Here is an 84,638-nt window from a genome sequence, read left to right as displayed (position 1 = left end):
TCCTACTCGGGGGCCCAACCAATCAGAAATTAGGAGCATCAATGAGCATCAATGAGCATCATTGCGATAGTCGTCTTGATGACAGCGAGTGCCTTATTTACCGCTGCAGCCCTCGTTCAAATTCTGGGCCACACCAATAAGAGAATCCCGTACGTCGGACCGATGGAACCCCAAGCAAGCCTGTGGCTTTTTCTTGGCGGACTACTGGCGGTGGCTGCAGGCTCTTTCTTGTACTCGCAAAGCCAGGAAGGAGACTCGACGCTGGAGTTCGCTGCCTTCCTCGTTACGGCGGTGGTCCCTCTGGTGATCATCAGGCTGGTTCACAACCGGAAGGTCGCTCAAAAGCAGGCAAGTGTTTAGAAGACGCGCTCGTCCGTGGAACGACACCGACACGACACCCCGGGGAAACATGCTTCACGAAGAAAACAAGCACGGGAAAGTGCCGCTGTTCCAGCGCGTTTTCATCTTCTTCCTCGTCTACCCCGAACTGCTAGTCATCCTCGTGCTCATCGTCCTTGCTCTCGGCGGCCTTGTGATCTCCGGTTAGGATCGCCGCCGATCTCGAACCCTCTGAGGCGAGACGGAAGCCGAACCCTGACCGGGACGGAAATTGCCCTGACCGGGACGGAAATTGGCGGCCAGTGATCAACGCTCCGCCGGATTCTCCTGAGACGGTGACTCCATCAGTTTCTTCCGCAGCGCACTGTCCGTACTACGGTTCAAAAAGTTGATGACCGGAACTGGCGATTCCAGCTGCTGATGCGGGCCCTGGAAACGGCTATTCTCCGTGTCTGCTCAGCCGAGGGGGAAGTGCTGGTCGAACGGGAAGTTAGCCTCAGCTGGATACGCACAGGGCGGCAGCGAGCGATGTGATTGCCCGGCAACAGCAAATCCTGTCACCCTGCAGTCTAGAAAGGACCAAACTTACCTCGTCTTGCACCACCGGAAATCGAAGCCGCGGTAGGGTGTCTTGCGTGGAGCACTTCTGCACGACGCGCACGCGTCACTGAGGAACAACCGCCCGCTGGCAATCTGGTCGCAGGCGGCTGAATAGCGCCCTGTTTCCTCAATCAAAGGCCCACATAATGCTTATACGCCCCTTCGCCGCCCACGACGGGCAGCCAATCCTCGACCTGACCCTTGCCACCTTCGAGCCCTTTTATGAAGGATCGTTCCGCCCCCTGATGGGCGAACTGATCTTCGCCGTTCAACACGGTGACTGGCGGGAGGATTACGCGGAGAAGGTTCCCTTCCTCCACCAGCCTCAAGCCGGTAAGTACGTGGATGTCGCAGAGGTCGACGGCGGCCTCGCGGGATATGTTAGCTGGCAGGTAGATCTTGCCCGTGAGCACGGGACGATCACGATCCTGGCGGTGGCCCCCGCCCATCGGCGGGACCACGTTGGCCGGCAACTGTGTGAGTATGCAATGGCCAGGATGAAGGACCTCGGGGCCAGAATCGTCGAGATCGGTACAGGTGGTGATGCGTTTCACGCCCCAGCCCGGGCGCTTTACGAGAACCTTGGTTGTACACAGATACCTGTCGCTGTCTATTTCAAGGAGCTATAGAGAAGAGCGGGGGGACAGAGCTGGGACCTGGCCGGCGATTCCGGGCACTGCGTCCTCAGGTACACCGTTTTGTTCTGGAGTCTGCTTGTCCTTTCCGCGGCCTGCGACGTGATCTACAGTTTCGTGGATTAAGGAAAAGGCCGGATAAGTCATGGCTTGAAACGGCGGTTCAGCCCCCGCTTGTGGAACGCTGAACGGACACTTTCGGGAGCGGCGAGTCCCGCTGTTCACCAGCCCGGGCATTGATGGAGCTAATGTGTGTGCGCCGCGGGAGGAAGGCTTCCTTCGCTAAAACCTGATGGTGATGCTGAGTGGCTGCTGTATCCCTTGGCTACTAGCCACCTGCCATGTCTTCTTTGGCTTTGCCGTCCCGCTCCTTCAATATCGACGTGGCCTCCGCTGGCCCCCAGTAAGTGACCTCATGAGCGTCGTTCTCAATGAAGCCGACTACACCGAGGCCTGGACCAAGGTTCGCGACCGATATTTTGTCCAGGGATTCGGAACCACCTACGTTTGAAGACGTCCCGGTGGCCACTTCCCCGGCTCCGGGAGTTGCCATCGTCCGGCCATCTTCAAACAGGATGCGGACGTCCTTTAGATCGCAATCCACAAGCTGATCATTCTGGAGATCCCGCACCGGAATCTCTTCAGGGACAAGACAGGACGGCCCGCTTTCCGTGCCGGTCGCCCCGGCCGAAGGCGTCGAGGACGATAGCGGCGGCTGTTGAGGCCCTTGGGGTCCGTCGTTAGCTGTAGTGCCACAGGAGACCGCACCGAAGCTGAGTAGGCACAAGGCTATAAACAAACGGATCGCTCCGGGACGGGCAATGGGTGCGGTTTTTATTGCCGGGGCCCAACCACCTGGTGTCGCACATGTAGTTGCTTTCCCAGCAAGAATGATTTTGAGTCTAGTGCGCATGTCTACGGACCCCCGACGTCCTCCACTGTTGGTCGAGGGTAGCGACGCGATTGCGCGAGGACAATACAGCCACTGGTGGCGGTTAGCCCTATTTGGGGAACGTTGAGCGGACACATTTGAGGGAGCGACTGTCCGCACTGCTCATCAGCTCGGCCAGCACGCTGCCGGCCGGTAGTTGGCGGCGTCTTCCATGGTCGAACCTATTCGGCGATCAGGCCGCCTCCGGGTAGCGTGTTTGCGATGTTGCCTGGTTTGTGGGCGCCGATGAGAGGCCAAACAACGTCTTCGCCGTTGAATTGCATGATCAGACTCTGTGGATTTGTCGGCATGTAGAGCCTCTGTCCGTCGGGGAGTCCGGCGGCCCGGCGGCTGGCATACGTTTCGTCGATGTCGGCCCTCGGCTGTTCGGTCGGGGCTGGGACGAGATAGGCGACGACGAGGGCGCCTGAGGGGAACGCTCGGTCATAATAAGACGGGTCTGGGTGGCCTGGGTTGCGTAACTCCACATAGATGTGGCCGTCGTTCCCGTCGGCCAGGTCACCTCTGGCCGTGGTGATGTCGGTCAAAACCAGGACTACCGATTTTGACCCGACTACCTGCTCGTTTCCAGCTAAGGCCAGCGACCGGCCTTCCCTGAAACCTGCAACTGTGCCTGAGATCACTAGTTCACTGTGCTCGGCAAGCTGATTCGGCGATCGAAAGGGGTCGTAGTCGTAGGAGAGGCCGTTGAAAGCGCCCAGCGTGTCATCGATTGTGTAGGGTCCGCCTGGGTGGCTTGCCTGCGCGGTTGTTGTTGCAGGGCGGGCGCCAATGTCGCCCTTGGGCAGGCTGATCACGGTCCCAACCGTGAATCCCATGGCCAGCACGGCGGTCACTGCTGCCGCGGCGATTCTTGAGCGGCGCTGGCTTCGGCGGTGTTCCTGGATGCCGGCAACAGTTGCCGCGTGCATCCTCTCGATGTCGGCTTGGGCAGGCCAGGTTGGTATCTCGGTGTTGATTTCGGTGCCTCTGTTCCTTGAGACGGGAGGTGACGGCGGAGACCGGCTTTCAGCCGTGACAACCGGTTACGTACTGCCCCGTGAGTGATTCCCAACTCCTTGGCAGCATCCTCGTAGCTGACCTCTTTGATGAGGCAGAGCCGGTAAATCGACCGGTCTATGTCGGACATCCGTGCCACATAGAGATCTATGATGTGAAGCATTTCGGACTCGATGGCTAATTCTTCGGGGGAAGGACCGTCCGAGAGCCGTTCGAGCGCCGGGTCCATGCCGCGGCGGTCGAGTAGATGATCCTTCCTGAGCATGGAGCGACACTCGATCCGGCAGACTCCCAACAGCCAAGGCAGCAACGAACAGCCTTCGATCCTGATCCGGCCGGCCTTCTTCCACAGAGTCAGGAACGTCGCCTGTGCAGCGTCTTCGGCTGATTCGGAGGATCGCAGCACGCTACGCGCCGTCCAGGCGACCGGCCGGACGTACCGGCTATACAACACGTCAAATGCGACCTGATCCCGTTGCCCCACGCGTTCAAGCAACGCCAGGTCATCAAGTCCTTGCAGCTCCTCGGTCGAACCAGCCATCGTCCCCCCTCCCGTATGAGCTTTCACCTATATACGTCCCCACAGCACAAAACGTCTCAAACAAAGTGAGCACAGGGGGCAGGAACCTCTCGTAGCTTGCAGGATAGATGAACTGACGAAGGATCCATGGAGATCAGCGGATCATGGAATGAATCGTCCCGACCGTATCCCGAACAGAAGACATCCCAAAACGTCGCATCAGATCCGTTTGCGGGAACCCTCCGCGGGACAAAATGGTTTAGCTTGCTGGGGAAACGCTGAAGCCTTCTTTCTCCTTCTTCACTCCCCAAACAACCGCAGATCCGTCAGCCTTTCGCACCGCAATCGATCGCTGCACTTCGAGGACGTTTACGTCGCGCGGATACTCAAATCCAGTTCTAGCAGTGAAGGCTTCTGCGAATCTGTCGTTGATGACAGCGATAAGATCCTTCTCTTTCCGTGACCCATAGATAGAGGACCCGACGGAGATGGCGAGGAACAAGCCTCCGATCACCATCGCTGGCCAGTTCGGCCTTTCTCCTGGCACAAAGAGGGCGTAGCCGACAACGAACCAAGACCCAAAAAGAAGCAGCCTAGGAAGTCTCTGAACAAACCTGTAGTTCCTGACCTCACGCACCGAGACAGTAAAGGCTTCGCTACTACCGTCCGCCATTGGTCCTCCCCAAATTGAGTGCGACACAAGGTGCCTGCCAGCATTCTGTGCACGATCCCGCGGACCCAATGGGCAAGTTGCTGTTCAACGTCCTGGCGATGGTCGCTGAATTTGAAGGCGATCTCATCCGGGCACGGACCCGTGAAGGGATGAAAATCGCCAAGGCAAAGGGCCGACTACGCGGGAAGCAGCCCGAACTCTCACCCAAGCAGGAAGCACACCTGGTTCACCTACATGCCGCGGGCGAACATACCATGTACGAGCTCGCCGAGCTGTTCTCCGTCGGGCGATCCACCGTCTACCGGGCCCTCGAACGGGCGCGCCGGAAAACGGAAACCACGGCCGGGTCCTGACGCACGGCCAGCAACAACCTCGGCTCACTGGAGTTGTTGTTTGGGGCTATCTGTCGGAGTCATATCCGGTGGCATCGCTGCCACAGCTCACCCAATGCGTGCAGCCCTCGGGCCGCGTCGGGTCAGGCGGTTTCGCGCCGTGGGGGAGCGGAGGCCGGGCCGGCCTGGCTGTGGTCCACCGGGCATTCGGCTGCCGGGGCGGCGACCGGCTGCTCAACGGTGATGCCGTAGAGCGCCTCAAGGGCCGCGATGTACTCGTCCTGCTGGCCGTTGGAGGCAAGCTCACGGGCACGGACAGTCGGGACGTGGAGCAACTGCTTGACCATCCTGCGCAGCGCGAACTCGACTTCCTCGGCGGCGGCCGTGCAGCCGTGGCGTGCCCGGACCTTCTCCATCTCGGCGTCGAGGACGTTCATGGTGTGGCGGCGCAGGGCAACAATGGCCGAGTCAACGGACCGGGCCTCGCGCTCCTGCTCGAAAGCAGCGGCTGCGCCGGAGACGATGCCGCTGGCCTGCGCCAGCGATTCCGCCTGCTCCTGCGGAGCGGCGAGCCGCACGGATTCGAGCGTAAGCAGCTCCACGCCGTCGAGCTCTCCAACAGCGGGATCGAAATCATGGGTGAGCGCCAGATCGATGGCGATCAGCGTTTGCGGCGATCCGGCCCGGACCCGCGCGAGCTCGGCGGCTTCCACGCGGGCATCGGAGCCGCTGCACCCGATCATGACATCCGCTGCGGCCACGGCAGCAGGAAGCGAATCGGCGTCGAGGGCCGTGCCGCCGCGCGTTGCCACAAAGCCTTCGGCTCGTCCGGAGGAGGAAAAGACGGAGATGTCAGTGCAGCCGCGTTCGCGGAGCAGCGACATGGTGGCGCCGGCGTAGGCGCCGGTACCGAAGACAACTGCCTTCTTGGTTGACCAGTCGGCGTTCTCGGAAAGGTCCGTGGCGAGATCCAGGGCCACCGAAACGATGGACAGTCCGCGCGAGCCGAGGGCCGTCTGCGCCCCGACATCCTTTGCGGTCTTGGATGCCGCCTGGAAAAGACGGACGAGGCCGGAGCTGGCAGTGCCTTCGTGCTGGGCGGTGATGAGGGCACGGCGCACCTGCCCGGCGATTTCGCGTTCGCCCACCACAGCGGAATCAAGGCCGGAGCTCACGGCGAAAAGGTGCTGGCTGACGTCGCCGCCCGTGCGCGTACTAAAAGACCGGGAGACGAGCTGCTCGTTGAGCCCGGTGCGTTCGCTGATCTGGGCGACGAGGGCGGCCCGTGCCGCTTCGACGTCGTCCGGATGGGACGCCTCGCCGTAGATTTCGAAGCGGTTGCAGGTGGCAAGCACCACCGCACCCGTCACTGCCGGCGACCCGGACAGGGCGGATGTAGCCAGCTCGGAAGCGCCGGTGCTCAGTTGAGCAACGGTCTCGAGGTCGATGTCGGCGTGTGTAGCCACCAATGAGAAAAGAACCACAGCATCACAATCATAGCTTTTTCGTTGAGGTGTAGAACAACCATGCCCCGTGGGGAAGAGCACGGAGGCTTGTGATTCCCGCCACGGAGGGCCCGGGGCACTCAGCGTGACAGGCTGTCGTTATCTTTTGGCGGCGATCTTAGGGACAATCGGAGTCATGACTTCAAGCGCTGCGACCTCCGACGGCACGGTATCCAACGTCCCGTTCTCCGACTCCGCCCTGGATGCGGGACACCCGCTGATGGACGGCCGCACGGCAGATTCGCCGCTGATCACGGCCTACCGCGGCGGCAAGCCGTCCCGCCGTCCCGTCTGGTTCATGCGCCAGGCCGGCCGCTCCCTGCCGGAGTACCTGAAGGTGCGCGAAGGCGTGGCCATGCTGGACTCCTGCCTGCGCCCGGAACTGGCCTCCGAGATCACCCTGCAGCCCGTGCGCCGCCACGATGTTGATGCTGCCATCTTCTTCTCGGACATCGTGATCCCGTTGAAACTGGCCGGCGTGGGCGTGGACATCGTTCCCGGCATCGGTCCGGTCCTGGACAAGCCCGTCCGCACAGCCGAAGACGTCGCGGCACTCCCGCGGCTGACCTGGGAGGCGCTGGAGCCCATCCGCGAAGCCGTCCGGCTCACCGTGGCACAGCTGGGCAAGACGCCGCTGATCGGTTTCGCCGGCGCGCCGTTCACGCTGGCTGCCTACATGGTTGAGGGCAAGCCCTCCCGCGACCACCTCGGCCCGCGCACCATGATGCACGCCGACCCCGAAACCTGGACCGCGCTGGCCAATTGGGCTGCGGATGCCTCGGGCATGTTCCTTCGCGCCCAGCTGGAGGCCGGTGCCTCAGCCGGGCAGCTGTTCGATTCCTGGGCGGGCTCGCTGGGGCTGGCCGACTACCAGCGCTTTGTTGCCCCCGCCTCCGCCCGCGCGCTTGACCACGTCCGTCACCTGGGCGCGCCGCTGGTCCACTTCGGCACCGGAACCTCGGAGCTGCTCGTGGCCATGCGCGACGTCGGCGTCGACGTGGTGGGCGTTGACTACCGCCTTCCGCTGGACGAAGCCAACCGCCGGCTGGGCGGCACTGTTCCCCTCCAGGGCAACATCGACCCCGCGCTGCTGTCCGCCCCGTGGGCCGTTCTCGAAGCCCACGTCCGCGACGTCATCAAGGCAGGATCCGCCGCGCCCGGCCACGTCCTGAACCTGGGCCACGGTGTGCCGCCGGAAACCGACCCGGACGTCCTGACCCGCGTCGTCGAGCTAATTCACTCGATTTCCCCGGAGTAACACGGTGAGCGCAGCCACGCCCGAACCGTCCGTTCAAGCGGCCGTGGTGGTGGGCGCCGGCATCTCCGGCCTGCTCGCCGCGCTGGAGCTTGCCAAGGCAGGCCGCGACGTCACCGTCCTGGAGGCCGCCGACGCCTGGGGCGGCTGCGTGGGCAGCCATGTGGTGGGCGGCCTGACCCTGGACAGCGGTGCGGAGTCCTTCGCAACCCGATCCAGTGCCGTTGCGGACCTCGCAGCGGAGCTCGGCCTCGCCGGCAACATCGTGGCGCCCCAGCCCGGCGGCGCCTGGGTCCAGCTCCCCGAAGGCGCCCGCGAACTCCCCAAAACCGGCGTGCTCGGCATCCCGGCCAACCCCTGGGACCCCGAAGTCCGCCGGACGCTCGGGCTCGCGGGATCCCTCCGTGCCTCCCTGGACAGGTTCCTACCCGCCTCCGCGGGGACCAGGGTTGCCGTGACCAACGTGTCCGCACTTGTCCGGCTCAGGATGGGCCGCCGTGTCCTGGAACGCCTCGTGGAGCCGGTGGTGGGCGGCGTTCATTCCGCCGACCCCGCGCTGCTCGACGTCGACATGGTGGCGCCCGGGCTCCGCGCCGGAATCCGCACCCACGGTTCCCTTGCCGCCGCGGTCGCCGCCCAGCGCCGGAGCAGGCCCGCCCGGCAGGACCAGCAGGGCCACGCCGCCGGCGGCAGCCTCCCCGCAACCCAGCCCGCAAAGGCAGGCTCCGCCGTCGCCGGCCTCCAAGGCGGCATGCATACGCTGATTACCGCCCTGGTGGCAGAACTGGGGCGCCGCGGGGTGAAGCTACTCAGCGGCACCCGGGCCGACGCTGTGAACAGGACAGCGGACGGCTGGCGGGTTTCGGCGGCTTATAAAACGTTCGACTCCGGCCTGCTGGTGGTGGCTCTGGACGGCCCGTCCGCCGTCGGACTGCTGGAGGGGGCAGTGCCGGATCTGGCCCCGCTCCGGCCCGGCGCCGGTCCCGATGTAAAGCTTGTGACACTTGTTGTTGACCTTCCCGACCTGGACCGCCGGCCGCGCGGAACCGGAATCCTCGTGGCACCTCAGACACCCGGCGTCCAGGCCAAGGCACTAACCCATGCCACCGCGAAATGGGACTGGCTCGCGGCAGCAGCGGGTCCAGGCACCCACGTCGTGCGGCTGTCATACGGCCGCGGAGAAGAGGCGGGGGAGGGTGGACGCGAGGCGCCCGCGGCATTAGGCAGTGCCGGCTCGCGCAACGCCGACAGTGAGCTCCTTGAATCGGCCTTACGGGACGCGTCAGCCCTGCTGACAGTGCCTGTCACGTCCCATGACGTGCTCGACTGGGACGTCGTCAGCTGGGGCGGGGTCCTTCCGTTCGCGGCAGTGGGCCACCGCCAGCGCGTAGCCCAGGTCCGCCGGATCTGCGCCGCGCAAGGAGGCCTGGTCCTGGTGGGCGGATGGCTGGCGGGGAACGGCCTTGCTGCCGTTGTGGCCGACACCAGGAAGCAGTTGGCGGACGTTCTGCACTAGCCCGCGAGTACCGCGTGCACTGCTTCTTTGCAAGTTTCTAATGACACGTTTTTGTGGCTAGGGTCGATGACTATGGTCATTCAGAAGTCCGAAGAAACTCGTACGCTGACTGGTTTCCATGGGGGTCTTCGGCGCGGCACGGCAGCAGCGGCGCTCGGAGCGGTACTAGTCCTTTCCGCAGGTGTTCCTGCAGCCAGCGCTGCCTCCCTCGTCCCGGCTCCGGACACAACGGACGGCGTTGACGCCACCACTACCGCATCGCTGCAAGCGGACGTTCCGCTGCTTGAGGCCTGGGCCTCCGTAGTCCTGGGACACAAGCCGGAACCTTCCGGCCCGCCCGCCTCCGGCAGCAACAGGCCCACCCCGCCCGGCCACCGCACCCAGCCCACTCCGTCACCGTCTCCCACCACTGAGCCGGCGTGGACCACGCCGTCGCCCGACCCCACGTCGCCCGCACCCTCGCCCTCGACGCCGCCCTCCCAAGACACCGGGTCGCGGTCGGCTCCGCCCGCACCGTCGCCCGGCGGCGGCGCTGCTGCTCCCTCCACCGGCCCCGCCCAGGCACCCGGCACCCACACGCCCGCCGCTCCCGCACCCGCCACCGCACCGGTTCCGGCCGGCACTCCGGCGGCGCCGCCGTCGGTCCTCCCCGGCACCGCCGTGCCGGCCGCTCCCGGAACCGGCGCGGCCGCCCCCGTCCAGGGCACCGGCACGCCGGCTGCGGGTGACACGGCACGGGTGCCGTCGACCGGCATCCGGGCCGCTGGCCCCGCCATGGCCGCTCCGGCTTCCGCGTGGAAGACCACGAACGTCTTCGGCCCCGCCAACATGGCCATCCTGACCTCGGCCGGCGTCCTGCCGTTGTCCGGTCCCGGCTACGGAGTATCGAGCGCGCCGGTCATGCGTTCCGCAGTGAGCGTCTCGCCGATGGGCGAGGTGTCGCCGCAGGTTTGGTGGGGCGGCGGACTCATCGGCCTGGCCTGCGCCGCTGGCTTTGCCTATGTCCGGATGCGAAGGATCTAAGGAAGATGTGAAATGGAGCACTTCTACACGCTGTAGAAGTGCTCCATTTCGACTTAGCTGCACCGAAGGGGCAAACTGGTAACTATGAGCCACACTTCTGCCGAATCTGTCACTAAAACCGAAGAATCAGCCGAGCAGTTCTTCACCCTCTGGACCGTGTTCAAGCGCAACGCCGACGTCCTGCGCACCGCCGATGCTGCTGCTGAATTCGACGCGCTGACGGCCCGCCTGGCAGATGCAGGGGTGGTGCACCGCGGAAGCTACGACGTCTCCGCCATGCGCGCGGACGCCGACATCATGGTGTGGCTCCACGGCCCCAAGCCCGAAGCCCTTCAGCAAGCCGTCCGCGACATCCGCCGCAGCCAGCTCTTCGCCGGCACGGAGATCGTATGGTCAGCGATGGGCGTGCACCGCGAAGCCGAATTCGCGAAGAACCACACCCCGGCGTTCTCCCGCGGCGTGGAACCGGCCCAATGGCTGTGCGTTTACCCGTTCGTCCGCTCCTACGAGTGGTACCTGCTGCCCGACGCCGAGCGCGGTGCCATGCTGCGCGACCACGGAATGCTGGGCCGCGAGTTCCCGCAGGTCATCTCCAACACGGTGTCTTCATTCGCCCTGGGCGACTGGGAATGGATCCTCGGCCTGGAAGCCCCCGAACTGGTGGACCTCGTTGACCTGATGCGCCACCTCCGCGCCACCGAGGCCCGTCACCACGTCCGCGAAGAAATCCCGTTCTACACGGGCCGGCGTGTCTCCGCCGTTGAAGTCGCCGAGGTGCTGGCGTGAGCCCGCTGGACGCACCGGAAACCCGCGCTTCCGTGACCGCCGTCAACCCCGTCACCGAGCGCGGCCGGATGGCGCCGAAGGAGTACGACGCCGTTCTCCTCGCCTCGTTCGGCGGCCCCGAAGGCCAGGATGACGTCATTCCGTTCCTCCGCAATGTGACCCGCGGCCGCGGCATCCCGGACGAACGGCTCGAAGAGGTCTCGCACCACTACCGTGCCAACGGCGGCATTAGCCCCATCAACCAGCAGAACCGAGACCTCAAGGCAGGGATCGAGACGGAGCTTGCCGCCCGCGGCATCAACCTGCCCGTGTTCTGGGGCAACCGGAACTGGGACCCATACATCCCGCAGACCCTGCAGGACGTGTACGACGCCGGCCACCGCAGGGTCCTGATGGTCACCACGAGCGCCTACTCCTGCTACTCCAGCTGCCGCCAGTACCGCGAAGACATCGGCATGGCCCTGACCGAGACCGGCCTGGACGGAAAGCTGGAAGTGGACAAGGTCCGCCAGTACTTCGACCACCCCGGCTTCGTGGAGCCCTTCGTGGAAGGCACCGCCGCCGGCCTGGCCGACGTCCGCGCCCAGCTGGCCGCAGCCGGAACGCCGGACGCGCCGGTCCACATCCTGTTCGCCACCCACTCGATCCCCACCCGCGACGCCGAAGCCGCAGGACGGTCCGAGGAGGAGCCGCGCGAGTTCGCCGAAGGCTCGGCCTACGCCGCCCAGCACCTGGCATCCGGCGGTGAGGTCATCCGCCGGGTCGAGGAAGAATCCGGGTTGACCGCTCCGTGGTCGCTGGTCTACCAGTCCCGCTCCGGTGCTCCGCATGTCCCGTGGCTCGAGCCGGACATCAACGACGCCATCGAGGAACTCGCCGGCCAGGGTGTCAAGGGAATCGTGATTGTGCCCCTGGGCTTCGTCAGCGACCACATGGAGGTTGTCTGGGACCTGGACACCGAGGCCCTGGAGACCTGCCGGAACCTTGGCCTGGCCGCCACCCGTGTTCCCACCCCGGGCACGCACCGCAAGTTCGTTGGCGGGATTGTGGACCTGATCTGTGAGCGCACCGCCGCGAACAACATCGCCGACCGGCCGCATGTGACCGATCTTGGCCCCTGGTACGACGTGTGCCGCCCGGGCTGCTGCACCAACTTCCGGGGCGAGAAGCCCACCATCGCAGGAGCCGACACCACCGTCGGCACCGGCCACGACGCCTACCCATCCAGCCCGGCCGCCGGCCAGGCTGTACAGGCGGGACAGGATTCCCTGTGACAGTCCGCATCGGAACCCGTGCCAGCAAACTGGCACTCACCCAGACCCAGCAGACAGCAGACCAGCTGTCCGCCATCGGCGGTTTCCCCGTCGAACTGGTCCACATCAGGACCGAAGGCGACGTGCTGAAGGGTTCGCTCTCGCAGATGGGCGGCACGGGAGTGTTCGTCGCTGCGCTGCGCGATGCCCTCCTGCGCGACCAGTGCGACGTCGCCGTGCATTCGCTGAAGGACCTCCCCACCGGAGCCGCCCTCGGGCTTTCCCTTGCCGCCACACCCAAGCGGGTGGATGTCCGGGATGTGCTCTGTGCGCGCGACGGCTTCAAGCTTGCCGACCTCCCGAAGGGGGCCCGGGTGGGGACAGGGTCCCCGCGCCGCGCAGCCCAGCTCCGGGCAGCACGGCCCGACCTGGACATCGTCGACATCCGCGGCAACGTGGACACCCGCCTGGGCCGGGTCCCCGGCCTGCCGGGAAACGCCACCGACGCGGTGGTGGACGGAAAGACCTGCGACCTCGACGCCGTCGTCCTGGCAGCCGCCGGACTGGAGCGGATCGGCCGGCTGGACGCCATCAGCGAATACCTCGAAACCGACGTGATGCTTCCGGCTGCCGGCCAGGGCTCACTTGCCATCGAGTGCCGCACCGCCGATGCACCCCCGCGGCCCGGATCCACGGAAGGCTCCCAGGAACCGCTGGCGCAGGCGCTGGCAGCCCTGGACGACACGGACACCAGGCTTGCAGTCACGGCCGAGCGGGCACTTCTGGCCCGGCTCGAGGCCGGCTGCGCCGCCCCGGTGGGCGCCTACGCGTTCCGCAAGGGAAGCATGCTCTACCTGGAGGCCGTGGTCTGCGCCGTTGACGGAAAGGCATCGGTCCGCGACAAACGGGCCACGGACGGACTCACCGAGGTTGGCGCCACACTTCTGGGCATCGAACTGGCCGAGGTGCTGCTCGCGGCGGGCGCAGCCGACATCGCGGACCTTGCCGCGTCCTGACCCCGCGGAGCCGGACAGATGATGGGACGGCGCAGCGCCCCCCGCGCTGAGGGCAACCCCTCGCCGCGGGTGCTTGAGGGTGCCCGCGTCCTCATCACGCGCAGCCCCGACCGGGCCGCGCCGCTCCTCACCGCACTGCGGGAAACCGGCGCCGAACCGCTGCTGCTTCCACTGATCGACTTCGAACGGGCCCGCGACCAGCACTCCCTGGAAGTCGCCTTCGACGCCCTCGGCGCCGGCGCCTACACATGGCTGGTGATCAGCAGCGTCACCACCATCCATGCCCTGGAAGAACTGGCCCGGGAACGCGGCGTCCCGCTCAGCCGGTGGCTGCCGGGCTCCGTCCAGGTGGCCACCATCGGTCCTGCCACCCGGCGCGAACTGGAGGCCCGGGGAATCTTCGTTGACCTGGCTCCCGCGCGGCTCCAGTCCGGCGTCGGGCTCCTCGACATCTGGCCGCCCGGCCACAGCAGCGTGTTCCTCCCGCAGGCAGACATCGCGGACGCCCGTCTGGCCGAAGGACTCGAATCAATGGGCGCCATTGTCCAGGCCGTCACCGCCTATCACACGGTGGACTACCCGGCGGATCCGGCCCGTGTTCTGACGCCGGACGGCACGTCCGAAACGCCGGACGTTGCCCGGCAGGAAATCCTCACCCCGCCCCAGGCGAAAGCCGAGATCGACGCCGGCCGGCTCCACGCCGTCGTCGCCGCTTCACCCAGCGCCGCCCGCCGCATTCACGCCGGGCTGTCGCCGCTGGGTGACTGCCGGTTCGTGGCGATCGGCCGTTCGACCGCGGACGCTGCCGAGTCGCTGGGACTGCCCGTGGCTGCCGTCGCCGAGGAACCAACCACTTCCGGCCTGGTGTCCGCCGTCATCCAGGCGCTCGCACCAGGACATTCCACCCCGCCGCCCGCCTCCGAGACCCACGTGAAGGACAGAACATGAGCTTCCCGACCCACCGCCCCCGCCGGCTCCGCACCACCCCGGCCATGCGCCGGCTGACCGCCGAACACCGGCTGGCGGCGCCGGAGCTGATCCTGCCCGCGTTCATCCGCGAGGGACTCACCGAGCCCAACCCCATCGCCTCCATGCCCGGCGTCGTCCAGCACACCACCGATTCCCTCAAAAAGGCTGCTGCGGAGGCTGTGGAGCTCGGCGTCGGCGGGATCATGCTGTTCGGTATCCCGGCCGAGCGCGACGCCCGGGGCACCGCCTCCCTGGATCCCGACGGTGTGCTCAACAAGGCCATCCGGGACGTCCGCGCCGAAGTGGGCGACGACCTGGTGGTCATGAGCGACGTGTGCCTGGACGAATTCACCGATCACGGCCACTGCGGCGTCCTCGACGACGACGGCTACGTCGACAACGACGCGACGCTGGAAATTTATGCCGCGATGGCCGTGGCGCAGGCGGACGCCGGGGCGCACATGCTTGGCCCGTCCGGCATGATGGACGGCCAGATCGGCGTGATCCGCCAGGCGCTGGAAAAGGCCGGTCACACGAACACGGCGGTGGTGGCCTACGCCGCCAAGTACGCCTCCGCGTTCTACGGGCCGTTCCGGGAAGCCGTGGATTCGCAGCTCAAGGGGGACCGCCGCACCTACCAGATGGACGCCGCCAACCGCCGGGAAGCCGTCCTCGAGGTGGAGCTGGACCTGGCCGAAGGCGCCGACCTGGTGATGGTCAAGCCCGCCATGAGCTACCTGGACATCCTCGCCGACGTGGCCGCGATGAGCACCGTACCGGTCGCCGCGTACCAGATCTCGGGGGAGTACTCCATGATCGAGGCGGCCGCCGCCAACGGCTGGATCGACCGCCGTGCCGCCATCACCGAATCCGTCCTCGGCATCAAGCGGGCCGGCGCCAACATGGTCCTGACCTACTGGGCATCCGAGCTCGCCGGCTGGCTGCAGGAGTCATGATGGAGGACAGCCCCACCGCTCCGGTCGGGCCCGGGAAGGTCCTGCTCGGGCTGAACACTTTCGGCGACGTCGGGGTGTACCCGGACGGGCACCCGGTGCCGCATGCGCAGGTGCTGCGCCAGCTGCTGGAACAGGCGGAACTGGCGGACGACGTCGGGCTCCACGCCTTTGCGGTGGGGGAGCACCACCGCCGGGACTACGCCGTCTCCGCGCCCGAGGTGTTCCTGGCCGCCGCCGCGGCGCGGACCAAACACATCCGGCTGGGGTCCGCCGTCACCGTGCTGAGCTCCGATGACCCCATCCGCGTCTTCCAGCGCTTCTCCACGGTGGATGCCATCTCGAACGGACGCGCCGAGGTGATGCTGGGCCGCGGATCCTTCATCGAGTCCTTCCCGCTGTTCGGCCTGGACCTGGGCGACTACGAGATCCTGTTCGAGGAAAAGCTGGAGCTCTTCGACAAGGTCCGCGCCCAGAAGCCCGTCCACTGGGAAGGACGGACCAGGCCTGCCATCAACGGGCTGAGCGTCTTTCCGCCGCTGGAGCACCACCTGCTGCCGGCCTGGATCGGCGTGGGCGGGACCCCTGAGTCCGTGCTCCGCTGCGCACAGTACGGCTATCCCATCATCTTCGCCATCATCGGCGGGGAACCGCGCTCCTTCGCACCCCTGGCCAACCTCTACCGCGAGGCCATGGCAAAGTACGGGCACCCGATGCAGCAGGTTGCGACGCATTCACCCGGGCACGTTGCCGAGACGGACGAGGAAGCCCGCGAAGAGTTCTTCCCGCACTGGCTGGGCCTGCGCAACAGGCTGGGCGCCGAGCGGGGCTGGGGCCCGGGGAGCCGGCGGGAATTCGACGCCATGTGCACCCCCGAAGGCGCCCTCTACGTGGGATCGCCGGAAACGGTCGCGGAGAAAATCGTCCTGCTCAAGCGGAACCTGGGAGCGGACCGCTTCGACCTCAAGTACAGCAACGGCTCCCTGCCCCACACCGCAATGATGCGGTCCATTGAACTGTTCGGCTCCGTCGTGGCACCCCGGGTGACGGAGCTGCTGTCCGGGCATGTACCCGCAAACTGAAAGGAATAGGAACCATGACTTCCAGCTCCCCTCGCAACGAGGAACTCTTCGACCGTGCACGCCAGCTCATGCCCGGCGGCGTCAACTCACCCGTCCGCGCGTTCGGCTCCGTGGGCGGAACCCCGCGGTTCATGGTGTCTGCCAAGGGCCCGTACCTGACCGACGCCGACGGCGCCGAGTACGTGGACCTGGTGTGCTCCTGGGGCCCTGCGCTGCTGGGCCACGCCCACCCCGCCGTCCTCGACGCCGTCCACGCCGCCGTGGACCGCGGACTGTCCTTCGGTGCCTCGACGCCGGACGAAGCCAACCTGGCCGCGATCGTGAAGGAACGGGTTCCCGCCGCCGAACGCGTCCGGATGGTGTCCACCGGCACCGAAGCCACCATGACCGCCATCCGGCTGGCCCGCGGCTTCACCGGCCGCGACCTGGTCATCAAGTTTGCCGGCTGCTACCACGGCCACCTCGACGGGCTCCTGGCCGCGGCCGGATCCGGCGTGGCCACCCTGGCACTGCCCGGCTCGGCCGGCGTCACAGCCGCCACCGCCGCCGAAACCCTGGTGCTGCCCTACAACGACCTCGCCGCCGTGGAGGCCGCGTTCGCCAAGCACGGCAGCAACATTGCCGCCGTCATCACCGAAGCCGCACCCGCCAACATGGGCGTGGTGACGCCCGGCGAGGGCTTCAACGCCGGCCTGTCGCGGATCACCCGCGAGCACGGCGCCCTGCTCATCGTCGACGAAGTCCTCACCGGCTTCCGTACCGGCTACGCAGGCTACTGGGGCCTCACCGGGGGAGCCGCGGACGCCGCCGAACCGTGGAGCCCGGACCTGCTGACCTTCGGCAAGGTGATTGGCGGCGGAATGCCGACGGCGGCCCTCGGCGGCCGCGCCGACATCATGGACTACCTGGCGCCGCTCGGCCCCGTGTACCAGGCAGGCACCCTGTCCGGTAACCCCGTGGCAATGGCCGCCGGCGTCGCCACTCTGACCCACGCCACCCCCGAGGTGTACTCGTTCATCGACGCACGCTCGCTCGAACTGTCTTCCGCGCTATCTTCGGCACTGGATGCCGCCGGCGTGGACCACTCGATCCAGCGGGCCGGCAACCTCTTCTCGGTGGCCTTCGGAACCTCGGCGCAGGGCGTCCGCAATTACGACGACGCCCAAGGGCAGGAAGTGTTCCGCTACGCGCCGTTCTTCCACTCGATGCTGGACTCCGGAATCTACCTGCCGCCGTCGGTCTTCGAAGCGTGGTTCCTTTCCGCGGCACACGACGACGCCGCCATGAACCGGATCTTCGAGGCGCTTCCCGCCGCTGCACGCGCCGCAGCCTCGGCAGCGGTGCCGGCGGGCCTGTAACAGGTTAGCAACAGAAATCCCCGCCTCCCGGACGAATCCCCGCTCAATGCGAAGGGGAAAGGTCCGGGAGACGGGGATTTTAGTTAATGCTGAGTAGCAGCGGGCTTAGAACGCCACCGTCACGTCACCGTTGGGCCATTCCTTTTCGATGAACGCCTTGACCTCCGGGGAGTGCAGGAGCTCGTCGAGCTTCTTGATCCGGACGTCGTCCTTGGAGTCCTCGCGCCAGGCCAGGAAGTTCGCGTAAGGGTTGTTCTCCACGGACTCGACCGCGAGGGCGTCCTTGGTGCTCAGGCCGGCCTTGAGGATGAAGTTGCCGTTGATCAGCGCCAGGTCCACCGACGGGTCCTTGAGGTCGTTGATCAGCAGTTCAGGCTGGTTCTCCGAGAACTTCAGCTTCTTGGGGTTCTGCTCGTCAGTGAGGGTCAGCACGGAGGAATCGTCCTCGATGTTCTTCACGAGACCAGCGACTTCGAGGACCCTGAGTGCCCGGACCTGGTTGGACGGGTCATTCGTGATGGCCACCTTGGCGCCGTCCTGGATGTCCTTGATGTCCTTGTCCTTCTCCGAGAACGCGGCGTACGGCTCGATGTGGACGCCTTCGCCGTGCCCGAACTTGTAGCCCTTGGTCTTGACCTGGTCCTCATACCACGGGAGGTGCTGGTAGTAGTTGGCGTCCAGGGAACCGTCGCTCAGCGCCGTGTTCGGCGTCTGGTAGTCCTCGATTTCCTTGATGTCCAGCTTCAGGCCGGCCTTGGGCGCGAGGTCCTGGTTGAGGAACTCGAGGATTTTAGCCTGCGGGACCGGGCTGGCGCCCACGGTGAGGGTGACAGGCTTGGCCGGGTCCAGTGTCTGGGTCTCGGCGCTCGGGGCGGAGGAACCGCCGCCGCAGCCGGTCAGTGCCAGGGCAGCGGCAATGCCGGTGGCGAGGAGGGTGAGTGATTTACGCATCGGATGCGTTCCTTTCGAAGTGCATGGAGGCCGACGGCGGGCTCGCGCCCGGCGCCGTCTCCGGCATAGATGCAGCCGGCGGCTACCTGCTGCGGTGAAGATTGCCGTGGCCGTTGGACGACGGCCCACGGTAGGAGGGTGGCTTAGCGGTGGTCCAGGCTGCGGGCGATCCATTCGCCCACCAGCTGGATGACCTGTACGAGAACGATGATCAGGACGATGGTGACGATCATGACCGTGACGTCGAAGCGCTGGAAGCCGTAGTTGTATGCCAGCTTCCCGAGTCCTCCGCCGCCCACGAGGCCGGCCATGGCCGAGTATCCGACCAGCGTGACCACGGTTGTGGTGGTGGCCGCAACCAGCGCGGGCAGCGATTCGCGCAGCATCACCTTGTTGATGACCTGCATCTTGGTGGAACCCATGACCTGGGCTGCGTCGATCTTGCCGTGGTGGACGTCACGAAGGCAGGTTTCCACCAGGCGGGCGAAGAACGGGATGGTGCCGATGGACAGCGAGACTGAAGCCGCGATCGGGCCGAGGCTGGTCCCGGTCAGCAGGCGGGCCAGCGGAATGAGCGCCACCATCAGGATGGCGAACGGGATGGACCGGGTGATGTTCACGATGACGTCGCTCATGATCCGGTTGGTGACCGGCATCGGGCGCAGGCCGCCCGGGGCCGTGACGTGCAGGAAGACGCCCAGGGGCAGTCCCACCAGCACCGTGAAGAACGCCGAAATGCCTACCATCTGCAGGGTTTCGACGATTGCTTCGGGGAGGGCCTTGGCGAGGACGGGGTTGCTGAAGATGTCGTTCACAGGTTCCTTCCCGTCACGTCGTTCAATTCGGGGGCAGCGCTCACTTCAGGAGCGGCGCTGTCTGTTGCTTTGGTCGCGGCCAGCTTCGCGCCGATTCCGCGCTGGTGGAGGTAGGCAAGGACGGCGTCGTGGTCGGCATTTTCGGCGAGCTGGACCCGCAGGTGTCCGAACTGCTGGCCGCCGAGCGTCTCCACGCTGCCGGCCAGGACATTGAGGTCGATGTCGAAATGCCGGGCGACGCTGGTGAGTACAGGTTCCTTGGCGTTGTCACCGGCGAACAGGATTTCAAGGACCGGGCCGCCCTGCAGCGCACCCTTCAGGGGCTCGGACGCCGGCAGCGGCAGGAGTGCCTTGGCCAGCTTGCTCTCAAGGTCTCCGGCCACGTCCTGCAGCGCTCCGTGCTCGATGATGCGGCCCTTGGACAGCAGGGACACCGAGTCGCAGACGCGCTTCACGACATTCATTTCGTGCGTGATGATGAGCACGGTGAGCTGCAGCCGCCTGGTGAGGTCCTGGATCAGGTCGAGGATTTCGTCCGTGGTCGCGGGGTCCAGGGCAGAGGTGGGTTCGTCACACAGCAGGACGTCGGGGTCAGCGGCCAGTGCGCGGGCGATGCCGACGCGCTGGCGCTGGCCACCGGACAGCTGGGACGGGTACGCGTTTTCGAACCCTTCGAGGCCTACCAGGGACAACAGCTCGGCGACCTTGGTCCGGATCTTGTCCTTGGGCGTCCTGACGAGTTCCAAGGGATGTGCCACGTTGCCGGCGGCGGTGCGGGAGTCCATGAGGTTGGCATGCTGGAAAACCATGCCGATGCGGCGGCGTGCCGCACGGATTTCAGAGTCCCTGACTGAACTGAGCTCGGTGCCGTCAATGCTGACTGATCCGGCCGTCGGGCGATCCAGCAGTGTCAGGCAACGTACCAGGGTTGATTTTCCGGCGCCGGAATGGCCAATGATTCCGTGAATGGAACCTTTGGGAACGGAAAGGGTGACGCCGTCGAGGGCCACCACTTCCTTTTTCCCTTGGCGGTAGACCTTTCGCAGGTCAGTAACTGTGATCATTTATCCTCAGGAGGTTGGCCTCGGGCAGGGCATAGCACAAGCACGCTTTTGAACTTAATTATGTCAGCGAAGCCGCGGGGGAGTCACTTCCGCACGATGTTCCCTCCGGGCCCTTTCTAGCAGCAGGATCTTCGGTATATAAAGGAAGGCTCCGCTGTTGGTGCGGTCACGTGCAGGCAGGGCAAATTGTGCCGGGAAGGCCCGGGATCCTGTGCATCCCGGGCTTCATGTGATCCTCATCCCATGTTGTGGGCTTTTCCCTTGCGGCCGTGCTTGGGCCGGACGTCCTAGAAGTCGCCCCTGCTGGCGTCCTCGGGCGGGAGGACAGGCCAGTCGCCTTCGATCACGGTGGCGGGCTTGGTCTTGCGGAGGTAGCTCTGGAAGTCCGCTGCCTGCGTTGCCGCCCAGCCGACCTGCAGCTGGTGGAGCTGCCTGGCAGGCATCCGGAGCTTGGGAAACTTGCCGGCCATGGCATCCAGCACGCGGAGCGTCGCGAGGGCGTCCGCTGCGGACGTGTGGGCGTTGTCCAGGTTGACGGCGTACTCCTCGCACAGCGCCGTCAGCGTCCTCTTGCCCTTGCGGTACCGGTCCACCTGCTTGTTCATGACGTACGGATCCAGGACGGGGAAGCGGTTTAGCTGCGGAATGCCGTAGCGCGCCGATTCGGCAGCCAGCACTGTGAAGTCGTAACTGGCGTTGAACGCGATCACCGGGACGCCGTCGTCGAACAGACCCTGCAGCACCGCGGCCAGTTCCCGGGTCACGTCAGCAGCCGGACGGCCCTCCTGCCTGGCCCTTTCGGTGGTTACACCATGGACTTCGCTGGCTTCCGCCGGAATCTCGACGCCGGGATCCGCGAGCCACTCATGCTCCGTGATGACGCTGCCATGGGCATCCACCACCGTGACCGACGCCGTGACGATCCGGGCGGCGCGCGAGTTGCGGCCGGTGGTTTCCAAATCGAATGCGGCACGAGGCCGTGTGTCCCAGGTGGTGTCCGAAGTGCTCATGCTCCAAAACTACCGGCTGGCAACGACAGTTTTGCGCCACTCCGCAGGCGTGCCGCATGTCCGGCGGCGGCGGGAGCCCGGGCGGAAGTCCGAGGCACCGCGGCTGCGCGGACAGCTACGCTGGATTCATGCGCACGGAGTATGTCGAGGCAGTGCTGTCCCTCGTTGAGCTCGTTCCTCCGGGTGCAGTGGTGGCCTACGGGGATGTCGCCGAGCTCCTCGGCTCCGGCGGCGCCAGGCAGGTCGGCTCCGTCATGAGCCATCACGGCAGCGCCGTTCCCTGGTGGCGGGTGCTGAGGGCAAGCGGTGAGGCGCCCCCGGGGCTCGAAGCGGAAGCACTGCCGTTCTACATCCGCGAAGGGACACCGCTCCTGGGCCGCTACGCGGACTTTCTGCGCACCGGGGAGGGGCGTTGGCGTGTGGACATCATGGCGGCGCGGTGGGCCCCTGAAGATGGTGACTTTGACCTCATTGACTCAATTGCCGAGGGCCTGGAGCGGCGGCTCCATAAATTGTCGGCGCCGGATGATGAAATGACTGAGTGACTCTTACCAGCGAATCTCCCGACCTTCATGCAGGGCAGCACCTTCATGCAGGGCAGCGGGCGGATGTGCAGCCAGGCAAATTGGCAGTGGGCAGGCCGGCTGGAACGGTCGCCGGCCTGCGGCTCATTCCTCCACGCCAGGTCCACAGCGTGGTTCCCGTCCTCTCACCGGACCAGCAGGCGGCCGTGGACGTTCCGCACGGCTCCGGCCCGGTCCTCGTCCCGGGCGCTCCCGGAACCGGGAAGTCCACAGTGCTCATTGAAGCAGCGGTCCGCCGGGCCGAGCGCGACGGCGTGGATCCGGAAAGAATGCTGGTGCTCGCCCCGAGCCGCCTCGCGGCCGACTCGTTGAGGGACCGCTTCACGGCCCGGCTCAACCGCAGTTTAAGCACGACGCCGGCGCGCACCTGGGCCTCGTACGCCTTCGACCTGATCCGGCGGGCCAAAGCAGCAGGGGTCCTCCCGCTCCCGCGTCCGCCGCGGCTGCTCTCCGGGCCGGAGCAGGACCTCATCATCAAGGAACTCCTGGAAGGCCACGCCCTGCCGGGCCTCGAGCTGCCCTGGCCCGAAGACCTGGACGCTGCTTTGGAGACCCGAGGTTTCCGCCAGGAAGTACGCCAGCTCTTTGACCGCATCATCGAATCCGGCCGGACGCCCGCTGACCTGGTGGTGCTGGCGCAGCAGTGCAACCGCCCGGACTGGGTCGCCGCTGCCGCGCTCTACGCCGAATACCGCGACGTACTGGATTTGCGGATGCCGGAGGCTTTCGACCCCGCGGGAATCATCACGGCCGCCCGCCAGATCTTCCAGGATGCCCCGGAATTCCTGGCCGCCGAACGGGAACGCCTGCAGCTGATCCTGGTGGACGACATCCAGGAAGCCAACCCGGCCGTGTTCGAGCTGCTGGCCGACATTGCTGCAGGCAAGGACGCCTACGTGACCTCCTCGCCCGACACCGTCGTCCAGGGGTTCCGGGGAGCCAGGCCGGATCTCACCGCCGAACTGCAGCATCTCCTGGCTCCTGCCGGCGACGCCGACCGTCCGGGCAACCCTGCCCGTGCGGACACGGTCCTCGGGCGGCCGCTCTGGATCACCCACCGCCACAGTCCGGCCGTCGCCCAAGCATGGCTTTCGGTGGCCGGGCGGATCTCCCAGCGGGCCGGCGGCCAGTCGGCCCGCCGGCTGGAGATTGCCGAAGCAGCCGCCGAGGATCCCAGGCAGGGGCATGCCCGCGCGGACGCCGGCGTCGAAGGCCATATCCTCCCGTCTCCGGTGCAGGAGCTCCGCTACGTGACGCAGCGCATCCTGGATGCGCATCTGAACCACGGACGCGAGCTTGGCGACATCGCGGTGATTGTGCGGAACGGCGGGCAGCTGAACCAGTTGCAGCGCCACCTGACCGGACACGGCATTCCCGTGCGGGTCACCGTGGCCGAATCCGCGGTCCGGGACGAAGTCGCCGTCCGGCCGCTGCTGGATGCCTACGCCGTGGCACTGGATTCATCGGTGCTGACACCGGAATCGGCAGTCGCGCTTTTGACCTCCCGCATCGGCGGAGCGACGTCCATCGAGTTGCGCAGGCTGCGCCAGTCACTCCGCCGCGAGGAGATCCTCGGCGGCGGCGGCCGTACCAGCGATGCCCTGCTGGTCGAGTCCCTGCTCGAGCCGGGTGCACTGGCGACCACGGGCATCGAAGGCCGCTCCGCCCGCCGTGTCGCACGCATGATACAGGCCGGGCGGGAGGCTGCGCAGGCACCGGGAGGAAACGCGGAAACGGTGCTGTGGGCGCTCTGGAACTCCACGGGACTTGCCGCCCGGTGGACGGAAGCGGCATTGGCCGGGGGCGCTGCGGGAGCCAGGGCTGACCGGGACCTGGACGCCATGATGGCCCTGTTCCACACCGCCGAACGTTATGTGGACCAGCTGCCGGGCTCGGGCCCGGAGCAGTTCCTTGACTATCTGCTCAGCCAGGAACTGCCGATGGACACTTTGGCTGCCCGGGCCCAGCTGGAGGAAGCCGTGGAAATCATGACTCCCGCGAGTGCTGCCGGACGGGAATGGCCGGTGGTCATTGTTTCCGGACTCCAGGAAGGCGTGTGGCCCAATACCAGGCTCCGCGGCGAGCTCCTGGGCAGCACCCTTTTCGCTGACGCCGTCGAGCATGGGGTGGAGCATGCCCTGCAGCTGGGACCCATCAGCAGGCTGCGGGAAATCCGCTACGACGAACTCCGCAGCTTCTCCACGGCTGTCTCCCGCGCCCGCGAAGTCCTGATCTGCACCGCCGTCTCATCCGAAGATGAACAGCCGTCCTCCTTCCTCGACTACGTCGCGCCGCTGCGGCCCGGGCAGGACCGGCGGACGTTCACCCCAGTGGGACGGCCCATGACCCTCCGGGCGCTCGTGGCCGAACTTCGGCAATACGCCCAACTGGACGGGAAATCGGCGCCTGAATCCGCCGAGGCTGTCAGGGTCCTTGCCGGGCTCGCCGCGGCCGAACCGTCAGTACCCGGCGCCCATCCCGAGTCCTGGTGGGGGCTGGCCCCGCTGTCTTCCGGGGAACGGATTGTTCCGCCCGGAGGAACGGTGTTTGTCTCACCATCCAAAGTGGAATCGGTGCAAAAGTCACCCCTGGACTGGTTCGTGCAGGCCGCCGGCGGCGAAGCAGCCACTGATTTCGCCAGAAGCCTGGGGACGCTGGTGCACGCAATCGCGCAGGACCTGCCGGATGCCTCGGGAGCCGAATACGTGGCCGAACTGGTCCGGCGGTGGCCGACACTCGGCATGAAGGACAACTGGGAAGGCAAGCTCGATTTCCAGCGTGCCGAGGCCATGGTCCGGAAGCTCGCCCAGTACATCCTGGTCATGCGCAGTGAAGGCAGGAGCCTGGTGGGAGTCGAACGGGACTTCGAGGTGAAACTGCCGGACATCATGGACGCGCCGGGAGCCGGAACCGCAGCGCCCGAAGCTGACACGCCGGAAGCCGGCGTCCCTGCCGTGCGCGCGGCGGTACTCCGCGGACAGGTGGACCGGCTGGAGATCGACTCCGAGGGACGGCTGGTGGTGGTGGACCTCAAAACGGGCAAGCGCCAGCCATCCAAGGCCGATCTATCCCGTCACCCTCAGCTCGGGGCGTACCAGGCCGCCGTACTGGCAGGCGGCTTTAGCGAACCGGGTACTGTGGGCGGACGTGTTCCGCCGGCGGGGGATGTTCAGCCGGGAGGGGCCGTGCTGGCCCAACTTGGCACGAGCAACAAGAGTCCCGGCATCCAGGTCCAGGAGCCGCTGGACGGTTCGGGTGGCAACTGGGCCCTCGACATGGTGAATGAAGCAGCACGGCTCATGTCCGGCAGCCATTTCGAAGCACGCCACGACCCGGCGAAATCCGGTCACGGCGGCCATAACTGCCGGTTGCCGGATGTTTGTCCTCTTTGTCCGCGAGGAAAGCAGGTTACAGAATGACGACGGTCCCCGACGTCCCGGCACCGCGGTTTTCGCCGGAGGAGCTGACCGCCATGCTGGGCGAACGGAACAGCCCCACCGCAGAGCAGTCGGCCATTATTTCCTCGCCGCTCACGCCGCGGCTGGTGATTGCCGGTGCCGGGTCCGGCAAAACAGCCACTATGGCGGACCGGGTGGTGTGGCTCGTCGCCAACGGCTGGGTCCGGCCGGAGGAAGTCCTGGGTGTGACGTTCACGCGCAAGGCGGCCGGTGAACTTGCCAGCCGGATCCGGGCCAAGCTGACGGCTCTGCAGCGGATTGCGGCGGAGGACAAGGAACACCGGATTTTTCCTGCCGGCCTGCTCAGCGAGGACGCCTTGGAACCCAAGGTTTCCACCTACCATTCCTATGCCAGCGGCATCGTGTCCGATTACGGACTCCGGCTCGGCGTCGAACGCGACGTGGTGCTCCTGGGCGGAGCGCAGGCCTGGCAGCTGGCGAGCGAAGTGGTTGAGGCCTTCGACGGCGAATACGAGCACTTCCGCGCCGCCAAGTCCACCCTGGTGAAAGCCGTCATCCAGCTGGCAGGCGAATGCGCCGAACACCTGCGCGATCCCGCCGAGGTGCGGGAATGGCTGCTGGAGCGCGTCGCCGAATTCACCGCCCTGCCGTACATGGCCGGTGCCAAAAAGAGTTCCACCCAGACCGCCGCCGAACTGGCCGCCATGCTGCGCACCAGGGCCAGCGTGGCCGAAATGGTGGGCAGATACGCAGAAGCGAAACGGGCCCGCGGCGCGCTGGATTTCGGTGACCTCGTGGCGCTCGCCGCACGCGTCGCCAGCGAGATCCCGCTGGCGGCCGAAGTTGAACGCCAGCGGTTCAAGGTGGTGCTGCTCGACGAGTTCCAGGACACCTCGCACGCGCAGCTCGTGCTGTTTTCCCGGCTCTTCGGCGGCGGCCATGCCGTCACCGCGGTGGGCGATCCGAACCAGTCGATCTATGGCTTCCGGGGTGCTTCTGCCGGCCAGCTTTTCCATTTTGTCCGTGAATTCCCGGTCAGGGTCGAGGGACAGGGGCCGGATGCTGGTCCGCCAGATGCCGGTCCGCCCGACACGGGGAATCGTGCCGGAGCCACCGGGCACCAGGGCCCGGCCACCTCATTCGCGGTGGCACCCACCTCCTACCTGACAACCGCCTGGCGGAACGGGCGCAACATCCTTTCCGCAGCCAACGTCATTTCCGCGCCGCTCAGCGCCGCAGCAATGCAGAACGGCCCCGCGGGGGAACGGGACTCGGGGGAGTCCGTCGAGGTGCCGCCGCTGCAGCCCAGTCCGGCGGCCGCCCAAGGGAGGGTGGTCATGGGACGCTTTGCCACGGACGAGGATGAGGCCAAGGCCATCGCCACGGACGTTTTGAGGTACCGGGTCACGGACTTTGAGGACACTGCAGGAGCCGACCGGGTGCCTCCGGCCATGGCTGTCCTGTGCCGACGGCGCGCGCAGATGGAATGCATCCGGCGCGAGTTTGAAGTGCGCGGGATCCCCTACGAAATCGTGGGCCTCGGCGGTCTCCTGGACACCCCGGAGATCGTGGACCTGGTGGCCACGCTGCGGGTGCTCGCAGATCCGGGCCGTTCGGACTCCCTGATGCGCCTGCTGGCTGGAGCCCGGTGCCGGATAGGTCCCGCCGACCTCATGGCCTTCCGGGACTGGTCCGCTTTCCTGGCGCGCCGCCGGGGGCGCCCGGAGCTTGGCACAGATGACGAGGACGATCCGGGCGCCGATGTCATCGAGAGTGACATCACCGACTCGCCGAGCCTGGTGGAAGCGTTGGACTGGCTGCCGAGGGAAGGCTGGACATCGTCGCATGGCCGGACGCTGAGCGCGGAGGCCCTGAACCGGCTGCACGTGCTCTCCGCCGAACTCCGGCAGCTCCGGGGCTTCATGGGTGATGACCTCACCACGCTGCTGGGCGAAGTGGAACGGGCCATGCTCCTGGACATCGAGGTGGCTGCCCGGCCAGGCATCAGCATCCACCAGGCCCGGAAAAACCTGGACGCCTTCCATGACGCCGCAGCCGGCTTTCTGCACACCTCGCACCGCGTCGACGTCCTGGCTTTCCTGGCCTGGCTTGAAGCCGCGGCCACGGAGGAGGGCGGGCTGGACGTTGCCGCCCCGGACGTTAACCACGAAGCAGTCCAGCTGCTGACCGTACACGCGTCCAAGGGCCTGGAGTGGGACGTGGTGTTCGTACCCGGGCTGAACGCCGGTGCGTTTCCCAGCAGCAGGGATTCGCGCTGGAGCAGCGGAAGCGCGGCCCTGCCCTGGCCGCTGCGCGGAGACCATGCCGATCTGCCCCAGTGGGACCTGGACCAGCCGGACCAAAAAGGCTGGCTTGACGCCGAGAAAGACTTCAAAGCCGACGTCCAGGCCCACGGCGAGGCCGAGGAACGCAGGCTGGCTTACGTGGCATACACCAGGGCGAAGTTCGTGCTGTGGGTTTCGAGTGCTGCCTGGGTGGGTTCCCGCGCCGGAATGGCGGAGATGTCGCCGTTCCTGTCGGAGCTGGCGCCCCTCGCCGGAGTCAGCGCCGGGGCCGCGGAAGGCCCGGCCGAAGAGGCTCTGGCGCGTGCCGCAGTCGTGCATGACGCCTCGGTTGAGGAGTCATCCCTGCCGGCCGAAAGTCCTCTGACCCAGGACCTCGAGGTGGCGCTGTGGCCGTACGACCCGCTCGAAGGACCTGCCGATCCGCGCACCGGAGCCAGGCTCAGGCTCGTCCCGGGGCGCCGGGCCGCCATGGAACTGGCTGCCGGGCGCGTGCGCGGGCTCATGGCCGCGGGTCCAGAGCAATTCATGGGGGAACAGGCACGGCAGCTTCGGGGCGTTGCCGCCGACTGGGAACGGGAGGCGGCCCTGTTGCTGGAACGCCGGTTACGCAGGGCCACCGTGCAGGATGTCCACCTCCCCGGCCATATTTCCGCTTCAACCTTTGTGGAGCTGAGCGACGATCACGGCTCAGTGCTGGCCCGGCTGCGGCGGCCGGTTCCCCGGGAACCGGGCATGTCGGCCCGGAAAGGCACGGCGTTCCATGCCTGGGTCGAAGAATACTTCGGCACGGCAGGCATGCTGGACCTGGACGAGGCCTCCGGTTCGGACAACCACATTGACGAGGCCTACGGGCTGGACTCCATGGTGGAAACATTCCGGAGTTCGGAGTGGGCGCACCGCGAGCCGGCATTTGTCGAAGTTCCGGTGGAGACGCGCATCGGCGACGTTGTGGTGCGTGGCCGGATCGATGCGGTCTTCCGGGACGCCGACGGCGGGTGGGACCTGGTGGACTGGAAGACCGGCCGCCGCCCCGCTGGCGGGCAGCTGAAGGTGAAGGCCGTCCAGCTGGCCGTCTACCGTCTCGCCTGGGCCAGGCTCAAAGGCGTCCCGCTCCACAGCGTCCGCGCAGCGTTCTACTACGTGGGGGAAAACCAGGTTGTCCGCCCCCACGACCTGGGCACGGCGGAGGAACTGGAGGGCATCGTCACTGCCGCCCTCGGCGGAACGACGTCGATAGTCAAAGCAGCGGCACCGGCTACTGCGGTTTTGCGTCCACAATCCTGATGGCGGCGGTGGAGGTGTCGTCCGCTGCCCGCAGGGCCGGGGGAGGGGTGCGCTCGCCTTCTCCGACGGCCTGGGCGCCGCTGTCCTGCCCTGTCGCAGCAGGCGCACCGGCCTCGTCGGACTTCGCGGCAGGTGCCGAAGCGCCGGGACCGTCAGGGAGGTTGAGCGGTGTTGCCGGGGCAGGATCGGCCGGGATGGGCGATACGTGCACGGCAGGAACGGCGGAGGCGTCAGCTGTGGCCGGTGCCACGGGCACGGCAGGAACGGCGGCGGGATCGGCCGGTTGAGCCGCCGGCGAATCGGCCGGGATTGGAGATACCTGGACGGCAGGAACAGCGCTGGCACCGGCCGGTTGGTGCGCCGGTCCGGCTCCCGGGACGTGTTCGACGTGCACGGCCGGGACGGCCTGCGGCAGCGGTTCCACGCTGATGGGCTGCCCGCCGTACTCGGTGATGTCCTCGGCCAGGGAAGCCAGCATCTCTTCGGCTTCACCGATCATGGTCTGGTCTGCGGCGGCCATGCCCTTGACCAGATACTGGGCCAGCGCAAACTCGGCGGAGAGCGCCGCGCGGCGCAGCAGGTGGGCGTCGGGGGCGTCCCTTCGGCTCGCCGTGTAATGGCGAAGCACCGCGTCTACGAAAGCCTGTTCGTTGGAGGCCACCAGCCAGGCCATGTCGTCGGCGGGATCGCCGATGCGGAGGTCCGTCCAGCCGGTCACCGCCGTCACACGTTCGCCGTCCACCAGGAGGTTGTCCTCGTGCAGGTCGCCGTGGACCACGCAGGGATTGAACCGCCAGAGCGACACGTCCTCCATGGCATGTTCCCAGCGCCGCAACAGCACCGGAGGAATTTTTCCGGTGGTGGCGGCCTGGTCGAGTTCGTTGAGCCTGCGCTGCCGGAATTCGTTGGGCGTATAGCTGGGGAGGTCGGCGTTGCTGACGAGGGTCCTGGGAAGGTCGTGAATCGCTGCCAGCGCCGCGCCCACCTCCCGGGCCAGCGCGTCAGGGCCGGCCGTCAGCTCTTCGACGCTGCGGGTGGTGCCCGCCAGATGCGAGTAGACGAAAGTGCTGAGTGCACCCTGCCGGACGGTCCCCGCCACGGTCGGCATCAGGAAGGGCAGTTCGGCCCTGATTCCCGGGGCGAAGGCACGAAGGACCATGAACTCAGTTTCAAGGCGGGCGCTCGCCTCGGCATGGCGGGGCGAACGCACGCGCCACTGCTTGCCCTCGGAGTCCAGGAGGAGTGCCGAGTCGAAGTCTGCCGGATCGTCGGGCGCGGAGCTCACGGCGGTCGGCGTCAGTCCGGGGACTGCCGCAGTTGCTACAGCTGCCAGTTCGATCGGTTTTCTTCTCACGCATCCACGGTAGATTGACTGGCGCCCAAGATGGCGATGTACTGCGGCGAGTCTCCAGATCAGGACGAATTCCCTTGCGAAAGCGGCCGCGGGACGGCCCCCGGGAGCCCCCGGGGAGGCACGGGCAAATGTCAATTGTCTGTCGGAGTCAGTACGGTGGGTACATGAGTCTTGCCGAGTCCCGGGCGTCTAATCTTCACGACGGCACTGCACCGTTGCAGCGCTTGCCGGCGAACCACCTGATCGACACCGTCCTTCCGGTCCGACCCGCCCTTATCGACCGCGGGTCCGGTGCCCGGATGAAGCCGGACATGGTTGACGCCGTGGTTGATTCGGGACGGGCACTCGCGATGGTGCTGTCGCACCGCCAGGCCCTGGTTCACGGCGACAGCCTGCTGCTGACCGAGGCCGGGGGGCTCAAGGAGAGCCTGGGCGAGGCCGGGTTGGCGCCGGAAATGATTGTCTATCTCGGTTCAGCTTTGGAAAACTCGGATCTTGCCGCGGGAACGGAGATCGTCCTCTTCGTTCTGGCAGAGCCGTTTGAGGTCCGGGCGGAGCACTTTGTGCGCGCCATAGCCGGGATCCCTGCGGACGCCGTGTGGACGGGGTTCCGGGAAGTAGCGGCCCGCCTGAACGCGACCGATGCCGCCCTCTTCATCGAAGCCAGCGCCGTTGCCAACTGGCATGCCACGCATCCGCATTGCCCGCGGTGCGGAACGGCCACGCTGGTTGAGGCCGGTGGGTGGGTCCGCCGCTGTCCGGCGGACAACTCCGAGCATTATCCCCGGACTGATCCGGCCATCATCGTGACGGTGGTCGGCCCCGATGACCGGGTGCTGCTGGGCGGCGGCGGACCGCTCGATGCGAAGAACTACTCCACCCTGGCCGGCTTCGTCGAGCCCGGCGAATCCCTCGAGCAGGCCGTCGTCCGTGAAATCCAGGAGGAAGTGGGCGTCCGGGTCACCGCCGCCCAGTACCTGGGTTCCCAGTCCTGGCCGTTTCCCGCCTCCCTGATGCTGGGCTTCACCGCCAGGACACCGGACACCGAGGCAACGCCCGACGGCGTCGAGGTCACCCGGGCGAGATGGTTCAGCCGCGACGATCTCCAGGCCGCCGTGCTGAGCGGGGAGATCGTCATCTCCAGCCGGTTGTCCATCGCCCGGTCCCTGATTGAGCACTGGTACGGCGGCGTCATCCAGGACCGTCCCGCAGACGAATGACGTCCCGCAGACAGCGGACCTCCACCTAAAACCCTCGATCGACTGAGCAGCAAGTGACAACTGACAATTTTGAACTCACGGCCCCCGGCGACAGCGCGCCTCCCCCTCCCGCTCCGCTGGACAGCCGGTCCCTGGAAGAACGCATCCTGGGCGGGCTGGACGATGAGCAGCGGGAGGTCGCCAGCACGCTGAACGGACCGTTGTGCGTGCTCGCGGGCGCCGGCACAGGCAAGACACGCGCCATCACCCACCGGATTGCCTACGGCGTCCACTCGGGCGTGTACAGCCCGCAGCGGCTGCTGGCCGTGACCTTCACCGCGCGCGCCGCGGCAGAGATGCGGAGCCGGCTCCGGGACCTCGGCGTCGGCAACGTCCAGGCGCGGACCTTCCACGCGGCCGCGCTCAGGCAGCTCCAGTTCTTCTGGCCGCAGGCCATCGGCGGTGCGCTGCCCAATCTCCTGGACCACAAGGCGCAGATGATCGCGGAAGCTGCACGGCGGCTCCGGCTCAGCACCGACCGCGCGTCGATCAGGGACCTGGCGTCGGAAATTGAGTGGGCGAAGGTATCGATGCTGACGCCAGCCAATTACCTCGAGAACGCGCAGGGCCGCGGTAACCCGGGCGGCTTTGACCTCACGGCCGTGGCCCGGGTTTTCCAGTCCTACGAGGACGTGAAGACTGACCGCAACGTCATCGATTTCGAGGACGTGTTGCTGATCACCGTCGGGATCCTGCAGGAGGACCCGAAGGTAGCCGCAACCGTCCGCGAACAGTACCGGCACTTCGTCGTGGACGAATACCAGGACGTTTCGCCGCTCCAGCAGCGGCTCCTGGAACTCTGGTTGGGGGGACGCGACGAGCTGTGTGTCGTGGGCGATGCCAGCCAGACCATTTACTCGTTCACCGGTGCATCACCCAAGCACCTGCTGGGTTTCAAGGCCGCGTACCCCGGTGCCAACGTCGTCAAGCTGATCCGGGACTACCGCTCCACGCCGCAGGTGGTCAAGCTGGCAAACGACCTGCTCGCGGGCAGGCGCAGCGGAGGTCCGGTAGCGGACGCCGCATGGGCCGCGCCGCTCAAACTGGTCGCGCAGCGGCAGCCCGGGCCGCCGCCGCAGTTCACCGAATGCGCGGACGATGAAGCCGAAGCCGCCACCGTGGCGGTCAAGATCCGTGAACTGCTCGACGCCGGCACGCCGGCCAGCGAGATCGCCGTCCTGTTCCGCACCAACGGACAGTCCGAGGCCTACGAACAGGCGTTGGCCTCGGCCGGGATCGGCTACCAGCTGCGCGGGGGAGAGCGGTTCTTCGCCCGCAAGGAAGTCCGGGACGCCATCCTCCAGCTCAGGGCAGCCACCCGGGCTGTGTCCGAGGCGTCGGAGCCCCAGCCGCTGGGCCAGCTGGTCCGCGACATCGTGGCGTCCCTCGGGTACACCGAATCGGCCCCGCATAACGGCGGGGCGCTGCGGGAGCGCTGGGAGTCGCTGGCCGCACTGGTGGCACTGGCCGATGAGCTGGTCCTCAACCGCGGGCCGCAGTTCAGCCTCTCGGACTTCGTCAACGAACTGCAGGAACGGTCCCTGGCCCAGCACGCCCCCACCGTGCAAGGCGTCACGCTGGCGTCACTGCACGCAGCCAAGGGGCTTGAATGGGATGCAGTCTTCCTCGTGGGGCTCTGCGAGGGACTGATGCCGATCTCTTTCGCCGACTTCCCGGAAGATGTGGATGAGGAACGCCGGCTGCTCTATGTGGGCATCACCCGTGCGCGCGAACACCTCTCGCTGTCCTGGTCCCTGGCCCGGACCCCCGGCGGGAGGGCCAACCGGAAGCCCTCGCGCTTCCTTGACGGCCTGCGGCCGGACTCCGTGGCCAGTTCGACGGCGCGCGGCAAGGGTCCGGCGCCGCGGCGGAAGGCCGCGGCCCCGGCAATGTGCCGGGTCTGCGGCAGCATGCTCTCCACCGGTGCTGAACGCAAGGTGGGGCGGTGCAGCCAGTGCCCGCCGAGCTACGAGGAGCAGACCTTCGAGGCGCTCCGCCAGTGGCGGAAGGACGTGGCCCTGGCCGCCGAGGTCCCGGCGTTCGTCGTGTTCACCGACGCGACGCTGACCGCAATCGCGGAGGCACGGCCCGCTTCCCTCGAAGAATTGGCCCAGCTGGCCGGAATCGGCCCGTCCAAGCTGGAAAAGTACGGCGAAGCGGTGCTTGAAGTGCTGGCCGAAAGCGGCAGCGCCTGATGGCCGCAGGTCCCAAGCGGGAAGCGATTCCGCTGACAACCCACGACGGCGCCCCGGTGGTGGTGCGGCGCTCCGCACGCCGCCGCCGGACTGTGGCCGCGTTCTGGGAGAACGGCACGGCAGTAGTCGCCATCCCCGCGCACTTCAGCAAGGCGCAGGAAAGCGAGTGGGTCCACCGAATGCTGGAGAAACTCCGCCTGCAGGGCGCCCGGCGATCGCGCAGCGAAGGACGGCGCCGTCCGGCCACGGACGCCGCACTCGAGGCACACGCGGCTGAGCTGTCGAACAAGTACTTGGGCGGGCGGGCCGTTCCATCATCCGTGCGCTGGGTCAGCAACCAGAATTCCCGCTGGGGCTCGGCAACGCCGGCTGATGGAACCATCAGGCTCTCGGACAAGCTGAGGCCCATGCCGCAGTGGGTGGTCGACTATGTTCTGCTGCACGAGCTCGCCCACCTGCTGGTTGCAGGACATAACGCCGCGTTTTGGCGCCTCCTGGACGCGTACCCCGAAACGCAACGGGCCAAGGCGTTCCTCGAGGGCGTAGCTTTCGCCACCTCGCGGGGCATGCCGCCGGACGCCGACGGAGAAAGCACGAGCACCGACGAAACCGGAGTTCCGTCAGTGCTCGGCTGAAGTGCGTCAGTGCCCGGCCGGGGCGTCAGGCTTTCGGAGTCCCGCCGTCGTCCTCGGTGCCCTGACCGTCGTCGGTGCCCTTGTCTTCCTCGGTGGCAGAACCCTCCCCGGTGGCCGGACCGTCGTCGTCCTTGCCTGAACCATCTGCGCCTGAACCTTCTGCGCCTGAACCTTCTGCATCGGCGGCCGGTTCATCGAACCCGCCGTTCAACAGCTTCTGCAGGGCGTCATCCACTTCGGTATCGCTCGCTTCAGCGAGTTTGCGCCGTGCACTGAAGCCCTGGGGATCGTCCAGGTCCTCGCCGGTGGGCAGGAGGTCGGGATGGTGCCAGACGGCGTCACGGCCTTCGGTGCCGCGTTCCTCCTTGAGGGAGGCCCACAACGTCGCAGCTTCGCGGAGGCGGCGGGGGCGAAGTTCGAGCCCCACGAGGGACGAAAATGCGTGTTCGGCCGGGCCGCCCGTTGCCCGGCGCCGCCGTACCGTCTCGCGCAGCGCCGACGCTGAGGGCAGGAACTTCTCCGTCGCTGCCGCCGTCAGTTCATCAACCCAGCCTTCCACCAGGGCCAGCGCCGTTTCGAGTTTCTCCAGTGCCTGTTCCTGGGCGGGGGTCCGCTGGGGCATGAAAACGCCCTGGGAGAGCGCCTCCTGAATTCCCTCGGGGTTGCTGGGATCGATCTCCCTGGCGAGTTCCTCGATCTTGGAGGTGTCGATGTGGATGCCCCGGGCATACGCCTCGATGGCACCCAGGAGGTGGCCGCGGAGCCAGGGGACCTGGACGAAAAGCCGGGCATGGGCTGCCTCCCGCACGGCCAGGAAAAGCCGGATGTCGTTCTCGGGCAGGCTCAGGCCTTCGCCGAACTTGGCCACGTTGGCCGGGAGCAGGGCCATTTCGAGGTCGGCCAGCGGCACGCCGATGTCAGTCGAGCTCACAACTTCCGCGGAAAGGGCTCCAATTGCCTGGCCAAGCTGCATCCCGAAAATGGCTCCGCCCATGTTCTGCAGCATGGACGAGGCGCCGCCCATCATGGACTTCATCTCCTCAGGCATCTGCTCGGTCATCGCGGTGGACAGCGCGTTTGCAATGCTGTTGGCCACCGGTTCGGTAAGCCGCTTCCAGGTGCCCAGTGTTTCTTCGACCCACTCCGCACGGGACCAGGCCCGGCCGATCAGGCCGGTTGCCGGGAGCTCCGTGACCTGGTCAAGCCACAGCTCGGCCAGCCGCAGCGCCTCATCGATCTCACGCGACTGCTGCGCCGTGACGGAGGGGTCGGAGCCGCTTGCCGCCACGCGCCGCGCGTTCTCATGGGCAAGCTGCCAGTTGACGGGTCCCTCGGAGGGCGCGCTCATCATGGCCTGCACTTGCGAGAACATCTGCGCCAGAAGATTCGGGTCGTTGGGAAGCCCCGCGGCCTTGGCCAGTTCAGCGGGGTCTATGCCACCCATGCCCTTGCCACCCATGAGGTTTTGAAGCATTTCCGCAAGCGGATCCTTAGGGGTGTCGTCGTCGCCATTGGACGGATTGAGTGGGTTGGAGGTCATGATCCCGCCGATCGTCGGTGTGACTGTTGATCACCTTCACGGTACCCCGGGGCGTCGGCGGCTGTCTGCCGAATCCAGCCCCGTTCGCTGTAGGCAAAGAGCGCCCCCGGCCCCCGCAACGCGTACTGTTAGTAATCGGAATATTTGCGGGCTGCCGTCATTGCGACCCGGTTCAGCCACACTGCCGCGTCCGCGGGCGCAGGTACGGAGAGGTCCTTCATTGACAATCACCCAGGGTGACCAGGTTCCGGGCGATCCCGCGGATCCGGGAAGCGGCGACAGGACCGTCCGTGGCCGGCGCTCACGCCGGTCCACATCCCGTGCCAAAGCACGCGACAACCGCTACCCGGCCATGGTGGCCTCCGGGTTGCTGGCACTCGCGTTTGGCATCACCGCCGCCAGCCTGCCCGTGCCCTATGTCGTGGAATCACCCGGGCCCACGTTCAATACCCTTGCCAATGACAACGGTCACCCGGTGATCAGCGTGACGGGCCGCGAAACTTTTCCGGCCAAGGGGAACCTCGATCTCACCACCGTCTACGTCGATGGCGGACCCAACGGTCCCGTCAGCGTCTTCGAAGCCTTTAGCGCATGGCTGGACAAATCCAAGGCGGTCTATCCGGAAGAGCTCATCTTCCCCAGCGGCATCACGAAAGAGGTGTCCCAGCAGGAGAGTGCCGTGGCGATGGCGACCTCCCAGGAGAACGCCACCGCTTCGGCCCTGAAAGAACTCGGCATCCCCTTTGAGCAGAAGCTGCTGGTGGCGGATCTTGCGGACCAGTCGGCTTCTGCCGGCAAACTCCAGGCCGGTGACGTGTTTTCCACCGTCAACGGCAAGCCTGTGACGTCGCTCGGCGTTGTCCAGGAGGAACTGGCCGCCGGAAAGGGAAACCCCGCCACCGTCGTCGTTGCCCGCGACGGCGCTGCCGTCACGGAAACCATCACCCCCACCGAGAACGCCGCCGGCAAGTTCATCCTGGGCGTGCTGCTTCAGTACGAATTCAAGTTCCCTTTCGACGTCAAAATCTCACTCGACAAGGTGGGCGGGCCCAGCGCCGGCATGATGTTCGCCCTGGGGATCATCGACACCGTCACGCCGGGGGACCTGACCGGCGGAAAACACGTCGCCGGAACCGGCACCATCACGCCCGACGGCATCGTCGGATCCATCGGGGGGATCGGGCAGAAGATGTACGGCGCCAGGGCGGACGGCGCGGCGGTTTTCCTCGCCCCCGCGGCCAATTGCGCAGAAGTGGTGGGTCACATTCCGGAGGGCCTGCAGGTGGTCAAAGTCGAGAACCTGGCCGAGGCACGCGAGGCCGTCAGCGTGGTCGGTTCCGGCGGCGACATCTCCGGACTTCCCACCTGCACCAGCAACTAGACTAATTGCAGGAACTAAGCATCACTGCCACTCGTGGCACCTATTGGCTGGCGTTGCGCCCCGCATCCGGGGTGATGCGCCGGTCCGAGCATCACAACATCACGCGCACTCTGATTTTTGACAAGACCAGCTACAGACAACCAGCTATGAGGTACCGAGTTTGTCCCGTCCTGCCAGCTCCACTCCGCCCGGAAGACCCCAGCCAAGGCGAGGTGCCTTGACGCCGACGTTGATCGTCGTAGCACTGGTTGTGGTCGGATTCATCTTCTTCGCCAACGTATGGACCGATGTTCTCTGGTACCAGCAGCTCGGGTTCTTCGAAGTCTTCCTCACGGAGAACCTTGCCCGGATTGTCATCTTCCTGATCGGCTTCGCGCTGATGTTCCTGGCGATGTTCTATGCCATCCGCATTGCGTACCATGCGCGTCCTGTCTACGCCCCGGACTCCGAGATCAGGGACAACCTGAACCGCTACCAGGCCCAGCTGGAACCCGTCCGCAGGGTTGTCATGGTCGGACTCCCGGTGCTGTTCGGCCTCTTCGCAGGAAGTGCCGCCGCCAGTCAATGGCAGAAAGTGCTGCTGTTCTTTAACCAGGAGCAGTTCGGCCAGAACGATCCGCAGTTCCACCTGGACATCAGCTTCTACCTGATGACCCTGCCTTTCCTCGGTTTCATCACGGGCTTCCTCATCAGCGTCACTGTGGTTGCAGGCATTGCGGGCATTCTCACGCACTACCTGTACGGCAGCATCCGGATCATGGAACGCGGCATGTTCACCAGCCGTGCCGCCCAGATCCACCTCGCCGTCACCGGCGCAGTCTTCCTGCTGCTGCTCGGCGTGAACTTCTGGCTGGACCGCTATTCCGCGGTGCAGAACAGCAACGGACGCTGGTCCGGCGCACTCTACACGGACGTCAACGCCGTCATCCCCACCAAGTCGATCCTGGCTGTTGCCGCCGCGCTGGTGGCCATCCTGTTCATCATTGCGGCCGTGATCGGCAAATGGCGCCTGCCCGTGATCGGCACGGCAATGCTGGTCATTACCTCCATCCTGGCCGGCGGCGTCTACCCGTGGGTCATCCAGCAGTTCCAGGTGCGCCCGTCCGAACAGACCCTGGAAAAGCCGTTCATCGAGCGGAACATCAGCATGACCCGCTCCGCCTACGGCCTGGATAAGGTACAGGAAGATCGGTATAACGCCACCACGAATGCGACCACCGGCGCCCTGGCCCCGGACGCCCAGACCACCGCCAACATCCGGCTCCTGGACCCGAACCTGATTTCGGACGCGTTCTCCCAGTTGGAGCAGTACCGGCCTTACTACCAGTTCCCGAGCGCCCTGAACGTGGACCGGTACGAAGTTGACGGCAAGGTCCAGGACACCGTGATCGCCGTCCGCGAGCTGAACCCGGACGGCCTCAGCGCCAACCAGCAGTCCTGGCTGAACCGGCACGTGGTCTACACGCACGGTTACGGCGTAGTGGCGGCCAAGGGCAACAAGTTCACAGCAGACGGAAAGCCTGAGTTCCTGCAGGCCGGCATTCCGTCCACCGGCGTCCTTGGCAACGATTCCAGCTACCAGCCCAGGATCTACTTCGGCGAAAACTCGCCCGAATACTCCATCGTCGGAGCCCCGGACGGTTCCCAGCACCGCGAACAGGACCGCCCCGCCGGCAAGGAAGGCGACGGCGAGACCCAGTACACCTTCACCGGCAACGGCGGGCCGAACGTCGGCAGCTTCTTCAACAAGGTCCTCTACGCCATCAAGTTCCAGTCCTCGGACCTCCTGCTGTCCGACGGCGTGAACGCGGAATCGCAGATCCTCTACGACCGCAATCCGCGGGACCGCGTTGAAAAGGTTGCGCCCTACCTCACCGTCGACGGCAACGCCTACCCGGCAGTGGTGGACGGCCGGGTGAAGTGGATCGTGGACGGCTACACCACGAGCCAGTACTACCCGTACTCGCAGCAGGAGCAACTTTCCGCCGCGACGGCAGATTCACAGACTACGGCCGGGCGCACCGTGGCCCTGCCCAACAGCTCGGTGAACTACATCCGTAACTCCGTGAAGGCGACGGTTGACGCGTACGACGGCTCGGTAACCCTGTACGCCTGGGACGACCAGGACCCGGTACTGAAGGCCTGGCAGAACATCTTCCCGACATCGTTGAAGCCCTACTCGGAGATGTCCGGCGCGCTCATGAGCCACGTCCGCTACCCCGAGGACCTGTTCAAGGTCCAGCGCGAACTGCTGGGCCGCTACCACGTCACCCAGCCGGACAACTTCTACACGAACAATGACGCCTGGTCCGTGCCGAACGATCCCACGGTCAAGGAAGAGGTCAAGCAGCCGCCGTTCTACATGTCCCTGCAGATGCCTGACCAGGACAAGCCCGCGTTCCAGCTGACGTCCTCGTTCATTCCGCAGGTGGTCAACGGCACAGCCCGGAACGTGCTTTACGGATTCCTCGCCGCGGACTCAGACGCCGGTAACCAGAAGGGCGTCAAGGCCGAAAGCTACGGGCAGCTCAGGTTACTGCAGATTCCGCCGGAGGCCCAGGTTCCCGGCCCGGGCCAGGCCCAGAACAAGTTCAACTCGGACCCCACAGTGTCCCAGGCCCTGAACCTGCTCCGGCAGGGCGCGTCCGCTGTCCTGAACGGCAACCTGCTGACCCTCCCGGTGGGCGGCGGTCTGTTGTACGTCCAGCCCGTCTACCTGCGGTCCACGGGCGAAACGTCGTACCCCACGCTCCAGCGCGTGCTGGTGGCGTTCGGCGACAAGATCGGCTTCGCGCCGACGCTTGATGATGCGCTGAACCAGCTCTTCGGCGGCAATTCGGGAGCCACGGCCGGTGACTCAGCCAACAACGGCCAGACGCCTCCGACGACTGGTGGCGGCACAGCGCCGCCGGCCACCGGCGGCACGGACGCCAAGGCGGAGCTGAAGGCGGCCCTGGACGAGGCCAACGCGGCCATCCGGGCAGGCCAGGAGGCCCTGGCCAAGGGTGACTTCGCGGCCTACGGCGAGCAGCAGAAGAAGCTGTCCGCCGCTCTGCAGAAGGCGATCGACGCCGAAGCCAAGCTCGGCGTTGAAGGTGCTTCTCCCACGCCGGCCCCCACAGCCAACCCGTCGGCCGCCGCGACGCCGTCGCCCTCGCCAAGCAGCTAACCCGCGGCTAAACCGGACAGCTAAAAGCAGGTGAAAGAAGGCCGGTTCCCCTTCCGCGAGGACAGGGGAGCCGGCTTTTGCCGTACCCCCGAAAAGCAGCGACTTCGGGAGTATGTGGCTTGCCGGGAGGCCATCCCGGCAGGCCGAGACACAGATCACGTCCCCTCAATTTGGTCTGAAGTTCACCGGCGGGTAATGTTGTTCTTGCGACGCGGGGTGGAGCAGTTCGGTAGCTCGCTGGGCTCATAACCCAGAGGTCACAGGTTCAAATCCTGTCCCCGCAACTGAAGGAAAAGTCCGGAATTCCCGCAAGGGAATTCCGGACTTTTTGCTTTGCTGCCGTCCGAGCCGGATTTCCCTCCGGACGGAACACTGGTTCGGGGAGTCCGCCGGCAGTCCACCGGCGGTCCGAACGGGGAGTGGTCGGGACGGTCGGAAAAGTAGGGTAGTGTTTATCAAGCGACGCGGGGTGGAGCAGTTCGGTAGCTCGCTGGGCTCATAACCCAGAGGTCACAGGTTCAAATCCTGTCCCCGCAACTATATGAAGGCCCTGGCCGGGAAGTATCCCGGCCAGGGCCTTTCTCGTTGCCGGCATCGGACATTGCCCGGGCCTCCCCAACTACTAGCATTTCCTAGTATTCTCATTTCCGGAGGCAACACCGCTGAGCCACGAGGCTGTTCAACGATGTACCGCAATGGCAGGCGGTTGTTTCCAGGGAACGGATCTTATGTTGCGGGGCATGACCCTAGCCGCGCACGGGTTCGCTCTTCCGCCGTTCATGATTCAAGCTATTAAGGCGCGCTTAACCCAGTCGGCGCTCCTGCCGGTGCAGCCCGGCAGGGATGGATCCGCCCACGTTACTAGTCGATCATTCTCGAGAGGAATGCTGTTCGATGTCACTACCAACCAAGAAGAAGTCCGGAACTGCAAAGAGCAAGTGGGCCAAACTGTACTGGGCGGTGCCCGCTGCGCTCGTTGCCCTGCTTCTCGTGGTGCTGCTCGCCAGGTGGGTCACAGGGCTTGCCGGCGTGCAGGACTTCCTGGCGGCATACCCGGGCCATTCACGGCTGCCTGAGGGTACTCCCGTGGGCTTCCCGGCCTGGTTGGGCTGGCAACACTTCCTCAACGGCTTCTTCTTGCTGCTGATCATCCGTACCGGGTGGCAGGTTCGCACGCAGACCCGCCCGGCTGCCTACTGGACCCGGAACAACAAGGGCCTGATCCGCACCAGGACCGCACCCACGAAGATCAGCCTTGCCATCTGGTTCCACCTCGTCCTCGACACACTGTGGATCCTCAACGGCGTTGTGTTTGCCATCCTCCTTTTCGCCACAGGCCAGTGGGCGCGGATCGTGCCCACCAGCTGGGATGTCTTCCCCAACGCGCTCTCGGCTGCGCTGCAGTACGCCTCACTGAACTGGCCCACCGAGAACGGCTGGGTGAACTACAACGCCCTGCAGCTGCTGACGTACTTCATCACCGTCTTCATCGCCGCGCCCCTGGCCTTCATCACGGGGCTGCGGATGTCCTCGGCCTGGCCCAAGAATGCCAAGGGGTTGAACAAGGCCTACCCGATCGAGGCCGCCCGCGCCGTGCACTTTCCGGTGATGATCTACTTTGTGGCCTTCATCGTGGTGCACGTCTTCCTGGTGCTCGCTACCGGCGTGCTCCGGAACCTGAACCACATGTACGCCGCCAATGACGACGTCAGCTGGCTCGGCTTCGGCATCTTCGCAGCGTCCATCGTCGTGATGGTCGCGGCGTGGTTCCTGGCCCGCCCGCTTTTCCTGAGCCCCATTGCCTCCCTGATGGGCAAGGTCAGCAGCCGCTGACCAGGAAGCTGCCGGGACTACAGCGCGGGGAGCCGTCAGCTGTCCTTGAGCCTCTGGTAGGTCCCAAGTGCCCGCTCGCGCGACTCCGCCAGCCCCACTACAGGCTCCGGATAGCCGTCGGCTTCTTCCGGGGCTTTCCAAGGTTCATGGATCTTTTTGTCATCCATTCCGGCGAGCTCCGGTAGGAATTCCCGCAGGTAGCGGCCCGCGGAGTCGAACTTCTTGCTCTGCGTCACGGGGTTGAAGATCCGGAAAAAGGGGGAGGCATCCGCTCCGGATCCGGCCACCCATTGCCAGTTGGCCGGATTGCTGGCGGCGTCGGCAGCCACCAGGGTGTCCCAGAACCAGGCCTCGCCCAGCCTCCAGTCAGCCAGCAGGTCCTTCACCAGGAACGATGCAGCCGCCATGCGGACACGGTTGTGCATCCATCCAGCCTGTCTGGCACAGCTGACGCATTCCGGCGTCCACCAGCGGATACCCTGTGCGGCCCTGCTGCCACGCTTTCAGCTCAACATCCGACGGCGTTTGCCACTCGAAGCGGTCGAATTCGGGACGGTAGTTCCGGGTGGCCAGCGCCGGGTTTTCGTACAGAAGCTGCCAGCAGAACTCGCGCCAGCCCAGTTCCGAGCGGAATATCCCGACGTCGGCGGGTGCCTGGCGCGGGAAGCGCTCACGGAGCGCGTGCCAGACGCGGAACGGGCTGATTTCGCCGAAGCGAAGGTGGGGCGAAAGGCGGCTGGTGCCTTCGACTCCCGGCCGGTCCCGGCCGGTTCCATAGTCCCCGACAGGGCCGTCCAGGAAGTCCTCGAGGCGGTCGTGCGCGCCCTCTTCGCCGGGCGTCCAGGCTTCCGCGAGCCCGCCGCTCCAGTCCGGCCCGTGGGGGAGCAGTCCCCAGCTGTCCTGGTCATCGCTTGGCGGCAGGACGCCGACCGTGTTGGCCGTTGGCTCGGGAAGGCTCTGCGGGGCCTCGAGGGGCATGCGAGGCTCGCCGCCCTCGAGGCAGGCACGCCAGAAGGGCGTAAACACCTTGTACGGTCCGCGCGCTCCGGTCCGGACCGTCCACGGCTCGAAAAGGAGGCTGGCCTGAAAACTGGCGGCATCAAGGCCCTTGTCCGCGGCCCAGGCCTTGACGCTGGCGTCGATGCTGCGTTCGGGGCCGCCGTACCTGCGGTTCCACCTGAGATGGGTGGCTTCAGTGGCCTCTGCGACGTCCTGGACTATGCCGGCTGCGGCACCCCGGCGCAGGACGAGCCGCGAACCCGCGGCTTCCAGACTGGCGGCGAGGGCCGCCAGGGAATGATGCAGCCACCATTTGCTGCCCCGCCCAGCGGCCTGACACAGTCGGACTCCTCGTCCAGCACGTACAGGACGGTGAGGGCATGGCCCAGTTCAGCTGCGTCTGCCAGCGCCGGGTTGTCGTCGAGTCGAAGGTCATCGCGGAGCCAGACGAGGGTGGAAGGCATAATCCCACGGTACAGGCCGGCAGAAAGGCCGGGGCCCCTTACGGGACCCCGGCCTTCTGATGTCCGGATTCCAGTCCGGAGCAGCTGCTTAGAGTTTGTCGAAGTCAGCTTCTTCAACAGTGGAGCTGGCAGGCGAGGAGTTGGCCGACGATCCGATGGCGGGCTTGGCACCACCTGACTTCAGCGCTGCGAGCCGCGCCTCGATTTCGGTCTGTTCGCCGAGGTCCTCGAGCTGGTTGAACTGTGCGTCCAGGCTGGAGGCAGCGAGTTCCTGCTGGCCGCGGACCTTGGCCTCTTCGCGGCGGATCTTCTCTTCAAAGCGGCCCACCTCGCTGGTGGGGTCCATGAAGTCAATGCTCTTGAGCGCATCGTGCACCTGGGACTGCGCAGCGGCGGTCTTGGACCGGGCGACGAGCTCATTGCGCTTGCTGGTCAGTTCATTGAGCTTGCTCTTCATCTGGTCCAGGCCGGACTTCAGCTTGTCCACCACTTCGGTCTGGGAGGCGATGCTGGGCTCGGCAGCCTTGGCTTCGTTCTCGGCCGCCATCTGGCGCTGGATGGCCACCTTGGCCAGGTTGTCGAACTTCTGGGCATCGACGGTGTCGCCGCTGCCGCGGTACTCATCAGCCTTGCGGGACGCCGCAAGGGCCTTGTTGCCCCAGTCCTGGGCATTCTTGATGTCCTCGCGGTAATCATCCTGGAGCATCCGCAGGTTGCCGATGGTCTGCGCTACGGCAGATTCAGCCTCGGCAATGTTGTTGGTGTAATCCCGGACCATCTGGTCCAGCATCTTCTGCGGATCTTCGGCCTGGTCCAGCAAGGAATTGATATTCGCCTTTGCCAGCTGCGCCATACGGCCGAAAATGGACTGCTTAACCATGATGTTGCCTTTCATCCTGCTCAGTAATCGCCACTGAATTCAGTGAACAGTTGATGTACCGCTTCTACCCCGCGGCCGGAAGGTTCCGGTCGCCTAGTCTTTAGCCAGCTAGAAGTCGCCGCCGCCGCCAGAGTCGCCGCCCCAGCCTCCGCCTACGTCCCCTCCGCCAAAGTCGCCGCCGCCGCCCCAGCCACCGCCACCGCCGTCGCCACCGCCCCAGCCTCCGCCGCCGTGGCCGCCGTTGAGGATGGAGTTGATGAGGATGCCGCCGAGGATTGCGCCGCCGAGGCCGCCGCCGCCACCGCCGCCGAACATGCCGCCGCGGCCGTAGCCCTGGTTTGCGTAGCCGAAGCTGTCCACATCCCCTTGGGCGAGCTGTGCGGCCTGGGCTGCCAGGGCGTGGGCCTGCTGGGCGTACGTCAGGGCCGTAACGGGGTCATTGCGTGAGATGGACAAGGCATAGTCCAGGTTTCGCTGTGCTTCGGCCAGACGGGTCCGGGCCTCGGTTCCCACTCCGCCGCGGCGCGCGGTGATGTAGTCCGACGTGGCGCTGATCTGTGCCTGGGCCGACATGATGGTCTGCTGCAGCGACGCCTGCGCTCGGCGGGCCTGTTCCTGCTGGTCGCGGATGCCCGTCAGGGACCGGTCCAGCGCCTGGTGGGCTGTTTCCACCCGTTCCAAGGTTGCGATCGGGTCGATCTTCCCGCCTTCGATCTCTGCCTTGACCCGTGCCAGGGCTGCTTCAACACCGGCCACGGGTCCGGCAAGCTCGGGATGCGCGCCGGACTGGATGATCGCCTTTGCCTGCGCCAGGTCCTGGGACGTGTCCACCACTGCGGCCTCGAGGCTGTTGCGTGCCTCATCCAGGTTTCCGGAGACCTTCGTGATGGCGTCGAGCAGCACCTTGGTCTGGTGCAGGCTTTCTTCGGCAGCGCGGACGGCCACGGCAGCCAGGCTGCCTTCACCCGAAGCCAGCTTCTCCTGTGCGGTGGACGTGGCGTTCTGCACGAAGGCGAGCCGCTCCTTGGCCTGGCCGATGTTGTCGGAGACCTGAACGAGGGCGCTCTCCGCATACCTGGCGCGAAGTCCTGTGAGGGTCTGTTCCGCTGTTGCGATCCGGGCGTCCGCTTCCTTGGCGCCGGCATTCACTGCGGCAAGGGCTTGCGGTGCATTCTTCTCGAGTTCGCGCAGTGAATCGAAGTCGGCCTTTTGTTCCTGGAGCGACGCCAGGGCAGCCTCGGAGCGGCGGATGATCTCGCCGAGCCAGCTCCGCTGCTGTTCTTCCGTGTCCGGGATGTGGTCGTCAAGCTGCTGCTGCAGTTTGAACGACTCGGACATGTGGCCCTTGGCCTCCTGCAGCGCCTTGGTGAAGTTCCCGACGGCGGCGTCCCCGTACTGTGCCTGCGCGAAGCCGAGTTCCTGCTCGCTAGAGTTGATTGCGTTATCGGCTTCAATAAGCAGTGAGCCGCTCTTCTTGCGCAGCTCCTCCACGCTCAGTGAAGCAAGCGGATCCAGCTCGGCGCCTTGCGGTCCGTAGCTGGCGCTCGAGGCTGCCGCCTTCTTGCGCCGGTTCCGAAGATAGAGATACGTTCCCACGCCGCCTGCCGCTACAACTCCGGTGCCCACCAGGAGGCCTACGCCGGCGCCGTTGTCGGAGGGGAGCTTGCCACTGCCGCCACCCGTCGCGTCGCCGACGGCCTCCGCGGCGTTTATTGCCGCTTGGGCGTAGTTCCCGTTCGCCAGCTCCGGGCCGATGGCACTGCTCTTGATGTTTTCGAGTTGGGCCGCGGTGATCTTGCTCCCGCCTTTATTCAGGATGTATTGCTTGGTGTCGGTAGCAACCGCAAAGATCAAAGCGTTCGGGCCAAGGCCGGCTTTTTCAGCCACCTCGTCCGTCCAGGCTTCCCGATTGGTCGGGTTTTCGAACTTCTTGACGGTGACCACGTGCAGCACGGTGGCGTGATCTGCGCCGAGCTTTTTGATGGCTGCCTCGACGTCGGACTTCTTGCCGCCCAGCACGCCGGCGGAGTCAACGATCTTGGACGCGGGGTCGAGTGTCACCGGATCTTCCGCCCAGGCTGCAGTGGCGGGGGCCGCCAGCAGTCCGACAAGGCCGATCATGGCGAGGAGACGTTTGAACTTAGACCGCATGTGCAACCCTTCAGCACTTCTGCGACTGATTCGGGCCGAGCCAGTCGTCACAGAATGCAGCAGCGCCCCCACGCATGTGTAAAGCCGCAGGTCGCTGTGGCAATTCCATTTGATTCTATGGTGCACCTATTTGCCCGTCCACAAGGGGGAATATGCCACCAGCGAAAAGCGCTTCACCCGTGGATCGGGCGTAGAAAAACGGAGGCCCGACGCCGTTCAGGAACCTCCCAGCCAACGTCCGCTTTAGCTCCAGTGAGAGGGTCCATAGTTAAAGGCAGACAAGGATGAAAGGAAATCCAATGACTGAGAACCCAGGACAGGGTGGATCGCCTGAGAACAGGGGCCCGGAAAAGCCTCGGGAAGGCTGGCCGGCGCAGCCTCCTCACGCGGACACGCAGCCGCTGGAGGCAGGGCCCCCGACGCAGCCACTGTCCGCGCCGCAGCCCGCCGGGGACTCAGCTCATCCAGACGACGCTCCCCGGCCTGTCTATCCGCAGCACCAGCCTTTCTACGGCCAGCAGGCCGGTCCCGCCGGCCAGAACGGGCCCCAGCACGGTGGCCAGTACGGCGCCCACCAGGGTAGCGGCTCCTACTCCGGGCAGCAACACCCGGGCGGGCGGCCACACCAGGGCAGCATGTATGCCTCGGATCCCGCGAGCACGCCGAAGCGGAAACCGGCCTTCGGCGTCGGAACCCTGGTGGCCAGCATCCTCGCCGCCGGCCTTGTGGGCGGGGGAGTGGTGGCAGCGGGCGACGCGTTCCTGAATGACGGCTCCACGTCATCCGTCAGCAGCGCCGGCAGCCAGCCCGGCACCGTTATCGTCAACAACAAAGACGACGTCAACGTCATCACGGCAGCATCGCTGAAGGCGTCGCCCAGCGTTGTGACCATCAAGGCGACCAGCGGCAGCGACGGCGGCACCGGTTCGGGAATCATCCTGGACGACGAGGGCCATATCCTGACGAACACCCACGTTGTGACCCTCGACGGCAAGACGGCCAACGCCACCATTGAAGTCCGGACCAGCAACGGCAGGGTGCTCACCGCGAAAATCGTTGGCACCGACCCCCTGAGTGACCTGGCCGTCATCAAGGTGGACGACGCTTCCGGGCTGACGCCGGCAACCCTGGGCGACTCCAGCAAGCTCAACGTAGGGGACACCGCCATCGCCATCGGTTCGCCGCTGGGTCTGACCGGCACGGTCACCGACGGCATCGTGTCCACCCTGAACCGGACCATCAGCGTGGCGTCTTCCGCGGCGCCCAAGGAAGGTGCGGATGATTCCCAGAGCGACGGCGAAGGCGGCTTCCAGTTCGCACCGCCGGACGGCGGCCAGAGCCAGAGCCCGTCGAACCAGGGATCCATCTCCATCAACGTGATCCAGACCGACGCCGCCATCAACCCCGGCAACTCCGGCGGTGCCCTGGTGAACAGCAAGGGTGAGATCATCGGCGTCAACGTGGCCATTGCCTCAGCCGGCGGTGAATCCACCTCAAGCGGCAACATCGGGGTGGGCTTCAGCGTTCCCATCAACCACGCCAAGCGTGTGGCCCAGGAGATCATCGACACCGGAAAGGCCACGCACGGGCAGTTCGGCGTCAGCGTCAAGCCCAAGTCATCCACGGCGTCGAGCTCATCCTTCTCGGTCGGCGCTGAAGTGGCCACGGTGGAATCAGGCTCCGCCGCCGCCAAGGCCGGACTCAAGGTGGGCGACGTGGTGACGAAGTTCAACGATCTTGCCATCAGCGATCCCAACCAATTGACCGCGGCGGTCCGGGAACAGCCGGCGGGTGCCTCCGTGAAGGTCACGATCCTGCGCGGCGGCCAGGAACAGCAACTGGACGTGACGCTCGGCGCGGCAGCGGAACAGTAAATGCACGGCATCCGTTCGGTCAAAGCGGCAAGCGAGTACTGACCCGACAGCGGAGGGGGCCACCGGCATGGTGGCTCCCTCCGCTGCATTTTGCCTTGGGGCCGGCCTTACCTGACACAGGCGTTAACGGGAGGGCATGGGCGCCCCGCTATATGGTTAGCTTGGATCTACCCGCACCCCGGGGGAGATCCGCGGCCATAACCTCACCCGGCTGGCTATCCACACGCATGGAAGGCTGCTGAACAGAAAGTGGAAGAGACATTGAAGATCATCGTTCTGGTCAAGCATGTACCAGACGCGCAATTGGACCGTCACCTCAGCGGCGAGGACTACACCACCGACCGCGCCGATAGCATCCTGTCCGAGCTGGACGAATATGCCCTGGAGGCTGCGCTGCAGCTGACTGAGGCCCGCGGCGGAGCCAAAGCCGGCAACCAGGTCATCGCACTAAGCATGGGTCCCGCCGGCGCCGTCAATGCCATCAAGAAGTCACTGCAGATCGGCGCCACCGAGGGCGTCCACCTCCGTGACGACGCCCTGGCCGGCTCGGATGCGGCAGCGACGTCGCTCGCTCTGGCAGCAGCCGTCCGTTATCTCAGTGCGGACAGCCCGGTGGACCTGGTTCTGACCGGCATGGCATCCACCGACGGCGAGACCTCCCTGGTGCCCGCGCAGCTGGCAGAACGACTGGACCTCCCGCAGGTGACGTTCGCGTCCGAACTCGAGGTCGACGGCGGCCGTGTCATCGCCCGCCGCGATAGCGACACCCACTACGACACTGTCGAGGCGCCGCTGCCCGCCGTCGTGTCCGTGACCGACCAGATCAACGAGCCGCGTTTCCCGAACTTCAAGGGAATCATCGCGGCCAAGCGCAAAACCATCACCACCCTTACGCTCGCCGAGATCGGCGTGGACCCGTCGCAGGTGGGCAAGGCCGGCTCCTGGACCGCTGTCCAGACCGCCGCCGAGCGCCCGCCGCGCACCGCCGGCACCATCATCACCGACGAAGGCGACGCCGGCATCAAGCTGGTGGAGTTCCTGGCCGATCAGAAGCTGCTCTAAGAGGATTCCCGACATGGCAAAAGTACTTGTATTCATTGACAACCCCGGCCAGGCCCTCAAGAAGAGCAGCCTTGAGCTGCTGACGATCGCCCGCTCGCTTGGCGAAACGGCTGTCGCCGTTAACGGACCGCTGAACGACGACGCCGCCGCGGCCCTCGGCGCGAACGGTGCCACCGCCATTTTCCGGCCGTCGTCGGACGACCTGGACGCGTACCTGGTCGGCCCGAAGGCCGCCTTCCTTGCCGCGGCGGTCGCCTCCTCGGGCGCCACCACTGTTCTCCTGGAGAACTCGTTCGACGGCAAGGAAATCGCGGCACGGCTGGGAATCAAGCTCAGGGCCGGTGTCATCACGGACGTCGTTGCAGTGGACCCGGACGGCACTGCCCACAAGTCCGTGCTGGCGGGGTCCTACACCACCACGGCGAAAGCCACCACGGCGGTAGCCGTGCTTACGGTCAAGCCGAACAGCGTCACGCCGGAAACGGCTGCGGGCACAGCGAGCCCGGAGGTGATCACCGTTGACGTTCCCGAGTCCGCCTCGGCCGTTGCCGCACGGATCACCGGCCGCAAGGACAAGCCGGCCAGCGGCCGCCCGGACCTGTCCGAGGCCCGGATCATTGTTGCCGGCGGGCGCGGGGTGGACGGCGACTTCGGCCCCGTGGAGGAACTTGCCGACGCCCTCGGTGCCGCCGTGGGTGCATCCCGGGCCGCCACCGACGCCGGCTGGATCGGCCACGACGCGCAGGTGGGCCAGACGGGCAAGACCGTGTCACCCCAGCTGTACATTTCCGCAGGCATCTCCGGCGCCATCCAGCAGAAAGCCGGCATGCAGACCGCCAAGGTCATCGTCGCCGTCAACAAAGATGCCGAGTCGCCGGTCTTCGAGATCGCGGACTTCGGGATTATCGGCGATCTCTTCGAGGTGCTCCCGCAGGCGACCCAAGAGATCAAGAAGCGCAAGGGCTGATGATTTGAGCATCAACGCTGCGGCGCAAAGCCCGTTCAACCCGGATAACCACCGGGTTGAGCGGGTCCTTTGTTTTACCGCCCACCCCGACGACATCGACTTCGGAGCCGCCGGAACCATTGCGGCCTGGACTAAGGCCGGGGTCGAGGTCAGCTACTGCATCATGACCGACGGCGACGCCGGCGGCTTCGATCCCGCCCAGCGGGCCGAGATCGTGGCCATGAGGGCCGAGGAGCAGCGCAGGGCCGCGGCGCTGGTGGGAGTCAAGGGCATCCACTACCTGCACGAACGTGACGGCTATCTGGGGCCGACGCACGAGGTGATGCGGGGAGTGGTGAAGCTGATCCGGGAGATCCGGCCCGACGTCGTGCTTTCCATGCACCCGGAACGCAACTGGAACCGCATCCAGAAGAGCCACCCGGACCACCTTGCCGTGGGCGAAGCCGTGACCAGGGCCGTATATCCGGCCTTGGAAAACCCCTTCGCTTATCCCGAGCTGGCCGAGGCGGGACTGGCGGCCTACAAACTGCCGTGGCTCTGGTTGTTTGCCGGGCCTGAGGAGCGCGAGAACCACTTTGTGGATGTCACGGACCACGTCGAGAACAAGCTGGAGGCCATCCACGTCCACACCAGCCAGCACCCGGACGTCGACGCCATGGACCGGACAGTCCGCAGCCTCATGCTGGCCAGCGCCGCACGGGCCGGGCTGCCGCCGGGATGCAGTGCCGAGGCGTTCCACGTCGTCGCCGTCAACGGCTCAGGGACCATTGCCGGTTTCTAACGCCGCAGGGTTGCCGGTGCCAGCCGGAAGGCGGGCACCGGCAGGCCGGTTCGAACTGCCAGCGGCTGCTTAGGCGCCCAGAGTGGCCGCCGCCACGGTGGGCATGGTGGGCGACGTGGAACCGCCCACCGGTTCCACGGTGATGCCCAGCGCAGCCGCCGAACTAATACCCTTCACGACAGCCGGTTTCGACAGTGCTTCGGCGTCCATAAGGCCCTGCGATACCGGAGCGGAGCCGTCCTTGGGAATCAGCCACATCTGGTACACCTTGCCGGCAGGCGGAGCAGGAACGTTGTTCATCTTGACCACCACAGCGTCCTTGGACGGCGAGATGGAAACGGTGGCCGTACCTCCGCCGCTCACGTCCACGGTTGCCTGCCGGACGTCCTGCGCCTGGAGCACCTGGTTCAGTGGATCGTTCTGGTTCGCCACGTAGGCGCCCACCCCCACGCCGCCCAGTGCGATGACCGCGGCAGCTGCCACGCCCACCAGCCAGTTGCGGAGCCCGGGTGCCCGGCGTCGTTCTTCACGGCGAAGGCGCGCGGCACTGAGTTCATCGGTGACGGGCGTCCGGCCCGCAGGCTCATCGGCCGGGGGCTCACTGTCCGCGGGCGCGGAAACCGTTTCTGTTTCCGACTGGGACGAATGCTGTGCCGGAAGCTGCGCCACGATGCGGTCGAACAGCCCCGCGGGAGGTTCCTCCTCCGCCCTAAAGGTCACGGCCAATGTCTCGCGTGCCTGCCGAACGCGGTCGTGGAACGCGTTCCGCTCCGCCGCCGGCGCCGCCGAAATGTACTCTTCGATGGCAGCCCGCTCGGCGGGGCTGACGGCGTCCAGGGCATACAGCTCCGCCAACTCCACGGCACGGCCGGAGGCCAGGTCGCTGGCGATGTCGTGGGCAAACATCCCGAAGGAACGGCCGCCGTTGGGTTGGTTCATATCGGTCATCTCAGCTCACCCCCAGACAGGTCTTCAATCGGATCAGTCCGTCGCGGATGCGGGACTTGATGGTGGGAACGGCGGCGTTCAGCTTCTCCGCTACCTCGCGGTACGTCAGCCCGCCGTAGTACGCCAGCCGGACGGACTGCTGCTGCGTTTCGGTAAGGGTGTCCAGGCATTTGACGACGGCCTCGGCCTCCAGCCTGCTGCCGACCTCAGCCGAGACGGAGTCATGGTCGATGTCCTGGCTGCTCGCCCCGTACCTGGCTTCCCTGTCGGTGGACGACTGGGACGACCGGACCTTGTCCACTGCACGCCGATGCGAAATCGTCATCAGCCATGCGAGCGGACTGCCGGCCTCGGCGTTGAACTTTGCCGCATTCTGCCAGACCTGGAGGAAGACTTCCTGCGTGGTGTCCTCGCTGAGCTCCGGGTCGATCAGGACGCGGCGGGCCATGCCGAAGACGCGCCGGGACGTCAGTTCGTAGAACTCCGCGAACGCCCCCTGGTCCCCGTTGGCGATTTGTGCCAGCAGGTCTCCCAGCCGGCGGTTCACGTCGGCCGAAGTGCCCGGGGAAGCAGTGGCTTCCGGGTTTGGGGCGTTGGGAGTTTCCATCACTCCCAAGCATAAGTCGATTTCGGCAACCCCGTTGGCAGCATGCCCGCCCGGAACCTCGCCGTGTGCTGCACTACCGTGGGCTGTACCGCTGATCGCACTGCCGTTGATCGCACTATCGCGGGCCGGGGACCTGCGGACCTGCACTGTGGTCACCTGCCGCTCCTCGTGATCCTGTTCTGCCCGGGCTGGCCTTCACAGGTAATTCGGAGTGCACGGGCCCGGGGATGGCCCGGACTTCCAACAACTGCCGGCCGCCAGCCACGGGATAGTGCGGGCGCTGCCGGGTCCGCGTGGTTCGGTCCCTAGACTTTGGCGCCCGCGAAGCCGTTCTGGCGCCAGGCTTCAAAGACCGCGATGGACGCCGCGTTGGCGAGGTTCAGGGACCGCAGCGAAGGCAGCATCGGGAGCCGCACACGCGACGTGACATGCGGGTCATGCTTGAGTTCTTCTGGGAGCCCCACTGATTCCGGGCCGAAAAGGAGGACGTCGCCGGGGAGGTAACTGATGTCGGTGTAGGAGGTTTCGCCGTCGGACGTGAAGGCGTAGACCCGCTCCGGCTGCAAAGCCTCCCATGCGGCGCCGATGCTTTTGTGTACTGTCACGACGGCGAGATCGTGGTAGTCCAATCCGGCACGGCGGAGCTTGGCGTCGGAAAAATCAAAGCCCAGCGGCTCCACCAGGTGCAGTTCGGCGCCTGTTATGGCAGCCAGGCGGATAGCGTTGCCCGTATTGCCGGGAATTTCAGGGGTGTGGAAGAGGATGCGGAACACCGTCCCATCCTAGCCATGGAAGCCCGTCCGGTGCGTTCCGCCGGCATCAGTGCATTCCGCGGAGAAGCCGTGCCAGGGCGGGGACGTTAACAGTGTTCGGCGCGGGACCGGAGCTGAGGAACTCCCTGAGGCCGCGGACCAGCCCGGCTCCGTTGACTACCTGGACGGTTTCATGGCCGCGGGTGGAACGCCGGTGGTGGTCAATCACCGGTTCATGAAGGTTGCCTTCCGGGCTGTGGATGACGGTCCATCCGGTGACGTTGAGCTCCGGGAAGATGTCCTGCATACGGCGGACGATATGTGCCACCTGCGGAGGCGCGATGGCACGTCCTCCATGCGTCAGCGTGCTTCCGTTCCAGGCGTAAGCACCCTTGGGCAACAGCATGGACCCGATCAGCGCCAGCCGGTAGCCGGACAAAAGCGCGTGGTCAATGTGGCTGTTGTCGGCCGGTGACTGCAGGCCGTTGATCAGCCGGGCCGCAGGAATCGCCGGGAGGATCTGCCTGCTGATCAGCTGTACTGTCCGCATTTCGCGCTGGATCCTGGCTTCCGCTCCGAAAATGCCCCGTTTCCGCGGCATGCCATGGACCTGCCGGGCGGCTAGCTCCTCCGGAATCAGCGGGACGCCGGCCGACTCCGGTTCACCGAACGGCGGGACGTAGACCGGAGCGTCACCTGCGGTGTTGCGCGGGGTGTTGGGGCGGTGGACCGTGGCCGACGCCCGGCTCCCGGCGGCAGGCGCGTCGAAGTGGGCCCCTTCCGCCGCCGCAGTTCCCGTGGCTCCATGGGCGTACGAGCGGTCGTAGGCAGCCCGCCGCTTCGGATCGATCAGGGTTTCATAAGCCAGCGTCACCTGCCGGAACACTGCTGCATCCCCGCCGTGGTCGGGATGCGCCCGGCGGGCGGCCTTGCGGTAGGCCACCTTGATCTCTTTGTCGGTCGCCGTCACGGGAAGGCGAAGGACCTGGTAATGGGAGCTGCTGCCCTGGGTCAAGCACTGATCCTTTTCTTGATGGTTCCAGTCCACTCAGGCAGTCCGGTCCGCCCAGTTTAACCGTCTGAAGGATCAACGTCCGTGCCTGCGGCCTTGGTTCCCGGCCGGCCGTTGGCTTCGTGTTCCCACCCGTTGGCCTCGTGTTCCCACCCGGGCAGGCTCGTGTTCCCTCGGGGCAGGCAGGAAGGACGGCGGGAGCGTCTAGACTCGTGCGGAGGACCGGCCGGGGCAGTGCCGGCAGCAGAGAGCATAAGTGGGGGCAGTGTGGAATCGATGGGCCGGGGACCCGCCGCAGGCCGGAGGCAAGGACTCGCGAGCAGGCGGACACCGCGCTGGCGGATCACCGGGCCGGTCATCTCGGCCGCAGTGCTTGCCGCCGCATCCGGATGCAGCGTGGGCGTTCCGGACCCGGCGGCCCCCCGTGATGTCCAGACCACGCCGGCACTTGCAACGCCCACCATTACCCCGGGCCACGATGCCGAGGCGGTGGCGGCGAAGGACCTACCCTTTACCGCCGGCGATTCGCTGGCCCCGGGGATCGCCGTCGGGCTCTCAGACGGACTCCGCGAGGCGCCGGGCTGGAAGCCCGTCAAGGAGAACGTGGCGGGGGAGAACCGTTACCTCAAAACCGACGGATGCGTGGTGTCGGCCCGTGTCCGGGTAAACCAGGGTTCCCTGGCGGTGTCCGGAGACGACAGGGCCTCCACGGTGGAACTGTTCAAATACGTGGATTCCAGGATCCTGCCTGGCTCCCTGAAAACCGACACGCTGCGGTGGGGCGGGGAACCGGACAAGCCAGGGCCCAAGGCGGAAGTGCTGGTGTTCGAGGGCGTGGGCGGACCCGGCGGCAACTCGACGGCCGTGTTGGCCAGGCTCTTTGGCAAAGCGGGTTCGTCCATTTACATTTCGGTATCGTGCCCGGATCCGGCCGCGCTCGCTACCGCCCGGACGGACGTGGCGGAACGGCTTATCGTCGTTCCGCCAACAAACTGAACTCTTGTTGTTGAAGCCTGGCCCGCTACGGCCGGCGTGAGTTGCGTTGAGACAGCCGGTTGAGGGCCAGGGCACCCACAAGCAGGCCGAAATCGCGGAGAGCGATGTCCAAGAAGCTGCCCAGGACCAGCAGGTTGATAATGATGCCCAGCAGCCAAACGGCCACCAGCATCGATCCGAAGCGTGGCCGCACTGCCACCGCGATTCCGGCGGCAACTTCGACCACGCCTACGATGTACATGATCGTCTGCGCCGGGAGCGGAACAACAGCCGTTGCCACGGGGGCCAGATACATGGTCCAGTCCGTGAGCAGATTGGTGAACTTGTCGAGGCCGAAGACAATCGGGGCGACCGTGAACACCGTACGCAGCAGCAGGAAGGCCTGCCTGCCGGGGTCGGACGCGAGCGTTTGGCCGGGCGAACTCATCACCGAGGGGGATTTCATGATGACTCCTTCTAAAGGTAGGTATTATAATTTTAGAAAGCAATCGACAATAAGCAATGAATCTTGCTTTTAGAGTTAGGGTGTTCCATGCGCAGACTTCCGTGGTCCCGCCGGGTAGAGGCCGTGGCATCCCTTGGCGACGAGAACCGCCGAAAGCTTTTCGAGTACGTGGCCTCTTCGCCCGGGCCGGTGGGCCGTGACGACGTGGCCGGCGCGCTGGGGATCCCGCGCAGCACGGCCTCATTCCACCTGGACCGGATGGTCCGGGACGGTGTGCTCGCGGTCGAGTTCCGTAAGCTCGGCGGCAAGGACGGGCCCGGCTCGGGGCGTCCGGCGAAAATGTACCGGCCGGCCCAGCCGGAAGTGGGTGCCTCCGTGCCGGACCGCAACTACGATCTTGCCGCTGAACTCATGGCCACCGCCATTGAACAGGCCGCCATGGCCGGCGAGCCCGTCCGGGATACGCTCCTGGCCACGTCCTACACCAAGGGCCGGGCAATGGCGGAAGGCTCCGCAAGCCTCGAGGAGTTCCTCTCGGCTGAAGGCTACATGCCGGATCCTGACGGGGCTGGCGGCTACGCCCTTCAGAACTGCCCGTTCCACCGGCTCGCGGGCAGTCACACGGAAGTGGTCTGCGCCATGAACGGCGCTTTCCTTGGCGGCGCGGCTGCCGGCTGCGGCCTCGAGGAAGGCCGCATCGTCGGGAACAGCACTCCGGGCCAGTGCTGCGCCAGGGTTACGCCGCCCTGATTTCCGCGGACTTTTTGGGTCGGCCGGCCAGCAGGACGCCTGCTATGACAAGCAGGCCCCCGATCACCTGGGGGAGGCTGAGGGGAATGCCCATGAGCACGGTGATGGCCGCGGTGAAGACCACGATCAGGTTCAGGTAGTTGCCGGCCGTGCCCGGTGCCGTCGTCTTGAGCGCGAGGTTCCAGAAAAGGTACGCGGCCAAGGACGGGAAGAGCGCGATATAGGCAATGGACCATCGTTCGGCCGCTGTCGAGGGGAACTCCGTTCCGGCAGCGAGGGCGGCGGGAGCGATCAGGAGGGTGGCCATCACCACCTGCGCCGCCGTGGCCGCAATGGCGGGAAGCCCCAGCCTGCGGGAAATGATGGTGTAGAAGCCCCACGCCGCAATGGCCGCGAGCATCAGCAGGTCGCCGAAATTGAAGCGGATGCTGAATACCTGCAGCAGTTCGCCGCGGGTCAGCACCAGGAGCACTCCGGCCAGGCCCAGCGCTATGCCCAGCCAGCCGACGGTTCCGGGTTTTTCGCCGAGGATGAAAATGGCCAGCACAACGATGAGTGCCGGATTGGCGGCAGTGATCAACGAAGCATTTAGCGCCGACGTGTGCTGGAGCGCGGTGTAGAGAAGCAGCGTGTACGCGCCCATGCCCAGCACGCTCAGGAGCAGCAGCACCCGCCATCGGCCCAAAACCGCACGCCAGTCGGGACGTTCGACGAAATGTGCCAGTGCCACGAGCGGGAGGGCTGCCAGCGCCCACCTCCAGAACGTGAGATCCAGAGGTGTCATGGTGCCCACGGCGGCCTGCCCCACGGCAAGGTTGCCGGACCAGAACAGAGTGGCCAGCACCAGGTAAATCGAGGCTTTCACGGCTCGAATCTACACCGGCACCGGAGCAGCCGGACCCGCCGCGGCTAGAATTGGCTTGTGTCCGTCTACCTCGATCATGCTGCCACCACGCCCCTAGCCGCCGAGGCCCTGGCCGCACTCACGCGCGAGCTCGCCAGGACCGGAAACCCGTCGTCGCTGCACGGCTCCGGACGCCGTGCCCGCCGGGCAGTGGAGGACGGCCGCGAGATAATTGCCGCCGCAGCCGGGGCTCATCCGTCGGAGGTCATCTTCACCTCCGGCGGCACGGAGGCTGACAACCTTGCGGTGAAGGGCCTTTATTGGGCCCGCCGCGCTGAGAATCCGGAACGTACGCGGATCCTGTGCTCCGCCGTCGAACATCACGCGGTGCTGGACACCGTTGAGTGGCTGGAACGGCACGAGCAGGCGGAGGTTTACTGGCTTCCCGTCGATTCCCAGGGCATGGTGGACCTCGATGCGCTGAGGTCCGAGCTGGGCCGGAATCCGGAGTCCATCGCGCTGGTAACGGTGATGTGGGCAAACAACGAAGTGGGCACCATCCAGCCGGTGCGGGAAGTGGTTGAGGCGGCCCACGCGGCCGGCGTGCCCGTGCATTCCGATGCTGTCCAGGCCTTCGGCTCGGTTCCCGTGGACTTCGCAGCGAGCGGGCTGGACGCCATGTCCGTCTCCGGCCACAAGATCGGCGGACCCGTGGGCGTGGGAGCCCTGCTGCTGGGCCGTTCCGTCAAGCTGACCCCGGTTCAGCATGGCGGAGGCCAGGAGCGCGATGTCAGGTCGGGCACGCTGGACACGGCGTCGATCGCCGCCTTCGCCGCGGCGGCGGAAGCCGTTACCCGCAACCTTCCGGCCGAATCGGCCCGGATTGCCGGCCTGCGGGACAGGCTGATCGCCGGAGTGCAGGAAGCAATCCCGGAAGCGGTCCTCCGAGGAGCACCGGGCGAGGGGCGCCTGCCGGGCAACGTGCATTTCACGTTTCCGGGCTGCGAGGGCGATTCCCTGCTATTCCTCCTGGACCTTGCCGGGGTGGAATCGTCCACCGGTTCCGCCTGCACTGCCGGCGTGCCGCGGCCCTCGCATGTCCTGCTGGCCATGGGACTTGATGAGGAAACCGCGCGCGGCGCACAGCGGTTCTCCCTTGGCCACGCTTCCACCGACGCCGACGTAGATGCGCTCCTGGCGGCGCTCCCGGGCGCCTACGAACGGGCCCGCCACGCGGGCATGGCCGGACACGAATCGACAATCCAGACGGCTGCCACGGTGGCCCGTCAGTCGTCCGCCAGCAGCTGATCCAGCGCGAGGCCGGCATCGGCCAGGCGGCCGGGCCGTACCGCTGCACGGCTGGAGATGAGGGCCTTGATGGCTTTTTGGGTGCGGGGAACGTTGACGTTCATGCCTGCAACCACCCGGCCCTCATGCTGCCAGAACGCGATGAACTCCTTGCTCTCCAGCGACCCCCGGATGACCGGCTCGGCGCCCGCGGCCAGGGTGGGAAAACCCGAATACTCCATGCTGACGTCGTACTGGTCCGTGTAGAAGTAGGGAATGGTGTCCAGCACTGCGTCCTGGCCAAGCATCGACTTCGCGGCGATTTTTCCGCCGTTGAGCGCATTGGACCAATGCTCGCTGCGGTGGTGCTGCCCGGTGAAAGGATGCAGGGCATTTGCCGCGTCCCCTGCGGCAAAAATATCGGGCTTGCTGGTCCGCAGGCCGGCGTCCGTGAGAATTCCATTGTCCAGAGCGAGGCCGGACGCCTCCGCGAGCGCCACGTCCGGCGCCACGCCCACCGCAATGACCACCACGTCTGCCGGCAGGACTTCACCCGATCCGGTGACCACTGAGGTGACCTGGCCCGACTCGCCGCCAAGCTCGGCTGCTGTGGCGCCCAGCCTGAACCGGACCCCCTGGGCCTCGTGCAGGGAGCGGAAGAATGCGCCCAGCTCCGGTCCGATGGCTGCCGCCAAGGGGATGTCCTCCAGGCCCAGCAGCGTCACGCGGTTTCCGTAGCTGGTGGCCGCGGCCGCAAGTTCCATCCCGATCCAGCCGGAGCCGATCATCACCACGTTCTTTCCACCGGGCGACAAGGTGTCCCGAAGCCGCCGGCAGTCATCCAAGGTCCGGAACGTGGTGACGCCGTCGAGCCCGCTCCCGGGGAGCCGGAGGTTCCGGGGGAGTGCGCCGGGCGTCAGCAGGAGCGCGCTGTAGTCCAAGGAGTCGCCGCTGCTGAGGCGAACCCGGTGGGATCCGGGATCGATGCCGGTGGCCTGGGTGCCCAGGCGGAGGTCGACGTCGTTCTCGGTGTACCAGTCGTCCGGTGCCACGGGAACGGCGTCCTCGCCGGCCTTGCCCAGGAGGTACTCCTTGGACAGCGGCGGCCGAAGGTAGGGATGGTGTTTCTCCGCTCCGATCAGGCTGATCCGGCCGGCAAAACCCTCGCCGCGCAAGGTGCGGGCGGCAGTGGCCCCGGCCAGGCCGGCCCCTACGATCACAATGCTTTCGTTGGTGCGTTCGACAGGCATGGCGACACTCGCTTCCCTGGAGGCCGGCGCTGCGGCCGGAAGTTTCTAAAAATAGTAATCTTGACGATAGAAGGCCGAGGGGCGGCAGTCAAGGGTCCGGCGGCGATTTCAGGCCCTCCTTGGTCGAGGCAGTAGAATATAGGGGCGTGCAGTGTGTCCGTTTCCCTCCGGTCCGGGCCGCAGCCGCCCAACCACCCCTTTTTCCTAAAGAAAGCCAGCATGCGAGTTCTTGCAGCCATGAGCGGCGGAGTCGATTCCGCCGTTGCCGCCGCCCGCGCCGTCGAGGCCGGACACGACGTCGTCGGTGTCCACCTGGCGCTGTCCAGGATGCCCGGAACCCTCCGCACCGGCAGCCGCGGGTGCTGCACCATCGAGGACTCCCGCGATGCGTGGCGCGCCTGTGACGTCCTGGGCATCCCGTACTACGTGTGGGATTTTTCCGAGCGGTTCAAGGAAGACGTGGTCCAGGACTTCATCGACGAATACGCTGCCGGGCGGACACCCAACCCCTGCATGCGCTGCAACGAGCGCATCAAGTTTGCGGCGTTGCTGGAGAAGGCAATCGCCCTGGGGTTCGACGCCGTCTGCACCGGCCACTACGCCAAGGTCATCACCGACGCTGACGGGAACCCGGAGCTCCACCGCGCAGCGGACTGGGCCAAGGACCAGAGCTACGTGCTCGGAGTCCTCACCCACGAACAGCTCAAGCACTCCATGTTCCCCCTTGCCGACACCCCGTCGAAGGCTGAAGTCCGTGCGGAAGCCGAACGTCGCGGGCTCTCCGTGGCGAACAAGCCGGACAGCCACGACATCTGCTTCATTCCCGACGGCGACACCGCTGGCTGGCTTGCCGAAAAGATCGACATGACCACGGGCGACATTGTGGACGAAACCGGCTCCAAGGTGGGCGAGCATCCTGGCGCCAACGCCTTCACCGTAGGCCAGCGGCGCGGACTCAAGCTGGGCACTCCCGCCGCCGACGGCAAGCCGCGGTTCGTCCTGGAGATCAGGCCGAAGGAAAACAAGGTGGTGGTGGGGCCGGAGGCGCTCCTTGCCATCGACGAGATCCGCGGCATCAAGGTTTCCTGGGCCGGCCTGCCGATCGCGGAAATCGCCACCGGGGAAGAGTTCGACTGCCACGCCCAGGTCCGCGCGCACGGCGACCCCGTCCACGCCACGGCTCACATGGAACAGCTGAAGGACGACGGCGGCGCGGAGCGGACTAACCTCGTGGTGACCCTGAACACTCCGCTGCGCGGAGTGGCTCCCGGACAGACCGTTGTGCTCTACCAGGGAAGCCGGGTCCTCGGGCAGGCCACCATTGACGCAGCGCGGTCGCTGCAGCGCGCGGCACTCTAGCCGGAGCCGGCCGGCGGCCCGCGCCGGGAAACCGTAGTCATTCATGCCTGCGCCCGCAATAATTGAGGCCTGGGGAACCAGGTTTGATGCAGACCTCCCCTTCACAAGGTGAGGCTGCAAAGTTGAGGAAAGCGGGCCGGCTATGGTCTCTGCAGCGCTTGGAATCGGGCATGGCCTCGAGATGGTTGCGCTTACCGCGCTCGCCGAGGGCCCCTTCACCCGCAAATCGGGAAAGCCCCTCACCACCAGCATCCGGATCCCCGTGGAGAGGATCGTCAACGGCCCGGTCGGAGGACGCCTGGCGCTGCGCGTCCGTGCTCCCGGGGCTGACGCGCCTCGGCCCATTTCCCTGTCCGTGGACCGCAACGAATGGTGCATCGACGACCAGCCCGCCCCTTCGGAACTCGAAGAGTTGTTGGCCGACAGCCGGTTCCTGGCGCAGCATGTCTACGCTGTGGCGACGGCCACCCTCCAGGCCTTTGAAACCACGCTAGGACGCCGGATGGGCTGGGCCTCGGGCCACCGGCTGGTCATCAGCGTGTATGACACAATCCCTTACACTTCCACCGGCTACGACCGGGAGCGCGGCCTGATCCGTTTCGGGCACAGTACCGATGAACGTTCCAAACGCTCCGTCCCGCTGGCGCTCTATCACGACCTTGTGGCCCATGAGGTAACGCACGCGGTCTTGGACGGTTACCGACGCATGTGGACGGACAGCGACGCTTTGCTCGACGGCTATGCCCTGCACGAGTGCATAGCGGATGTCGTGGCAATGCTAAGCGTCTTTTCATCGCCGGAGCGGGTGGAGCAACAGTTGTCAGTGGCCCTTCCGGGCGCAGACGGCAAACAGGGAATCCTGCGCGCCCGGAACATCGAAAAGGAAGTCCTGGCGTCCGGCCTGTTCGGGCTGGCGGACGGATTGTTTTCCCGGGGCGCCGCCCGCCGGCCGCTGGACACGGATGTGCCGTTCGAGTGGCGGCTGGATCCTGAACCTCACCGGCGGGGTGAGATCGCTGTCAAGGCCGTGCTGGATGCGGTCGTCAAACTCTGGCAGCAGCGCCTGGAAAGGCCGGGCGGCCGCTCCAGCCGGTACCAGGTGGCCGAAGCCGGGGCGCAGCTTGGGCATCAGATGTTAGGGATGGTGCTGCGCGGACTCGCCTACATGCCGCCGGTGGACCCGGGCTGGGAGGACCTGCTGCGGGGAATTCTCGCAGCCGACGCCGTGCTGGTCCCCACCGACATGATGGGATACCGGCAGGCGGTCCGCGACGCGTTTTGGGACATCGACCTTGCCACGGAACCGGATGAGCTTCTGGATGGGCTGAAGCATCTGCGCGACCTGCGCTACCCGGTCCGCTTGTCCGCCCTCGCCGCCGATCCCGAGGAGATCAACCGGTTCATGTGGGAGAACCCGCGATTGATTGAGGCAGCGGGCATTGACCAGAACGCGGGCATCGTTGTGAACAGAGTGCGCCCAAGTACACGTGTGGGGCCGGACGGTTTCGTCGTCTCCGAAATCGGCGCCTCCTACGTACAGTCGGTCACGATGTCAAAAACCGAAGCAAGGAACAAGCTCGGTCTCCGAGTGGACAGCGACTATTACACCGTCCGCGGCGGGGGACTGCTTCGGTTCGATGAGGGTGGAAGGCTCTGTTTCGCCGCACTGAAGCCGGTCATGGACGCGGAGTGGCAGCAGGAAAAACTTGAAGCCATCAAAAGGGAAGCCGGGATCAGAATGCCGGCCGCAACGTTCCACCGGGAGGATGAACGCACGGAGTGAGGGAACGGAGTGCACACAGCGGGTGAGCCTCCGTCAGCTTCCCCACGAGGACTTCCGCGCCGCCGTCGTGCCTTCCAGCTGGGCCACCTGGTCGAAACCGCCCGCCCTGAGGCCTTTGCTGACCTGCTTGAGGATCTCCGCCCTGCCCAGGGTCCCGTCGCCCGTCACGGCCTTGATGAAGTTGTACGTGAATGCGCCGTTGTAGCGCCCTTCCAGGAAGGCGTCGGCGGCCGTCTGGTCAGCCCGGCACGCGGCCAGGAGGACCGGTTTCACTCCCTGGCCGGTTTTGACCAGGTCCCGCAGCGCCCTCGTGTCGGCGAACTCGGTGGCTGCTACGCCCCGCGGCGTCGGAGCCGGCAGGAACCGGGGCCGGCGCCCGGGCAGGAGGTCCAAGGATTTCAGCCCGGTGCCGCTGTGGCAGGTGTCCAGGACAACGTCAAACAGGACGCCGTCCGGCAGGCGCGCGAAGAGGGCGAACAGCTCGTCGTCCGAAATGACGGTGGCCGGATCCCAGGAGTCTCCGGAGTTGTTGATGTCGTAGCAGGCGAAGGCTTCATCCAGCCGGTCCGCCTCGTCGTCGCTGGTGTCCGGAATCTGCGTTCCATGGCTGGAGAACGTGAAGACAATGTGCTGAAGCTCGCCCGCGGCGGCGCGGTCCAGCATCGAACTGAGCCGGGCCACCACCTGCTCCTTCGTGGCCTGTGAGTCCAGCAGCATGGTGATGTCGCTCTCGGCGAAACCATAGTTTGCCCGGAGTAGTCCGGCGATGTCCCGGGCGTCGTTGACGCAGCCCTGCAACCAGCTGGATCCGGGGAGGTGTTCAAATTCGTTGATACCCACACAAAGGGCGGCTTTGCTCATGATGTGTTTTCCTTCAGCCGGGTAGGGCAACTGTATTCCGGGCGTGATGGCTCTTCAATGGCCGCCGGCTTTTGGTGCCCGGAAATCGTTGCACCGAATGCCAAACCGGCACTCAGGCAGAAGAAAACGATAGTTTTGCCCCAGTCAGATAAATTTTGTGTCTCAACTCACAGGATTCGGCGGTTTGCCATGTTGCTGTCTGGTTGAATCATGTGATCAGGACCACGTTCCGCCCATCGAGTCCAACTGATCCGGTTGCCGGGCGGCGCGCGTGTACTCATCGAACAGAAAGTCCACAGATGGCAATGAATAAAAAGGCCCTGCACGGCGCTATCGCGCTCGCAGGTGCTTCCGCACTTGCACTGACAGCCTGCACGGGCCCGTCCGGCGGCGGAACTTCCACCGGGGGCGCCGGCGGCGGAACCATCACCTACGGCACCACTGACAAGGTCGTTACCCTCGATCCTGCAGGTTCCTACGATGCCGGCTCCTTCATGGTGATGAACCAGATCTATCCGTTCCTCCTCAACGCCAAGCCGGGCACGGCAGATGCTTCGCCCGACATCGCGGAATCCGCGGAATTCACCAGCCCCACCGAATACACCGTCAAGCTCAAGCCGGACCTAAAATTCGCGAACGGCCATGCCCTCACCTCCTCGGACGTGAAGTTCTCCATCGACCGTGTTGTGGGCATCGCGGACGACAATGGCCCCGCCTCGCTCCTTGCAAACCTCGAATCGGTCACCGCGAAGGACGACGCAACGGTTGTCTTCAAGCTCAAGGCCGGCAACGACCAGGTCTTCCCGGGCGTGCTTGCCGCCAATGCCGGACCCATCGTCGATGAAGAGGTGTTCCCGGCCGACAAGCTGATGAGTGACGACGAGATCGTCAAGGGCAAGCCTTTCGCCGGCCCGTACACCATCGAGAGCTACAAAAAGAACGAGCTGGTCAGCCTCAAAGCCAACCCCGACTACAAGGGCCTGCTGGGCAAGCCCGCCAATGACGGCGCCAACATCAAGTACTACGCTGACTCGAACAACCTCAAGCTGGAAGTCCAGCAGGGAAGCATCGACGTCGCCGGCCGGAGCCTGACGGCGACCGACGCCGCGGACCTTGAGAAGGATTCAAAGGTCACCGTCCACAAGGGACCCGGCGGCGAGCTGCGCTACATCGTGTTCAACTTCGACACCATGCCCTTCGGTGCCAAGGCCCCCGACGCCGATCCCGCCAAGGCACTGGCCGTCCGCCAGGCCATGGCGAACATCGTGGACCGCGACGCCATCGCCACCCAGGTTTACAAGGGCACCTACCTGCCGGCCTACTCCGTGGTGCCGGACGGCTTCGCCGGCGCGATCCAGCCGCTGAAGGAAATGTACGGCGACGGCAACGGCAAGCCCAGCCTGGACAAGGCCAAGAAGGCATTCTCCGATGCAGGAGTCACGGCCCCGGTCAACATCAAGCTGCAGTACAACCCGGACCACTACGGCAAGTCCTCCGGTGACGAGTACGCCATGATCAAGGAACAGCTGGAGAAGTCCGGCCTGTTCACGGTGGACCTGCAGTCCACCGAATGGGTCACGTATTCGAAGGACCGTACCAAGGACGTCTACCCCGTGTACCAGCTCGGCTGGTTCCCGGATTACTCGGACGCGGACAACTACCTGACCCCGTTCTTCCTTCCGAACAACTTCCTCAAGAACCACTACGAGAACGCCGCAGTGACGGACCTGATCACCAAGCAGCTGACCACCGTGGACAAGGCGGAGCGCGAGAAGGTGCTGGGTGAAGCGCAGACTGCCGTCGCCAAGGACCTCTCCACGCTGCCGCTGCTGCAAGGCGCCCAGCTCATGGTTGCCGGAAAGGACGTCAAGGGTGTCGACCAGACCCTGGACGCATCCTTCAAGACCCGTCTTGGCGTAATTTCCAAGTAGGTCCAGTTCCTTATCCGGTCCTGACCACCGGGGAAGGCGGGGCGCCTGCACGGCCTCCCGCCTTTCGCGCTGAGGCAGGGCAACAGATTCCGGCGCTCACGAGGCTGCCGGAAGCGCACATTTTTTAGGTACCAATGACAACACTTATTGAGGCGCCGCCAACCGACGCCGACGGCCTCCTGCCGTCAAAGAAGAAGTCGGCCGGCGGGGGACTGGGCCAATACATCCTGATCAGGTTCCTCCTGATCTTTCCCACCATCCTGATTTTGGTCACCATGGTCTTCTTCCTGATGCGGATCACCGGTGATCCCATTACCGCCGCGCTGGGCGGCCGGCTCCCGCCTGAACAGCTGGCGGAGAGGATCACGGCGGCCGGCTATGACCGCCCGATCCTCGTCCAGTACTTCGAGTACCTCGGGCAACTCATCACGGGCAATTTCGGCACGACGCTTTCCGATAACCGGCAGGTCACCGAGATGCTTGCCACCTACGGTTCCGCCACTCTTGAACTGACCATCAACGCGTTGCTCGTTGCACTGCTGGTGGGCATCCCGCTGGGCATGGTTGCCGCGCACCGGCGCGACAAGGCGCCCGACGCCGTGCTGCGCATCTTTGCGATCCTTTGCTACGCCACGCCGGTGTTCTTTTCCGGGCTGCTGTTCAAACTGACTTTCTCCGTATGGCTGGGATGGCTGCCGGTCGCGGGGCGGGCCAGGACGTCCAGCGAACTGCAGCTCACGTCGCTGCAGGCACCCACCGGCATCTACTGGGTGGATGCCATCCGCAGCGGCAACATGGCCGCGCTCGGGGACGTTCTGGCACATGCTGTGCTGCCAGCCCTTGCCCTTGGCCTGCTGACTGCCGGAATCTTCCTCCGGCTGGTCCGCACCAACGTCATCGGCACCCTGGGCAAGGATTACGTAGAGGCCGGCCGTTCACGCGGCGTCAGCGAATTCCGGCTGGTGACCAAGCATGCCTACAAGCCCGCGCTTATTCCCATCATCACCGTGATGGGCCTGCAGATCGCCGTGCTGCTGGGCGGTGCGGTGCTGACCGAGACCACCTTTGAATGGAAAGGCCTTGGCTTCCAGCTCGCCACCTACCTCACGGCCCGGGACTTCGTGGCTGTCCAGGGCATCGTAGTCCTGCTCGCAGTGATCGTGGCCGTGACCAACTTCATCGTCGACATCGTCGCCGCGCTGATCGACCCCCGTGTGAGGTACTGACATGAGTTCCGATCCCATCACCACCTACAAGGACCCGCGGGCGTCATGGTTCGGCCGGCTGCCCGTGGTGTCGCACTTCAACAAGAGCGTCGGCCTGCAGCGCGGAATGCTCGTCACCGGGCTCGTGCTGACAGGAATTTTCCTGCTTACAGCCATTTTTGCGCCGCTGATCGCCCCCTACGGCTTTTCGCAGATCTCCGACGCCGACGGCGGGTTCCCCGCACAGCAGGCACCGGGCGGAAACCACCTCTGGGGAACCACCGTCGGCGGCTACGACGTCTTCTCCAGGGTTGTCTGGGGAGCGCAGACCGCCATCATGGTGATCGTGGTGGCCGTGGTCATGTCCATCTTCATCGGCGTGATCCTTGGCCTGGTCAGCGGCTACATCGGCGGCTGGCTGGACCGCATCCTGGTTGTGATCGCCGACGCAGTCTATGCCTTCCCCTCGCTGCTGGTGGCCATTGTCATGGCGATTGTCATCAGCGGAGGCAGGTCCAGCCTGTGGGGCGGCATCATAGCGGCGGCGATCTCCATCACCGTTGTGTTCATCCCGCAGTACTTCCGGGTGATCCGGGCCGAAACCATCCGGCTCAAGGCCGAGCCCTTCGTGGAATCCGCGAAGGTGGTGGGAGCGTCAAACGTCCGGATCATGAGCCGGCACATCTTCAAGAACGCCACGCGGACCTTGCCGCTGATCTTCACGCTCAACGCCTCCGAGGCCATCCTCACGCTGGCGGGCCTGGGCTTCCTGGGCTTCGGCATTGAACCGACGTCAGCCGCGGAGTGGGGCTTCGACCTCAACAAGGCACTGGCGGACACCACCTCGGGAATCTGGTGGACCGGCGTGTTCCCCGGCCTGGCCATCGTGCTTACGGTGCTGGGACTCACCCTCGTCGGCGAAAGCATCAATGATCTCAACGATCCGCGGCTGCGCGGCCGCAAAAAGGCCGCGGCAGGCAAAGTCGGACCCGATTCCACCGCGGGCGCGCAGGCTGCGCTCCAATCAGAAGTGAGCAGCTCATGACGATCAATATCGACCCACACGGCACCGGGCCCGTGCTGGACATTGACCACCTGAAGGTAACGTTCGCCACCGACTCCGGTGATGTCTTCGCGGTAAAAGACGTCAGCCTCGAGGTGAACCCGGGCGAAGTTGTGGCGATCGTCGGCGAGTCCGGTTCGGGCAAGACTGTCACTGCCAAGACGATCCTGGGGCTCCTACCGGAGACCGCGATCAGCTCCGGAGCGGTGGTGATCAAAGGCAACAACGTGATCAGCGTGAGCCCGGCGAAGCTTCGGCAGATCCGCGGCCGGGACGTCGCCATGGTATTCCAGGAACCCTCCACGGCACTGAACCCGGTCTTCACCGTAGGGTGGCAGATCGCCGAAGGCATCCGTGCCCACGCCGCAGGGGGTGGCCGAAAGGTATCGGCCAAGGAAGCCAGGTCCCGGGCCATCGATGCCCTCCGGAAGGTAGGGATTCCGGACCCGGAACACCGCGTGGATTACTACCCCCACCAGTTTTCCGGAGGCCAGAAACAGCGGGTGGTCATTGCTGCCGCCCTGGCACTCAATCCGGGGCTGATCGTGGCAGACGAGCCCACCACGGCCCTCGACGTCACCGTCCAGGCGGAGATCCTCCAGCTCCTGCGGGACCTGCGGGACAAGTACGGCACCTCGATCGTCCTGATCACCCACAACATGGGTGTGGTGGCGGACCTGGCCGACCGCGTGGTGGTCATGTACCAGGGGGACGTTGTGGAGGAGGCCCCCGCGCGGGTCCTGTTCGCAAAGCCGAAGCAGGAGTACACCCGGAAGCTGCTCGCCGCGGTGCCGCATCTGGGCAGGAATTCCGCCTCACAGGGAATGACCGCCCGGGCCCACCAGGACCGCCGGACCCTGGTGGAAGCCAGGGGCCTCACCATCGAGTATCCCGGCAGGCTGGGCAGCCCCGGTTTCAAGGCCGTGGACGGCGTCAGCTTCACGCTTTCCGAAGGCGAAGTCTTCGGACTGGTGGGCGAATCCGGCTCCGGAAAGACCACCATCGGCCGGGCCATCGCAGGGCTTAACCGCACCACCGGCGGCAGCCTGAACGTGCTGGGTTACGAAATGCTGAACCTCAAGGAACGCACCTTCAAACCCCTCCGCAAAGAGATCGGCTTCGTGTTCCAGGACCCTGCAGCATCCTTCAACCCGCAGCTGACCATCGGCGACTGCGTGGCCGAGCCGCTGCTGATCCACAGCAACCCCACGCCGGCCCAGGCGCGCAAACGCGTGGGGGAACTGCTCGAATCCGTGCAACTGCCGGCGTCTTACGCTGACCGGTTCCCGCACGAACTGTCCGGCGGGCAGCGCCAGCGGGCATCATTGGCCAGGGCCCTCATCCTGAACCCCAAGCTCCTGATTGCCGACGAACCCACGTCCGCCCTGGACGTCTCCGTCCAGGCCGTGGTGCTGGAACTGTTCAAGCAGATTCAGCATGAGTTCGGGTTCGCCGCCCTGTTCATCAGCCACGACCTTGCGGTGGTGGACATCCTGTCCCACTGGGTCGGGGTGCTCTACAAGGGCAAACTCGTCGAACAGGGTCTCGGCACGCAGGTGATGGGCGCGCCGCAACATGGCTACACACGCCGGCTCATCGCATCGCTGCCCGTGCCTGATCCGGACGAACAGGCACGGCGCCGGGAAGCGAACCGTCCGCTGCTGGCCGGCTAGTTCCTTTTCGGTGACAGGTAGGCCCGCTGTCCCTCCGGGGCGGCGGGCTTTCCTGTCCTGCCGGCAACGTTTCGCGGACGCTTAACAGCCGCAGGGAATCGGTCCGGTGCCCATAGACTGGACCCATGACCGAGCAGAACCAAGATCGTCCAGATACCGAATCCTACGACCCCTCAGCCAGCTCCCTGGCCGGCGAGGTGGACCAATCGGTAATGGCGGAACTGCTGTCCATCCGGTCCAGCATCGACAACATCGACGCCACCCTTGTCTTCCTCCTGGCCGAGCGGTTCAAGGCCACCCAGAAGGTCGGCTTCCTCAAGGCGGCCCACAGCCTGCCCGCGGGGGATCCGGGCCGGGAGGCAGCCCAGATTGCACGGCTCCGCCGCCTGGCCGAGGAAGCCCACCTGGACCCTGCCTTCGCAGAAAAGTTCCTGAACTTCATCATCGGCGAAGTCATCCGGCACCACGAAGCCATCGCCGAAGACCACCAGGCCGCAGGGAATAACGGAGCGGCTGCCGGCCAGCCGCGGCGTTCGTCCTCTGCCCCGTCCGCCGTGGACGCGTAGGCCATGGCTGAAACGCAGGTAACCGCCACTGCCCTGGGGCCCTGGCCGGGTGAGGATCCGTTGGAGGCCACGCGGATAGTCCGCGGTGAACTCGGCAGCCCGCATCTGCCGTTCCTGGTGGAACTCCCGGACCGCGGCGTCGGTTCCGATGCGCTCGGCCGGACGGCTTCACTGCTGGTGGACCTATCCGTCGACGTCCAGCCGTACGGGTGGCGCATCGTGGACCGCCCGGGCCGGGACGTGATCAAGGCGAAGTCGGCGCTCTCCACGGACGTCAACGTGTTGGCCGACGTTGCCGGAACGGAAGAAAACCCGGCGGAGGACTTCAAGGTGCAGCTCCGCGGACCGCTTAGCCTGGCCGCCGGGCTGCACCTGCACAACGGTGAACGCGCCCTGCTCGACTACGGCGCCCGGCGCGACATCGCCGAATCGCTGGCAGCCGGCGTCGGTGATTTCCTGGCGCGGGTAAGCACGGCCGTCCCGGGGGCACGGCTGGTGGTCCAGATCGATGAACCTGACATCGCGGCGGTCCTGGCGGGCACCATCCCCACATCGAGCGGCTACCGGACGCTGCGATCCGTGCCGGGCCAGGAGGTGACGGAGTCGTGGCGGCTGGTCATCGATGCTCTCAAGGCTGCCGGTGCCGCGGAAACAGTGATCTCGGTGGCCGAAATCGAGGCGCCGTTCGAACGCATTGTCTCCGCCGGTGCGGACGGGATCGCTGTCCCGCTGAAGGCCCTCACTTCCCGCCAATGGGAACAGCTGGCCGGCGCAGTCGAAGCCGGCAAGAGCCTATGGGCAGGAGTACTGCCGGTCAACGACCCGCCCGCTTCACTGCCCCGGGTCCAGGAAGCCGTGGAGAACGTCTGGCGCCCGTGGCGGCAGCTGGGTCTTCCGGCCTCGTCGCTGGGCACGATCCGGGTGACGCCGTCAGAGGGACTGGCCGCGCATACGCCGTCGTCCGCAACGGCTGTGCTGACCCGCCTCACCCAGGTGGCGGACGGGCTCAACCAGTTGGCGCTTGGCTAGATGCGGCTTTCCCACCTGTCCGGCCGGGCGTAGCCGGGGAGGTGACCCGGCGTTGCGGCGCCGCCCGGATAGGAGCGGAGCCGGTAGTCGAAGCTCCCCGCATAGACCAGCACCAGTCCCAGTTGCGGCTGGATCACCTTGACCTGGATCCGGTGTTTGCCCTGTCCGGCCCCCGAGGCTTCCCACCATTGTTCCGCGTAGGCCTTGGCGTCCAAGGCGGCGGGCAGCGGGATGCGGAGCGGGCCCAGGAACAGCCGGGAGGCTTCGGACACACCGCGCAGCCTGCCCTCGGCGGTCACGCTGAGGTTGAGGTCGGTCACAACCCGCCGGTACCGGCCGACGTAGTCCACCAGGCCCGGTTTGCTGCGGGATTCATCAAAGCTGGTGGTGTCATGAAACAACCGGGTGCGGCCGGGAAAGTGGATCTCGCGCCTGGCGGTGAGGCTGGACCGGCCGAACGGATCAAGGTGCGCATGATTTTCGATCCGGAAGGGGATTCCCTCGCCGTACTCGGGGAAGAACGCCTCTTCTCCTGTGGTCAGCCGCAGCAACGGCCGGAGCCAGGGCTGCCGGCATCCGACGACGTCGAACACCCCTTCTCCGACGCCGTAGCGTCCGGAACCGGGAGCCAGCGAAAAATACTCCTGCAGCTCGGGCTGCAGCCGGGCGAAATCGCTGCCCAGGGCGCGTTCATAGATAGGCGTGTTCAACATAGCCTCCTGGTTCTTGGAACATCGGTCACAGTCTTCCCGCCGCCTTGAGCCGGATATACGCATCCGCCAGCGCGGGCGGCAGCTGGTGGGGTTCGGCGTCCACCACTTCGACGCCCAGGTGACGCAGCTGGATGGCCACTGCTTCGCGTTCCAGCAGCGCGCGTTCCGCGGCTGCAGCGCGGAACACCTGCGCCGCCGTCGTGCGTTCCTTCTGCATCGCGCCCAGCATGGGGTCCCGCACGGACGCGACCACCACCACGTGCTGCTGCGCCAGTTGCGCGGCCATCGGCAGCAGTCCTTCTTCCGGAACGCCGCTGTCCAACGGCGTCAGCAGCACCACGAGGGAGCGGTGCACGGATATCTGCCGGATCTGGCCCGGGACCTGGCCCCAGTCCAGCTCAATAAGTTCAGGATCCAGCGGCGCCATCGCCTGCACGAGCTGTCCCAGCAGGTTTCCCTTGGATGATGAGCCGGCCCGTCCCCGGGTCCGCCGGTCAAAGGCGAAGAAGTCCACACGGTCGCCGCCCCGTTCGGCCAGGACGGCCAGCAGCAGGGCTGCCTCGATTCCGGTGTCAAGGCGCGGTTCGTCGTCGATCCTGGCCGCTGCCGTCCGGGACGTGTCCAGCATGATGACCACGCGCCGGTCCCGTTCCGGCCGCCAGGTCCGGACCACGACGGCGGTTCGCCGCGCCGTGGCGCGCCAGTCGATGGAGCGAACATCGTCGCCCCGGACGTAGTCGCGGAGGGAATCGAACTCGGTGCCGGCGCCCCTGATCTGGACCGCAGCCTTTCCGTCAAGCTCGCGCAGCTTGCGGAGCTTGGACGGAAGATGGCGCCTCGAATGGAACGGCGGGAGGACCCGCACGGAGCCGGGACAGGGGAGTGTCCGCTGCCGTGCGGCCAGCCGCAGGGGACCGAAGGCGCGAAGCGTCACGTGCGGGGACGTGAGGTCCCCGCGCCGGGCAGGTTTCAGCAGCACCTTCATGCGCCGCCGCTCACTGGCCGGAACATCCATCCGCTGACGCGGGTTCTGCGCGCCGGCGGAGGGCTGCCAGGCATCCCGCACAAAGGCACGGAGCGGCCGGGATCCCGTGTTCCCGATCGTCAGGACGGCTTCGGTGCTGCTTGTCAGTGTGACGTTCCCCGGGAGGGCGCGGTCCAGTGTGACCTTCCGGAGGTTCGCGGCAAGGGAAAGGTCCAGGAGCAGGACGGAGCACAGGATCAGGCAGACCAGCAGCACCGTGCCCCAGTCGGGAAACAGCGTTACCGGCACCAGGCCAACCAGTGCCAGGAGTACGAACCGTCCGGAAATCGCCATGGTGTCAGCGCGGCACGGGGACGGTCGCCAGGATGCTGGCGAGGACGCCGTCAACGTGTACACCGTCCATCTGCGCTTCCGGCTGGAGCGCCACGCGGTGCCGCAGGCAGGGGAGCGCCAGGGCCTTGACGTCGTCCGGGGTGACAAAATCCCGCCCGGACAGCCAGGCCCAGGCCCGGGCGGCGCTCAGCAGCGCGGTTGCGCCGCGGGGGGACACGCCCAGCTGGAAGGACGGGGCAGCACGGGTGGCCCTCACAATGTCAACGATGTAGGCGGCCACTTCGGGTGCCACCTCCACGGCAGCCACCGCCTGGCGGGCCTGCTCCAGTTCCGCCGCGCCTGCCACCGCCCGCACTCCGGCGGCGGCCAGGTTCCTGGAGTCAAAGCCTGCCGCGTGCCGGCGGATGACCTCGATTTCGTCGGCCCGCCCCGGCAGCGGCATGGCGAGTTTGAGCAGGAAGCGGTCCAGCTGGGCCTCCGGCAGGGGATACGTGCCCTCGTACTCCACCGGGTTTTGGGTGGCGGCCACGATGAACGGCACGGGAAGCGGCCGGGATGTGCCGTCCGCCGATACCTGCCGCTCCTCCATGGCCTCGAGCAGGGACGCCTGCGTTTTCGGCGGCGTCCGGTTGATTTCGTCTGCCAGCAGGATGTTAGTGAAGACCGGGCCCTCCCGGAAACTGAACTCGGAGGTCCGCGAATCGAAAACCAGCGAGCCGGTGATGTCGCCGGGCATCAGGTCCGGTGTGAACTGCACGCGCTTGGTGTCAAGGTTCAGCGCCGCAGAAAGAGTGCGGACCAGCAGCGTCTTGGCAACGCCGGGAACCCCTTCCAGAAGCACGTGCCCGCGGCAGAGCAGGGCGATCAGCAGCCCGGTGACCGTGGAGTCCTGGCCGACCACCGCCTTTGCAACCTCCAGCCTGACGTCGAGCAGGGCCTGCCGGACAGGATCGGCGCCTCGTGCGCCGGCAGCCGTGGCGACGGCCGCCGTCGCAAGGGCCGGGCCCGAGGCGCCGCCCTGGATGAATCCGTCGGTGTGCTCACTCATCGGGCGGTTACCTCTTTCTCTAGTGTCTCCAGCTGCTGGGCCCAGCGGACCAGCTCGCTCTCCGTTCGGGGGCGCGCCTCCAGCACGCGGGCAGTCTCTTCGGTAGTGCGCCCGACGTGCCGGGCGGCGGCGTCGACGATGGCCGTTGACTCAGCCTCGGGGCCGAGCCGGAGGAGCCAGGCGAGCCGGACCAGCGTACCCGCCCTGAGGTTGTCGGCGGCCCGGTCCACGGCGTGGGCGTCATGGTACAGGCGGGCGCGGCCTTCAGCGGTCTCCACTGCCTTGACCACCACGGGCAGCGGTTCGAAGACGAGGGGGCCCAGGCGCCGTCCCCGCCAGAGCATGGCCAGTACCGCAATGAAGGCAAGCCACAGGCCGAGGAAGTCGACCCACGGCGGGGCAAGGTCGTCCAGCGTCTGCGGTGTATCCGCAGCGGTGACGTCGGAGATGTCCGGGAGGTACCAGACCAGCTGGTCCGAAGCCCCCAGCGTCCTGAGAGCGAGCGCCGCGTTGCCGTGATCATCGAGCAGGTCGTTGCTGAGTATCTGCGTGCTGCCCAGCACCGTCAGCCGGCGGTCCTCGCTGCCGGCGTACAGTCCGCCCGGGCCGCCGGCGGGTTCGTAACACACGCGGGGGGCCGTGTAGAGGTAACCGGATTCCGCCGTGACCGACCCTGCGCTGGCCGGATCTTCCATCCCGCAGCCGGGATCCAGGGTGGCCACTCCGGCCGGCACGACTCCGGCGGGACGGATCCCGCTGCCGAGGGCGTTCAGGGTGTTCAGCCGGGGTGTCACCACCACCAGCCTGTCGGTTGCCCGCTGCAGCGTCTGCACCTGCTCCTGGTCGAGGTAGCCGTTCCGATCGTAGAGCAGCAAGGTGGGCCCGGTTTCGTCGTCGGCGCTGCTTTCGGCCGCATCGTCCAGCGCCGACATTGTTGCTGGGAAATTATCGGTCTGGCGGACGTCCACGCCCTGGCTACGCAGTATTTCCGCAACTGCTCTGGCACCGTCGGGTGCTGCGTTTCGCGTGGACAGGGGAAAGCCGTCACCGTGGGGCGAGAGCAGGGCCGCGATGGTCAGTCCCACGCCAACCGCAGAGATCAGGCAGAGAACCGTCCAGGTCCGGTGCCGGCGGATCCATGCGGTGACGGTGAGGGCGGCGCGGCGGGCGGATGACCTGCCCGGTGTTTCCGGGGTCCGTGGCGCTTCCGACGGCGGCGGCGTTTGCGGCGTTCCCGGCACGTGTGGCGTTTCTGGCGTTCCCTGCGCTTTGGAACCGGCGACAGACGTCATTGCGGCACCGCCAGCCTATCCGGCGCCGATCGGCCGAAGTCTGGCTTCGCCGCCGCCAGCACCCCATCCAGTGCAACCAGGTCAGAGTGGTCCCGGGCACTTGCCTCCGCACGGCCGTAGCGGATGCCGTCGAAGAGCATGGCGGCGCGCTGGAGTTCGGCGGCATGGCTGCCGAAGGTACCGGCAAGCTGTCCGGCGACTTCGTCGGCCGTCCGGCCGGGGAGTGGGTCGATGATCGTGCGGTCCTCCGCGGACCGGACGATGGCCCGGAACTGTTCGACGACGGCGGCCCGCCAGTCCGAGCGTGCTGCGGCCGCTGCCGCGAGCCGGCGGTATTCGGCCGGGCTGACCGACGGGTCGGCGTCGACGAGGTCGCGGGCCGGACGGCGGCGGGCGTTGAGCCGGGGGCGCGCGAACAGGACGGCCGCCGCGATGAGGACCACAATTGTTACGCCGATGACCGGAACGGCGAAGCCGGTGTCGGTGGCAGGGTCGCCGCTGTTGAGTGAGCGCAGCCAGTCGGTGAACTGCCGCCATAGATCAACCAGCCAGTCAGGCTGCGCGTCCCGGTATACGGGTTTGGAGAGCTCTTCCGCGGCCCACCTGCGGGCTTCCTGCCTGTCGGGATCCAGGGGAGGCTCGCCTTGCATCCGGCCGCCGGAATACAGAACGGCGTGCGAGGAGGCCGCGTCGAAAAGTGCATGCCGGCTCATCCGGCGCCTGGGGGTGGACCATACTTGGGCGGTTCATAGTCCGGGGGCGGTTCGTACGGGGTGTTCGGCCCGTAGGTGTTGGGTCCGTACGGCGTGTTCGGCCCGTAGGTGTTCGGCCAGCCGCCGGCGGCGTAGCGCCCGCGGTCCTCGGGCGCTACGCCGCGCCCAGGAACTCCCTGGGTGTCTTTGGACGATTCACTATCGGATTCAAGCTCCCGGAGAAGGGCAAGGTCCAGACCCTCTCTGCGCATCCGCAGATCCATGTACAAAAGGCCCAGCACAGAGGTTTGGAATGCATATCCCACCGCGCCGACCACCGCGGAGACAAGGATGGACGCTATCGCAACGGCAACGGCGAGGGCACGTTGGCCGTCGTCCCCGCCGTGCGGTGTGACGACCGATGACAGGCCGCCGGTAGCGAGACTGATGGGGATCAGAACAATCTGGCTGATAATGCCGATGAGCAGGGAAATGACCAGCATCATGCCGAAGATGCGCCACCAGTTGTGGCGTGTGAGCTGCCAGGACCTCCGCAGCCCCTCCAGGAGGCCCTGTTCCTCCACGACGATCGCCGCCGGAGTCACGATGAGGCGAATGGTGACCCACAGTATGGTCGCCATGGTTCCAAGGACAAGCGGAACGATGATCATCGCCGACGAACCGCCCATGGCATCGGCCAGGAGCCAGGTCCCGCCCACCAGCACGACGCCGACGGCGATGCCGGCCAGAATCTGGAACGCGCCCAGGCCCAGCAGCGGGCCGATCCTGGACCGCGACAAGGACCACATCTGCTTGAAACTGGTGCGGCGGTTAAGAACGGACCGGGCTACGGGAACCACCATCACCCCCTGCAGCACAATGGAGATGAAGTAGGAGACAAGCGTTAGGAGGACACCGCCGGCCAACACACCGAGGCCGAGGCCGACCAATTCAGTGGGAGTCAGGCTTTCCAGCCAGAGCGCCATGGATTCTCCCTGCGACCCGGCCTGCGCCGTGAACACAGCCCCGATAATGGTTCCCAGTGTCTGGGCCAGGAGCGCGGCACCCAGCATTGCCGTGGCATTCCGCCTGATCGTCTGGAAGGATCCGTCCAGGATTTCGCCGAACATCAGCGGCCGCAGGGGCACAACGCCGGGCTTTGGCGGCGCCACATACCCCGGCTGGACGTAGCCTGGCTGCACATACCCCGGCTGAACGAACCCCGGCTGCGGGCCGGGCTGCGGGCCGGCGTAGGGGGAGCCCCACTGCTGGTGTCCGCCGTGGCCGGGCGGCCCGGGATTCCATTGCGGCGGCGTGTTCCACTCCGGCTGCTTTCCGTCCTGCCAAGGGTGCGGAGTGTTCCCTTGGGGTGGCGCGTTCCACGGGGATGGTTGCGGAGTGTTCCCTTGGGGTGGCGCGTTCCACGGGGATGGTTGCGCCGGCTTCGGCTGGTCTTCCCGGTGTTGCTCGTGCGGATCCTGCTCTGACAACCTGTTCCTCCCCAAAAGACGCTGCCTGCGAGCCGCCAAGCCGGAACTGCTGCCCGATGCTCCCGGCCGGTGGTATCCCTGCCCGGCCCGCTCCCAGCCTATAGTTTTGGCCGCGTGCCTCATAGCCTTCAGCGGATTCCCGCCCCGTGGCGAGGGGCAGGCGCCATGCCGTGGGGGAGCTCAACGGGACAAAGCCCATTCAATAGGCGAATATATAACTATGAAGGCACGCATTCTGGTAGTGGACGATGACGAGGCGCTGGCCGAGATGATCGGGATTGTCTTGCGCAATGACGGCTTTGAGCCGGTCTTTTGCGCAGACGGCGGACAGGCGCTGGAAGTCTTTCGTTCCTCAAAACCGGATCTTGTGTTGTTGGACCTAATGCTCCCGGGGATGGACGGCATCGAAGTATGCCGGCAGATCCGTGCCGAATCGGATGCACCCATCGTCATGCTGACCGCCAAGTCGGATACTTCGGACGTGGTCCGCGGCCTGGAATCCGGGGCGGACGACTACGTTCCCAAACCGTTCAAGCCCGCCGAACTGGTGGCGCGCGTCCGGGCCCGGCTCCGCCCCGGCGACCAGAAAGCCCCGGAAACGCTGCGCATCGCGGACATCATCATTGACGTCGCCGGCCACCTGGTGAGCCGTAACGGTGAACGCATCTCGTTGACGCCCCTCGAATTCGACCTGCTCGTTGCGCTGGCCCGCAAGCCCTGGCAGGTTTTCACGCGCGAGCTGCTGCTGGAACAGGTCTGGGGTTACCGGCATGCGGCAGACACGCGGCTCGTGAATGTCCACGTCCAGCGGCTGAGGTCAAAGATCGAGCGCGACCCCGAAGCCCCCGAAGTTGTTTTGACGGTCCGTGGTGTCGGCTACAAAGCAGGTTCCTGAACCGTCAAGCGGCGAAACCGGTAATGAGCCGGATGTAGCCCGCTCCCCGAATCCGGAACACGCCCACGCCCATAGCGCTCCGGAGCACACCGACGCCATCTCCGGCGTGCTCACCGGGCTGCCGTTCAGGACCCGCATCTGGCTACGCCGCGCCCGGATCGTGGGACTCAGGGTCTGGCGGCTGGTCCGGACCGGGCTGATCCGGCTGTTGCCGGGCGTACGGTTCCTCCTGCGCGCACTGCACCGCCGCTGGCGCCGGTCCCTGCAGTTCCGCACGGTGCTCACCACGCTGCTGCTCTCGATCGGCTCGTTCGCTGTGGTTGGCGCCTACTTGTCGAACCAGATCGCCAACAACCTGTTCCAGGAACGGTTGACCCAGGCGGAGTCGGAAACGCTGTACAACGTCAAGCAGGTCCAGGACACGTTCGACGGCGCCCAGGTCACCGACCAGTCGAGTGTCATCACGCTCGTTTATGACACGCTGAACGCCGTTGAGGGGCGCGGGTCCGTCATTCAGCGCCGCTATGTGTTCGAGGCGATGCCGGAACAGACCAAACCCCGCAACCGCTGGGTGGAATCCCGGGCCTCGGACCAGCTAACAGTGAGTGTCATCCCGCCCGAGCTGCGCAAAGCTGTCCAGGAGTCCGGGAAGGACCAGTACTGGGCCTCCACCGAGTTTCCGGTGGGGACCGAGGACCGGCCCGGCATCGCCGTGGGCAACAAGGTCACCTTCAACGGCACCGTGTATGAGCTGTACCTTATCTACGACCTGAACACCGCACAAAAGACCCTGGACGAGATACAGAATGTCCTGCTGGCCGGCGGGGCCGTACTGGTTCTGATCGTCGGCGCCATTGCCTGGTACGTGACACGGAACGTCGTCAGCCCGGTCAGCCACGCCGCGGTGGTCTCGGAGAAACTCGCGGCCGGGCAACTCCAGGAGCGGATGGTGGTCAAGGGCGAGGATGAGGTCGCACGGCTCGGGGCGTCCTTTAACCACATGGCCGCCAGCCTGCAGGAACAGATCACCCAGTTGGCCACGCTGTCCCAGATGCAGCAGCGCTTCGTTTCCGACGTCTCCCACGAACTCCGCACGCCGCTGACCACCGTGCGGATGGCCGCGGAAGTCCTGTACGACGCACGCCATGATTTCGATCCCATCAACAAGCGCTCTGCCGAACTCCTCTACAACCAGGTGGAGCGCTTCCAGTCCCTGTTGGCGGACCTCCTGGAGATATCCCGGTTCGATGCGGGCGTGGCCATGCTCGACGCCGAACCCACCGACATCCTGAAGCTGATCGAGAACGTCGTGGAAGACGCGGCGCCTGTCGCGGCCGAGTACGGCTCTGAAGTCACCATCAATTGCAGGGAAGAGAGCATCGTGGTGGAGATGGATGACCGACGGATTGAACGGATCCTTCGCAACCTCGTACTCAACGCCCTGGAGCACAGTGAGGGGAACCCGGTCAATATCTCCGTTGCAGCGAACGAGACTGCCGTTGCCGTCGCAGTCCGCGATCACGGCATCGGCATGACACAGTCCGAGGCCGCCAGGGTGTTTGACCGGTTCTGGCGCGCGGACCCTGCCCGCGCACGCACCACAGGCGGCAGCGGACTTGGCCTTTCCATAGCGGCGGAAGACACCAAACTCCACAACGGCTGGCTCCAGGCCTGGGGCAGCAAGGGAACCGGCTCGAACTTCCGGCTGACGCTTCCGCTGAAGCAGGGCGAAGCCATCTCCAAGTCCCCGCTCCAGCTGGAGCCGGCCGACGTCGGCCTTCCGGGCGGACCGGGAGAGGGCACCATGGTGCGATTTGGAAGCGTCTCCTCGCCTGCCGAACCGGCGGACGGGGCCGCCCCGGCAACGGGCCGGGACGAAGCGAAATGAAGCGCACCGCACAACGGCTGGGCGCCGTCGTCGCCGCCGTCTTGACTGTAGTACTCCTGCTGACCGCCTGCGCGCAGATTCCCCGCTCCGGACCTGTTGGGAAGAGCACGGACGAGAGCGCGGGGAAGCCCAACAACGCACCGGTCTTCTTTCCGGTGGCCCCGCGTGCAGGAGCTGGACCGGAATCCGTCATTGAAGACTTCTACCTCGCAGGCAGCGGCTACGAGGACGACTACGCCGTGGCGAGGCAATACCTGACGCAGGCATCCTCCGTGGCCTGGAAACCTGACCAGCGCACCCTGGTGTTCCGGTCAACCCGGGTAGTGCGGACCGGCGTCGAAAACGTCTTCAACTACGAATTGGACGTTGCCTACTCGGTGGATGCGGACGGGATCGCCACCCAGTTCCCTGAAGGCACGAAGGAGAACATTCCGGTCACCCTCACGCAGGTGGACGGCGAGTGGCGTATTTCGGCCATCCCCGATGGAATCGCCATACCGGAGCAGACGTTCAAGGTGATTTACGGCGCCTACCCCATCTACTTCTACGATCCCAGCTTCACGTACGCGGTGCCGGACGTCAGATGGTTCAACAAGAAAAGAACGGTCAAGGCGATGACCAGTGCGCTCCTGAGCGGGCCGGCACCGTATCTCAAGGGCGCTGTGGTCAGCGCGTTCCCCTCGGGGATGAAGCTGACGCGGGAGTCCGTTCCGGTCGTCTCCGGTGCCGCCCAGGTGGACCTGTCGGCAAAAGAACTGGTGGAGGCATCCAGTGAGGACCGGCTGCGGATGCAAACACAACTGGCCCTCACCTTCCGCGGCCAGCCCGACGTTATCAACGTCGAACTGCGGGCCGACCAGGACCTGGTCCGGGTCGAGGACAACGGCTCCGTGCTGCCGCCCGTCCGGGACAAAAATGTTCCGGCCCGCCAGATCGCCGTGAACGAAGGCCAACTGGTCCGATACGAAAACAACCGGGTTTCACCGCTCCCGGACATCCAGCCCGTCGGAGTGCTCGGTCCGGTTTCCCCTGCCGAGTCTCCGATATCGCAGTCGGTGGCGTTCCTCAACGCCGCCAGGACCACGCTGTACTCGATCGTGCCGGGACAGCCTGCGCGGGCGCTCACTACGCGTTCCACCCTTACCCATCCGTCGTTCAGCCAGCAGGACTGGGTGTGGACCGCAGGCCCTGGAGCCAACGGCGCCACAGAAGTACTTGCCTACCGTCCCAGCGGTGTTGCCGAAGGCGCGGCAGTCCCCACGGTGACCTTGGCACCGGCATGGCTTGCCGGGCGGACCGTGAAAGAATTCCGCATATCCCGCGAGGGGGTGCGCGCCCTCGTTATCTCCGAGCAAAACGGGAAAACCCGGGTCCAGGTAACGGGAATCGTCCGCAACGCAGACGGCACTCCCCGCGACCTCACAGCGCCGACCACCCTGCTGACCGACCGGCAGCCGGACCAGGGCGTCTGGGTCAGTGACACCATGGTCGCCGTCATGAAAGCGTCGGCCACGGACAATGTCACTCCTGAACTGCTCTCCCTGACGGCATCGCAGCCGCAGCAGCTGGCGCCCTGGCCCGGCCTCACCGCGATCAGCGCCGGCAACGGACCGGAGGAAATCTTCGCACAGTCGGCCGACGGTATTTTCCAGCGGCTTGGAAACGGCTGGTCGCCGCAGCTCAAGGGACCCGTGGACCCGTCATTCCCGGGTTGAGGCCCGACGTCCAGGAGGTCGCGGACGCGGGAAGTCCATACGGCGGCCTGATATCCACATACGCCCGCCGGAAGTGTCGCCTGTACGTCGGACCGTGCAGTCTTAGGATGTGATCCGAAGCCCCGACCCCGATCTCACGCCGCCTCCCGACTCCTCGGCAAGGCACCGGAACGACTATTCGCGATGGTGGGCGAGGGCCGCGGACCGCGCCAACAGCGCCGTCCGCGAGCTGCTGGCGCTCGCCGCCCCGGTGGAATGCGTCTGTTGCGGGACCGAAGACTTCGCGCTGTGCGGTCCCTGCGAACGGGCCGTGCGTGCCCTGACGCGGACGCCGTTCAGGGCCGAAGGGCAGGCTCCGGCCCTGATGGATGTCGACGGAACCGTGATCCTGCCTGCCGTGGCGGCCGGTGTCTATCGCGAGGAGCTGGCCCAGGCCGTGCTGGCCTTCAAGAAACACGGCCAGGGCCAGCTCGGGACCGTACTGTCCAAGGCGCTGGGACGGGCCATCAGGGAGGCGGCCGGAACCATGCAGGGGTACTTCCTGATACCCGTTCCCACCACGAACAGCGCCTTCAGGCGGCGCGGATTCAGCCCGGTGCACCTCATGCTGCGTAATCTCACTCGCAGCGGGGCCCTCAGCCGGGGCGGGCTGGCCAACGCCCTGCGTAAGGGCGGAATCTTCACGCAAACGCGATGGAATGCGGGCGCCATCCAGGAACGGCTCCGCGAGCTGGTTCCCGCCCACGCCGTGGCGGCAGGACAAAAAGGACTGGGACGGGGCGCCCGCGCCAAACGCGTCCGGGGCTCCATGCGGCCCAGACCGGCGCTCTTTGCCCCGGACATCCGGGGGCGTCCCTGCATCATCGTGGATGACGTCCTGACCACCGGTGCCACGCTGGCCGAAGCTGCCCGGGCCGTCCACCTGGCGGGAGGCATTGTGGTGGGTGCCGTGGTGCTGGCAGCGACACGCCCGCCCGACGTCGCGGATCCTCCGTCCGCTCCCGGCGCTACGGCACGGATGGAGGGCTGACTTGGAAAAAAATAAACGAAGAAAAGGTGAATAACGGGTACCGATGAACTAACGTCGGTGGTGGGTACCAAGATCAGTTGTACCTGTCGATAGCGGCTCGGAAAGGGGCTCGACTGTCAGTCAGATCGGCCCCGGGAAGTGCCGCCGTCGTGTCACCGAAGTCATTTGGAGGGCACCATGGAGTTCATGATCAGCGGACGGAATTTGACGGTTTCGGACCGCTTCCGCGAATACGCCGACGAGAAGATCTCAAAGATCGCATCGCTGGGAGACAAGGTCCAACGGGTGGACGCGAAGGTGTCCAAGGAGACCAAGGCCCGCCAGACTGCAGACCTGCTCACGGTTGAGCTGACTGTCTTGGGCCGCGGCCCCGTGATCCGTGCAGAGGCCAGCGCCGCCGACAAGTTCGCTGCGTTCGATCTCGCTTACAACAAGCTTCTTGAGCGCCTCCGC

68 protein-coding genes, 2 tRNA genes and 2 pseudogenes (1 of these 72 only partly in view) are annotated in these 84,638 nt (G+C 66.0%); 45 read left to right on the top strand and 27 right to left on the bottom strand.

The window, feature by feature from the left end; translation table 11 throughout:
* The first annotated feature begins 51 nt into the window (after positions 1-51).
* The 3 genes from J7I92_RS16735 (at position 52) to J7I92_RS16725 (ending at position 1,568) form a co-directional block, all read left to right on the top strand.
* Positions 52-360: a hypothetical protein gene (locus tag J7I92_RS16735; RefSeq protein WP_214842318.1), complete on the top strand. Its 309-nt coding sequence runs from the start codon at positions 52-54 to the stop codon at positions 358-360.
* 49 nt (positions 361-409) lie between these two features.
* Positions 410-547: a hypothetical protein gene (locus J7I92_RS16730; RefSeq protein ID WP_214842317.1), complete on the top strand. Its 138-nt coding sequence runs from the start codon at positions 410-412 to the stop codon at positions 545-547.
* A gap of 538 nt (positions 548-1,085) precedes the next feature.
* Positions 1,086-1,568 (top strand): GNAT family N-acetyltransferase, encoded by a 483-nt coding sequence (locus J7I92_RS16725; protein WP_214842316.1) that lies wholly within the window; start codon positions 1,086-1,088, stop codon positions 1,566-1,568.
* A gap of 1,119 nt (positions 1,569-2,687) precedes the next feature.
* On the opposite strand, the gene J7I92_RS16720 is transcribed toward J7I92_RS16725, so the two are convergent.
* From J7I92_RS16720 to J7I92_RS16710, 3 genes are all read right to left on the bottom strand, one after another.
* Positions 2,688-3,362 carry a hypothetical protein gene (locus tag J7I92_RS16720; protein WP_214842315.1) on the bottom strand — a complete coding sequence of 225 codons (675 nt, stop codon included), beginning with the start codon at positions 3,360-3,362 and terminating at the stop codon, positions 2,688-2,690.
* Positions 3,359-4,066, bottom strand: coding sequence for an RNA polymerase sigma factor (locus tag J7I92_RS16715; RefSeq protein WP_214842314.1), 708 nt, complete (start codon positions 4,064-4,066; stop codon positions 3,359-3,361). Before J7I92_RS16715 ends, J7I92_RS16720 begins: the two co-directional genes overlap by 4 nt.
* Before the next feature lie 238 nt (positions 4,067-4,304).
* Positions 4,305-4,718, bottom strand: coding sequence for a hypothetical protein (locus J7I92_RS16710; RefSeq protein WP_214842313.1), 414 nt, complete (start codon positions 4,716-4,718; stop codon positions 4,305-4,307).
* A 44-nt stretch (positions 4,719-4,762) separates the two neighbouring features.
* Here J7I92_RS16710 and J7I92_RS16705 point away from each other — a divergent pair.
* Positions 4,763-5,071: pseudogene (locus J7I92_RS16705) on the top strand (recombinase family protein); the annotation flags it as partial.
* A gap of 122 nt (positions 5,072-5,193) precedes the next feature.
* On the opposite strand, the gene J7I92_RS16700 reads toward J7I92_RS16705, so the two are convergent.
* Complete coding sequence (locus tag J7I92_RS16700) at positions 5,194-6,534, bottom strand: glutamyl-tRNA reductase (RefSeq protein WP_214842310.1); 1,341 nt, start codon at positions 6,532-6,534, stop codon at positions 5,194-5,196.
* A 157-nt stretch (positions 6,535-6,691) separates the two neighbouring features.
* Between J7I92_RS16700 and hemE the strand changes: the two genes are divergently transcribed.
* The 10 genes from hemE to hemL all read left to right on the top strand — a co-directional run bounded on the left by hemE (position 6,692) and on the right by hemL (position 17,766).
* Complete coding sequence (gene hemE, locus J7I92_RS16695; protein WP_214842308.1) at positions 6,692-7,813, top strand: uroporphyrinogen decarboxylase; 1,122 nt, start codon at positions 6,692-6,694, stop codon at positions 7,811-7,813.
* Positions 7,814-7,817: 4 nt separating this feature from the next.
* Entirely contained in the window at positions 7,818-9,326 is a 1,509-nt protein-coding gene (hemG, locus tag J7I92_RS16690) for a protoporphyrinogen oxidase (protein WP_214842306.1), read from the top strand.
* Positions 9,327-9,392: 66 nt separating this feature from the next.
* Positions 9,393-10,349 carry a hypothetical protein gene (locus J7I92_RS16685; protein WP_214842305.1) on the top strand — a complete coding sequence of 319 codons (957 nt, stop codon included), beginning with the start codon at positions 9,393-9,395 and terminating at the stop codon, positions 10,347-10,349.
* Between the two features lie 84 nt (positions 10,350-10,433).
* On the top strand, positions 10,434-11,135 hold the full coding sequence (gene hemQ / locus J7I92_RS16680; RefSeq protein ID WP_214842303.1) for a hydrogen peroxide-dependent heme synthase: 702 nt from the start codon (positions 10,434-10,436) through the stop codon (positions 11,133-11,135).
* The gene (locus J7I92_RS16675) at positions 11,132-12,409 is read left to right on the top strand and encodes a ferrochelatase (protein WP_311380402.1); all 1,278 of its coding nucleotides are present in this window, start codon (positions 11,132-11,134) and stop codon (positions 12,407-12,409) included. Before hemQ ends, J7I92_RS16675 begins: the two co-directional genes overlap by 4 nt.
* A complete protein-coding gene (hemC, locus tag J7I92_RS16670; RefSeq protein WP_214842301.1) occupies positions 12,406-13,404 on the top strand; it encodes a hydroxymethylbilane synthase in 999 nt (332 codons plus the stop codon). Before J7I92_RS16675 ends, hemC begins: the two co-directional genes overlap by 4 nt.
* Before the next feature lie 18 nt (positions 13,405-13,422).
* Positions 13,423-14,352, top strand: a complete 930-nt coding sequence (locus tag J7I92_RS16665; RefSeq protein ID WP_214842299.1) for a uroporphyrinogen-III synthase — start codon at positions 13,423-13,425, stop codon at positions 14,350-14,352.
* On the top strand, positions 14,349-15,329 hold the full coding sequence (gene hemB, locus J7I92_RS16660; RefSeq protein WP_214842298.1) for a porphobilinogen synthase: 981 nt from the start codon (positions 14,349-14,351) through the stop codon (positions 15,327-15,329). The genes J7I92_RS16665 and hemB overlap by 4 nt, the downstream gene beginning before the upstream one ends.
* Positions 15,326-16,408 (top strand): LLM class flavin-dependent oxidoreductase, encoded by a 1,083-nt coding sequence (locus J7I92_RS16655; protein ID WP_214842297.1) that lies wholly within the window; start codon positions 15,326-15,328, stop codon positions 16,406-16,408. Before hemB ends, J7I92_RS16655 begins: the two co-directional genes overlap by 4 nt.
* Before the next feature lie 14 nt (positions 16,409-16,422).
* Positions 16,423-17,766 carry a glutamate-1-semialdehyde 2,1-aminomutase gene (gene hemL / locus J7I92_RS16650; RefSeq protein WP_214842296.1) on the top strand — a complete coding sequence of 448 codons (1,344 nt, stop codon included), beginning with the start codon at positions 16,423-16,425 and terminating at the stop codon, positions 17,764-17,766.
* A 105-nt stretch (positions 17,767-17,871) separates the two neighbouring features.
* On the opposite strand, the gene J7I92_RS16645 is transcribed toward hemL, so the two are convergent.
* From J7I92_RS16645 to J7I92_RS16630, 4 genes are all read right to left on the bottom strand, one after another.
* A complete protein-coding gene (locus J7I92_RS16645) occupies positions 17,872-18,717 on the bottom strand; it encodes a MetQ/NlpA family ABC transporter substrate-binding protein (protein WP_214842295.1) in 846 nt (281 codons plus the stop codon).
* Positions 18,718-18,860: 143 nt separating this feature from the next.
* Positions 18,861-19,532, bottom strand: coding sequence for a methionine ABC transporter permease (locus J7I92_RS16640; protein WP_214842294.1), 672 nt, complete (start codon positions 19,530-19,532; stop codon positions 18,861-18,863).
* The gene (locus J7I92_RS16635; protein WP_214842293.1) at positions 19,529-20,596 is read right to left on the bottom strand and encodes a methionine ABC transporter ATP-binding protein; all 1,068 of its coding nucleotides are present in this window, start codon (positions 20,594-20,596) and stop codon (positions 19,529-19,531) included. Before J7I92_RS16635 ends, J7I92_RS16640 begins: the two co-directional genes overlap by 4 nt.
* Positions 20,597-20,883: 287 nt before the next feature.
* Complete coding sequence (locus J7I92_RS16630) at positions 20,884-21,606, bottom strand: 3'-5' exonuclease (RefSeq protein WP_214842292.1); 723 nt, start codon at positions 21,604-21,606, stop codon at positions 20,884-20,886.
* A 128-nt stretch (positions 21,607-21,734) separates the two neighbouring features.
* Between J7I92_RS16630 and J7I92_RS16625 the strand changes: the two genes are divergently transcribed.
* The 3 genes from J7I92_RS16625 (at position 21,735) to J7I92_RS16615 (ending at position 29,199) form a co-directional block, all read left to right on the top strand.
* Positions 21,735-22,151 (top strand): MGMT family protein, encoded by a 417-nt coding sequence (locus J7I92_RS16625; RefSeq protein WP_214842291.1) that lies wholly within the window; start codon positions 21,735-21,737, stop codon positions 22,149-22,151.
* 86 nt (positions 22,152-22,237) lie between these two features.
* Positions 22,238-25,609 (top strand): ATP-dependent DNA helicase, encoded by a 3,372-nt coding sequence (locus J7I92_RS16620; RefSeq protein WP_311380403.1) that lies wholly within the window; start codon positions 22,238-22,240, stop codon positions 25,607-25,609.
* Positions 25,606-29,199, top strand: a complete 3,594-nt coding sequence (locus tag J7I92_RS16615) for an ATP-dependent DNA helicase (RefSeq protein ID WP_214842289.1) — start codon at positions 25,606-25,608, stop codon at positions 29,197-29,199. Before J7I92_RS16620 ends, J7I92_RS16615 begins: the two co-directional genes overlap by 4 nt.
* Here J7I92_RS16615 and J7I92_RS16610 read toward each other — a convergent pair.
* Positions 29,171-30,553, bottom strand: coding sequence for a macrolide 2'-phosphotransferase (locus tag J7I92_RS16610; protein ID WP_214842288.1), 1,383 nt, complete (start codon positions 30,551-30,553; stop codon positions 29,171-29,173). The two genes, J7I92_RS16615 and J7I92_RS16610, sit on opposite strands and share 29 nt — an antisense overlap.
* 164 nt (positions 30,554-30,717) lie before the next feature.
* Here J7I92_RS16610 and nudC point away from each other — a divergent pair, with 164 nt between their 5' ends.
* The 3 genes from nudC to J7I92_RS16595 are packed head-to-tail and all read left to right on the top strand — an operon-like array spanning position 30,718 to position 34,642.
* Positions 30,718-31,773 (top strand): NAD(+) diphosphatase, encoded by a 1,056-nt coding sequence (gene nudC / locus J7I92_RS16605; RefSeq protein WP_214842286.1) that lies wholly within the window; start codon positions 30,718-30,720, stop codon positions 31,771-31,773.
* Positions 31,774-31,826: 53 nt separating this feature from the next.
* On the top strand, positions 31,827-34,007 hold the full coding sequence (locus J7I92_RS16600) for an ATP-dependent DNA helicase UvrD2 (protein WP_396020405.1): 2,181 nt from the start codon (positions 31,827-31,829) through the stop codon (positions 34,005-34,007).
* The gene (locus J7I92_RS16595; protein WP_214842284.1) at positions 34,007-34,642 is read left to right on the top strand and encodes a M48 family metallopeptidase; all 636 of its coding nucleotides are present in this window, start codon (positions 34,007-34,009) and stop codon (positions 34,640-34,642) included. Before J7I92_RS16600 ends, J7I92_RS16595 begins: the two co-directional genes overlap by 1 nt.
* 25 nt (positions 34,643-34,667) lie before the next feature.
* Here J7I92_RS16595 and J7I92_RS16590 read toward each other — a convergent pair whose 3' ends face one another.
* Positions 34,668-36,182: a zinc-dependent metalloprotease gene (locus J7I92_RS16590; protein ID WP_214842282.1), complete on the bottom strand. Its 1,515-nt coding sequence runs from the start codon at positions 36,180-36,182 to the stop codon at positions 34,668-34,670.
* Between the two features lie 220 nt (positions 36,183-36,402).
* On the opposite strand from J7I92_RS16590, the gene J7I92_RS16585 reads away from it, so the two are divergent.
* From J7I92_RS16585 to J7I92_RS16565, 5 genes are all read left to right on the top strand, one after another.
* Positions 36,403-37,563: a PDZ domain-containing protein gene (locus tag J7I92_RS16585; protein ID WP_251040038.1), complete on the top strand. Its 1,161-nt coding sequence runs from the start codon at positions 36,403-36,405 to the stop codon at positions 37,561-37,563.
* A 160-nt stretch (positions 37,564-37,723) separates the two neighbouring features.
* Positions 37,724-40,732: a UPF0182 family protein gene (locus J7I92_RS16580; RefSeq protein ID WP_214842280.1), complete on the top strand. Its 3,009-nt coding sequence runs from the start codon at positions 37,724-37,726 to the stop codon at positions 40,730-40,732.
* 210 nt (positions 40,733-40,942) lie between these two features.
* A tRNA-Met gene (locus J7I92_RS16575) sits at positions 40,943-41,016 on the top strand.
* A 179-nt stretch (positions 41,017-41,195) separates the two neighbouring features.
* A tRNA-Met gene (locus J7I92_RS16570) sits at positions 41,196-41,269 on the top strand.
* A 357-nt stretch (positions 41,270-41,626) separates the two neighbouring features.
* Positions 41,627-42,565 carry a cytochrome b/b6 domain-containing protein gene (locus tag J7I92_RS16565; protein WP_214842278.1) on the top strand — a complete coding sequence of 313 codons (939 nt, stop codon included), beginning with the start codon at positions 41,627-41,629 and terminating at the stop codon, positions 42,563-42,565.
* A 35-nt stretch (positions 42,566-42,600) separates the two neighbouring features.
* Here the strand turns inward: J7I92_RS16565 and J7I92_RS16560 are convergent.
* The 3 genes and pseudogenes from J7I92_RS16560 to J7I92_RS16550 all read right to left on the bottom strand — a co-directional run bounded on the left by J7I92_RS16560 (position 42,601) and on the right by J7I92_RS16550 (position 47,059).
* Positions 42,601-44,028 (bottom strand): annotated as a pseudogene (locus J7I92_RS16560) (cryptochrome/photolyase family protein).
* A gap of 88 nt (positions 44,029-44,116) precedes the next feature.
* On the bottom strand, positions 44,117-44,908 hold the full coding sequence (locus J7I92_RS16555; RefSeq protein ID WP_214842276.1) for a PspA/IM30 family protein: 792 nt from the start codon (positions 44,906-44,908) through the stop codon (positions 44,117-44,119).
* Between the two features lie 108 nt (positions 44,909-45,016).
* Entirely contained in the window at positions 45,017-47,059 is a 2,043-nt protein-coding gene (locus J7I92_RS16550) for a TPM domain-containing protein (protein ID WP_214842274.1), read from the bottom strand.
* Positions 47,060-47,358: 299 nt separating this feature from the next.
* On the opposite strand from J7I92_RS16550, the gene J7I92_RS16545 reads away from it, so the two are divergent.
* From J7I92_RS16545 to J7I92_RS16530, 4 genes are all read left to right on the top strand, one after another.
* Positions 47,359-48,933 carry a trypsin-like peptidase domain-containing protein gene (locus J7I92_RS16545; RefSeq protein ID WP_214842272.1) on the top strand — a complete coding sequence of 525 codons (1,575 nt, stop codon included), beginning with the start codon at positions 47,359-47,361 and terminating at the stop codon, positions 48,931-48,933.
* 261 nt (positions 48,934-49,194) lie between these two features.
* Complete coding sequence (locus J7I92_RS16540) at positions 49,195-49,995, top strand: electron transfer flavoprotein subunit beta/FixA family protein (RefSeq protein ID WP_214842337.1); 801 nt, start codon at positions 49,195-49,197, stop codon at positions 49,993-49,995.
* 13 nt (positions 49,996-50,008) lie between these two features.
* Positions 50,009-50,962, top strand: coding sequence for an electron transfer flavoprotein subunit alpha/FixB family protein (locus J7I92_RS16535; RefSeq protein WP_214842270.1), 954 nt, complete (start codon positions 50,009-50,011; stop codon positions 50,960-50,962).
* A 4-nt stretch (positions 50,963-50,966) separates the two neighbouring features.
* Entirely contained in the window at positions 50,967-51,743 is a 777-nt protein-coding gene (locus J7I92_RS16530) for a PIG-L deacetylase family protein (protein ID WP_214842268.1), read from the top strand.
* Between the two features lie 69 nt (positions 51,744-51,812).
* Here J7I92_RS16530 and J7I92_RS16525 read toward each other — a convergent pair whose 3' ends face one another.
* The 4 genes from J7I92_RS16525 to J7I92_RS16510 all read right to left on the bottom strand — a co-directional run bounded on the left by J7I92_RS16525 (position 51,813) and on the right by J7I92_RS16510 (position 55,065).
* Entirely contained in the window at positions 51,813-52,682 is an 870-nt protein-coding gene (locus J7I92_RS16525) for an anti-sigma factor domain-containing protein (protein WP_251040037.1), read from the bottom strand.
* A 10-nt stretch (positions 52,683-52,692) separates the two neighbouring features.
* A complete protein-coding gene (gene sigK / locus J7I92_RS16520; protein ID WP_214842335.1) occupies positions 52,693-53,298 on the bottom strand; it encodes an ECF RNA polymerase sigma factor SigK in 606 nt (201 codons plus the stop codon).
* A 305-nt stretch (positions 53,299-53,603) separates the two neighbouring features.
* Positions 53,604-54,071, bottom strand: coding sequence for a tRNA (cytidine(34)-2'-O)-methyltransferase (locus J7I92_RS16515; protein WP_214842264.1), 468 nt, complete (start codon positions 54,069-54,071; stop codon positions 53,604-53,606).
* Positions 54,072-54,117: 46 nt separating this feature from the next.
* On the bottom strand, positions 54,118-55,065 hold the full coding sequence (locus J7I92_RS16510; RefSeq protein WP_214842262.1) for a J domain-containing protein: 948 nt from the start codon (positions 55,063-55,065) through the stop codon (positions 54,118-54,120).
* A 273-nt stretch (positions 55,066-55,338) separates the two neighbouring features.
* Here J7I92_RS16510 and J7I92_RS16505 point away from each other — a divergent pair, with 273 nt between their 5' ends.
* Positions 55,339-56,058 carry a hypothetical protein gene (locus J7I92_RS16505; protein ID WP_251040036.1) on the top strand — a complete coding sequence of 240 codons (720 nt, stop codon included), beginning with the start codon at positions 55,339-55,341 and terminating at the stop codon, positions 56,056-56,058.
* 25 nt (positions 56,059-56,083) lie between these two features.
* On the opposite strand, the gene J7I92_RS16500 is transcribed toward J7I92_RS16505, so the two are convergent.
* Positions 56,084-56,503 (bottom strand): hypothetical protein, encoded by a 420-nt coding sequence (locus tag J7I92_RS16500; RefSeq protein WP_214842260.1) that lies wholly within the window; start codon positions 56,501-56,503, stop codon positions 56,084-56,086.
* Between the two features lie 87 nt (positions 56,504-56,590).
* On the opposite strand from J7I92_RS16500, the gene J7I92_RS16495 reads away from it, so the two are divergent.
* Positions 56,591-57,253 carry a metalloregulator ArsR/SmtB family transcription factor gene (locus J7I92_RS16495; protein WP_214842258.1) on the top strand — a complete coding sequence of 221 codons (663 nt, stop codon included), beginning with the start codon at positions 56,591-56,593 and terminating at the stop codon, positions 57,251-57,253.
* On the opposite strand, the gene J7I92_RS16490 is transcribed toward J7I92_RS16495, so the two are convergent.
* Positions 57,240-58,118, bottom strand: a complete 879-nt coding sequence (locus tag J7I92_RS16490; RefSeq protein ID WP_214842257.1) for a DMT family transporter — start codon at positions 58,116-58,118, stop codon at positions 57,240-57,242. The genes J7I92_RS16495 and J7I92_RS16490 overlap by 14 nt on opposite strands.
* Before the next feature lie 57 nt (positions 58,119-58,175).
* Here J7I92_RS16490 and J7I92_RS16485 point away from each other — a divergent pair, with 57 nt between their 5' ends.
* Entirely contained in the window at positions 58,176-59,405 is a 1,230-nt protein-coding gene (locus J7I92_RS16485) for a cysteine desulfurase family protein (RefSeq protein WP_214842256.1), read from the top strand.
* On the opposite strand, the gene J7I92_RS16480 is transcribed toward J7I92_RS16485, so the two are convergent.
* Entirely contained in the window at positions 59,384-60,634 is a 1,251-nt protein-coding gene (locus J7I92_RS16480; RefSeq protein ID WP_214842255.1) for an NAD(P)/FAD-dependent oxidoreductase, read from the bottom strand. The genes J7I92_RS16485 and J7I92_RS16480 overlap by 22 nt on opposite strands.
* A gap of 219 nt (positions 60,635-60,853) precedes the next feature.
* Here J7I92_RS16480 and mnmA point away from each other — a divergent pair, with 219 nt between their 5' ends.
* Together mnmA and J7I92_RS16470 are read left to right on the top strand one after the other, a co-directional pair.
* On the top strand, positions 60,854-61,993 hold the full coding sequence (gene mnmA / locus J7I92_RS16475) for a tRNA 2-thiouridine(34) synthase MnmA (RefSeq protein ID WP_214842254.1): 1,140 nt from the start codon (positions 60,854-60,856) through the stop codon (positions 61,991-61,993).
* 142 nt (positions 61,994-62,135) lie between these two features.
* Positions 62,136-63,776: a hypothetical protein gene (locus J7I92_RS16470; RefSeq protein ID WP_214842253.1), complete on the top strand. Its 1,641-nt coding sequence runs from the start codon at positions 62,136-62,138 to the stop codon at positions 63,774-63,776.
* 33 nt (positions 63,777-63,809) lie between these two features.
* Here the strand turns inward: J7I92_RS16470 and J7I92_RS16465 are convergent, their stop codons facing one another.
* On the bottom strand, positions 63,810-64,637 hold the full coding sequence (locus J7I92_RS16465) for a caspase family protein (protein ID WP_214842250.1): 828 nt from the start codon (positions 64,635-64,637) through the stop codon (positions 63,810-63,812).
* A 299-nt stretch (positions 64,638-64,936) separates the two neighbouring features.
* Between J7I92_RS16465 and J7I92_RS16460 the strand changes: the two genes are divergently transcribed.
* The 6 genes from J7I92_RS16460 to J7I92_RS16435 all read left to right on the top strand — a co-directional run bounded on the left by J7I92_RS16460 (position 64,937) and on the right by J7I92_RS16435 (position 72,104).
* Complete coding sequence (locus J7I92_RS16460; RefSeq protein WP_214842248.1) at positions 64,937-66,568, top strand: ABC transporter substrate-binding protein; 1,632 nt, start codon at positions 64,937-64,939, stop codon at positions 66,566-66,568.
* 134 nt (positions 66,569-66,702) lie between these two features.
* The gene (locus J7I92_RS16455) at positions 66,703-67,794 is read left to right on the top strand and encodes an ABC transporter permease (RefSeq protein WP_214842246.1); all 1,092 of its coding nucleotides are present in this window, start codon (positions 66,703-66,705) and stop codon (positions 67,792-67,794) included.
* 1 nt (position 67,795) lies between these two features.
* Positions 67,796-68,818 carry an ABC transporter permease gene (locus J7I92_RS16450; RefSeq protein WP_214842244.1) on the top strand — a complete coding sequence of 341 codons (1,023 nt, stop codon included), beginning with the start codon at positions 67,796-67,798 and terminating at the stop codon, positions 68,816-68,818.
* The gene (locus tag J7I92_RS16445) at positions 68,815-70,509 is read left to right on the top strand and encodes an ABC transporter ATP-binding protein (protein WP_214842242.1); all 1,695 of its coding nucleotides are present in this window, start codon (positions 68,815-68,817) and stop codon (positions 70,507-70,509) included. Before J7I92_RS16450 ends, J7I92_RS16445 begins: the two co-directional genes overlap by 4 nt.
* 125 nt (positions 70,510-70,634) lie before the next feature.
* Complete coding sequence (locus J7I92_RS16440) at positions 70,635-71,075, top strand: chorismate mutase (protein WP_214842241.1); 441 nt, start codon at positions 70,635-70,637, stop codon at positions 71,073-71,075.
* A gap of 3 nt (positions 71,076-71,078) precedes the next feature.
* On the top strand, positions 71,079-72,104 hold the full coding sequence (locus J7I92_RS16435) for a hypothetical protein (RefSeq protein WP_214842239.1): 1,026 nt from the start codon (positions 71,079-71,081) through the stop codon (positions 72,102-72,104).
* Here J7I92_RS16435 and J7I92_RS16430 read toward each other — a convergent pair.
* From J7I92_RS16430 to J7I92_RS24410, 6 genes are read right to left on the bottom strand one after another with little or no spacing between them, the layout of a single operon-like run.
* A complete protein-coding gene (locus J7I92_RS16430; RefSeq protein WP_214842332.1) occupies positions 72,101-72,814 on the bottom strand; it encodes a DUF4166 domain-containing protein in 714 nt (237 codons plus the stop codon). The two genes, J7I92_RS16435 and J7I92_RS16430, sit on opposite strands and share 4 nt — an antisense overlap.
* Before the next feature lie 28 nt (positions 72,815-72,842).
* Positions 72,843-74,135, bottom strand: coding sequence for a DUF58 domain-containing protein (locus J7I92_RS16425; RefSeq protein ID WP_214842237.1), 1,293 nt, complete (start codon positions 74,133-74,135; stop codon positions 72,843-72,845).
* Positions 74,136-74,139: 4 nt separating this feature from the next.
* The gene (locus J7I92_RS16420) at positions 74,140-75,183 is read right to left on the bottom strand and encodes a MoxR family ATPase (protein ID WP_214842235.1); all 1,044 of its coding nucleotides are present in this window, start codon (positions 75,181-75,183) and stop codon (positions 74,140-74,142) included.
* Entirely contained in the window at positions 75,180-76,475 is a 1,296-nt protein-coding gene (locus J7I92_RS16415) for a DUF4350 domain-containing protein (protein WP_214842233.1), read from the bottom strand. The genes J7I92_RS16420 and J7I92_RS16415 overlap by 4 nt, the downstream gene beginning before the upstream one ends.
* Positions 76,472-77,188, bottom strand: a complete 717-nt coding sequence (locus J7I92_RS16410; protein ID WP_251040035.1) for a DUF4129 domain-containing protein — start codon at positions 77,186-77,188, stop codon at positions 76,472-76,474. Before J7I92_RS16410 ends, J7I92_RS16415 begins: the two co-directional genes overlap by 4 nt.
* Positions 77,185-78,369 (bottom strand): glycerophosphoryl diester phosphodiesterase membrane domain-containing protein, encoded by a 1,185-nt coding sequence (locus J7I92_RS24410; protein ID WP_214842231.1) that lies wholly within the window; start codon positions 78,367-78,369, stop codon positions 77,185-77,187. Before J7I92_RS24410 ends, J7I92_RS16410 begins: the two co-directional genes overlap by 4 nt.
* Before the next feature lie 508 nt (positions 78,370-78,877).
* Between J7I92_RS24410 and mtrA the strand changes: the two genes are divergently transcribed.
* The 5 genes from mtrA to hpf form a co-directional block, all read left to right on the top strand.
* Positions 78,878-79,552 (top strand): MtrAB system response regulator MtrA, encoded by a 675-nt coding sequence (gene mtrA, locus J7I92_RS16400; RefSeq protein WP_214842229.1) that lies wholly within the window; start codon positions 78,878-78,880, stop codon positions 79,550-79,552.
* 106 nt (positions 79,553-79,658) lie between these two features.
* On the top strand, positions 79,659-81,440 hold the full coding sequence (mtrB, locus tag J7I92_RS16395; RefSeq protein ID WP_396020406.1) for an MtrAB system histidine kinase MtrB: 1,782 nt from the start codon (positions 79,659-79,661) through the stop codon (positions 81,438-81,440).
* Positions 81,437-83,155, top strand: coding sequence for an LpqB family beta-propeller domain-containing protein (locus J7I92_RS16390; RefSeq protein WP_214842226.1), 1,719 nt, complete (start codon positions 81,437-81,439; stop codon positions 83,153-83,155). Before mtrB ends, J7I92_RS16390 begins: the two co-directional genes overlap by 4 nt.
* Positions 83,156-83,264: 109 nt before the next feature.
* Complete coding sequence (locus tag J7I92_RS16385) at positions 83,265-84,185, top strand: phosphoribosyltransferase family protein (RefSeq protein ID WP_214842224.1); 921 nt, start codon at positions 83,265-83,267, stop codon at positions 84,183-84,185.
* Positions 84,186-84,362: 177 nt separating this feature from the next.
* Positions 84,363-84,638, top strand: the 5' end (the start) of a protein-coding gene (gene hpf, locus J7I92_RS16380) for a ribosome hibernation-promoting factor, HPF/YfiA family (protein WP_214842222.1). It continues 456 nt past the right edge of the window; the window shows 276 of its 732 coding nt (coding positions 1-276); its start codon is at positions 84,363-84,365; its stop codon lies off the right edge, out of view.

It is taken from the genome of Arthrobacter sp. ISL-72, assembly GCF_018613755.1.
Classification (GTDB): domain Bacteria; phylum Actinomycetota; class Actinomycetes; order Actinomycetales; family Micrococcaceae; genus Arthrobacter.
This window is presented reverse-complemented; position numbering and strand designations above follow the sequence as displayed.

Coding starts and splice junctions, on each gene's coding strand:
- J7I92_RS16735 (WP_214842318.1), top strand. CDS start 52: ATGAGCATCATTGCGATAGTCGTCTTGATGACAGCGAGTGCCTTATTT.
- J7I92_RS16730 (WP_214842317.1), top strand. CDS start 410: ATGCTTCACGAAGAAAACAAGCACGGGAAAGTGCCGCTGTTCCAGCGC.
- J7I92_RS16725 (WP_214842316.1), top strand. CDS start 1,086: ATGCTTATACGCCCCTTCGCCGCCCACGACGGGCAGCCAATCCTCGAC.
- J7I92_RS16715 (WP_214842314.1), bottom strand. CDS start 4,066: ATGGCTGGTTCGACCGAGGAGCTGCAAGGACTTGATGACCTGGCGTTG.
- J7I92_RS16710 (WP_214842313.1), bottom strand. CDS start 4,718: ATGGCGGACGGTAGTAGCGAAGCCTTTACTGTCTCGGTGCGTGAGGTC.
- hemE (WP_214842308.1), top strand. CDS start 6,692: ATGACTTCAAGCGCTGCGACCTCCGACGGCACGGTATCCAACGTCCCG.
- J7I92_RS16685 (WP_214842305.1), top strand. CDS start 9,393: ATGACTATGGTCATTCAGAAGTCCGAAGAAACTCGTACGCTGACTGGT.
- hemQ (WP_214842303.1), top strand. CDS start 10,434: ATGAGCCACACTTCTGCCGAATCTGTCACTAAAACCGAAGAATCAGCC.
- J7I92_RS16665 (WP_214842299.1), top strand. CDS start 13,423: ATGATGGGACGGCGCAGCGCCCCCCGCGCTGAGGGCAACCCCTCGCCG.
- hemB (WP_214842298.1), top strand. CDS start 14,349: ATGAGCTTCCCGACCCACCGCCCCCGCCGGCTCCGCACCACCCCGGCC.
- J7I92_RS16655 (WP_214842297.1), top strand. CDS start 15,326: ATGATGGAGGACAGCCCCACCGCTCCGGTCGGGCCCGGGAAGGTCCTG.
- hemL (WP_214842296.1), top strand. CDS start 16,423: ATGACTTCCAGCTCCCCTCGCAACGAGGAACTCTTCGACCGTGCACGC.
- J7I92_RS16645 (WP_214842295.1), bottom strand. CDS start 18,717: ATGCGTAAATCACTCACCCTCCTCGCCACCGGCATTGCCGCTGCCCTG.
- J7I92_RS16635 (WP_214842293.1), bottom strand. CDS start 20,596: ATGATCACAGTTACTGACCTGCGAAAGGTCTACCGCCAAGGGAAAAAG.
- J7I92_RS16630 (WP_214842292.1), bottom strand. CDS start 21,606: ATGAGCACTTCGGACACCACCTGGGACACACGGCCTCGTGCCGCATTC.
- J7I92_RS16625 (WP_214842291.1), top strand. CDS start 21,735: ATGCGCACGGAGTATGTCGAGGCAGTGCTGTCCCTCGTTGAGCTCGTT.
- J7I92_RS16615 (WP_214842289.1), top strand. CDS start 25,606: ATGACGACGGTCCCCGACGTCCCGGCACCGCGGTTTTCGCCGGAGGAG.
- nudC (WP_214842286.1), top strand. CDS start 30,718: ATGAGTCTTGCCGAGTCCCGGGCGTCTAATCTTCACGACGGCACTGCA.
- J7I92_RS16595 (WP_214842284.1), top strand. CDS start 34,007: ATGGCCGCAGGTCCCAAGCGGGAAGCGATTCCGCTGACAACCCACGAC.
- J7I92_RS16590 (WP_214842282.1), bottom strand. CDS start 36,182: ATGACCTCCAACCCACTCAATCCGTCCAATGGCGACGACGACACCCCT.
- J7I92_RS16565 (WP_214842278.1), top strand. CDS start 41,627: ATGTCACTACCAACCAAGAAGAAGTCCGGAACTGCAAAGAGCAAGTGG.
- J7I92_RS16555 (WP_214842276.1), bottom strand. CDS start 44,908: ATGGTTAAGCAGTCCATTTTCGGCCGTATGGCGCAGCTGGCAAAGGCG.
- J7I92_RS16550 (WP_214842274.1), bottom strand. CDS start 47,059: ATGCGGTCTAAGTTCAAACGTCTCCTCGCCATGATCGGCCTTGTCGGA.
- J7I92_RS16545 (WP_214842272.1), top strand. CDS start 47,359: ATGACTGAGAACCCAGGACAGGGTGGATCGCCTGAGAACAGGGGCCCG.
- J7I92_RS16535 (WP_214842270.1), top strand. CDS start 50,009: ATGGCAAAAGTACTTGTATTCATTGACAACCCCGGCCAGGCCCTCAAG.
- J7I92_RS16525 (WP_251040037.1), bottom strand. CDS start 52,682: ATGAACCAACCCAACGGCGGCCGTTCCTTCGGGATGTTTGCCCACGAC.
- sigK (WP_214842335.1), bottom strand. CDS start 53,298: ATGGAAACTCCCAACGCCCCAAACCCGGAAGCCACTGCTTCCCCGGGC.
- J7I92_RS16505 (WP_251040036.1), top strand. CDS start 55,339: ATGGGCCGGGGACCCGCCGCAGGCCGGAGGCAAGGACTCGCGAGCAGG.
- J7I92_RS16500 (WP_214842260.1), bottom strand. CDS start 56,503: ATGAAATCCCCCTCGGTGATGAGTTCGCCCGGCCAAACGCTCGCGTCC.
- J7I92_RS16495 (WP_214842258.1), top strand. CDS start 56,591: ATGCGCAGACTTCCGTGGTCCCGCCGGGTAGAGGCCGTGGCATCCCTT.
- J7I92_RS16480 (WP_214842255.1), bottom strand. CDS start 60,634: ATGCCTGTCGAACGCACCAACGAAAGCATTGTGATCGTAGGGGCCGGC.
- mnmA (WP_214842254.1), top strand. CDS start 60,854: ATGCGAGTTCTTGCAGCCATGAGCGGCGGAGTCGATTCCGCCGTTGCC.
- J7I92_RS16470 (WP_214842253.1), top strand. CDS start 62,136: ATGGTCTCTGCAGCGCTTGGAATCGGGCATGGCCTCGAGATGGTTGCG.
- J7I92_RS16465 (WP_214842250.1), bottom strand. CDS start 64,637: ATGAGCAAAGCCGCCCTTTGTGTGGGTATCAACGAATTTGAACACCTC.
- J7I92_RS16460 (WP_214842248.1), top strand. CDS start 64,937: ATGGCAATGAATAAAAAGGCCCTGCACGGCGCTATCGCGCTCGCAGGT.
- J7I92_RS16455 (WP_214842246.1), top strand. CDS start 66,703: ATGACAACACTTATTGAGGCGCCGCCAACCGACGCCGACGGCCTCCTG.
- J7I92_RS16450 (WP_214842244.1), top strand. CDS start 67,796: ATGAGTTCCGATCCCATCACCACCTACAAGGACCCGCGGGCGTCATGG.
- J7I92_RS16445 (WP_214842242.1), top strand. CDS start 68,815: ATGACGATCAATATCGACCCACACGGCACCGGGCCCGTGCTGGACATT.
- J7I92_RS16440 (WP_214842241.1), top strand. CDS start 70,635: ATGACCGAGCAGAACCAAGATCGTCCAGATACCGAATCCTACGACCCC.
- J7I92_RS16435 (WP_214842239.1), top strand. CDS start 71,079: ATGGCTGAAACGCAGGTAACCGCCACTGCCCTGGGGCCCTGGCCGGGT.
- J7I92_RS16425 (WP_214842237.1), bottom strand. CDS start 74,135: ATGGCGATTTCCGGACGGTTCGTACTCCTGGCACTGGTTGGCCTGGTG.
- J7I92_RS16420 (WP_214842235.1), bottom strand. CDS start 75,183: ATGAGTGAGCACACCGACGGATTCATCCAGGGCGGCGCCTCGGGCCCG.
- J7I92_RS16415 (WP_214842233.1), bottom strand. CDS start 76,475: ATGACGTCTGTCGCCGGTTCCAAAGCGCAGGGAACGCCAGAAACGCCA.
- J7I92_RS16410 (WP_251040035.1), bottom strand. CDS start 77,188: ATGAGCCGGCATGCACTTTTCGACGCGGCCTCCTCGCACGCCGTTCTG.
- mtrA (WP_214842229.1), top strand. CDS start 78,878: ATGAAGGCACGCATTCTGGTAGTGGACGATGACGAGGCGCTGGCCGAG.
- J7I92_RS16390 (WP_214842226.1), top strand. CDS start 81,437: ATGAAGCGCACCGCACAACGGCTGGGCGCCGTCGTCGCCGCCGTCTTG.